This is a genomic window from Serratia sp. BFP-2025 (assembly GCF_050880365.1).
GTDB classification, from domain to species: domain Bacteria; phylum Pseudomonadota; class Gammaproteobacteria; order Enterobacterales; family Enterobacteriaceae; genus Serratia; species Serratia surfactantfaciens.
The window spans coordinates 1,556,070-1,671,412 of record NZ_JBPAFV010000001.1 but is presented as its reverse complement, the minus strand read 5'-3'; the positions used below and the strand labels follow the sequence as shown (position 1 = coordinate 1,671,412).

Genomic DNA, 115,343 nt, shown 5'->3' with positions numbered 1-115,343 from the left:
GCAACCTGCGCGCTGAAGTCTTGCTGTCTCCCGGGCACACTCTGGCGTCGGTCACTTATTACATTGCGGATGCGGCCTTTATCCACGATACGTTCTTCATGCCGGACAGCGGCACCGCAAGGGCCGATTTCCCCGGCGGCAATGCGGAAGTCTTATGGGATTCATTGCAGCGGATTCTGAGCCTGCCTGCGGATACCCGGCTGTTTACCGGCCATGATTACCGCCCGGCGGGGCGTGAGGTCCGCTGGGAAAGCACGGTGAGAGAGCAGCGCGAGAACAATCCCTGGGTGGTCAATATGGATAAGTCCCGATTTATTGCGCAAAGAAAGCAGCGGGACGCCACGCTGCCGCATCCGGAACTCATGCTGATGGCGCTGCAGGTCAACATCCGCGGCGGCGTGCTGCCCGACTGCGAAGACGATGGGCAGCACTACCTCAAAATTCCTGTTAATCGATTCAAGGGATGAGTCAAACAACAACATTTCAGGTGGAATAGACAGAAATCATCGGCGCCGGCAGTAGGTACGTGGTGTCAGTGGTTTGATGCTTGTTTTGCGGCAATCCGGTTGATGCCATACAGCAAAATAACGCTGACGCTGCTCACGAGCAGCGAACGCAACAAGCCACTAACCCCCTGGGTTAGGCCCCAGCTATCCAGCGCCATAAAGAGCGCAACGGTAAGCAGCACCGCCAGTGGCACGCTCCACCAGCGGAACTGTATTTTGGAGAACATGTGCAGTTGCCTCTTCATTTTGCGTTGGTGGCCCGATCGTGCCTCGTTGATGACATGTAGGCAATATCTTGACCCTTTCTTATCATCCGCCGCCGCTGGGGCGGCGTCAATTCGAATGAGATCGCGCCGTCTGTTAATTGTTTTTTATGAAATAATCATCCTGATTCATATTTAATTATTTGTTTTTACACAAAACACGCGGTGCTTGCCCTCACCGAATACAGTCACTACATTAACAACTGTACTTCCCACTCTGCTAAGGAAAACACCATGAAAGCTGCCGTAGTGACGAAAAACCATACCGTAGATATTCAGGATAAAGTGCTGCGCCCGCTCAAGCACGGCGAAGCGGCGTTGAAAATGGAGTGTTGCGGGGTGTGCCACACCGATTTGCACGTGAAAAACGGCGATTTCGGCGAGGTGCCGGGCATTACGTTGGGGCATGAAGGCATCGGCGTGGTCTCCGCCGTCGGTGAGGGCGTCACCTCGTTAAAAGTGGGTGACCGCGCCAGCGTCGCCTGGTTTTACCAGGGTTGCGGCCATTGCGAGTATTGCGTCAGCGGCAACGAGACCCTGTGCCGCTCGGTGAAAAACGCCGGCTACAGCGTTGACGGCGGCATGGCGGAAGAGTGCATCGTGGTGGCGGACTACGCGGTGAAAGTGCCGGACGGACTCGATTCTTTCGCCGCCAGCAGCATCACCTGCGCCGGCGTCACCACCTACAAAGCGGTGAAAATTTCCGATATCAAACCGGGGCAGTGGATCGCCATTTATGGCCTGGGCGGGCTGGGCAACCTGGCGCTGCAGTACGCCAAGAACGTGTTTAACGCCAAAGTGATCGCCATCGACGTCAACGACGGCCAGCTGGAGTTCGCCAAACAGATCGGCGCCGATCTGACCATCAACTCCAAAACGCAAAATGCGGAAGAGATCATTCAGCAGCAAACCGGCGGCGCTCATGCGGCGGTAGTGACGGCGGTGGCGAAAGCCGCCTTCAACTCGGCGGTCAATGCGGTGCGCGCCGGCGGTAAAGTGGTGGCGGTGGGGCTGCCGCCGGAGAGCATGGATCTGAGCATTCCGCGCCTGGTGCTGGACGGCATTCAGGTGGTCGGCTCGCTGGTGGGCACGCGCGAAGACCTGAAAGAGGCCTTCCAGTTCGCTGCCGAAGGCAAGGTGACGCCGAAAGTGACCAAGCGGCCGCTGGGCGATATCAACGCCATCTTCGACGAGATGAAAGCCGGCACCATTCGCGGGCGCATGGTGATCGATCTCGGCATGGCGAAATAACCCGCGTCATCCACTGCGTGAAAAAAAGGCCACCTGCGGGTGGCCTTGTTGTTGTTACCGCGAGTCAGAACAAACCCAGCGGTTTGGCGTCGTAGCTGACCAGCAGGTTTTTCACCTGTTGATAGTGCGACAGCGCCGCCTTGTGGGTTTCGCGTCCGATGCCGGAGTTCTTGTAGCCGCCGAAAGCGGCGTGCGCTGGATACAGGTGGTAGCAGTTGGTCCATACGCGGCCGGCCTTGATCGCGCGTCCCATGCGGTAGGCGCGGTTGATGTCGCGGGTCCACAACCCGGCGCCCAGTCCAAACTCGGTATCGTTGGCCAGCGCCAGGGCTTCGGCCTCATCCTTGAAGGTGGTGACGCCAATCACCGGCCCGAAGATTTCCTCGCGGAAGAAACGCATGCTGTTGTTGCCGGTAATCAGCGTTGGCTGCAGATAGAAACCGTTTTGCACTTCGTCGCCACGCTGGGCGGGTTCGCCGCCTACCACGATTTTGCCTCCCTCGTTTTTAGCGATGTCGATATAGGACAGGATCTTGTCGTACTGCTGCTTGGACGCCTGGGCGCCGATCATGGTCTCGGTGTCGAAGGGATCGCCCTGGCGGATGGCGGCGATGCGCGCCAGCACTTTCTCCATAAACTGCGGGTAGATGGATTCCTGAATCAACGCCCGTGAAGGGCAGGTGCAAACCTCACCCTGGTTGAAGAAGCCCAGCACCAGCCCCTCAACCGCCTTGTCGATAAACTCCGGTTCCGCCTGCATGATGTCTTCAAAATAGATATTCGGCGATTTGCCGCCCAGCTCGACGGTACTGGGGATAATGTTCTCCGCCGCACAGGCGAGGATGTGACGGCCGACCGGCGTGGAACCGGTGAAGGCGATTTTTTCGATGCGTTTGCTGCGCGCCAGCGCTTCGCCGGCCTCGGCGCCGAAGCCTTGCACCACGTTGAGTACGCCCGGCGGCAGCAGATCGCCGATCTCTTCCATCAACACGCTGATGCCGAGCGGCGTCTGTTCCGCCGGTTTCAGCACCACACAGTTACCTCCAGCCAGCGCCGGCGCCAGTTTCCAGGCAGCCATCAACAGCGGGAAGTTCCACGGAATGATCTGGCCGACCACGCCCAGCGGTTCATAGATATGGTAGGCCACGGTGTTTTGGTCGATTTCCGCTGCGGTGCCCTCCTGCGCGCGCAGGCAACCGGCGAAGTAGCGGAAATGATCGACCGCCAGCGGCAGATCGGCGTTCAGGGTTTCGCGGATCGGTTTGCCGTTGTCCCAGGTTTCGGTCAGCGCCAGCATCTCCAACCGCGATTCGATGCGATCGGCGATCGCCAGCAGCACGTTGGAACGTTCCTGCACGCTGGTTTTGCCCCAGGCGTCCGCCGCCGCATGCGCCGCGTCGAGCGCCAGCTCAATGTCTTTGGCGTCGGAACGCGGGAATTCGGCGATCGGCTGGCCGGTCACCGGCGAGGTGTTGGTGAAGTAGTTGCCGGATACCGGTTCGACAAATTTGCCGCCAATGTAGTTGCCATAGCGTTTGCGGAACGAAACCAGCGAGCCAGGCAAACCGGGGTGGACATATTTCATGTGAAGCACCTCTCTGCAGAAGATAACCGGCGCTATTGCGCTGCGCCTGTGAGTGCGGCATGTCGCCGCCGCACAGAGAAGCACGCTCCGTGCCAGATTGATGAAGGGCAAGGGTGCTTATTAAAAGTGATTGTTTATTATGGAATTAGAAATTCATGCCGCTTGGCGAATCGCGCGGCGTCGCCGTCGCCGATGATTTTTTGTGTCCCGTGTCGCAACGCCTGATACACATTTATGATACAAGTTTGCAACACTCGCGAACGGGGGAGAAACGCATGTTGCCTGACGACCGCTTGCCCGCAGAGGGCGCCAGCTTGCTGACCCAGCCGTTGGCGGAATCCTGGCAACGCAGCCAGGGTTATGGCTTGACGCGCACCGATCAACATATCCCGTTTATCAAAGCCGGATTTCTTGAAGAGCTGCGCAGCCGCAACGATTGGGTACCGCAGCGGGTGCAGCCGCTGATCGAGCAGCTGGGTGCGAAAATTACGCGCCAACCCGCCATCGTAGTGATCGCCGACGCCGACGGGCTGGTGCTGGAAACCTGCGGTAATACCGACTTTCTGCACAAAGCGTCGCGCTTTGCGCTGGCGCCGGGCAACCAGTGGGGAGAAGCGGAGCGGGGCACCAACGCCATCGGTACCGCGCTGGCGCTGGGCGCTTTCTGCGAAGTGCGCGGCGACCAGCATTTTCTCAACCAAAATGCCGGGTTGAACTGCACCGCCGCGCCGATCTATCGGCCGGATGGCCGCATTGCCGGCATACTGGATCTCTCCGCGCCCGCCCAGCGTCCGTATCCTGACGCGCAGCGCCTGATCATGCAGGCGGTGCGGCATATCGAACACCGTTGGGTCAGAAGCGCGATCGCCGATCGCCACTGGACGCTGCGCCTGCACGCCGATGCCGGTCGCCTGGGCAGCGCGCAGGAGCTGTTGCTGGTATTCCACGACGAAGTGCTGGTCGCCGCCAATCGGTTGGCGATGATGGAGTTTCAACTCTCGCCGGCGGCCTTTGGCTCGCTTGAGTTCGCCCAGCTGTTCCCCGAGCTGTTACGGCAGCCCGCCGGCGCGCCGCGTCAGACGCTGGCCGGCAATCAACGGCATTATTATTCGCTGCTCGAGGCGCCGCAGCGCCGCGTCAGCGCCCTGCGTTCGGTGCCGCCGGAGGAAAGAGCCGACGAACAACATCAGAAGGCGTTGCGCATTCTCAACGCCGGCCTCGCCTTGTGCGTGACCGGCGAAACCGGCTGCGGCAAAGAGCACTTCAGCCGCCGCCTGTTCCAGGAGAGCCGCTGGCGCAACGGCAACTTTGTGGCGATCAACTGCGCGGCGCTGCCTGAACCGCTGATCGAGTCCGAGCTGTTTGGCTATGCGCCGGGGGCGTTTACCGGCGCCAACCCTAAAGGTTATATCGGCAAGATCCGCGAGGCGGACGGCGGCGTGCTGTTCCTGGATGAGATCGGCGACATGCCGGCGGGCCTGCAAACGCGCCTGCTGCGGGTACTGCAGGAAAAAACCGTCACGCCGCTAGGCAGCCGCAGCGCTTATCCGGTCGATTTCGCGCTGGTCTGCGCCACCCACCACGATCTGCACCGGCTGGTGCAGGCAGGGGCGTTTCGCGAGGATTTGCTGTATCGCATCCAGGAATACAGCCTGCGCATCCCGCCGCTCAGAGAGCGAGCGCAATTGGAGACCTTCATTCTGCAGCTGTGGCGAGAGCTGGGCGGCGAGCGGCGCGGCATTCGGCTGTTGCCGGAGGCGCTGGCGATGCTGGCGCGCTATCCGTGGCCGGGCAACGTGCGGCAATTGCTGAGTACGCTCAAAGTGCTGCTGGCGCTGGCGGACGATCACGCAGTGCTGAGCCTGGACGATCTGCCGCAGTCCATCGCGGTGTTGGCGCCACAGCGGGTGGACGCCGACGCCGGCCTTGGGGATCTGCAGGCGGCGATCGACAAGGCGAATGGCAACCTCAGCCGGGCGGCGAAAGCGCTCGGCGTTTCGCGCAGCACGTTGTATCGCAAGCTGGGGAGGCAGAAAGCGCTGGGGAATGAAACGGCATGATTGGCCGTCGGTAAGGCCCCGCCGCGCGGGGCCTGTGCTTATCTCAATCCCCCAGTCCCGGCGGGTTAATCTGCGAATGGTCGATTTTCTCGTCGCTCTCCGCCCAGCGATCCAATACCTGCAGATAGCTGCCGTTGGCGATGGCGCCGTTGAGCGAAGCCTGCACCGCGTCCACCAGGCCGTTGCCTTTTTTCAGCGTGACGGCGATGTTGGCGGTCTTCGGCCAGCCGCCGGGCACGATGCCCACCAGCCGGGTTTTGCCGGTCAGCCGCGCCTGGTAAGCGCCGGAGACGTTGGGGCCGAAAGTGGCATCGGCACGTCCGGACTGAATGGCCAGCGTGGAGGCGGCCTTATCGGTGACGTACACCGGCTGCAGCGGCGCGAGCCCCTTGGCGCGGTTCTCCTTGTCCCAGGCTAGCAGCACCGCTTCCTGATTGGTGCCTGAATCGACGATGATCTTTTTGCCGGCGATATCCGGCGCCGTTTTTATCCGGGTGATTTTACTGTCGGATTTGACGTAGAAGCCCAGCGTATCCTGGCGATAGGTGGCGAAATCGAATTTGGTCTTGCGTTCGTTGGTTACGGTGATGTTGTAAACTGCGGCGTCATATTTGCCAGAGGCCACTCCCAGCGGCCAGTCTTCCCATGAGGTAGGCACCAGCTTGAGTTTCAACCCTAATCCGTCGGCCACCAACCGCGCGATATCCGCCTCGCTGCCGATCACCGTTTTATTGTCGCGGGCGTACAGACCGAACGGCGGGCCGCTGCCCAGCAGGGAGATGGCCACCGTCAGCGTGCCGGGCTCCACGAACCGGAAACCGACGGGGATTTTGGCGACGGCTTCGGCGTTTTTCACCGTGTGGATCGGCGTTTCGTTGGCGACGAGATCCACGCCCGGTGCGGCGGCGGCGGAAAAGCTCAGCAGCGCCGCAATCATTATCATTTTTTTGCTATCTATCATTATGTTAATTACCTTCATTATTATCAGTGCCACAAGGTCGTTGCACTATCTCTGAAGGCTGCGGGTCTGTGAACGAACAAAATCAACTAACCAATCTTGGAAAAATCATGATGCGCCGCCGCCGGCGCTGAAGACAGATCGCGCCGCATGACAAACGGCAGGGCGTTTAACGGCCGCCCACGGGCTGCGGCATCCCCTGCAGCAGCGCCGGTACCCGCTGGGAGTCCACCGCGCGGCTGAACAGAAAACCCTGGCCGATATGGAAACCGGCTTCGCACAGCGTCTGGCGCTGCTGTTCGGTTTCCACCCCCTCGGCGATGATATCGATCGACAGCTTTTGACCGAGGATGCCGATGCTTTCCACGATCGCCAGGATCGCCGGTTCGGTGTTCATGCGTTGAACGAAGTCGCAATCCAGCTTAATGCAGTCCAGCGGGTAGTCCATGATATGGCTGAAGGAGGAGTGGCCAGTGCCGAAGTCGTCCAACGCGATGCGGATGCCCATTTCCTTGAGCATTTGCAGCGCGCGCAGCACGTATTTCGACCCGTGTTTGTTGAACGCGTGTTCGGTCACTTCCAGTTCGATCAGGTGGTGGGGAATATGGAATTTCAGCAGGCGCTGCAGGAAGGTTTCGGCATAATTGTCGCGTAAAAATTCGATCGGCGACACGTTCAGCGAAACCGGCCGCACCGCCACGCCGGCTGCGCGCCAACGGGCGATATCGGCGAACACCTTCAGCTGCATGGCTTCGCTGATTTTGGTCGCCAGCTCGTAGTCGTTGAATGCCTCGCTCACCGTCGCCGGCAACTGCACGCCGTTGATCGGGCAATGCCAGCGCAGCAGCGCTTCGAAGCCGACAATGCTGCCGTCGGTCAGGCAGACCTTCGGCTGATAGTTGGGGCGGATGCAGTTGTCGCGCACGATCTGACGTGCGTAGTTGAGTTGGCTGGCGCGCGCGCTGGCTTTGTCCATCATCTTGCGATCGAACATATAAACGCCGCCGCGGCCGCCGTCCTTCAACTCATACAGCGCGGTATCGGCGCATTTCATCAGCTCTGAAGCGTCGCGGGCGTCTTTGGGATAGATAGCGCCGCCGATGCTCATGCCGCAATGCAGCGTTTTGCCGCCGTGGGTGATCGGCGTCTCCAGCTGCAACAGAAATTTGTTGGCGATGCGAAAAATGTCCTGCTCGTTTTCGACGTCGCTTATCACCACGGCGAATTCGTCGCCGCCGAGACGCGAGACGAACGAGTGGGTATTCATGCAGGCGCTGAGCCTTTTACCCAGCACCCGCAGCAGATGGTCACCTGCCGCGTGGCCCAGTGTGTCGTTCACCAGCTTGAAATGGTCAAGGTCCAACAGCATCAGCCCGAGCGACTTGCCGCCGTGCAGGGCGCGTTTCATCTCTTGCTTCAGTTTTTTCTTGAACAGACGCCGGTTGGGCAGGCCGGTCAATTCGTCATACTCGCTGGCGAGCAACAGACGCTGCTCCATCACGCGCTGCGAGGTTACGTCGCGCGAGACGCACAAGATCTCGGCCACCGCGCCGTGTTCGTCGCTGACCGGGGTGAGAATATTGTCCCAGTGCTGTTTTTTGCCCTGCGGCGTCACGCTCAATCCCGTGAAGCGCGCATTTTTACCCGCTCTGACGCTGCGCAGCGCCTTGCGGCCACGGCGGCGGATTTCGGGCGACAGCAACCCCAGCCAGGACATGCCGAACTCTTTTTGCGCCGGGTCAAGACCGAGCGCCAGGCTGCCGGACCGGTTCATGTGGCGCAGCGTCCCGTCGTTATTGATCACTTTGATACAGTCGAGGCTGGCGTCCAGCATGTCTTGCTGGATGGAGAGCGCCTGAACGTTTTGCTGGCGCTGCAGCATTTGCAGATGAATATCGGTGGCGGCGAGGTACCAGCTGGGCTCTAACGCCATGCCATCCTGGCGGGCATTGAACGCCAGCATAAACCAACGGTAGATGCCGTGGCGATCGCACAGGCGAGCTTCGCCGGCGAACGAGGAGAGGGCGACGATCGCCTGGCGCCATTGCGCGGCCATCCGATCGCGATCGTCGGGATGCAGGGCATCGAGCCAGTCGGCGGCGCCGTGCTCGCCGGCGTTTGCGCCGGTATAGTCGCGCCACTGTTTATTAAAGTAGCCGCCAAGGCGGTTGCCGAAGCAAATCAGACCGGGCAAGTCGTCTACGATTTCGCCATAGAGATCAATCGGATTTTTGTTATTGGTCTGCTTGGGCAACAGGGTCATGCGGTATTTCCTCGGAAAATTACCCATATTCTCGCTCTATAGCAGAGCCTCTTTCAATATAGTTTTGCCAATGAAAATGGGAATAGCCAGCGGGCACGGCTAAAAATCAGCCCGCTAGCATGGAATACATCCCGCGCGAACGCATTAGGAATATTCCTGTTATTTATAAGCAGCCCTTATATTGCGACGAAAAATAAGTGATCCGACCACGATCGGATATTGCCATAAAAATTAATCAATCTTGATGTTTCTATTTGATGAAATGTTCAGGCGTTTTTATGCTCTCCCACCGGCTGTTCTGCCGGCTCTATGCGCATTCACTGACAAAAATCTCACTTATGGCGGCAATAACCGCCATTTTATGCACTCTCCAGCGGTAGTCGCAGCGCCGTTGGCCGGGGTTTAGCAGAAAAGTCATGATACAAATCAAGAAATGTTTTGTTTCATCTGTTGACACTTTGCTTACGTATAAGATAGCCTCGCGAATGAAAAGCATTAGAAAAACTGGATGATAAAACGAAATGCATCTACAGCCTGATCCCCAGGCCCGGTCCCGATGGCCGGGCCATTCCGGCGCAACGGCGCCGGCAAGCGTACATTCGCCTCCTCTTTAGACGTCTGCGCCATAGGCGCCCGGCGCGGCGACATTCCTTTGTCTGCCAGCGCCATCTGCATCACTCAGCATGTCTGTTCATGCGGCCCGCGTCGGGCCTGCATGCGTTATCTGTCGTTTCACGATCGAGGGAGGTCGCAGGGCGGTTAAAACGTAAGTTTTCTTCTGGGTATAAATAAACATGGAGCGTAAAATGATACTTAATAAAAGATTGAAGTTAGCGTATTGCGTTTTTCTGGGTTGTTATGGCTTATCCATTCATTCTTCTCTTGCCGCTTATCAGGATCCCGGCCGGTTGGGCGTGCCTGACAGTTGGAAAACCGCCGAGTTTAATCGTCAATGGGGGCTTGCGGCGATTTCCGCCGAATATGCCTATGCCAGAGGCTATACCGGTAAAGGCGTCACTATCGGTATTATCGATAATGCCATTCTTTCCCATTCTGAATTCGCCGGTAAACTGACGCGTCTGGATAACGGCAGTTATAATTTCTCATACGATAAACTAGATAATATGTCTTTCGGCGATCACGGCACGCACGTAGCCGGTATTGCCGCGGCTAAAAGAGATGGCGCAGGCATGCACGGCGTCGCTTTCGACGCGGATATTATCGGCACCAAATTGAATGATTACGGTAATCGCAACGGCCGTGAAGAGCTGATTCAGAGCGCGGCGCGCATCATCAGCAACAGCTGGGGGATTGCGCCGGACATTCGGCGAGACGCCAAGGGTGACATCATCTGGTTACCTAACGGCAGACCGGACTATGTGGCGTTCGTCAAAGGCGATGTAATCGGCGAAATGATGCGCAGCAAGTCCAGCGTGGAATGGGGCAGCCAACAGCCGGTGCCGACCGGCGCGCATAGCTCCATGTCGGCGCTGCTGCGTGCGGCCAGGCACGGTAAGCTGATCGTCTTCTCGGCAGGCAATTACAACAATTACAACATTCCCGAAGCGCAAAAGTCACTGCCTTATGCCTTCCCGGACGTGTTGAACAATTACCTGATCGTGACCAACTTGAGCGACGAAAACAACTTAAGCGTCTCTTCGACCAGCTGCGGTCAAACGGCGAGCTACTGCGTTTCCGCGCCAGGCTCCGATATATACAGCACGGTCGGCCGGTTGGAGTCTAATACCGGCGGCGCCGTTAATCGTGATGCTTACAATAAAGGCGAGCTGTCGGTTAATCAAAATTACGGCTTCAAATCCGGCACCTCAATGGCCGCGCCGCATGTCAGCGGTGTCGCCGCCGTATTGATGCAACGCTTCCCTTATATGAGCGCCGATCAAATATCCGCCGTGATCAAAACTACCGCCACCGATTTAGGCGTGCCCGGTATTGATAATTTGTTCGGCTGGGGGCGCGTCAATTTACGCGATGCGATCAACGGGCCGAAAATGTTTATCACCAAGGAGGATATTCCACAGGAATATTATGTGCCGGGCTCCTATAGCGAAAAACAATTCGTGGTAAATATTCCCGGCCTCGGCAATACCGTTGAATCCGGCACCACGGTTGAGCGCCGCTGCACGTCGCGCGAGTGCGATTTCGATTCGTGGAGCAATGACATCACCGGCCACGGCGGGTTGACCAAAATCGGCGCCGGTACGCTGGAACTGGCGGGGAACAATACCTATCGCGGTGATACCTGGGTGAAACAGGGCGCGCTGGCAATCAACGGCTCGGTGGTATCCAACGTCTATATCGAAAACGGCGGCACGCTGGCCGGCAGCGGCAGCGTGAATGCCTTCCGAGCTGGTCACGGCGGCAGCGTCGCGCCGGGCAACGGCATTGGCACGCTGCACGTGGTGAATGACGCCGTCTTCGATCGCGGTTCGCAGTATAACGTGGAAGTGGCGGACAAAGGCCGCAGCGATAAGATCGCCGCGCGACGCGCTTTCCTCAACGGCGGCAGTGTGAACGTCAGCCTGGAGCGCAGCCAAAACCTGCTGTCGCAGAATGAGGCGCAGAGTCTGCTGGGCAACAAATACACCATCCTGACCACGACGGACGGTGTGACCGGTCGATTTGAAAACGCCAACCCGTCGTACCCGTTCGTGAATGTCGCGCTGGATTATCAGGGCAATGACGTCGGCCTTGGCATCACGCGCACCGCCGCCCGTTTTGACAGCCTGGCCAGCACCGAGAACGAGAAAGCGGTAGCTCGTGCGGTGGAGACGCTCAACGCGACGGAACCGGTCACGACAACGGCCCAGCGCGGCGTGACGATCTCTGCGGCTGAAGCGGCCAACCTGCTGCAAAGCGATGGGGGCGAGGCGCAAGCCGTGAGCGAAGAGGCGAGCATCGTGGCCGGCCATCCGGTCTATGAAAGCTTCCTCGGCTTCACCTCAGCCCGAGATCTGCAGCAGGCGACCCGTCAGCTGTCTGGCCAGATCCACGCGGATATGGCTTCCGCCCAGATCAACGAAAGCCGTTACCTGCGCGATACCGCCACCGAGCGCTTGCGCCAGGCGGAAGGCCGCCGCGTCGCTACCGATATTAAAGCGGATGACAACGGCGCCTGGGCGAAACTGCTGGGCAGCTGGGGGCATGCTTCCGGCAACGACAACGCCACCGGTTACCAGACGTCCACTTACGGCGTGCTGCTGGGGCTGGACAGCGAACTGTTCGACGACGGTCGGTTAGGGGTGATGACCGGGTATACCCGCACCTCGTTGGATGGCGGTTATCAGTCAGACGCACACAGCGACAACTATCATCTGGGGCTGTACGGCGATAAACGCTTCGGCGCAGTGGCGCTGCGGGCGGGGGGCACTTATACCTGGCATCGCATCGACACCTCGCGCTCGGTGAACTATGGCGCGCAGTCGGATCGCGAGAAGGCCAAGTATAACGCGCGCACCGGTCAGCTGTTCATCGAAAGTGGTTACGATTGGACGAGCGATGCGGTCAACCTTGAGCCGTTCGCCAACCTGGCGTACACCCATTACCGTAACGAGGGGATCACCGAGCAAGGCGGGGCGGCAGCGCTGCGCGGCGACAAACAAAGTCAGTCCGCCACCGCTTCGACGCTGGGTCTGCGCGCCGACACCCAGTGGCAAGCCGACAGCGTGGCGATCGCTCTGCGCGGCGAGCTGGGCTGGCAGCACCAGTACGGCAAGCTGGAGCGTAAAACGCAGCTGATGTTCAAACGCACTGATGCGGCGTTCGACGTGAACAGCGTGCCTGTGTCTCGCGATGGTGCGGTCCTGAAAGCGGGCGTGGATGTAGCGGTTAACAAAAACGCCGTCCTGTCCCTTGGCTACGGCGGGCAGCTGTCGTCCAACCACCAGGACAACAGCGTCAACGCAGGTCTGACCTGGCGCTTCTGACCGCTGTTAACATGCTTCGTTTTATTCAGCCCCCATCGTCACGATGAGGGCTTTTTTTCGCGTCCAGGCGGCGTTGAAACCTTCTTTGGCATGAGGCGATGCTTTCTGCGCGGCATATTCCCCCCCGGCCGGTGTTCGCCGCTGGGTAAATCAATCAGAGGAAAGCAAACGCTGCTGCCAATCGCGCAATTGCGCCGGCGTGAGGGACGTAGCGGCAGCGACCACCTCGCGATGTTCCAGGGCGATTTCCCGGGCGCGCTGCAACGGCTCGGCGCTGAGGCATTGCACACTTTGCCGCAGCGCCTGCTGCGCCTGTTCCAGTTCGTCAGCGCCAAGCTGCGCCAGCTCATGACGCATCTGCAGCAAGAATTCGTCAGTTAACTGCTGCAGCTGTTCAACGGTGAATGTCGGGGATTGCAGCGCAAACAACAGGCCTTCGACATCGGCGCTGCGGTGAAAGGCGCATTGCACCACGTAACCGATGTTGCGCTCCACGCGCAGCCGCTGAAAATAGCGTGGCGCGTAAAGCTGGGCCAACACGCGCAGCGCCCAGCGGCCTTCGGCTGCATCGCTCTGCAGCGGGTAAAAGCGCAGCAAGGCGTGTTCGGTGCCGCTTTCCGTCAGCGTGACGGGGTGATGAAGCGCAGGGGGCGGCCTCTGCGGCTCGGCGGTCACGGAATAGGGAAAGTCGTACAGCAAATGCGACAGCCGCCGCCGCAACTCGCCATCGCCGCCGATTAAGGCGGCATGCCATTGCGGCGTCGCTGCTGCCGGCGTGCACAACGCCTCCGGCAATTGGGCCAACAGGCGGCGAATGGCAATGGCGTTTTGTTGTTCCGACTGGGCGAGGCGCAGGTTTCTTTCTGCTTCATCGAGGATGGCCGGCGGCAAGGCCGCCAGCGCGCGGTTCACGACGTTCAGGCCGTGACCGATCAGCGCCTTGCTGCCCGCCAACTGCAGCAACCACAGGCCCTGATGGCGCGTGAAGCTTAAATGCCCCTCCCGATGCGCGAGTTCCGCCGCCCCGGTGCGCAGCGCCGCCTGTAAACCATAGGCTTGCTGCTCGCTGAATGCGCTGGGGGGCGAGGGGCGCAGCAGCAACACCGGCTGCGCCGTATCGGGGTGCAGATGCCGCAGCGGCGCCTGGCCGGCTGGCAAGTTCGGGATCGGCAGCGCCGCGGAGGAGGAGAAAAAGTGGAAAGGTTCCGTTGCGGGCGTCAGCGCGGCGCCGGCGAAAGGGGTGAGCGCCAGCGGCAGCCCCTGAATTTCGCGCGTTTCGCCGCCGTTTTCGGGCCACACGGCCAACCGACGACGCGGCGCGCTCATCAGCGCCGAAATATGCCGTGGCCAATCGTCGTTCGGCTCAGTCGGCGGCAGCCCAAACGCTCTGGCGCGCAGTTGTTCGAGCGGCGCCAAACGCTGAAAATCGCGATTTGCCAGCTGCCCGAAATGTTCGAGCTGCGCCGGCGTCAGCGAGCGCAGCGCCTGCAGCCACGCCAACAGGGCGCTTTCGATGCGGGCGGCTTCAACGGCTGTCCCCTGATTGACGGTGAAGATAAAACTCAGCAGGGCGCTGTTTTCGCCGCAGCGGGAATAATCCAGCCGCGCGGCGTCGCACCACGCGTGAGCGCGCAGCCGGGCCAACAACCCGCCAGGGGCTTCATCCTGCAGCAGACGCTCCAGTCGCCGCAGCCAGCCGCGTGAGCGGGGGGCCGGCAGGGAAAAGACCAGCCTCAGCTGCGGCGCGCCGGGGAGATGCAGGGTGTAATCCGCCACGGCGGTCAACGGCGGCGATGGTTGGCGCGGGGCGACGGCGTCCGGCGGCAAACGGCTGGCGCAGCGCTGCGCCAGCGCATGCAACTGTTCCAGCGATTGCGGGCCTTGCAACCACAGCGTCATGTTTGGCGCTCGGTAGTACTGACGGTGAAACTGGCGCAGCGCCTGCTGCAGTGCGGAAATATCGCTGCCGAAAGCGGCACGGCTGCCGATGTGAAAGCGGTGCAACGCGTCAAGACCGCTGAACATTTGCCGCTGCGCCGCTTCGCAGCGGGTTTCTACATCGGCGCGCAGTAAGCGGTATTCGGCATCGATAACCTCGATCTCCTGAGCGATCGCCTCCGCCGTCAACCGCGGGGCGGCCAGCATATCGCTCAGCCGTGCCCACCCTTCAGCCAGATGGTCGGCGCCCACCTCAAAGAAGAACGCGGTTTGCGTGGCCTGGGTCGTGGCGTTTAACCGGCCGCCGACCGACGGCGCCCAGCCCATCAGGCCATCCTGCGCGCTGAAATTCACGCTGTCGCGAAACAGCAGGTGCTCCAGCAGATGCGCCAGGCCCGGCCAGGCGGCCGGCGCCTGAAAGCTGCCCGCCTCAATGCGCACCAGCGCGGCGGCGGCCTCGGCTGCAGGGGTGCTTATCGCCTTGACGGCCAAACCGTTGGCGAGCTGCCACGAGGCAGCGGCGAGTGTCATGGTCAGCCCTTGAAGATCAAACGGGAGTTGGTCTGATTACGAAAACGCAACTGATCGATACCGACCTGCGAGCGATTCGCCGCTTCCCGCGCCGCCAGGATGGTGCCATGGTGCGGCGATTTGCCGCACACCGGATCGGCGTTGTCGGCGTTGCCCGTCAACATGAACGCCTGGCAGCGGCAACCGCCGTAGTCTTTCTCTTTCTCCGAACAGGAGCGGCAGGGCTCTGGCATCCAGTCATAGCCGCGATAGCGGTTAAAGCCGAACGAGTGATACCAGATATGCTGCAGATCGTGCTCCAGCACCGACGGGAATGCGATCGGCAGCTGACGGGCGCTGTGACAGGGTAACGCCATGCCCTCCGGCGTCACGCTCATGAAGATTGCCCCCCAGCCGCCCATGCAACCTTTGGGACGCTCCTCGTAATAATCCGGCGTGACGAACAGCAGGTTAGCCAGCTTGCCGTCGGCGGCCATGCGTTCGCGATAGCGTTTCACCACCGCTTCCGCGTCGGCGATCTGCTCGCGGGTCGGCAACAGGCCCTCGCGATTCAGATGCGCCCAGCCGTAGAACTGGCAGGTCGCCAGCTCGACGTCGTCGGCATCCAGCTGGATCGCCAGTTCGATAATGCGATCGATCTGGCCGATGTTATGGCGATGCAACACGAAGTTGAGCACCATCGGGTAGCCGAGCGCCTTGACCGCCCTGGCCATTGCCAGCTTTTGCTGGAACGCCTTGGCCGAGCCCGCCAGCGCGGCGTTCAGCGTTTCGTCGCTGGCCTGAAAACTGATCTGGATATGGTCCAGACCGGCGTCGGCGAAGGTTTGCAGTTTCTTCTCGGTCAGGCCGATGCCGGAGGTGATCAGGTTGGTGTAGAAGCCGAGATCGCGCGCGGCGGCGATCAGTTCAGGCAGGTCTTTACGCACCAGCGGCTCGCCGCCGGAGAAACCGAGTTGTACGCTGCCCATCGCCCGCGCCTGGCGAAATACCGCGATCCATTGTTCGGTCGTCAGCTCTTTTTCCTGTGCGGCAAAATCGAGCGGGTTGGAGCAGTAGGGACACTGCAGCGGGCAGCGATAGGTGAGCTCCGCCAGCAGCCAGAGCGGCGGATTGACCGTCGGCGCGCGTGGCTCAGTCACGGAAGGTCACCCATTTTTGTTCGTAGGCGCGCTGGAAAAACTCCAGCACGTCATCCGCCAACCCCTCGGCGCCGGGGAAGCGGGCGTTCAACTGCGCGATGATGCCGTTCAGCGTGGTGTGGCCGTCGACCAGCTGTAAAATGGCGGCGGCGCTGTCGTTCAGTTTGGCCATGCCCTCCGGATAGAGGATCACGTGGCTATTTTGCACCTGCTCCCATTGCAGGCGGTAGCCGCGGCGGAAGACCGGGGTGTGTTCAGGATTCGGCGTCATTACACCAGCCTCTGGTTGTGCCATACCCGCGCGGCGGTCACGCTGTGGTAAGGCGGGCGGTTCAGGGTATAGGCCATGCTCATGGCGTCCAGCATGCTCCATAAAATATCCAGCTTGAACTGCAGGATTTCCAACATGCGCTGCTGCTTTTCGACGGTATCGCAATAGTCCAGCGCCAGCGCCAGACCGTGTTCCACATCGCGATTGGCCTGGCCGAGGCGGCTGCGGAAATAGTCGTAGCCGGCGGCGTCGATCCACGGGTAGTGCTGCGGCCAGCTGTCGAGGCGCGACTGGTGGATCTGCGGCGCGAACAGTTCGGTCAGCGAGCTGCAGGCCGCTTCTTGCCAGCAGGCGCGGCGCGCAAAATTGACGTAGGCATCCACCGCAAAGCGCACGCCCGGCAGCACCAGCTGTTCAGAAAGCAGGGCGTCGCGCTGCAGCCCGACGGCCTCGCCCAGACGCAGCCAGGCTTCGATGCCGCCTTCGCTGCCGCCGTAGCCGTCGTGATCCAGGATGCGCTGCACCCATTTACGGCGGGTTTCCGGCTGCGGACAGTTGGCCATGATCGCCGCATCCTTGATCGGAATGCTGGTCTGGTAGTAGAAACGGTTGGCCACCCAGCCCTGGATCTGCTCGCGGGTCGCTTCGCCGTTGTGCATCGCGATGTGGTACGGGTGGTGAATGTGGTAATAAGCGCCTTTGGCGCGCAGCGCCGCTTCAAATTCCTGCGGAGTCAGGGGGAGTGGTTGCGTCATGGCGATACCCTACAGTTCGATGTTCATGCCGTCCCAGCTCACTTCGATGCCGGCGGCGGTCAGACTTTGCCGCTCTGCCGAGTCTTCATTGAGGATCGGGTTGGTATTGTTAATGTGGATCAGGATCTTGCGTTTGGCGGGCAAGGCGCTGAGCAGGGCCGCCAGCCCGTGCTCTTCCGCTAGCGCCAGGTGCCCCATATCCTTGCCGGTGTTGCGCCCCACGCCGGCGTTGGCCAGCTCATTGTCGCGCCACAGCGTGCCGTCGATCAGCAGGCAGTCGGCGCGGCGCAGCCAGGGCATCAGCGCTTCGTCCGGTTCACCGAGGCCCGGCGCATACAGCAGGCCGACCCCGCGCGCGATATCTTCGATGAACAGCGCCACATTGTGGCCCGGCAGCGGGCGATCGCGGTACGGCGAATAGGGCGGCGCGTTGCTGAGCAATGGAATGGCGGTAAAGCGTACGTTCGGGCAGACCGCCGTGTGGAACGGTTCACCGGGCGTTACCGGGTGGTGAATCAACCCGCCGTTCCAGTGGGAGAGCATGGGAAACACCGGGAAGCCGGTGCTGAGATCGTCATGCACTTCAGGTGTGCACCAGACGTGGTGCGGGCACCCCTCACGCAAATTGAGCAAGCCCGCGCTGTGATCGATCTGGCTATCGGTCAGCACGATCGCGCCGATACCGGTGCCGCGCAGCACGTCGGGATTGTTCAATTCGGGCGAAGCCAGCAGCTGATGGCAAATGTCCGGGGAAACGTTGCACAGCACCCAGTTTTTACCGTCATCGCTGACGGCGATGGAGGACTGCGTGCGGCGCGTGGCGGTGATGCTGTGGTCGCGAACGCCGCGGCAGTTGTCGCAGTTGCAATTCCACTGGGGAAAGCCGCCGCCCGCCGCCGAGCCGAGAACTTTTATCTGCATGTCTAAACCAGAAGAAAAGGGAAAGAAATGCCCGCGCGAAAGGCGGGCAGACGGGCGATTAACGGTTGGAAATGTACAGTGTCACTTCCAGCCCCAGACGCAGGTCAACAAACTCAGGTTTAGTCCAGGTAGTCATAGCGGTGCTCCTTTGCATGCATCGTGATAGTTCGAAGCCAATGAGAAAGATTCGCATTAGGCTGGTCCAATGTTGACGAAATGTGACGTAGATCGCAACCTTTAAAGCGTAACCGGGTTATTCACCCCAAGTGGCGGACAGTACGCTCAGCCAGTTGCGCCAGGTCAGCTTTTCCAGCAGCCGGTTATCGAACCCAGCCTGTGCCAGCGCTTGCGTCAGGCGCGGCAGGCCGCCGACGTCCTCCAACGGTTGCGGTACGTTGACCCCGTCAAAATCAGAGCCAAATCCCACGCGATCTTCACCAAGTTTAGCGATCAAATACTCAACGTGTTTAACAATTTCTGTGAAGTCAGTCGTTGCACTGTCACGCTTTCCGTCCACCCGTAGAAAGGCGGTGCCGAAATTGACGCCGACCATCCCGCCGCTGTGAGCGATGGCGTCCAGCTGCGCGTCGGTCAGGTTGCGCGGCTGCGGGCAGAGGGCATGGGCGTTGGAGTGGGTGGCGACCAGCGGTGCGCGGCTCAACGCGGCGGTTTGCCAGAAGGTTTTCTCATTCATGTGCGAGACGTCGATCATGATGCGGCGGCGGTTGCAGGCACGGATCAGCGCCTCGCCGGCCGGCGTCAGGCCGGGGCCGGTATCGGGTGATCCGGGGAACGGCCCGCTGACGCCGGTACCGAAGGCGTTCGGCAGATTCCAGAACGGCCCGATGCTGCGCACGCCCAGCCGGTAGAAGGCTTCCAGCTGCGTCAGCTCCGTATCGATCATACCCGCGCCTTCGATATGCAGCACCACAGCGATTTGCCGGTTGAAACGGCACTGTTCTATTTCGGTGGCGGTGCGGCAGATGCGCAGCCGCCCCTGAGAGGCCTGTTCCAGCTGATACATGATAGCTATCTGCCGTTCGGCAATTGCCAGCGGATCGAAGGCGGCCTGCGCCGCGTCCAGCGTTTGGTTGCGTATCTGGGCGATATAGCTGACCGGGGGAATAAACACCGCGAACAGCCCGCCGCAGAATCCGCCGCGCCGCATGCGGGAAAAATCGAGGTGGCCCGGCGTGACGCGGGAATAAAAGGCGGCGACCGGATCGTCGTCGTGCTGCAACCACAGGTTGAGCAGCAGATCGTTATGGCCGTCGAACACCGGCCAGAGAGGGGGAAGCGTCATGGGCGTTTCACTGAATCAGGCATCATGAACGCTATGTTGTATTATTGCGCAATACCTGGCAAGTTTTCACATTATTCAATTAAGTAAAACACTTATAAAATAACAGATAATGGAGGTGGGCGCTTGACGTCAATTTTACTTTTGGCAAAATAAATTTTAGCCTAAAGCGCTTATTATAAGCGGAAATCTTTGCACGCATTCCATTTTTATTGGAATAATTTCTTATTGTTATTTTATCTACCGCAGCTTATTTGGAGTGAATTGTGAGCGATTCTGGGATTGAGAAATATAAGGACATGGATGCTTTGATGGCGGATTGGTACACAAGATTATGCAATGCTCAAACGGGGCACTATGTGTGTTCGGAAAGGTTGTATCGGAGAGCTGATTATACAGGCTATTTATTGATTTTTAGCTCAACGATTGTGACGTCATGTTTTTTTCTGCAGGCCGAAGGTGGGTTAAAACTCACGCTATTTTTCATCAGCGTGCTGTCAGCGGCATTGTCGGGCATCGTGTCGTTCGGCCGCTTTGCTGAGAAAGCCGAGTTGCATCGTTCGGCCGCGAGCTGTTATGGGAAATTAAGACGGCAGCTCGAGAACCTCCGTTCAAAAAAATCAGGGCTGCAAGATGATGACATGATTTCAAAATTGAAAGTATTGCGTATTGAGTGGGAGTATATATCTGAGAACTCACCACTGACACCTAAGTCAGCATTAGTGCGAAACTGATTAAGGTCTTATTGTTCGGCATGCATTTTATTGATCTGTTCTCTGGCGGCAGACGGCCAACACCAGCTGCCGCAGCCAGCGGTGATCCGCCTCGGCCTCCAGGCGCGGGTGCCACATTTGCGAGACGGTGATAGGCGGCGTTTTTACCGGCAGTTCGAACATGCGCAGCGGGCCGTCGGCCGGTTGGGCCTGCAAAAAGGAAGCGGGCAGCAGCGCCAGCAGGTTCGAGGCCTGCGCCACCGCCAGCGCGGCCGGAAAGCTCGGCACCACGGCGGCGATATGGCGCGCCAGCCCCAGCTCCGCCAACGCGGCGTCTACCGGCCCGAGGATGCGCCCGCTGCGCGAGGCCACCACGTGGCCACAGGCGGCGTAGTCGGCGGCGCCGATCTCCAGCTGTTGCGCCAGCGGGTGTGATGTTCTCATCACGCCGACAAAGCGATCGCGAAACAGCGCCTGCAGGCGGATTTCCGGGCCCATCTCGCCCAGCACGCCAATCTCCAGATCGATCCGGCCTTCGCGCAGGGGGCGGTCGCTCTTCTCCGGCTTAGGCGCAAAGCGCAGTCGCACCCGCGGCGCCTGCCACGCTGCCCGTCGTCAGCAGCGCATCGAGGGCGATCAGCAGGTTAAAGTCAGGGTCGGTCATGCGTGCGTATCCTGTCGTGCAGAACATGGGAGAAGGCGTTTGATGCAGTATATCAGCGTAAGCGCTGCGTCACTTGCTATCTGATGGGCGATAAAAAAGCCGATAACCTGGGCAGTTATCGGCTTTTAATGCGCAGTGGCGGAGGGTTACGCCGGCAGCTGCTGTGCGGTTTTCTCGACCAGCGCCAGCAACAGCTTGATGTCTTCCAGCGTGACGATCGGGTTCAGCAACGTCATCTTCAGGCAAGTCACGCCATCGGACTCGGTCACGCCGACGTTGGCGCGGCCCGATTCCAGCAGGGCGTCACCGATGCGCTGGTTGAACAACGCGACGGCCGCGTCGCCCTTCGCCGCCAGCTGCGCAGGGCGGTAGCGGAACAGCACGCTGGCCAGCTGCGGCTGCATCACCAGTTCCAGCGACTCCTGATCGGCGATGTAACGCGCCACCTGTTGTGCCAGCGTGACGCCATGATCGATGATCTCGGCGTATTGCTTCTGCCCCAGCGCTTCCAGCCCCATCCACAGCTTCAACGCATCGAAGCGGCGGGTGGTTTGCAGCGATTTGGAAACCAGGTTCGGCACACCTTGCGCCTCGTCGAACTCGGAGTTCAGGTAAGCCGCCTGGTAACGCATCAGCTCATAATGGCGCGCGTCTTTCAGCAGGAAGGCGCCGCAGCTGATGGTCTGGAAGAACTGCTTGTGGAAGTCCAGGGTGATGGAATCCACCAGCTCCAGGCCGTCCAGGTAGTGGCGATACTGCTCGGAGAGCAGCAGCGCGCCGCCCCAGGCCGCATCCACGTGTACCCAGATCTGCTGCTCTGCCGCCAGCCGCGCGATTTCGCGCAGCGGGTCGATCGCGCCGGCGTCGGTGGTGCCGGCGGTGGCGACAATCGCCATCACCTGCTCACCGTTGGCTTTAGCTAGCGCCAGTTTTTCCGCCAGATCGTTCACGTCCATGCGGGCGAAGCGATCGGTTTTCACCAAGGTGACTGACTGATAGCCGAGGCCCATCAGCGCCATGTTCTTCTGCACCGAGAAGTGGGCGTTTTCAGAGCAGAACACCTTCAGCTTGCGCAGATCGCCCACCAGGCCGTCCTGCTGCACGGAGTGGCCCTGACGCGCAAAGAACGCGTCGCGCGCCAGCATCAGCCCCATCAGGTTGCTTTGCGTGCCGCCGCTGGTGAACACCCCGGCGTCGCCGGACGAGTAACCGACCTGGTCGCGCAGCCACTCGATCAGCTTCATTTCGATCAGCGTGGCCGACGGGCTCTGATCCCAGGAGTCCATGCTCTGGTTGGTGGCGTTGATCAGCACTTCGGCGGCCTGGCTTATCACCAGGCTCGGGCAGTGCAGGTGCGCCACGCACTGCGGGTGGTGCACCGACAGGCTGTCTTTCAAAAAGTACTCGATGGCGCGCTCGATCGCCGCCTGGTTGCCCAGGCCTTGCGGGGTGAAGTCGAGCTTGATGCGCTCGCGCAGTTCGGCAACGCTTTTGCCCTGATACATCTCGGGTTGCTGCAGCCACTGCACGACGGCTTCACTGCTTTGCGCGATCGCCTGGCGATAAGCCTCGGCGCTGTGCGCCGAGGAAGCCAGAATCGGGTTTAACTTGGACATCGCGGTCATTCGCTCCAATCAGACTGGCTTGACGCCGGCGGCCAACAGCGCCTGCTCAAATTTATCCAGGAAAATACCCAGCTCATCATTGGTGATCAGCAGTGAAGGCAGCAGACGCAGTACGCAGCCGTTACGCCCACCGCGCTCCAGGATCAAACCGGATTCGAAGCATTTTTTCTGCAGCAGCGCAGACAGCTCGCCGTCGGCCGGGTAGCAGCCCATGTGATCCTGCGCTTCGTTCGGCTTGACGATCTCGATGCCGATCATCAGGCCCAGACCGCGGACGTGACCGATCACCGGATAACGTTTCTGCAGATCCGCCAGTTTGCCTTTCAGCCATTCGCCCTGAGCGGCCACTTTGTCGGCGACCTTGTGCTCTTTCAGGTATTGCAGGGTGGTCAGGCCGGTGGCCATCGCCAGCTGGTTGCCGCGGAAGGTGCCGGTGTGGTGACCCGGTTCCCAGGCGTCGAACTCTTTCTTGATGCCCAGCACCGCGAGCGGCAAGCCGCCGCCGACCGCTTTCGACATCACGATGATGTCCGGCTCGATGCCTGCGTGTTCGAAGGCGAACAGCTTGCCCGTACGGGCGAAACCGGCCTGAACTTCGTCGATGATCAGCAGAATGCCGTGTTCACGCGTCACTTTGCGGATGCGCTGCAGCCACTCGGCCGGCGCCGGGTTAACGCCGCCTTCGCCCTGAACGGCTTCCAGGATCACCGCCGCCGGCTTACGCACGCCGCTTTCCACGTCGTTGATCAGGTTGTCGAAGTAGTAGGTCAGCGCCTTGACGCCGGCTTCGCCGCCGATGCCCAGCGGGCAACGGTATTCATGCGGATAAGGCATGAATTGCACTTCCGGCATCATGCCGTTGATCGCCGCTTTCGGCGACAGGTTGCCGGTGACCGACAGCGCGCCGTGGGTCATGCCATGATAGCCGCCGGAGAAGCTGATCACGCCGGAGCGGCCAGTGTGCTTTTTCGCCAGCTTCAGCGCGGCTTCAACCGCATCGGCGCCGGACGGGCCGCAGAACTGCAGGCAATACTCTTTGCCTTCGCCCGGCAACAGAGAAAGCAGGTAATCGGAGAAACGATCTTTTAACGGGGTCGTGAGATCGAGAGTATGTAACGGCAAGCCGCTGGTAATGACATTTTGGATGCTTTGCAGGACGTCGGGGTGATTATGTCCAAGAGCCAACGTTCCCGCCCCGGCCAGGCAATCAAGATATTGATTATTCTCAACATCAGTGATCCAAACGCCCTGGGCTTTCGCAATTGCCAACGGCAATTTGCGCGGATAACTCCTAACATTCGACTCAAATTCGGCTTGGCGCGCCAAATAGGTTTCATTGTTTCCGTTTAATGAGTTTGCAACTAAAGTATCAATACGGACTTTATCCGTCATCATATCTCTCCTACAACCGAAGGTCTCAACACGCTACGATTGAATTAATGAATTAGAAAAGTAACTGCCTTGTGAAAAGCGCGACCAATATATGGCTTTTTCGCCTGGGACTCAATAGCCGATTTTGTTTTGAATTGTTTAGTTTTTTCTTAGGCTCATCAATATGTTGTTGATTTATTGACCGTTGGTTTTGCCGGCAAAAAACAACATATTGTTAACATGGCGTGAAAAACCGTTCCGCCGCCAACCTGACGGTTTCTTTAATGCATTTATAATTAAGGTAAATTTCCGGCTAATAACATAAATAGAAAATAGCGGCTTATTTTTATCTATTCACCACCTTAAGTCCTATAGCGTTTATATACACAAAAATTGTGATGAATATAAATGGCCAACCGTTAAAAGCGCAGTATCCAGATTGGTGATTTCTCTCAGATTTCACGTAGCGCGATCAAAAAAGCGTGATTTTTACGCAGCGCCGGCCAATTGACCGGCGCCGTTGTTGTTAACGTTGCCGTAACCAGGCGTGGTAGCGTTGCAGGATGCGGCGGGTGCGCCACCGATCGACGATCAGCGTGAACAGCGGGGAGTAGCGCACGCTGCGTGGCCGATTGTCACTCAGCGCCCGCATGCGGCGTTTGACCAACGCCATGCGGGCGAGCGCCGCCATCGTTTTATTTCGCCAGGTAACCGGCGCGGGCAACGCATGAGGGGCGGCGCCGGTTTGCCAGCGCCGCGGCAGATCGGGCACTTCCGCCATGGCGGTGGCGATGCCGGCCACCGCGACGCCGCTGTCCAGCACCTGTTGCGCCACCGCCGGGCGAGCGATGCCGCCGGTAGTCATCACCGGCATGCGGGCCACGGCGGCGAGATCGCGGGCGAAGGTCAGAAAATAGGCTTCGCGCGCCAGAGTGCGGCCGTCCGCCGTTTCGCCTTGCATCGCCGGGCTTTCATAGCTGCCGCCGGACAGTTCGATCAAATCGACCGGCAGATCGTTCAACATCAACACGACCTGCCGGGCATCGTCTGCGGAAAACCCGCCGCGCTGAAAATCGGCGGAGTTCAGTTTGACCGCTACGCAAAAGCCCGGTGAAACCCGCGTGCGCACCGCGCGCACCACCTCCAGCAACAGGCGGGCGCGGTTTGCCAGTTCGCCGCCCCAGCGGTCGCTGCGCTGGTTGGTCAGCGGCGACAGAAATTGAGAAATCAGGTAGCCGTGCGCCGCGTGGATCTCAACGCCGGTAAAGCCGGCCTGTTCGGCGGCGTGTGCGCTGGCGGCGAAGCGCGCGATGACCTCGGCGATCTGCGCTTCATTCATGGCCTGCGGCTGGGCGAACAGTTTGCTGTGCTTGCCCATCGCCAGTGGGATAGCGGAGGGCGCCCACGCGTTGCCACCCATGTTCGCCATCACCTGACGCCCCGGGTGGTTGAGCTGCATCCACACCTGCGCGCCGCCCTGGCGCGCGGCCTTGGCCCAAGTTTCGAACGGCGCAAGCGGCGTATCCTGTTCCAGCACCACGCCACCGGGGCCGGTCATGGCGCGGCCGTCGATCATCACGTTGCCGGTGATGATCAAACCGGCGCCACCCTCGGCCCAATAGCGATATAAACGCCACAGCGCGGGGCCGGGCAGTTGGTTCCGGTCGGCCAGATTCTCTTCCATCGCCGCCTTGGCCAGACGGTTGGTCAAGCGGCTGCCGTTGGGCAAAGTCAGTGGGGTAAACATCGGGTTTGCGCTCCTGTCGCAAGGGGAATGGCGCTATACTAGGTTTAAAGTTAACTTTAAGGTCAATAGGGCATGAAGATCGGAGAATTGGCGGAGCGCGTCGGGATGGCCGCCTCGGCGATACGTTACTACGAGCAGCAGGGGCTGCTGCCGAAAGCGGTGCGCGGCGTCAACGGCTACCGGGTGTATAGCGAAAGCGCGCTGGAGCGGCTGCACCTGATCCAAATCGGCCAGAATCTGGGGTTTTCGCTGCAGGCGATTCGCGGGGTATTGGCGCTGCAGGGCAGCGCTTATGAGGAGGGGCTGATACAGGGCGTCGATGCCCGTTTGGCGGAAATCGAACGGATGATGGCGACGCTGAATGAGCAGCGAGAAGCGTTGCTGGCGACCCGGCTGACCTTGTTGCAGTCCGGCGTGGCCGGGCTGTGCCGCGCAAAAGATGAAAAGCGGGCCGGCGCGTTGCCGGCCTGCAAATCTTAACGCCGTTTGAAGGCCGATCGGCCGGCATACTCGGCGACGGCACCAAGCTGATCTTCGATGCGCATCAGCTGATTGTATTTTTCGATGCGTTCGCCGCGGCTCGGCGCGCCGGTTTTCAGATGGCCGGCTCGCATCGCGACCGTCATATCGGCGATAAAGCTGTCGACGGTTTCGCCGCTGCGGTGCGAGATAAAGGTGCCCCAGCCGTTCGCCTGGCAAAGCTGCACGGCGGCGAAGGTTTCGCTCAGCGTGCCAATCTGGTTCAGCTTGATCAGCGCCGCGTTGGCCAGGCGTTCATCAATCCCGCGCTGGATGTATTTGACGTTGGTGACGAACAGATCGTCGCCGACCAGCTCCACCTGATCGCCCAGGGCGTCGCTGAGCAGACGCCAGCCGGCCCAATCGTCCTCGGCCAAGCCGTCTTCAATCAGCACGATGGGGAAGTCCTGCACCAACCGTTGGTAATAGGCCGTCATTTGGGCGGCGTCCAGCTCAAGGTTCTCGCTGCGCAGACGGTATTTGCCGTTGGCGTAGAATTCACTCGAGGCCGGATCCATGCAAATGGCGATATCTTCTCCCGGCCGGTAACCGGCTTTTTCTATCGCCTGCACGATCAGCTCCAACGGTTGCCGGTTAGAGGCGACCGCCGGCGCGAAACCGCCTTCGTCACCGACGCCGACCGACAGGCCTTTGTCCAATAGAATTTGGCGCAGTGTCTGATAGACTTCGCTGCCCCAGCGCACGGCCTCGCGCAGCGACGGCGCGCCCAAGGGGGCTATCATAAACTCCTGAAAATCCGCCCCTTGCCAGCGGGCATGCACGCCGCCGTTGATGATATTCATGCAGGGTACCGGCAGCAGGTTGGCGCCGATGCCGCCTAGATAACGATACAGCGGCAGCTGCGACAACTGCGCCGCCAGGCGGGCGGCGGCCAGAGAAACGCCGAGCAGGGCGTTAGCGCCCAGGCGGCTTTTGTTCTCGCTGCCGTCCAGCGCGATCAGCCGGCGGTCTATCTCCTGTTGTTGGCGCACATCCACCCCGCGTAGCGCCTCATTGATCGCCGTTTTGACGCTTTGCACCGCTTCCAGCACGCCTTTGCCGCCGAAACGGCGCGGATCGCCGTCGCGATGTTCCACCGCTTCGCGCGAACCGGTGCTGGCCCCGGAAGGCACCGAGGCCCGTGCCACGGCGCCTGCCGCGCTCATTTCGACTTCGACGGTCGGGTTGCCGCGCGAATCCAGGATCTCTCTGGCGGTTACGCTTTCAATCTCATAGCTCATGGGGAGTCACCTCGCTTCTAGGGAGTGGGAACGTGTTTTATCAGCACGTCGATGGACAAGTGATTAATGAACTCGAAGCCGAAGGAGGCATAGACGCCAAACGGACGGTTCTGGTGGCCGAGCAGCAGCAGATCGACGCCTTCACGTGCAATCAGAGCCTCGACGTCTTTGAAGCGATGGATGCTGACGATCGATCGCACCTCCAGCGGGACTGCGCTGTCCTCCACCAGACGGCTGAGCATGGCTTTGGCGGCGATCACCTCGCTGGACTGACGATCTTTGGTCAGCGAATCGCTGAGGTAATCCAGTTCGGCGTAGTCGGCGCTGATGTGCGCCACGGTAATGCGCGTATTCATCCGTTGATTGAGGCGTTCGGCATGGCGCAACAACAGCCGGCCGTCGCGTTCGTTCTGCACCAGCAGTAAAGCGTGTTGGTAGAGTGGCATGACTTATCTCCCTGCGTTAGCAATCTGGCGGGTTAACCACGGTAAAACCTCTTTTTTCCGGCTCGTCATGCCGGGCAGCGATACCTGACGGGCGTCGAGCACCCGGTTCGACGAAAAGTAAAGGGTGGAGCGGCCAAGCGTGATGTCGGTAACCAGCAGCGCGGCCATCTCCAGCCCGGCCTCCTGCTTCGCGTGTTCAAGCGCCTGTTGCAGCGCGGGCAGCAGCGGCTCGATGTCGCTCATTGCCCTCACTTCGATCTGCGACAGCAGCAGCGAGACGCTCTGGATGCGGTAATGCTTGGCGTCACGGTGCAGCAACTGCGGCGCGGATTGCCCCGAAAGGTCGGTCTTGGCGGCGATCAGGCCGGCGGTGAAGGCGTCATAGTCGACATGAGCAACTGCGCGTAACCGTTCGGCGGCCAACCGATCCAGCTCGGTGGTGGTCGGGGCGCTGAGCGCGACGGTATCGCTCAGGATGGCGCCCAGCAGCAGCGTGGCCTGGGCGGCGGAAAGCGGCATCGGCCTTTCCACCGTCAGGATTTGCAGAATGACGGTGGCGCAGCAGCCGACGGCGCGGATCCAGACATCGGGCGGGTTGCGGGTGATCAACGTGCCCAGCCGGTGATGATCGATAACGCCGACCACGTCGCTGTGCGGTAATGAGGCCGGGCCTTGCTCGGCGTCGGTAAAATCGACCAGCCAGACTTGACGATCGCGGAGATCGTCTTGCAGCAGTGGGGGGGCTTGCACGCCGGCGGCGGCCAGGATGTAGCGAGTTTCCGGCGTCAGCTCGCCGAGGCGGAAAGCCACGGCCGGCTTGCCGAGATGATTGAGCCAGTCGGCGACCACCAGCGCGCTGCAGATGCTGTCGCTGTCGGGATTTTTATGGCCGAAAACGTACAGGGGCCTCTCGCGCTCGACGGCATCGGGCTGGGAGGGAAGACGGGTAAAACATGACATTTGATCCATAGCGACTCCTGACATACCTGCCTAAAAAATAAAGCGAAGTTGTATATCAGGCGTCATCATCCGGTTCGAGCGAACCGGCGGTTGGGAAAGGTGGAACACCATCACCTTGCGAATGACTGTAGCGCAGCGCGGCGGCAAACGCAACGCCCGGCAAAGCTGGCGAGAATGCGCAATCGGATTGATACTGAGTGAGTCCATGATGGACAAGGATATTTACCGCTTAACCGGCGGATACGCTGAACTGACTCACGCCGGCCGGATGCGCCGGATCTGTCTGAGACACAATGGGAGACAACATGCTCGAACCCTGCTTCCCCGAAAACGAAGCCGAACGCCTGTCGGTATTGAATTCGCTGAACGTGCTGGATTCGAACTCGGTGGAAAAACTGGATCGTATTACACGGCTGGCGGCGAAATATTTCGGCGTCACCATTGCGCTGGTGTCACTGATCGACCGGGATCGCCAATGGTTTCTATCGCGCTACGGTCTGGATGCCCGGGAAACGCCACGCAATATCTCGTTTTGCGGCCATGCCATCTTGCAACGTGAAGCGCTGGTGGTGCCCGACACCGCCAACGATCCGCGATTTTTCGATAACCCGCTGGTGATCGGCGGGCCGCGAATCGGCTTTTACGTTGGGCAGCCGCTGTTGTCGCTCGACGGTTTGCCGCTCGGTACCCTGTGCATTATCGACAGCCAGCCGCAGCCGTTTTCCCAGGAACAGGTGGCCGACCTGCACGATTTCGCTGCCGTGGTCGAGGAGTACCTGCAGAGCATTGAACGCCACGTCTATACCGAAAACCTGAAGTCCAACCTGCAGCGCTCGGAAGCCTTGTTCGAACAGACCTTCGCCCAGGCGGCGGTGGGGATGGCGCTGGTCTCGCTGCAGGGATACTGGCTGCGGGTCAATCCGCGCATCTGCGAAATGCTGCACTATTCTGAGCGCGAACTGATGGATCGCACCTTTCAGGACATTACCTATCCGCTCGATCTCAATACCGACCTGGAAAAACTGCAGCAGCTGCTGAGAAACGAGATCAGTACCTATTCACTGGAGAAACGCTATTTTCGCGCCGATGGTTCGATCGTCTGGGTGCAGCTGACGGTGGCGTTAAACCGGCTGCCGAACGGTAAACCGGATCATTTCATCTCGGTTATCGTCGATATCAGCGAGCGCAAGGCGGCAGAGGCCGATCTGTTTGCGCTACAGCACGAGCTGGAACAACGCGTTGAAATTCGCACGCGCGAGCTTAACGTCGTGGTCAAGAAGCTCAACGAGGAGATTGAGACTCGGGTGCTTGCCGAATACCAGCTCAGCACGGAGAAGGAGCGCCTGCGCGCTATCACTGACAACATGCCGGCCTTAATCAGCCAAATCGACGCTAATGAACGCTACCTGTTTGCCAACAGCGCCTATAAAACCTGGTTTGGCCTGGAAGAGAGCCGCCTCAGGGGGATGACGGTGCGCGATTTTATGGGGGAGAACGTTTATCAGATAGCGAAACCGATGATAGACAGAGCGTTGGCGGGGGAAATGGTGAGCTTCGAAAATGAGCTCCAGACCCAACGGGGCCTGTTGATGATCCACACCACGCTGGTGCCGTGTGACGCTCAGGGGTTTTACATTCTTTCCATGGACATTACCGAGTTGAAACGCCTGCAGCAACGGCTGGAGTACGATGCCACACACGACATGCTGACCGGGTTGACCAATCGCCGCGCCTTTCTGCGTCGGTTGTCCGGCACATTGCAGGCCTGTTGCGAACAGCGGCAGATGGCGCTGATATTCATCGATCTCGATGGTTTTAAAGCCCTCAATGACAGCCATGGCCATGACTTCGGCGATCTGATCCTGAAGACGTTCGCCAGGTTGCTCAGCGCCTGCGCCGGCGAACGCCATAGCGTTTCGCGCCTGGCCGGCGACGAGTTCACGGTGATCCTGTGGCCGTTGGCGGATCCGCGGCGCGAGGTCAGCGAGTTTTGCGAAAACGTGTTGGCGCGCCTGGCCGATATTTCGCAGATCGGGCCGCAGACCGTGAGCCTGTCCGCCAGCCTGGGTGCGGCGATTTCCTCGCACAATGACGTGACGGAGGAGATGCTGTTGGCCCGTGCCGACGGCGCGATGTATCAGGCGAAATTGGCCGGAAAGGGTACTTACGCCATCTGCGAGTTGTGAACGTGAAATGATGACCGTCTCGAGGTAAGCTGTTTGTTCTTTTCCTGTGGCCAGTACTCCGGATTTATTGCATGGCGTCAAATCATCAACATGAAGACTGGTTGGAACTGCGGCGTGATGACGAGACCGGCATTGAGAGCGTTAACGCCCACTTTCAGGGGCATGCCTACGATCCTCACGATCATGATGAAATGCTGGTGGGCGTTACGCAGCAGGGCTTGCAGCGTTTCAATTGCCACCGCTCGCTGCATACCAGCCGGCCGGGGCGCGCCATACTGATCGAGCCGGGTGCGGTGCACGATGGTCATGCGCCGCAGGCCGAAGGGTTTACCTATGCGATGCTCTATTTGCCCCAGCATTGGGTATCCGCGGCGATGAACCGCCGCGGATTGGGCGACGCCTCGGTATTGGAAGGCGCGTTCCACAGCACGCTGACGGAGGATCCGATTCTGGCGTCCGCGATTCAGCAGGCCTTTTTTGCCCTTCATCATGGTGAAGGGCGGCTGGCGCGCGATCAGAGCCTGGACCATCTACTGACGCTTTTGGCGCGGCATATTCGCGTCATATCGAGTCCCCAATGCGATGACGCTATGATTGAGATGAATCGTCTACGGGACTATCTGCATGCGCATATGGCGGATAATCCCAGTCTGGATGACCTGGCGCTTCAGTGTGGTCTGGACCGTTTCCGTCTGACTCGTCAATTTACTCGGGCTTTCGGCCAGTCGCCGCATGCTTATTTGGTTCGGTTGAGGCTGCGAGCCGCGCGGTTGTTGCTGGCGCAGGGGGAAGAACCGGCGCAGGTCGCCATGCAGGTGGGATTTGCCGATCAGAGCCATTTGGGCCGCTGGTTCCAGCGTGCCTATCGTTTATCGCCGGCGGCTTATCAGCGCCAGTGCACAAACGTTCTATACCGCTGACTCGCCGATCTTCGATGATGTGCTTTTAAGAGCACAACGGAGTAGAGCGAAATATGTTTGATACCAAGATAGCGTTTATCGTGCGTGACGATCTGCAGACCTGGCAGCGGTTGAATGTGGTGGCCTTTCTGGCGACGGGCATCGCCGCCGCCGCTCCGGAAATCATCGGCGAGTGCTACGTGGATGCGCAAGGCAGACGCTACGGTGGCATTTCTGGGCAGCCGATGCTGATTTTTGCCGCAGATCTGCCGGGTTTGCAAAATGTGCATCGCAAAGGGCTGGAGCGGGAATTGACGCTGATCCCCTATGTGCACGCCATGTTTTCGACCGGACACGATGAAGCCAACCGACAGGTTTTTCTCGCTGAGGACGCGGATAATCTGGATTTGGTTGGGTTGGCGCTACGCGGGCCAAAAAAAGCAGTGGACAAAGCGATCAAAGGGTTAGCGCTTCACGGGTGAAATGCCACTATGGCGGCATTCTCGGCACGCTAATATAAATAAAATTATTGAGCGCCGGGTTAAATAATCAAACAGGCGATTATTTAACCCGGCAAGTAATATGCTATTTATCCTATTAGGCGAGTAAAAACAACTATACTGAAACAGTTTCCCGCCTCGTAGTTATTCCTTTAAAGCTGAAACTTGATGATAAACCGATTTAATCACTGTTAAATCAATGAGGTTTATATGAAAACAGTTTTGCAGCATATCGAGAGAAATAAAGAGAGCTACGCCCAACTTCCGCTATTTGAGTTTCTGCGCGATGAACGGCGCACGCCGCAGGAGCGGTTGGCATTTCTGCCGCACATCGCGTTTTTTATTATGGCTTTTTCCGATCTGAATAAGTTCGTGCTGCGTGACGAAACGCCATCTATCGATAGTTATCAACGTAAAGTCAATGCGCACACCTATGAAGATGACCATCACTGGCCGTGGTACCTCGAGGATCTGCACAAACTCGGATACAACCGCTCCGCTACGCTGGCCGCACATTTGGAAGGGCTATGGAGCGACGGCACTCGGGAGAATCGGCTATTGACCTATCGGCTGTGCGCGCTGATAAGCAGCCTCAGCGGGCTGGAGCGGATCGTGGTGATTGAGGCCATCGAAGCAACCGGCAACGTGCTGTTTGGGTTGACGACACCGCTGGCCAACCGAATTCAGCAGGCAACCGGCGTTGAACTGCGTTATTGCGGCGAATTTCATTTAGCGCTGGAGACCGGCCATGCCCAGCATCAGGGGCAGGATGATCTGGCCGAGACGACGTTGACCGATGCCGTCAGGCAACGTTGCATTACCCATGTCGATCGCGTTTTTGCCTGGTTCGGCGATTTTACGCATGAGATGCTTGCGAACATCAAGGCGTCTGAAAGATTGGCAAACCCGTGCTAGGTCTGAAAACTCTGCAGCCAGACGGCGAATTTCCTCACCACCTCATCGTCCCGATCGCGCAGCAGCAGGGAATAGATGCCGGTTCTGATGGTCAGCGTCGGGAACGGCGAGACCAGCCGGCCGGCCGCCAGGTGCTTGGCGCAGAACAGGTAAGGCACGACGGCCAGCCCCAGGCCGTCCTCGGCTGCCTGAATGGCGGCGAAGGTATGATCGAGCGTGAGCGGCGGCGGTGAGGCGTCCAGCGCCGTCGGGTAAGCATTCAGCCAGCTGCGCCATAAATCCTCACGGGCGCGGATGCGAATGGCGGTATGGCCGGCGAGATTGCCCGGCGCAATGACCGGCATGGCCTGCAAATAGCTCTGACTGCAGACCAGCAGGCTGTCTTCCTGCAGGAAAGGGAGCGCTTTCAACCCAGAGAAGTGCGCTGGATCGCGCCGGATCGCCACGTCAAACGGCGTATTGCGATCGATGGCGCCGATGCCGGTGGTGATATCAATGGCGACTCCCGGATGAATGTCATTGAACGCCGCCAGCTTCGGCATCAGCCAGTGCATGGTGAACGTCGGCAGGCTGTGCACCACTAGCCGCGGCAGGCCGGCACTCTCTTTCAGCGCGCTTTCCGCGGCAAACAATTCGCTTATCACCCGGGAGGCGGAACAGGAAAAGTTCTCGCCGGCCTGCGTCAGCCGCACGGACTTATGCCCGCGATAAAACAGCTTGATTCCCAGCTGTTCTTCCAGGCTGCGAATATGACGGCTAATTGCGCCCGTGGTGAGAAACAGCTCATCCGCAGCGGCGCTGAAGCTGCCAAGACGGGCGGCGGCTTCGAATGCGGACAGGTGCGGCAGGGAGTGGACTTTTTTCATAGGTTGAGTTTAGCTCAACCAAATGAGGGACGAAAGATCGTTTGTCAGCCGTTGATTTTGCTCACTATTATGGCGCATCCTTCCCGCGTTGCCGAGCGTGCCATGTTAAGCGTTGTCCCGTCTGTTATCCGTGTTAGTCGAGTCATCCTCACCTATCGATGGGCTGAGGGGCGGCACTGAATGCGGGCTTTCTATCTGCTTTGCGTGAGCCGGGCGGGCCTCTGTCTGGGCACCATGATGTTCGCCGGCGCGTTGCCGACCGTCCGAAACGAGTGGCAGCTCGACGCCGCCTCCGCCGGCACGGTGCAGACGGTGTTCAGCCTCACTAACGCCCTGGCGTTGCTGGTGGCTTCCTGGTGGTGCGATTCGTTGGGCGCGCGCCGGGTTTATCTGCTGTTCTCCTGGCTGGGCGCCGTGGCGTTGGCGTTGTTTGCCGCCTTTGCTCATTCGTATGTCGGCGCGTTGATATTGATGGCTTTCGTCGGCCTGACGCAGGGCGGGGCCTATACGCCGGCGCTGCTGTTGGCGATGGGAATGAACGGCCCGGCGCGACGCGGGTATGCCATCGGCCTGGTCCTGGCGGCCAGTTCGTTGGGATATTTCCTGTCGGTTTTCATCGCCGGCTGGAGCGCCATGCGCTGGGGATCCGGCGTGGCCTTCTCCCTGTGTGCCGCCGGCGCATTGCTGGGGGCGCTAGCCGGTTCGTTGGCCTTGTCCAGCTATCAGGAGCCGCGCCCGCACACCATGGGAAGGAAGGCGAAGCGTGAGCGCTATGGCATCACCTATGTGACCCTGCTGTTGCTGATCGGGTATATCGCCCATAGTTGGGAGCTGCTCGGCAACTGGGCCTGGGCGCCAAGCCTGGTCAGTGAAGCATTGAGCGGTTTCCCTCTGGATCCGCTGAGCGCCGGCTTGATCGTTGCGGCGGCGATCCACCTGGCGGGCATGCTCGCCACGTTGATTGTCGGCACCGTTTCCGACTATTTCAATCGCGCGTCGGTGCTGATGTTTATGGGCGCCGCCGGTGCGCTGGGATCGCTGCTGATGGGGTGGTCGGCGAGCTGGGGACCGGGCTGGACGCTGCTGGTGGTCAGCCTGGGCAGTTTCTTTATCCTCGGCGACTCTGGCGTGCTGTCGGCCGCCATGGCGGACAATGTGCCGCCGCAGCAGCTCGGCAGCGTGATGGGTTGGCGATCGCTGTTGGGATTCGGCATCGGTTCCTTCGCCCCCTTATCCTTTGGCGTCGTGATGGATGCCACCCAGAGCTGGAGCACGTCTTATGCCGTGTTGGCCGGCGGCGGTGGGGTAGCCTGTCTGGCGGCCTGGCTGCTGTGGCGTGAGGCGCGAGCATCATCAGATGAATGAGACAAAATCACGCATTGTTATCGCACTCTCCCATTACGGATTAGCGTTGTAACGCGCTCAACGTCGCTGCAGTTTTTTGCGCGGTCGGCGAGGCTCTTATATATTTAGTAGCATGCCTGAGGCAGGTTAGGCATGACGCGACGGCCGCTGGCCGCTGCAAGTACGACAGTTAATCCGTTCGCCAAGAGGCTGCGAGCCGGTGCTTTCGGTAGGGACAGCCGCCAATCGTTTTTACGGCGACCGAAGGCGGAGCAGCTACTCACAGGTCACGAGGACACTTACCATGCATAAGAGAACACTGGCGTCACTGCATTACGAAAACATGCCTTACGATGGGGTGCACTTTCATATTTTGAAACGGGAGACGCCTGGCCATACGGCGTTGCTGAAGCTGGATGCGGGCAGCCGACAACCGGCGCGCTTTCATCCGGGGTGGGTGAAGCTGATGGTGTTGAGCGGTGAGATGAAGGTTGACGATCAAACGCTGCAACCTCATGAAATGTTAATTATTCCCGCCAATACCGCCTATACGGTGCAGGCTATTACGGAAGTGATTTGTCTGGCGATTTCCGAACTGGACGGCGCCGAACTGGCCCGTTGATGGGATAACGGCAATGGATAGAGGAGAGCCTAGGCGCTCTCCATATCCATTCAGCGTTGAGCCGCCCCCCAGGCTGAGCTGTCTGCTGATTGATGCGTACACCTCCTGACTTATGCCACCGCGCTTTCCCTTTCCATCACTTTCGGCCACGTCGCCCCCGCAACGTGCCGCCATTGCGCAGCGCCTGCGCAACGTCATCGCCTCCGTTTTACGCAGAACGATGAAATGTTGGTGTAAATAGTGTGTTTCTTCGCATAAGGCCCCTGGTGTGGCTTGCGAGAACGTCACTATATGGAGGATCATGCGACCTCTCTATCAAATAAAAGACATTCGCGTTATCAAAAGGGACAAACGACCATGGGATTCGACGTCGACAACGCCGAAATAAAACGCATCGACCTCAGCGGCCACGAAAACTCCGCGTTCGAGGTGACGGGGCTGGTGAAACACTATCCGGCGGGCTTTGTCATTCCTTACCACTCGCATAAACGCTGCCATTTGCTCTATTCGCAACAGGGCGTGATGGCGGTCGAGGCGAGCTGCGGGCGTTGGATCGTGCCGCCTACCACCGCAGTCTGGCTGCGACCGGGGGTAGAACATCAACTGGTCATGCAGAGTAACATTTGCGTTTACGGGATTTTTGTCGATGAATTCACCGCTGAGCGGTTGCCGTTGCGCGATGGCGTCTTGCAGGTGTCACCGCTGCTGCGCGAGCTGATCGCCCAGCTGGCGACGTTGGCGCCAGAGGGCGAGGAGACTAAACGCCACGCGCTGCTCAGAGCCTTGTTCCTGGAGGAACTGAGCCTGCAGCCGCAGCTGGCGCTGCATCTTCCCTGGCCGATGGAGGCGAGAATGGCCGAGATTTGCCGGCAGTTGGTCATCACGCCGGCCGACGATCGCGGCATTGAGATCTGGGCGGATTCATTGTCGATCAGTGCGAAAACCTTTCAGCGTCACTTCACTCAACAAACCGGCATCACCTTCGGCCAGTGGAAACAGCGCTTGCGGCTGCTGTCGTCGATTCCGCTGTTGCTGGCGGGCAACTCGATCATCCATGCCGCTTTCGAAAGCGGCTACGAGAGCCACAGCGCCTATTCAGTGGCGTTCAAAAAACTGTTTGGCGTTTCGCCTTCGCGCTTTACGCTATAGCCGTTCGCATCGCGCGCTTCTCCTATGGATTGAAGCAACCTAATGACGTATAAAGCAAAGCAGTCAACCGCCGAGGCCGCTTCCCGTGATAAAAGTTGTCCTGTATCTGATTCTTGCCGTGACGATCGCCATTATTGCGGCAAGAGCCATCTTTCGTTTGCCTGATATTTCCCAGCGTCCGCCACAGGCGGCATTGCCGGCAGATCCCGCTGCCCAACTGCCGGCTCGAGCCGCCGAACTGATGGCGGCACATCCGGGCCTGAGCGGCGTGGTGCCGCTGGTCAGCGGGCACGATGCGTTCGCCAGCCGCCTGGCGCTGGCGCGGATGGCGGAAAGGTCGATCGACGCTCAGTACTATATCTGGCATAACGACACCTCCGGGCAGATCCTGCTGAAAACCTTGTATGACGCGGCTCAACGCGGCGTGCGCGTGCGTCTGCTGTTGGACGATAACGGCGTCGCCATGGACGAGACTCTGGCGGCGTTGAACGCCCAGGAAAACGTCGAGATCCGCCTGTTCAACCCGTCAACGGTGCGCACGCCGAAGCTGGCCGGCTACGCCTTTGACTTTATGCGCATGAACCGGCGCATGCATAACAAGTCTTTCATCGTCGACGGCGCCGTGGCGATCATCGGTGGCCGCAACATCGGCGACGAATATTTTCAGGTCGGCGACGAAAACTATTTCCTCGATCTCGACGTGTTGAGCGCGGGCAGCGTGGTGGCGGAGACCTCCGAGGTCTTCGACCGCTACTGGAACAGCGCCTCGGTGTTTGGCGTTGAGCAGATTATCAAGGGCAAAGGCAACCTCTCGGCATTCCTGACGCAGGCCGCCGCGACCGAAAGCAGCGAACGCGCCCGCAAGCTGGCGGTGCAGTTGGAAACCAGCGCGGTGCGCTTCCGCGATGGCGCCGTACAGCCTGAATTCACGACGGTGCAGCTGGTGGCCGACGATCCGGCGAAAGGTCTGGGCAAGGCCGCGCACGATCGTTTGATGGTGACGCAGCTCGGTAAGATCATCGGTGGCGTCAACCAGCAGTTGGAGCTGGTTTCCGCCTATTTCGTACCGGGGCGGGAAGGGGCGGCCTTCTTTGAATCGCTTGCCAGGCAGGGGAAATCCATACGCGTGCTGACCAACGCGATGAACACCACCGACGTGCTGGTGGTCCATGCCGGCTACGCCAAATACCGCCGCGATCTGCTGCAGGCGGGCGTGGAACTGTTCGAGCTGAAGCTGCGCGCCGGCCAACCGACGGGGCGCAAGGAACTCAAACCGCTGGGGCTGTCCGGCGCGGCGCTGCACGCGAAAACCTTCGCCATCGACGATAAACGGGTGTTTATCGGCTCGTTCAATTTTGACCCGCGCTCGGCGCACCTGAACTGCGAAATGGGCTTTTTGATCGATAGCCCGACGTTGGCGGCCGACACCCGCCAACTGTTTGATGGCCCGCTCGAGTACGCCGCCTATCGGCCGGCATTGACACCCGAGGGCAAAATGGTGTGGAACGAAGCCTTCGAAGACGGCCACACCGAGGTACACCAGCAAGAGCCCGGCGCCGGCTGGGTAAAACGCATCGTTCTCACCGTGGCCGGCTGGCTGCCGATCGAGTGGATGCTGTAACGGCGGTGAATGCCGCCGCCGCCCGTTGAGTCAACCGTTGCAAGGGAACCAATCCTGCGCTTATCGGTTGGCTTCAGCATCACCAGAGAGTTTAAAAGTAAACAACACTGTTTCATTAACGCTGCCTGGTACCCAGCAGCTGCGTGCGATAGCGCTTTTGGTGTCGCGATAGAATTCCGGTGTGCCCGTTAGCACGATATTTCTGGCTTTACCCTTATCATCAACATCAAACGTTGCGCTCACTTCGCCTTCACGTTTTTCAGCCTTCGCAGAGGCGGAATAGTATGGCCGCTCATAAAAGACTTGTCCGTCGCATCCCAGGTTAGGCGGTTGCTTTGCCATTGGAACATTGCTGCCTGCACGCCAGGCATAGACGCAATCGTTCACCGCACTGGCTTTTTCACAGCCATCAGGTTGCAATGGCGCGCAACCGGCAAGTGCCAGGCTCAGCGAGATGAGGGTGAATCGTGACATGGCGTTTCCTGCATGTTCTATCAATCAGATAACGCATATTTTCGCTTAGCACAGGGTATTTAGAAAGAGAAATCATGCAGCTTTCGCTAGGATATTAATCATTCTTTTCTTAAGCTAATACTCTATTCGAAAATATGAGGGTAAATAGTTTTTCGGGGTGGGGTTAATTCTTTGGTTAATTATATCTATTATTTTACTTTACCATTGAAATCATTGGAGGCAACAATTGTTTCACAGGGCATTAAAATAGAAAAAATAACCAATTAGATTATTATTTCTTGTAATTGCCTCGACAAAAACCAAAGGATCTTCCACCATGCGCATGATGAAAGCCGCCGCCTTTATCGAAAGGGGGAGAATAGAACTCATTGAAAAACCGATTCCTTCTCCTGGCCCCAACGATGCTTTGCTCAAAATAACCACGACGACAATCTGCGGTACCGATATTCATATTCTTAAGGGTGAATATGCCGTGCCTCACGGACTGACCGTGGGGCATGAGCCGGTTGGGATTATAGAAAAGCTCGGGAGCAATGTTAAAGGCTTTAAAGAAGGGCAGCGGGCGTTGGCCGGTGCCATTTGCCCCTCTTTTACGTCCTATGCCTGCCAGGATGGATTTCCCGCCCAGGATGGCGCCTACTTGCCGGAATGTCCTTGCCATGGATATAAAGCCACGGCGGGTTGGCGCTTCGGCAATGTTATCGACGGTACCCAGGCTGAATATGTACTGGTGCCTGATGCTGAAGCCAATTTGGCGCTCATACCGGACGGTCTGACGGATGAACAGGTGCTGATGTGCCCGGATGTGATGTCTACCGGTTTTAAAGGCGCGGAAAATGCCAACATTAAAATTGGTGATACGGTGGCCATCTTCGCCCAGGGGCCGATCGGTTTATGCGCCACTGCGGGCGCTCGCCTGCAGGGCGCCAGCCTGATTATTGCCATCAGCAGCTCTCCCGAAAAGCTGATGATGGCGGGAAAGATGGGGGCAAACGTCATGCTGAATTACAAGGAAACCGATGTGATTGATGAAATATTCAAGATTACGGCGGGGCGTGGTGTGGACGCCAGCATCGAGTGTTTGGGGACGCAAGCCACCTTTAATCAAGCGCTGCGTGTCTTAAAACCTGGCGGGACACTGTCCAGCCTCGGCGTCTATAGCGACGATATTCAATTGCCTGTCGAGGCGTTCGCCTATGGGCTGGGCGATCATACGATTCGTACGGCTCTGTGCCCTGGCGGTAAGGAGCGGATGCGCAGAATGATGAACGTTATCCAGCATGGCGGTTTGGATCTCACACCGTTCGTGACGCATCGTTTTCAGCTGGAGAATATTGCCGAGGCTTACCACCTGTTCTCTGAAAAGCGCGATGGCGTGATTAAGTTGGCGATAACCCCGTAACGGTGCAACACAGGATGAATCTGGCGCAGCGGCCGCAACCGCTGCGCCTGGGGTTACCTGCTGATCGTCTGTTGCAGCGCCTGAACGGAGGAGGCGATCCCGGCATCGACCGACATGGTCAGGTCTTCCATCTCCAGCGACACCCAGTCGTTATAGCCCGTCATGCGCACCACCGAGAAGAACTCCTTCCACCACTGCAGATCCCGCCCGCAGCCGACGGCGACGTAATTCCAGGCCCGACCGGCCACGTCGTCGATTGGTTTGGTCTCCAACAGCCCGTTAACCTCGACGATGCCGCGCTCAAGGCGCACGTCTTTGCCGTGCACATGGTGAATGGCGGGGCCGAGGGCGCGGGCTACCGCGATGGGATCTGCCCCCATCCAGATCAGGTGGCTGGGATCGAGGTTCAGGCCTACCATCGGGCCGACCGCGTCGCGCAGCCGGAACAGCGTCTGCGGGTTCCACACCAGCATGGCGCTGAAGTTCTCCAGCGCGAACCGTTCGACGCCACACTCCCTGGCTTTGTCGACCAGTGTGCGCCAATAGGGGATCGCCACCTCATTCCATTGATAGTCCAGACAGTTTTTTACCGTGGGCGGCCAACTGACGGTATAGGTGATCCAGTTGGGGATGGTGTCATGCGGGCTGGCCGGCGGCAGCCCGCTCATCATGACGATCTTTTTTACCCCCAACAGGCCTGCCAGCTCCAGCGTATTGTCGGTTTGTCGCAGATGGCGCCGCCCCAGCTCGCCCGGATCCAGCGGGTTGCCGGAGACATTGAGTGCGGCGATTTCCATGCCGCGGCTGGCCAGCGCCTGCTGCAGCTGCCGGCGTTTGGCCGGGTTAGCCAGCAGATCGTCGGCATCCAGATGGGGGGCCGGAGACCAGCCGCCGGTGGTCATTTCCACGCCGAGCACCCCCAGTTCCAGCAACCGGTCCAGCATGGGCTCGAAGGGCAAATGGCCCAGGCTGTCGGTACAGAATGAAAGTTTCATGGTGTTTTCCTTATAGGTAATTGACCCAGGTGGCGCCGTTGTCGGCGGAGCGAACGCAGTTTTCAATCCAGCGCACGCCTTCCAATCCGGCGTCGATATCCGGGTAGATCAGCGTGGCCAGCGCTTGCCGATCGCCGCGCTGGCTGGCGCTGATGGCGATGGCGAACTTGAGGTAGATATTGGCCCAGGATTCGGCCAGGCCTTCGGTATGCAGCGCGCCGAGCCGCTCTTCGGCCAGCGCGCTGTCGTCCAGATAGGGCATACCGTGGTGCAGCGTTTGGTTGGGCCGCCCCTGGATCTCATAGCGCAATTCGCCGGGCGTGGAATCGCTCCACTGCAAGCTGGCGCGTGAGCCCACCACGCGGATGCTTTGGCTGTCCATTGCGCCCGCATTGACGGCGGAGGCCCACATGCGGCCGACGGCGCCGTTTTCGTAGTGCATGAGCACCATGGCGTTGTCTTCCAGCGGGGCGCGAGAAGGGATAAAACTCTGGCGATCGCACAGCAGGGAGGCGATCTTCATGTCGGGCATCACCAGCTGCGAAATGTAAAAGGTGTGGGTGGAGATATCGCCCAGCACAAAAGTGGGGCCGGCGATTTTCGGGTCAACGCGCCACTTTTGCGCCTCGAACTTGTCTGCGCTCTCGTTGGCGTTGAAGCCGTGGGTATACTGCAATTCGACCATGCGCACTTCGCCGATGTCGCCGTTCGCGATCATGGCGCGCATCTGCATCAGCAGCGGATGGCCGGAGAAGCCGTAGGTTACGCCGACGATCAGGCTTTTCTCCGCCGCCAGCGCCTTGATTTCTTTCGCCTGCGCCGTGGAGAAGAACAGCGGTTTTTCGCAGATGACATGCAGGCCGGCATTCAGCGCGGCGCGCGTGATTTCATAGTGGGTGCCGTTGGGGGTGGCGATGGTCACCACCTCAACGCCATCTTCGCGGTTAGCCTCCTGCTCCAGCAGCTGCTGGTAGTCGTCATAACAGCGTTCGGCGGGCACGCCGAGATTAACGCCGAACTCACGACCGCGCACCGCGTCGATATCAAAGGCACCGGCGACCAGCCGAAAGGCGGTATTATCGCGCAGGGCGCCGGAACGGTGTTTGTAGCCCACCTGGCTGAGGCGGCCACCGCCGATCATCGCCCAACGCAGCGGGCGAGGGATGCTTCTTTCACCATTTAACATGCTGACTCCTGAGATTGTGTTTTGCACTCGGGTGCAAAATGAGTTGAAAAAGAGAGTGGCAACGATTTATTTCTGGTTCATCTGTGCAAATTGCGGGTAGTTTTCTCCCGTCACGGTGGCATAAGGCACCCAGTTGTAAGGCTCGGTTTTAGCGCGATCCAACATCGCTCGGGTCACTTGCACCGCGCCGATCGCCTGGGCTTTGGCATCCTGGAAAATGGTCACTGCCATGTCGCCGTTCTTGATAAATTGCAGGCCGTCGGGTGTGCCATCAATGCCGGCAACCAGCACGCCGTTCTTTTTGGCCTGCTTCAGCGCCATGATTGCACCGATGGCCATCTCGTCGTTGTTGGCGGCGATCGCATCGATCGGCGCGCCGTTCAGCAACCAGCCAGAGACCACGTCGACCGCTTCATTGCGCTGCCATTTGGCGGTCTGTTTCTCTACTACTTTCAGATCTTTGTGCTTGGCGATCACCGCTTCCACCGCACGGGTGCGTTCACGAGTTTCTTCGTTGGAGAGGGCGCCCATCAGGATCGCCACGTTGCCGCGATAGTTCATTTTTTTCGCCAGAGCCTCCATCTGCAGGCGGCCGCTGAGCGCCGAATCAGAACCGACGTAGGCCGTCGCACCGACCAGCGGCACTTCCGGTTTGCGATTGACGAAAATGAGGGGGATCGCGGCACGTTGGGCGGCCGCCATCATCGGCTGGACGCCTTGCGTATCGACCGGGTTGAGGATAATGGCGTTTACGCCCTGGTTGATCAGATCCTCTACCTGCTGCACCTGCAAGGCGACATCGCCTTTGGCATCGACGAACTGGCCTTGCAACTGCTGCGCAGCCAATTCACGCGCCATTTGGCTGCGCAGGATAGAGACGAAGTTGAGATCGAAATTGGCCAGCGCGACGCCGACCTGCCAGGTCTTGGCCTGGGAGGTTCCGACGAACAGCGAGCAGGCTAACATCAACAGCAGTCTGGTTTTTTTCATTACGGTATCCTGTTGAGAAGAGAGGTGTTGTGTAAAAACAGTGTCTTTGCAACCGGGTGCAAAACAGAAGACAAAAGGGCGATGAGTCTCTGAATGCCACCGTGAATGTCAATGATGGATAAAATTTGGTCAATAGGGGAAAGGTGAAAACAGCGTAGACGATCACAAACCGTTTACATTTTGCACCCGGTTGCACAACGAATTGCAATCGGGTGCAAAAACAGCACATAATTGCAGCAGGCATGTCGACGGGCGCTTAGGGGATCTGAGCGAACAGGATATAGTTTGACTTCACCGAAGCAGGGATCGACACAATCATGATGAAACACCACAAAGCCACCGCCAGCGACGTCGCCGAAAAGGCCGGCGTTTCCAAATGGACGGTATCACGCGCCTTTACGCCCGGCGCGTCGATCTCGGACAGCGCGCGTGAAAGCGTGCTGGCGGCGGCGGCCGAGCTGGGTTATCGGCCGAACCTGCTGGCACGTAGCCTGTCGCAAAAACGCACGCACATCATCGGCGTGGCCATCGACGAGATGAAGAATCCACATTCGATGATGATGCTTGATATGGTGACCAGACAGTTGCAAACCCGCGGCTACATGGCGCTGCTGCTGAACATCACCGCCGGAGAAAATTACCGGGCGGTGATGGCGATGGCCGATCAGCTGCAGGTCGATGGCATTCTGTTCCTGGCGACCGTGTTAACCAAAGAGTGGGTGGCAATCGCGCAAGATCTGCATCAGATCCCGCTGGTGCAGGTGTGTCGCAATACGGAAAGTGAACACATTGATGTGGTCAATATCGACGGCTACCGCGCCGGCGAAGAGATCGCTGGGTTGCTGATAGAACAAGGGCATCGGCGCTTTGGCTACATGAAGGGGCCAGACACGCAAAGCAGCCATTTGCTGCGTATGGAAGGCTACCGTGACAAATTGATGTCCGCCGGCTTTCAGTTGGATCGGGTGCTCACCGCTGGCCACTACGATCGCCAGCGCGGTTTCCAACTGATGAGTGAATACCTGCAGGCAACGCCGGAAAGTGAGCGGGTTGAGGCATTGTTCTGCGAGAACGACGTGTTGGCGCTGGGGGCGCTCGAGGCGCTCAGACAAACGGCGCCGTCGTCTGCAATGGCCGTGGTAGGTTTCGACGATATCGACGAAGCCGGCTCAGCCAATTGGGCGCTGACCAGCTACAGCCAACGCATCGATCGGCTGGTCGAGGAGGCCTTGAATCGCCTGATCGACAATCGCGCCACGGCAGACGGGGCCTGGCGGCATGGGGAATTGCGAGTTCGGCGGTCGCATGTGAAAAATAGCTGAGGGGAAGACGGGCGTGAGAGCCTCTGCCTATATTGGAATGCAGTATTCAATCTCAATGTTTTTCATGTCATAGGCGCTGGTTGGTGACTCATCGATTGAATATTTGATGACATCATACCCATTTAAACGATTGAGTCCCTTCAACGGCAGCCATGTATCGTAAATATGGCAAATGAATTCATTAAGCTTCTCGGCCACACCCTTATAATAGAAGCAAGCGTACATGCCGCCAGGAATGTTAATGGCATGGAGATCGGGATATTCATCGCCTTGTTCGTCACCCTTTACGCAGGTGACGTAACTAAAGTCAACGGAGTCTATTTTTTTCTCGCCTGCGTGATAGTTTAGCAATCCGACGAGGTTTTTAGGCCGGCTGGTCAGCGCTGAAATAAAATTAACCCAGTATTTCATCCATAGCTGCAACTGCCCATCATCAATACGACACCTGGGGTAAGAGTAATAGTTAAATCGCCCCAGAAGCCGTATCTCTTGCTGTAGCACGATATTCATCGGCGGTACATTAATTAACTCGAGACGTATTGGTGGGCACATCCCATTATAGGGCCAGGAGGGGGTTTTCCTGTAAACGGCAGGGGTCACCTGGAATTGACGCTTAAACGAGCGGGTGAATGCTTGCACCGAATCAAACCCGTGATCCCACGCAATGTCAGTGATTGATTTTTTTGACAGCCTTAATTCAAATGCTGTATGAGTGAGACGTCGCTCACGAAGATATTGCCCGAGAATCTTCCCGGTCTCCTCTCTAAATATCCGCTGAAAATGCCATTTTGAGTACCCGGATCGGCAAGTAACTTCATCTAACGTGAGCCTGCCAGAGATATTTTCCTCAATCCAGGCCAACATTACCCTGACCACTTCGGCTCTATGCATATTATATCCTTATCCATTGGTCGCTGAATTCATCGCCCTGACTTTGGAGGGCGGCATACCAAACCAGCGTCTGGATGAAACCGTAAGGACCGATTGATCGGCAAAACCGAGCAAAGGTGCCAACTGTGACAGCGGCATACGGGTTTGCGTGAGAAAACGAAATGCGATTTCCTGGCGGACTTCATCACGGATCAGGTCAAAAGTCGCGTTTTCTTCGGCCAATTTTCGTTGCATTGTCCGTGGGTGTAAAAACAGCAACTCCGCAATTGAAGACTTGCTTCCACCGGATGTTCCTATCGTGCAATGCAGGGCTCGACGGACACGACTCACCATCGATAATTCCGGGTTGCCGTAGTGCATCTGTAGATATTCCAGGGCAATGCGTTTCAATGCCGGGTTAATATTATCGATTTTGCTGCTCAAGGTTTTCGGCGATACGTGTAGCCCAATGTATTCGTGCTCAGGATAAATGACCGCTCGGCCAAAAAAACGCTGATAGGCGCCGTAATCCGGTTTCCCTTCATAAGGGAAGGTTATCGCCAGTAACTGATAATTTTCTTTGGCAAAAGACTTGAGCATATGGTGCATTCTGCCCAGACATTGGTCGATAGTTTGCCGAAACATAGGTGCATTAGGCACGCCGATCTCAATACGCACTTCAACAGAATCGGGAATGAGTGGGCTTGGTTCAACCAGGCCAAGATGAATCGCGGTGCTATGCACATACATATATTGTGAAGACGTATACATTGCTTCATATACATTTGCTGAATGGCGTATAGCCAGAGCAAGAGGACCAACAATATCAATATCTTGCTGTGCGGCGAGCCTCAGGCCAAGATCAAAATGCTGTGAGGCAGATGCGCTATCTTCCATGAGTTGCATCACGGGAATCAACGGCACCAGCGCGTCATCGACTTCGCCTAAATCCTCGGGTAAACCATGTTTGTAAAGCAGTGGCAATGGGTCGACGCCAAGGTCTTTCATGAGGCTGGAATAACCTTTCATGCCGGTAGAACGTACCATCATCTTTGCACCTCAGCGTACGGTAAGAGTGACGTCATTATTTCTTGATTTCACAAAATCCGCCATTGCATATTCCTGTCTCCGCTTGTGAGGCCAGCAGAGCCACTTGGTCACGCAGCACATTGATAAACTCATTAACTTCACGGGCGCCAGACACCGTAGCGCTATCGTTGATAACAAAGTAGGGCACGCCACGGATGCCACGATTACGGGCATCCCACTCATCAAAGCGCACTTCATCAGCAAAAAGATTATTCTCCAGTACGTCATCGATCTTATCTGCGGGCAAACCGATCTCGAGCGCTAGCGCCCGAAGGACCTGTTGATCGCCGATGTCTTGTCCCTCTGTGAAATAAGCCTTCAAAAATCTTTCTTTGGCTTTGTCTCCTAATTCATAAAACTTTGCCAAATGGATCAAGCGATGGACATCAAATGTATTGCCTGGCTTGGCAATCTCCCACTGGAAGTCCAGCCCCATACGGCTGGCTTCCTGCTCCTCGTGTTTCAAGATCGCCAAAGCCCGTTCCCGGCTGATCCCATACATCTGGCTCATCGTTTCCGGCAGAGAGACCCCGTGATAGCGAGGAGAATCTGGGCTTAGTTCAAAACTGTGCCATTCGATCTCTGCCTGGATACCTGTTTGCTCTAAAGCGGCTTCCAATTTCCGCTTACCGATATAACAAAATGGACAGATGACATCAGACCAAATATCTATTTTCATTGTGTATCTCCAGATAGGGCGGTCGCATCACTCGATCGACCGCATCAGATTAGCGCTCAATATCGCTGCCGCGCAGTAACACTTTACCTGGCACATGCTTGGTGCCGATGGCTTTTGCAATATCGCCAAGGTCATAGACAGCGGCTACTGGCAGATTCAACCCATCTTTTTGGGCCAACGTTATAATCTCTGAGATCATTCGTGATCGGTATTCGTCGCTCAACGCAGCGAATTTCCGCAACCCCCAGAAACCGCGAATGATGGCTTGTTTGAAAATGACATCCTGATAGTCAATATATAGCGGTTGATTGCTCATGGCGCCAAACACGACCAGCGTGGCATTATCATTCATGATGCTCAACATTTCCCCGGTGAGCTTTCCCGCCACAGAGTCCAGCCCAAAGAGCAGTGGCTCCCCGTTTAACGCCGCCTTTATGCGCGATTGCCAACCCTCTATTTCCGTATTTTCAACCACGTCAACGCCGAGTTCTTTTAGCTCTTGCACCTGATGCTCTTGATTGACCAGACCAATAACCCGGATCTGGCGAGAGGCCGCCAATAGCGCAAGGTTCTTGCCTACGGCTCCCGCGGCGGCACTCAAGATCATCCATTGACCGCTTTTAACGCCCAGGTCATCTAACACAACGGTTGCGCTTGATGGCATAACGAGTAATTGGGCCGCCAGTTCATCACTGATATCATCCGGAACCGGCAAGAGTGTGGCGGCGGGTGCGACAAAAGCGTCGGCCCAAGTGCCGATGGCCCCCGATACGGCTACGCGCTGGCCAACTTTCAAGTGCTTCACATCTGCGCCAACCTCGATAACACGGCCGAGAGCTTCGGTTCCTGCTCGGGCAGGTAACTCCGGTTTGATGCCGTAGGTACCAGAAATTTGCATCAGGTCATGGTTGTGAATCGGTGAGAGAACCATCTGCAACAACACTTCGCCGGCTTTTGGCTTCGGGCGAGAGGTTTGTTCGATACGAATAACTTGCTCTGGCTGGCCAAGAGAGTCATGTATAGCAATGCGCATTATTTATGCTCCTTATTGTTTAATAGGTTAAAAGTATACTTATCAGCGGCCCCGTGTTCTTGATGTCACGAGTCGTATTTTTGTGTTTACGAGACACAAGGGGTGAAGTGCAGGCAATCAATAGGGTTGAAACAGGTATTTTTCTGTCGGGGCTGTCAGCTGAACGTTAAATAAAGGCGGACCCGCATGCATTTTTCTGCGTTACCATGGGTCGCAATTTTTCTCAGATTTCACGTAGCGCGATCAAAAAAGGAGGGTATTTTGACCCATTCTGCAGTGTTGCTGAGTCTATTCCAGACGCTTGAAGTTGAACTGCACCAGTCAACGGTGCGCCGCGATCCGCAGCGTGTTGCGGCATTGTTGCATGAAGACTTTGAAGAGATTGGTCGTTCAGGCCTACGTTATGACAAATGCCAAACCGTTGCGGCGCTGGAGATGGAAACGGATTATCCGCCGATTTTCGCCGCAGGCTTTAAGCTGGCGAAAATCAGTGAAGGCGCCGTGTTGCTGACGTATAAAAGTTTTCAGCGTGACGCGCAGGGCCGCGTCGTTCGTTGCACCGAACGCTCATCGATTTGGCTCCTGACGGAAAAGGCGGGTTGGCAGATGCGCTTTCATCAAGGTACGCCGACTAAGGGCTAAACTGAGATGATGAAACTGAGATGTGTCGATAGATGGGCTTAAACATAAAAAAGGATATCAGTCTGATAAGCCTTGAAGGTGAGGTGAGAAAGGACGGGCAGGATAACCCCGGTGCGTACCCAGTAATTCCATTTAACATAATATACATTATGCGCACCAAGGTAAGGATACAGGGATTCTGGCGTCCAGGCCTGATTCATGGGGTTTCTCCTGCGGCCAACCAAGTCCGCACCAGCTGCTCATGCCTTTGAACAAATTCGTTTTTCAGCCGGCCATAGGCCTCTGGTTTTTATCTACAGGCTTCCGCAGTCTCCGCGTATTGCTGAGCAACACCATGATGCTTGCGCAGATAATCTCTGAACGCCAAATGTCTGATCGCCTGTTCACTTCCCGCAGTAAATACATGCACGTGATGCGTGCGATTGTCGTTTCCCTTGATGTCGTAACGCCTGCCGGCAATCCCGTTCTCGCCACGCGACGTTGCCGTTCTCGCCAGCCAGTATCTCGCGTAGTTTCAGCGCTTCACCTTTATAACGCTCCACTCGCTGCGGATCATAAGCCTCGACCGTGCTGATGCACGCTGCCATTGTCCACTTCATTAATGATGACCGGGCATAATTTTCAATGGCGTATACCTGCCGGCATTGGCCAGGAACCCCCTGCTTTTTTGATCGCGCTACGTGAAATCTGAGAAAATTCGGCAGCTACGATACTGCAGATTTCTCCCAAACGCGTCTCCTAAACGGGCACTATTTGCATGTTAAATGCGCATTGGTGTTGTTTGCACCGCTTCCTCCACCAATCACGGCGCTGGCTATACTGAATGGGACATTTTCTGCATCCCCCAGGAGCATTTCCATGTTTGACCATGTGAAATTTGGCGTTAGCGACTTCGCCCTCAGCAAAGCGTTTTTCCTCAATGCGCTGGCGCCGCTGGGCGTAAAAGTCGTGGCCGAAGGTGAACCCGCTTACGGCGTTGAAATGTGTCCCGATCGAGGTAACGTTTCCTTATGTCTGTTTCAGACCGATGAAAAACCGGCGCATCTGCACCTGGCATTTGCCGCCAGCAGCCGTGAACAGGTCGATGCGTTCTACCATGCCGCGTTAAACGCCGGCGGCAAAGACAACGGCGCGCCCGGTTTGCGGCCCCAATACCATGCTCACTACTATGCGGCATTTGTGATCGCCCCGGATGGCCATAATATCGAGGCGGTTTGCCATATCTCGCTGGATTAGTGATTTTTTCAGTTAAAACAGCACATTAACTAAGTAGCTACCATCTCTATTTAACATAACACAAATGTGACGTCGTCACTTAGCGTTGCCCTGTCACGTCAATCCACTCTGCTCCGGTGATGCTGGCGAGCCGTTGTGGCGCAATTCTCACGCCTGAATTATCGCTACCGCCTGCCGGAAGCACTTCATCGTAATCACGCAGGCTGCGATCGCAGTAAATTCTGACCGATTCCAGCGCGGCAAAGGGGCAAACGCCGCCGGGCGGATAGCCGGTCAGCGCCTCCACCTCCTCTGCCGGCAGCATGCGCGCCTTTACGCCGAAGTATTGCTTGTACTTTTTGTTGTCGATCCGGGCGGTTCCCGCCATCACCAACAGCACCACGCCGTCGTTCACGCGAAACGACAGCGTCTTGGCGATCTGCCCACTCTCAACGCCAAAGGCTTCCGCCGCCAGCGCCACCGTCGCGGTGTTCTTTGCCAACACCGTTACCGTCGCTTCCGGTGCGTGCTCGGTCAGAAATCGCTGAACGCGTTCTATGCTCATGCCCTTCCTCCTGGTAATGCTAACCCATTGATAATGCCGAAGTGATGGTTTCGGTTTTAACATCGCATGCTAAAAATGAGAATCAAAATTGTTCAAATCGCTGAATCTGAACAAAGCTTTAAGAGGTCAATGCCCTTTTTACTCATCATTTTTCATGGAGATACCTGAATGACCACGCAAACGACAGCAAGGCCTTCAGCGGCTGCGGTGGCCGTCTATGAATGGCTCAACCCGATACCCTACGGATTTTTCACTGCGGCGCTGATTTTCGACATTATCTATGCCTACACGGCGAATATTCAGTGGGTCAATGGTGCCGGTTGGCTGATCGCCATCGGCCTGGTTTTTGCCATTATTCCCCGGCTGATTAACCTGGTGCAGGTGTGGTTCGGCAGCAGCCGCCGGCTGGGAGCATCGGTCAAACTCCACTTCTGGTTGAATCTGATCGCCATCGTTCTCGCCATCGTCAACGCTTTCGTGCATAGCCGTGATGCGTATGCCGTGGTGCCGCAAGGTGTGGTGCTGTCTGCCATCGTGGTCGCGCTGCTGAGCCTGGCTAATATTCTGCTGGCCCTTGCTGCCCGTGCAAAATAAGGAGGTTTTCATGAAGCTATCATCCCTGGCGCTCTCTCTGGCTGCCGTTTTGGCACTGGCAGGTTGTGATAACAGCGCCGTCATTTCGCCAGAGCAACAAATGGGCCCGGATCCGACGTTGCCGGCGGCGCAAAACTTCCTGATCCCGCCGATGCAGGTGCCTAAGGGCGTGGGCTGGCAACAGAACCAGATGCCGAAAGTGGCCGAAGGCTTGAAAATCGAAAAGGTGGCGGACGGTTTACTGCATCCGCGCCAGTTGCTTACCCTGCCCAACGGCGATGTGTTGGTAGTGGAAGCCAACGGGCCGGGCACCGAAGCGGTAAGCACGACCAAGCAACTGATCGCCGGCCTGGTGAAAGGCCAATCCGGTAAAGGCGGCAAAGGCGGCAACCGCATCACCCTGCTACGCCCCACTGCCGACGGCAGTTGGGAAAAGCATGTTTTCCTCGAGGGGCTCGATTCCCCATTTGGCGTCCAGCTGATTGGCAACACGCTGTACGTGGCCAACACCGGCAACATCATGCAGTACGCCTATCAGCCGGGTGAGACGCGCATCAGCGATGCGGGTAAAGAGCTGGCCGACCTGCCGGACACAATCAATCACCACTGGACCAAGGCGCTGTTGGCCAGCCCAGACGGGAAGAAGCTGTATGTCGGGGTGGGTTCCAACAGCAACATCACCGAGAACGGCCTGGCCGTAGAGTACCGGCGCGCCGCCGTGCTGGAAGTCGACACCGCCTCCGGCGCCAGCCGCATTTTTGCCAGCGGCCTGCGCAACCCGACCGGGCTGCAGTGGGAGCCGCACAGCGGCAAGCTGTGGGCTATCGTCAACGAGCGTGACGAGATCGGCGCCGATCTGGTGCCGGACTACCTGACCTCGGTGCAGGACGGCGGGTTCTACGGCTGGCCTTACAGCTACTTTGGTCAACATGTCGATCGGCGGGTGCAGCCGGCGCGGCCGGATCTTGTGGCGAAAGCCATCAAGCCGGACTACGCGCTCAGCTCGCACGTCGCGCCGCTGGGGCTGCTGTTCTACACCGCGAGCGCTTTGCCGGCCGACTATCACGGCGGCGCCTTTATCAGCGAACACGGCAGTTGGGATCGATCGCCGCTGAACGGCTACCGGGTCAGCTATGTGGCGTTTGAACAAGGCAAGCCGGTTGGCAAGCTCAAAGCGGTGGTCACCGGCTTTGTCTCCGACGACGAGAAGGAACTCTATGGCGCCCCGGTGGGGTTGGCTGTCGATAAGACCGGCGCTTTGCTGGTTGCGGATGACGTCGGCAATACCGTTTGGCGCGTCAGCGCCAAATAAGGTTAACGGTCGGGTTCAGGAGAACCCGACCGTGACATTGTCACTCATCAACCTGCGCCAGCCACACCGTTCTCCCCCCGCAGGCGGGATCTTCCACGATATGGTCGACCACGCGGAAGCCGTTCTCCTGCAATAAGCGCCTATACTCTTCCGGCGCCAGGCTGGCGTGAAACAACGGCTGGCCTTCGAAGCTGCCGATCGCCACGCCGTCTGCAGGGCCGCTGGTGAACATCAGTGCGGCATGCGGATTGGCATGCCGTCTGAACAGCGGAAACATGCGGCGCTGATCGTCGCGCGCCAGATGAAAGAAACTGTCCCAGGCCAGCAGGCCGTCGAACCTGACCGCCAAATCCAGCTGGCGCATATCCGTCTGCCGCCATTCTTGCTGCGGAAAACGTTGCCGGCAGCGCGCAATCATCGCCTGGGAGCTGTCGATGCCGGTCACCCGATACCCTTGATCGATAAAATAGGCGGCGATCGGCGTACCATTGCCGCAGCCGAGATCCAGCAGCCGGGCATTGGCCGGGGCCAGCTGCAAAAAGCGGTCGAGCCACGGCCGTTCAAACAGCGTGGTGGACCTGAGGCGTTCCCAGGCGGCAGCATGTTCGTCATAAAGCGGGATAATGGTGCTCGCCAGTTTTTCCGTCATTAATATTGTCCCCGTCACGTTATTGGCGCAAAAAAATAGCCGCTGGTCAGAATTAAAGCGCTCATTCGATAATATATTCATCAACAGACCATTGACCAGAAATAAAAGGTTTTAACATTTCGACATAAACCAGTACAATTCCCTACCCTGTGTTAACCCTTTTTTTAGGTTGATTGTGTCGTTAATTCAGCCCCCTGCATCGCGAAATCGGGCCGCTGCCTGGTTAGGGATGTTTGCCATTCTGATGCTGTTCATTGCGCCGGTTGTCTCGCGATCCCTGGAGCATGTGCGCGCCGGAAGTGCTGGAACGACCGTCATGGCGGACTGCGGCATGGAGATGCCGATGCATCACGGGATGCACTCGCCGCCGCCTGAACCTGAAAAAGCCGCGCCGCCGCAGATGCAGCACGGCGGCGGCCACCACAACATGGCGATGATGATGGACGACAGCGCCTGCGGCTACTGCGTGCTGTTGCTGCACGCGCCGCTGCTGGACGTGAGCCACGCCCCGCTGTTCTGGTCCCAATCGCTGGCCTCGCGGCCGCCGCCGATCCACTATCTCGTTCCCCTGTTTGCCCACGTTGTTCACACCGAATTACAGCCGCGCGCGCCCCCCGTCTCTTTCCTCAGATTTTAAAATAAGCCTATTGCCGTTCTCCGTATTAGCCGTTGATCGCTTCAACGCGGCGGAATTAATTCGCCCAATGGTTATGCATCGAGACGACATTATTAGCCCGGTTATTTCCATGTTGATGGAATTAACCCCCGTATTTCCCGATGGCGATTTTCGCCAGGCCGCCCCACGCCTGAATAATCCCTCGGCCAAGCACGGAAAAGAGTTAGCTTAAGGAAAGATGATGTTTAAACCGACGTATAAAAAGAATGCCGTTACCCGCGCTATCACTACCGCCATGCCGCTGTTTCTGCTGGCCGGCCACGCGGCGCAGGCGCACCAACACCCTGCCGAGGTCCAGACTAATGATGCCGATGTGATCACCGTCAGCGCGCCGCTCTACTCACCGCTGACCATCGTCACCTCGCCGAAAACACCGCGCCAGCCGGTGCCGGCCAGCGACGGCTCGGATTATCTGAAAACCATCCCCGGCTTTTCGCAGATCCGCAACGGTGGGACCAACGGCGATCCGGTGTTCCGCGGCATGTTCGGTTCGCGGCTGAAGATCCTCACCGACGGTTCGGAAATGTTGGGCGCCTGCCCGTCGCGGATGGATGCGCCCACCTCTTATATCTCGCCGGAAAGTTTCGATCTGTTGACCATCACCAAAGGGCCGCAGACGGTGCTGTGGGGGCCGGGATCGTCTGCGGGCACGGTGCGTTTCGAGCGTGAACGCCCGCGCTTCGACAAGCCGGGCATCAAGGGCAACGCCAGCGTGCTGACCGGTTCCAACGGCCGCTGGGATGAGAATATCGACGCCAGCCTCGGCGCCGAACAAGGTTATCTGCGGGTGATGGCCAACAAATCCCGTTCCAACGACTATCAGGACGGCACCAATACGCGCGTGCCGTCGCGCTGGGACAAGTGGAACGGCGATCTGGCGCTCGGCTGGACGCCGGACAACGATACGCTGCTGGAAGTGACCATGGGCCGCGGCAACGGCGAAGCGCGCTATGCCGGCCGCAGCATGGACGGTTCGCAGTTCAAGCGCGAAAGCCTGGGCATGCGGGTGGAAAAATCCAACATCGGCGAGGTGCTGGATAAGCTTGAAGCGCAGGTCTACTACAACTACGCCAACCACGTGATGGACAACGTGACTCTGCGCTCGCCGGGCAGCGGCGGCATGGGCGGCCACGGGGGGCATGGCGGCATGAGCATGGGCGGCCACGGCGGGCATATGATGTCTTCCGGCATGACGATGCAGCTCGATCGCCGCACCGTCGGCGGCCGCGTGATGGGTACCTGGCAGTGGCAGGACGTGAAGCTTGAAAGCGGTATGGACACCCAGACCAACACCCATCGCAGCATGAGCCGCGGCAGCTGGGAAAAAGACGCCCAGTTCAACAGCTACGGCGCCTTCAGCGAACTGACCTGGTCCACCAGCGAGCAGGATAAGCTGATCGGCGGCGCGCGCCTCGACCGCACCCTGGTGGAGAACTTCCGCAATGGCAACGATGTGGAGCGTTCAGATACGCTGCCGAGCGGCTTTATGCGCCTGGAGCATACGCTGGCCGATCTGCCACTGATGCTGTACGCCGGCGTCGGTTATACCGAACGTTTCCCGGATTACTGGGAGCTGTTCTCGCCGAAGCTGGGTCCGAACGGCAGCAAAGATCCGTTCGCCAGCGTCAAGAGCGAGAAAACCACGCAACTCGATATTGGCGCGCAGTACAACGGCAAGCGCTTCAACGGTTGGGTCTCCGCTTACCTGGGCCGGGTCGATGATTTCATCCTGTTCAAATACGATCCGCACAACGCGCGCCTCAGCCAGGCCGATAACGTCAACGCCAACATTATGGGCGGTGAAATGGGCATGGGCTACCAGCTGAGCGAACACTGGAAAACCGACGCCAGCCTGGCCTACTCCTGGGGTAAAAACACCAGCGACGGCCGCCCGCTGCCGCAGATCCCGCCGCTGGAAGCGCGCCTGGGCCTGACCTACGAGTACGGCGACTGGAGCGGCACCGGCCTGTGGCGTCTGGTCAGCAGCCAGCACCGCGTGGCGATCAACGAAGGCAACGTGGTGGGCAAAGACTTTGCCGATAGCGCCGGCTTCGGCGTGCTGTCCGCCAACGCCGCCTACAAGCTGAATAAGAACGTCAAGCTGAGCGCCGGTCTGGATAACATCCTGAACAAGACCTACAGCGAGCACCTCAACCTGGCGGGCAACAGCGCCTTCGGGTATTCGGCCAACAGCGCGGTGAATGAACCGGGTCGCACCCTGTGGGCCAAGGTTAACGTCACCTTCTAAGCCGTTCACCGGGCGATGGGCAACCGTCGCCCGGTCAAGCGATATGCGATCCGGTTCTTAGGATATGAGTTTTAAGTTTTTCCCATCCGGTTTAGCGGCGATTACTATCACGCTTAGCCTAATCACCGATCCGGAGGGAATATGCAAAAGCTCACTCGTTTTCTGGCCCTGCTCGGCGAGCTGATGATTGAAAAAGCCGAAGATGTCGCGCCACAGGCTGCCCAGCCTGACGATCGCGACGACGCGCTGCCACCACGCCTCGAGCGCGGCGTTCCGTTGGCCGACCGCTTCCTGTTCATGTAATTTCCCGCGCTGTTTTTTGTCCCGCACGTTCCGGTATTTCATTGCCGGACGCCTGCGTCTATCTTCTTTCGATGGTTCCAGCAGATTCATTACGCCTGAAACCCCTGTGGAGGAGAGAGCAACGCAATGAAGATCAGAACGATAACCCCGCAAGACGCTGAAGCGCTGACGCAGTTATTGAATGAGGTGATCAGCGCCGGTGGCACGACCGCGATAGAAACGCCCCTCACCCCAGCCGAATTCAGCGAATGGTTCATCAGCGGCGACAATGCGCTGAGTTGCCAGGTCGCGGAGGTGGATGGACTGTTGGTGGGCTTCCAGTCGCTGAGCGTTGACGATGCCCTGCCGTCCGATACCGCAGATATTGCCACCTTCTCTCGCCTGTCGCCGAAGGTGCGTGGCGTCGGCAGCGCGCTGTTTCCCGCAACGTTAGCGGCGGCGAAGTCGCACGGTTTCAAGCACATCAACGCCACCATTCGGGCGGATAACGTCGGCGGCCTCGCCTATTATCAAAAAATGGGCTTTCGCGATTACGATCGTTTGCTGCAGGTGCCGCTCAGCGATGGCACGCCGGTCGACAGAATTAAAAAGCGCTTTTCCGTTTAATCTGTCAAGCCGCTCACACGGAACGCAGGATATGATCCCGCAGCCACCGGTGAGCGGGATCTCTATGCGATCGTTCGTGCCACAGCATGGTCATTTCAAAGCCCGGCACCGCCAGCGGCGGCGTGATCTGCTGCAATAGAGGCTGGTTGCGCACCAGCCGCTCCGGCAACATCGCCACCAAATCGGATTGCGTCAGTACGGAGATGACGAACAGAAAATGCGGCACCGAAAGCACCACGCGCCGGCTCAGCCCCACGTCCGCCAGCGCCCGATCGGTCATGCCGTAGAAGCCGCCGCCGTCTGGCGAGACCATCACCTGCTCCAGTTCGCAAAATTGCGCCAGCGTCAGGTTTTCATGCAGCTTGGGGTGGCCGACTCTGCCCACCAGCACATAGCGTTCACTGAACAGCGTGCGCTGACGCAGACCGGGCGGCGCGCCTTCGCGGGTGTGAAACGCCAGATCGATCTCTCCCTGTTCCGCCAGTTTGGCGAGACGTGCCGGCGCGATTTCCAGCACCGCCAGTCGGGTGCCGGGCGCCGCGGTTCGCAAACCCTGTAGCGCCGGCAGCACGATGGTGGATTCGCCATAGTCGAAGGCGGCAACGCGCCAGGTATCGGTCGCCACGGCAGGATCGAAAGGCGTGGCCGGCGTTACCGCCAACTCGAGCGCCGCCAATGCCTGGCGTAAGGGTTCCCGCAGCTGCTCCGCTCTGGCGGTCGGACGCATGCCGCGCGGGCCAGGCAGCAGCAGCGGATCGTCAAAGATCGCCCGCAGTTTGGCGAGATGCACGCTGACCGCCGGTTGGGAGAAATTGAGCCGCTGCGCCGCGCGCGTCACGTTGTGCTCCGCCAGCAACGCGTCGAGCGTCACCAGCAGGTTGAGATCCAGTCGCCTTAAATTATTCATAGTTATACCTGGGATAACGGTAATTCATTTCTAATATACCTACTAACGCCCTAACCTGCAGCTCTCACACCAAGGAGAGCTGTTATGAATGTGTTGATTGTTTACGCCCACCCGGAGCCGCAGTCGCTGACTGGCTCACTGAAAAACTTCGCCGTTGAACGCCTGACGCAGGCCGGCCATCAGGTGCAGGTTTCCGATCTGTACGCCATGCGCTGGAAAGCGGCGATCGACGCCGAGGACAGCCAGGAAGGTGCTTCAGGGCCCCGTTTCGATCCTTCGCTGGATTCGAAGCGTGCGTACGCCAGCGGCGTGCAGAGCGCCGACATCGAACGGGAGCAACAAAAGCTGCGCTGGGCGGACGCGGTGCTGCTGCAGTTTCCGCTGTGGTGGTTCTCGATGCCGGCGATCCTGAAAGGTTGGGTCGATCGCGTCTATGCCTATGGTTTTGCCTACGGCGTTGGTGAGCATTCCGATACGCATTGGGGCGACCGTTACGGCGAAGGGATGTTGGCGGGCAAACGAGCCATGCTGATCGTCAGCGCCGGCGGGTGGGAATCCCATTACGCCCCGCGCGGCATCAACGGGCCGATCGACGATATCCTGTTTCCGATCCAGCACGGCATGCTGCATTACCCGGGCTTCGAGGTGTTGCCGCCGTTCGTCACCTACCGCGCCGGAAAGACCGACGAGACGCGCTTCGCCGATCTGTGCGAGCGGCTCGGGCAGCGGCTGGATAATCTGTGGAACGCCGATCCAATCCCATTTCGGCGACAGAATGCCGGGGACTATCTGATCCCGCAGCTGACGTTAAAGGACCCCCTTGCGCCGGGGCAACGCGGCTTTAGCATTCACCTGAAATAGCGCGAGCCGCGCCATTATCGCGGCGCTGACGCGGCACCGCCCCCAAGCAGGAGTTTGGCGCCCAATCCCATCATCACCACGCCCGTAAATCTCTGCTGCCACACCAACCAACGGGGATTACGGGCGAGCCATTGCCCCACGGTGCCGGCGGCCATGGCGACAGAGCCCAGCGAAAGGATCCCGGCCAGTTTCTGAATGGAGCCCAAAACGAGCAATTGCACCCAAACCGGCCCGATTTCAGGGTTAACAAACTGCGGCAGGAAAGCAAACATGAACAGCAGCGATTTAGGGTTGGTCAGGCTGTTAATCGCCCCTTCTTTCACCGCCTGCCGCCCGGTCATCGTCCGGGGTTTCAATACCGCATCGACAGGCTGACGGCTTACCTTCAGCATTTTTATCCCCAGCCAGACCAAATAGGCCGCTCCCACCCAACGCAACACGTCCAACGCCAGCGGATAAGTATGCAGCAGCGTGGCGAGACCGAGCACCAGCATGGAAACCTGCACCATGCCGGCGACAAAAACCATGCCGAAAACATTGAGCAGCGCGATGCGGCGGCCTTGGCCGATGCCTCTGGCCAGGGTGAGCATCATGTCCGGTCCGGGTGACAGTTCCAGGAGGGTAAGCGCAATCAGAAAAGCAATGAACGTTTCGGCCGAAGGCATGGGGTTATCACCGGCGAGTCAAAGGATCCGCTAATCATAATCCTCCCCGGACATTCGCAACAGCACTATCAGGCGCATCCGGGGAGTATCGTTAATTCAGGGCGGCGAGAAATGCCTGGTAGCCCTGTGCGCTGCTGTCCAGCTCATGCTGCTGAACCTGTTCTGTCGCCCCGTCCGAAGCCGTCTCTTTGCCGTAAAAGGCGAAGAACGAGGCATAGTCGGCCCGCACGTAACCAGCGGTCACTTCAAACGGCCGAAAGATTTCCTCCAGCGAGTAGCGATAGCGCCCTGCGCGCGCATAATCTTCTGCGCGCACGCCCGCCGTGACCGCCAGCGCCAGCTTCTTGTTTTGCATCTTGTAACCGCTGCGGGAACCGTAGGCCCAGCCGTAGGTGAGCACGTCGTCCAGCCATTTTTTCAGCAGCGGCGGGCTGCTGAACCAGTAAATCGGAAACTGCAGCACGATGTTGTCATGCGCTTCAATCAGCTGCTGTTCCCTGGCGACGTCGATCCGCCAGTCCGGATAGGCCTGATGCAGTTCGTGCACGGTATAGCGCGCCGGATAGCGCCGCAGTTCCTCCAGCCAACGCTTGTTCACCACCGAATTCGCCATATCGGGATGGGTCACTACCACTAACGTTTTCATACTGATCTCTCCAGACAGGTGTTTCGACGCATCTTAGGGTATGCTGGCAGAATGTAAAATACGCACACTCACGACACATACTTACCCCGGAGAAAGTATAAAATGACCGCCGAATCCCGCTGCAGCCCAACGGGCATCAGCCTTGAAGACACCGGCTATGGCTACACCCTGTCGGTGATCAACGGCAAATACAAAATGATTATTCTTTATTGGTTGGCGCTGTATAAGCCGGTATTGCGCTTCAACGAACTGCAGCGCTGCATCGGCACCATTTCGTACAAAACGCTGAGTTCGACGTTGAAAGAGCTGGAAAAAGACCGCCTGGTGGTGAGAAAGGAGTATCCGCAGATCCCGCCCAAGGTGGAGTACAGCCTGTCCGAGCGCGGGCGTTCGCTGATCCCGGTGATCGACATGATGTGCCAGTGGGGAGAACGGCACCGGCCGGAACAGCCGGCGCCGTGAGGGGTTAGTTGTCCGCCGCCGCTGAGGTTGCCGCAGCGGGCTCATCGTGCTCGACCAACGCGTCCGCCGGCCGGCACTGGCGCAGCGTACGCACGCTGAAGGCCACCAGCACGCCGAGCACTGCAGCGAACGCGCCAAACGACAGCACGCTCATCAATGGGGTGAACACTCTGCCCAGTACGCCGAGCCCCAACGCGCCGATCGAATCGCCGGTTACGTCCTGGGCGGTGCCGAGGCTGTTGACCCTGCCCAACAGATGATCCGGCGTGTTGCTCTGGATCAGCATGAACTGCAGGAGCGAAGCGATGGCATTGGCGTAGCCGTAACACACCAGCGCCAGCAGCGCCGGCGCCAGGTGGCTGAACAGCCCCAGCGAAGCGATAGCGGTAAACGCGACGATGGCGGCGACCAGAATCAGTACGCCGGGACGAGCGTATCGCCCCACCCAACCGCTGGTCAGCGCGCCCAGCATCGCCCCCAGCGGCACCGCAGAGTACATCAGGCCGATAGAGGACGCGCCGACGTGGTAAGCGTCCTGCGCCAGCGCCGGAAACAGCACCCTGACGGCGCCGACGATGCTCATCAGCATCCCCAGCAACACCACCGAACCGACCACCTTATTGCGCCAGACAAACTGGAAACCGCTGGCGAGCGCGCGCAGCGGGTGTTCCGGTTCCTGATGCTGCGGCAACAGCGTCGGCAAGCGCACCAGCGGAACCAGGGTGCCCAGCGTCCCGGCCGCCGCCACGGCGAACGCCAGCCCCACGCCGCCGAACACGATGATAATCCCGCCCAGCGCCGGCGCCAGAATAGCGCCGATGCGCACCGTCACCATGCTCAAGGCCCCCGCCGCCGCCAGGTTCTCGCGCCCGACCAGCAGCGGGATCACCGCCATCAGCGCCGTCATGCCGAGCGCGCCGAAGAATCCATCCCAGGCCGCCAGCAGATAGAGCGCCCACAGCGACGGCGCCGGGGCGAAGGCGTTCAGACTCAGGGCGACAAAGCCCAGCCCGCAGGTGCCGCGTGCAAACAGGATCAGCTTGCGGCGATCGTAGCGATCGGCAAGCACGCCGCCCAGCATCAGGCCGATAAACATGCCCACGCCGTCCAGCGCCACCGCAACCCCCACCTGCAACGTGGAGCCGGTCATGGCCTGGATCTGAATCGGCACCCCCACCGCCAACATGCCGAGGGAAAACACCGACAGCATGCGGGCGCAGAAAATCGCGCGAAAATGCGCATTGCTTCTCAGCAAACTGAAATCAAGAAAAAAAGAAGGTCTGGCCATAATGTCCTGCATTTGATGTTTTAGTACGGGCCGGTACGCACGCGCCCGGCCCGGTTGCGTTATACCAACCCGTAGCGCCGCGTCAGCAACTCATGCAATAGCGGCCCGAGCGACTCCAGCGAGGCCGGCGACAGGATGTCGGCGTGCTCGCAGCCTTGGTGATGGCAGATCAGACCATCCAGATACGGCGCCCACACGGCGTTGATATCCATCTCTGGCGGCAGCGTCCGGTCGGCGACAAACAGCGTCGCCGTACCGTGGAAACGCCGACTGCGCGCCTGAGACAGAATGCGCACCGCATCGCGGTAGTTGGCGACAATGCTGTCGAACATCGCCGCCTTCTCCGCCATCAGCGCCGGATCGCCATGATCTTCCGCCATAAACTCTGCCTGCTCCTGCGCCACCTCTTTCTGCGCCTCCTCTTCGCTGGGGCCGGTCCAATCCTGACCTTCCGGCGGATAGGTATCCAGCATGCCGAGGAACGCCACCTCTTCGCCCTGCTGCTGCAGACGCGCGGCCATCGAATGCGCCAGCGTGCCGCCAAGCGAATAGCCCAGCAGGTAATACGGCCCCTGCGGCTGCATGCGGCGCAGAGTGGCGAGATGACGATCGACCATCTGCTCGATATCCTCGCAGGTGGCGATGGCACCATCCGGCCTTGGCGACTGCAGGCCGATAATCGGATAGTTCCCCGGCAGATAACGGCTCAGCCCCGAATACTGCCAGGCGAAACCGGAAGCCGGATGCAGACAGAACAGCGCCGGGCCTTGGCCGGTCCGCAGCTGCAGACACTCGCCGACGCCGCGGCTTTCGGCCGAGTTGGCCGCCTGCGCATCATCGAGCAGGTGCGCCATCTTCTCCAGGCTGCGGGCGAACATGATCTGCCCGACGCTCAACGGCCGGGTAACGCGCCGCCGCAGCTCAGCCGCCAGGCGCATCGCCAGCAACGAATGGCCGCCCAGTGCGAAGAAGTCGTCGTCGGCATACACCGTCTCGCGCCCCAGCAGTTCCCCGAACAGCGCCGCCAGCAGGCGCTCGCTGTCGCTGTGCGGCGCGCGACCGCTCTGCGGGGTCAGCTGCGGCCGCGGCAACGCCTTGCGATCCAGCTTGCCGCTGGCGCTGAGCGGGAAACTGTCGGTCATGACATAGCTGACCGGCATCATATGCGCCGGCAAACGCGCCTCCAGCGCCTGATGCAGCACGCCGGTATCCAGCGTCACGCCCGGTTGGGCGATCAGCCAGGCGACCAACTGCCGCATATCGGCGCCGCCGAGCCCCGTCGCCCCCTCGCCCAGTTCGATGGCGTGTACCGCCGCCTGCGCGACACCCGGCTGTGCCAGCAGCGCCTGCTCGATTTCACCCAGCTCGATGCGCTGGCCGCGGATCTTCAGCTGATCGTCGCTGCGGCCCAAATACTCGACGCTGCCGTCTTCCAGCCAGCGGGCGATATCGCCGGTGCGATACATGCGGGCGCCATTGCCGGCGGGATCGGCGACAAACCGCTGCGCCGTCAGCCCCGGCCGATGCAGATAGCCATCGGCCAGCTGAATGCCGCGCAGGTAGAGATCGCCGGCGCAGCCGACGGGCACCGGCCGCAGCATGGCGTCGAGAATGCTCAGTTGAGTGTTCCAGACCGGTTTGCCGATCGGCACGCCGGCGCCGCTCACCGCCGCCAGGGCCGCACCGGATGCCGGTTGGTAGGTGACATCGACCGCCGCCTCAGTCGGGCCGTACAGGTTATGCAACGGCGCGGCGACTAACGCCTGATAGCGGGAAGCCAGTTCACACGACAGCGCCTCGCCGCTGCAGAACACGCGTTTCAGGCTGGCGGCGGCGCGTTGCGGTGCACGTTCGTTCAGCGCCTCCACCCAGATAGCCAACATGGACGGAACGAAATGCAGCGTAGTCACGCCATAGTCGTCGATCAACGTCGTCAGCGCCTGCGGATCGCGGTGCGCCTCCGGCGGCGCCATCACCAGGCGCGCGCCGACCATCAGCGGCCAGAAGAACTCCCAGACGGAAACGTCGAAGCTGCACGGCGTTTTCTGCAATACCACATCCTGCGCATCGAGCGAATACTCATGCTGCATCCAGAACAGGCGGTTAACGATCGCCCGGTGGTTCACCACCACGCCTTTCGGCCGCCCGGTAGAGCCGGAGGTATACAGCACGTAGGCGGGATAATCGCCGTTCCCCGCCGATGGGCGCGGCGCAGGTTCGCGGCCGCTGTCGTCCAGCGCATCGAACAGCAACGTCGGCGCCAGTGCGGCAAAGCGGGCGTCCAACGCGCTTTCGGTGATAATCAGCCGCGGTTTGGCGTCTTCCACCATGTAGGCCAGCCGCTCGTCCGGGTAACCGGTATCCAGCGGCAGCCAGGCGGCGCCGGTCTGCACAATCGCCGTCAGCGCCAGACTGAGGCGCACCGATCGCGGCAACGCCACCGCGACGATATCGCCCGGCTGAATGCCGGCCGCCGTCAACCGTTCGGCCAACAGTGCGGCCTGGCGCTGCATGTCACGGTAGCTGAGGCTGTGCCCGGCATCCTGCAGCGCGATGCGTTCCGGCGTGCGCCGCGCCTGATCGGCGATCGCCCGATGCAAGGTGGTGTCCGCCACCGCCTGACCGGTGCGGTTGACCGCGGCAATCAGCGCCTGTTCCTGCGGCGTTTGCAGTTGCCAACGCGGCAGCGGCAGATCCGGCTGCGCTATCCACTGTTGCAGCAGCGCCATCAGCCGCGCGGCGAAGCGTTCAGGCTGCGGTACCGAAGAGCGGCATTCCAGCAGCAGGCGCAAACGCTCGCCCGGCAGTACCAGCAGCGTCAGCGGATAGTGGGTGTAGCCTTTGTTGCGGATGGCGTCGCAGCGCAGCGCACCTGCGCCGCCCAGCAGTTCGTCGTTGTCCGGGTAGTTTTCCACCACCAACAGCGTATCGAACAGCGTACCCGCCCCGGCCAGGTGCTGGATCTCCCCCAGCCCCAAATCGTCGTGCTCCAGCAGTTCAATCTGCCGGTGTTGCAGCTCGATCAGTTGTTCCGTCAACGAACGATCGTGCTGCAGACACACCCGCACCGGCAGCGTATTGCTGAACAGACCGACGTGCTCTTCCACCCCATCGATCTGGCCAAAGCGGCCGGAAACCGGCGAGCCGAACACCACGTCCTGATGGCCGCAAGCGCTGGCCAGCTGCAACGCCCAGATGCCCTGCATCAGGGTATTGAGCGTCAACCCGCGTTCGCGGCACAGGGTCAGCAAACGCCTTTCCTCCGCCGGCGGCAGCGTCATTTCCAGCTCATGCACGCGATCGTCCTGCGCTTCACCGAACAACAATGTCGGCCGCACATCCTGCAGCGTTTCGCGCCAGATGCGGCGCGAGGCGTCGGCATCCCTTGCGGTAAGGCGGCGAACGATATCGGCATAGTTCGAGCGCAGCGGCGGCAGCGCCGATTCCCCCTCGCGCAATGCGAGCATCAGATCGTTGAGCACCACCGGCGTCGACCAGCCGTCGACGATCAGGTGATGCGCATTAAGGAACAGCGTGTAGCGTTCACTGTCGCCGTGTTTGACCAGCCGCGCGTGCAGCATTGCGCCCGGCTGATTAAACAGATCGCGCCGCAGTTCTTCCTGCTCCAGTTCATGCAGCGCCTGCGCCTCTTGTTCGGCGGACAGCGGCGGCAGTGCGTGACTGTACAGCGGCCAATGGGTTGCCCGTTGACTGAGCTGTGGAATCAGCTGCAACGGCTCGCCCTCGCGGTTGAATCGGGCGGCCAGCTGCGGATGGCGGCGAATCACCGCATCCAGCGCCTGCTGAAGGTGATGAGCGTCCAGTTCGCCGCAGAGGCTCAGGCGCGTCAGCGAGTTATAGCTGCCGCCCTGCTGCGCAGTCTGCGCATGGAACAGCAGGCCGTGTTGCAACGGCAACAGCGGCAGCGCGGCGGTCAACGGTCCATATTCGCGCTCCCAGGCGCGCAGCGCCTCATCGTCGACGTTCGGCTGTGCGATCTCGGCCGCCACCAACGTCGCTGCAGCCCGTTCGGGATGGCGCTCGGCAAATTCGCACAGTGCGCGCACCGCTTGCTCGATGCCGTTATGCAATTCCGCAATGTCGCTCTCGCTGAAAATCCCCTCCAGCCAGCTCCAGTTGATCGCCAGGCAAGCGCCGTCGCGCCGCTCTTCGACAAAGATATTCACTTCCAGGCCATACGACAGCGCCTGCTGCGCATCCTGCGCCACGGCGAAGGCATCGCGGAAGCAAGTCTGACTGCGTTGCGGCGTCCAGTGCCCCTCATCCTGGCTGAAGCGCCCGAGGTAGTTGAACAGGATCTCCGGCGCGTTGCGTTGCGCCAGCGCCGCCAGTTCGTCACGCTGCGGATGCAGATAGAGCAGCTGGCCGTAACCGACGCCGCGATCGGCCACCGCTCGTGTCACCCGCTTCACCGCGCGCACGGCCTCGTGGTGCTCGGCGTCATGCAGCTCGATGCACAGCGGATACTCCGCCGTCAGCCAGCCGACGGTGCGCGCCAGATCGAGGCCGTCGTCCAGTTCGGCGCGGCCGTGCGACTCCAGAGAGAAGCGCAGCGAAGCGGCCTGGAAACGACGACGGCAGGCCAGCGCCAGCGCGCACAGCATGATCTCTTCAACCTGAGCGCGGTACCCCTGCGGCAATGCGCCCAGCAGCGCAGCGGTCAACCGGCTGTCGAGCAGCGTGCGTTTTTCCGACACGTCGCCGGTGCGATCGGTCTGCGGATCCAGCGCGCGGCGCCCCAAACGCGGTGTGCCGTCCGCCAGCATCCGTCGCCAGAACGGCAGCTCGGTTTCCCGGCGTTCAGCGTCGGACCGTAAACGCGCGGACCATTCATAGAGCGAAGTCTCTTCCGGCGGCAGCGTAATCGGCTGCCCCTGCATGACGCCGTCGGCCACCTGCCGCAACTCGTCGAGCAGGATGCGCCAGGAAACGCCGTCGACCACCAGGTGGTGAATCGCCAGCACCAGCCCGAGGCTCTCACCATTCCGTTGCAACAACCTCGCCTGCATCATGGCGCCGGCCGCCGGATCGAGATGGTCAAGCGCGGCATCAAACGCCTGCTCCGCCGCTAGCTCCAGCTCACCGGATACGGTATCAACCTGCATCAGCTCACCGGCGGCGGCGGTTTCAACCACCAACTGGCCATCGCGGATCCGCGCGCCCAGCGCCGGGTGCGCCGCGCGCAGCTGTTCCAACGCATAGCGCAGCTGTTCCGGTTGCAGTTCGGCAGGCACGCGCAGGAAAACGCCGTGCGCGAAGCGACGATGGAGCTCGCCCGTCTCGGCAAACCAGTGCAGGATCGGCAGCCCGTCGATCGGGCCTTGCTGCACGCTGCGAGGGGCCTGAGAGTCGGCGGCCAGCGGCTGCAGCGCCTGCGCCATGCGGGCCGGGGTGTGCAGCGCGAAGATTTCGCGCGGGCGCAGCAGATAGCCTTTGCGCCGCAGGGCGGTGCCGAGCCCCATCGCCGAAATGCTGTCACCGCCGAGCGCGAAGAAATCGTCGTCGGCGCCGACGCGATCCATGCCCAACAGCTGCGCCATGGCGTGGCAAATCAGCCTTTCCTGCTCGGTGGCCGGCTCGCGGATGCTTTGCGTCAGCGTCTCCTGCGGTTTGGGCAGCGCCTGACGGTCAATCTTGCCGTTGACGTTGAGCGGCAGCTCCGGCATCACCACCAGGATCGCCGGCACCATATAATCCGGCAGCCGTTGCGCCAACTGCCCCAGCAGTTCGCTTTGCAGCGCCGGCGAGGCGCGGCGGGCGTCATCCTGCACCGAACAGTAGCCGATCAGGCGATAGGTGGCGCCGATCGGCTCGGCGATCACCACCGCCCGCCCCACGTCCGGCAAGGCGGCCAGCGCGCTTTCCACCTCACCCAGCTCGACGCGGAAACCGCGCACCTTGATTTGGTGATCGGTACGGCCAATGAACACCAGCTGCCCCTCCGCGCTCCAGCGCATCAGATCGCCGCTGCGGTACATCACCTCGCCGTCGACGAACGGGTTGGCGACAAAGCGCGCCGCCGTCAGATCCGGGCGCCGCAGGTAACCGCGCGCGATGCCCTTGCCGGAAATGTACAGCTCGCCCGCCGCGCCGATCGGCACCGGCTGCAGGCGGCTGTCGAGCAGCCAGACGGAGGTATTGGCGAGGGGGCGACCGATCACCGGCTGATCGGCGGCCGTGACCGGCGCGCCGAGGGTATCGACGGTGTATTCGGACGGGCCGTAATAGTTGTGGATCTCCACCTCCGGATGCTGTTGCATCAGGTTCCACAGCGTCGGCGTCGCCGCCTCACCGCCGATCATCACGAACGACGGCAGCGGGAACTGTCCCTTCAGCAGACCGCAGTCCACCAACTGCGAGAAGAACGACGGCGTGATGTCCAGCAGATCGATCGGCGTCTTTTGGGTTTGTTCGAGCAGCGCCCAGGGATCGCGGCGCAGCTCCTCATCGAAGATGACCAGTTCGCTGCCCATCATCATGCAGAACAGCGGTTCCCAGGAGGAGTCGAAAGAGAACGAGGCGGTATGGCCGGCGCGCAGACGCCGCGCGTGGCAGATCTCGAATTTTTCAATCGCCGGGCCAAACAGCGAGGCCTGATGCGACAAGAACAGGTTCAGCAGCCCGCGGTGGGTGGACATCACGCCCTTGGGTTTGCCGGTCGAACCGGAGGTGTAAATCATGTAGGCGAGATGCGCTTCATTCAGCGGCGCACGCCGCTCTTCGTCCGTTATCGGCGTGGCTTCGGCGGCCGCGCAGCGCGCCAGGCACGATGCGTCGTCCAGGCACAGCACCTGCGGCAGATCCGGCATGTTTACCTGCGTGGCGCGGTGGGTCAGCAACATCACCGGCCGCGCGTCGTCGCACATCAGCGTCAGGCGTTCACGCGGATAGTCCAGATCGAGCGGCATATAGGCCGCGCCGCTGGCCAGCACGCCGAACAGCGCAACCAGCGTGTCCACCGAACGCGGAATGCCGATGGCCACCACGTCTTCGGCGCCGATGCCGCTTTCGAGCAGCACACGCCCCAGTTGCATCACCCGTTCGCAGAGCTGACGGTAGCTGAGTCGCACATCGCCGCAGACCACCGCCAACGCCTCGGGCTGCCGCTCAACCTGACGCTGGAAAGCGTCCATGATTGAGATCATGCCCGCCGGCGGCGTCAGTTCAGCGCCGCGCCCCCAGGCCGCGAGTTGACGCCGTTCCCCTTCGCTGATTAACGCCAGCTGTCCGATCGGTTGCTGCGGTTGCCGCGCCAGCTGCTGCAGCCAATGGCCGATACGCTCTGCGTGACAGTGTAATGTACGCGGCGAGTATTTGGCCGGGTTGGCCACCAACGACAGCGTCAGCACGCCGTTGCGAAAGCCGATCTCAAACTCCAGATCATCGACCGGCCCCATCGCCAGCGTATGGGTAACGGCCGCCTGACCGTCGAAGGACAAGGCGCTGTGGTAAACCTTGACGTTAATCACCGGGCCGTACAGCTCTTGATGGCCGCCGACCAGGCCGAGGTCGCGTTTGATCTGCTCCGCTTCATAGCGTTGATGGCGGCGCGCCTGTTTGATTTCCGCTGCGGTCGCCTGGCAGACCTCCGCCAGCGACATCTCCGGCGTCACGTTCAGCAGCAGCGGCAGCACGTTAACCACTGGGCCGGCCGCCGCCAGCGCTTGTGAACCCATGCGGCGCATGAAAGGAAAACCGACTGAAAAGCGGGTTTCACCGCTCATGCGCGCCAGGTATATCGCCAATGCGGCCGTGACGATATCGGCCGGTTGCAGCGACTGCAGCGCGTCGATGCGCAATGCGGCGTCAAACAGCGACTCAGGCAGCACCAACGCCTGTTTAAGCGGCCGGGTGCCCGGTTCAACCTCGCGGCTTTCCGTCGATAATGACAGCGGCGACGGCAGATCGCGCAGATGCTGTCGCCAGAATTCGGCCGCCCGCTGGCGCGCCGGCGAGGTTTGCCATTGCTGAAACTCTTCCACCACCTTGCCGAACGGCGTAAATGGCGAGGCCGCCGGCGACAGCCCGTGGCGCAGCGCGCGATAGATGTCGGCGATCCGGCGCGTGATGGCCTCGAAGCTGAAGCCGTCCAGGGTCAGGTGATGAAAACGCTGGTACCAGAACCAGCGATCGGCGCTGATACGTATCAGCGCATGGCGATAGAGCGGTCGCTCGCCGTCCGCGGGCAATTCCTGAGCCAGATCGTCGTGCATCAGCGACAGCGCCGCCTGTTCGGCGTCCGGCCGCGCGCTGAAATCGAACCACTCCGGCGCCTGCACGCGCGCGGGATCCGCACTGAGCGGTAAGCGTTGTGCCGGCTGGCCGTCCTGCGCCTCAAAGAACCGCGCCTGAACCGTATCCGCTTCCGCCAGCCCCTGACGGATCGCGCGTTCCAGCGCCGGACGATCGATATCGCCATGCAGTTCGGTGTAATGCGCCACGGCGAAGCTGTTGCGACGCAGCGCGATTTGATCGGCGATCCAGATCCCCGGTTGTGCCGCAACCAGCGGATAATCCCGGTACTCGACCTGAGTATCCGGCAATGAAAGCGTTTCTGACATGGTGTCTGTCCTTTTCCTCAAACGGAATGTAGCGATGTGGTTGCTGCGCGATTAACGCTGCGCATCCGTCGCTTTCAACGACGCCGGCCGCATGTCCTGCCAGTGCGTTTCGATGTAGTCGATGCATTCACCGCGCGCCGCCGGCCCCATCAGCACTCGCCACCCCGGCGGCGTATCGGCAAACTGCGGCCACAGCGAATACTGCTGCTGCGCATTGATCAATACGGAGAAACGGAGACTTTCGTCATCGAACGGGTTTTGTTGTTCCTGAGTCATTTGCCTTACCTGTCTGTCAACATGTGTGGGTTATTTCATCGCGCAAAGCAGTTGGCGCACGCCGTCCACCAGGCCGCCGCGCCAGCACAGCGCATCGTGGCCGCCGGAAAACACGCGATAATCGGCGCGGTGCCCCGCCGCCGTCAGCGCCTCGTGCATCTGGCGATTGACGAATTCGATGTCCGCCTCGCGATCGCCGGCTTGCTGGAGCACGGTGAGCGTGGGTGCCGCCGCGCGGCGTTGCCGAACCTGGCGTATCAGCCAGCCTTCCTCCAGCTCGTGGCGCTTTTCGAACTGGGTAACGAACTGCACCGTGGGCCACCAGAAAGAGCCGGACTGGCTCAGCACGTGGCCGAAGCGTTCTGGCCAGTGCAGGCCGGCGTACAGCGCCGCCAGCCCGCCGTAGCTCTGGCCGGCGACCACGGTGCGCGCGCCCGCCTCGCTGAAGGGTTCGCGCCGCTGCGCCTGCGGCAACAGTTCGTCGATCACCGCCTGCCAGAAAGCGGCGTTGCAAGGCAGTTCGTTTTCCCGGTGTTCGCCATCGATCGCATCGATCAGCAGCCAACATGCCGGCGGTAGCTGCCCTTTTGCGGTCTCGTTCTCGATCACCGGCAACAGCGCGTGCCTCTCGATCCAGTTTTGGCCATCGAGCAGCAGCACCAGTGGACGCTCCGCTTTCACCTCGGCGTCGCCGCTGGCATACAGCCAGACGCGCCGTTGGGTGCCCAGCCGTTCGCTGCGCCACTGCAAAAGCTGCAGCCGCGTCTGTTCCAGCGGCCGATCGGCGGCCTGCCAGGCGCTTTGGTCGTCGGCATCCGGCCCCTGGGCCAGGGAAACCGGGCGCGGGCGATGCGAAGGCCCCAGCGAGAGGCGATTCAGCGGATCGGCGATCGCCAGCGGGAACAGAGAGATCCACCAGGCGCGCTGCTGGCGATCGCGCAGCGTTTCTTCGTCGCTGAATACCGGGGGAAGCTCCCGGTCGGTGATGGGGATCAGGCTGTAGCCGCCACGCCAGCGGCGATCGATAACGGCCGCGCCGTACCAAACGTCGGTGCCGGGGAGCCGGGTCAGGCTGCTGGGAGACGTGCTGTGGTGATCGGTAATGCCGTTGATATCGGCATAGACGCGCCGTATCGGCGAGCGCTGCTCATCGCCGGCAGGGTCGCGCCATAGCCAGGTCATTTTGACGTGGCTGTCGTCGTGTGGCTCAACGATGGGCGTGCCGTGAGCGGCAACCTTCTGCCACCACTCGGATTGCCCCGCCGTCTCTTCACGCAGCCATTGCGCCGCCAATCCCTCATGACCGTTGTCTGGCCTCTTTTCCGGCAAAAACTCCATAGCGCCCCTTACATAACATGAGTGATTTTTACAAAACCTGACAATCGTATTGATACTCATTATCATTTTCAATACTATTTGTCGGATTTTTACCGTCGTGCAAACACGACGCTTCCGCGTTGATGAGGCAAAGCACGCTCGTCGGCATTTCGGGGTTTATCAGGGTGGCATGACACACAAAAGCAGGTATTCAGGAGAGATAATGAAGATTAAAAACAAAGGGATGGACAACAAAAATGCCGAGGCGATGTCCGCCAGGCGTTTGTTGCTGGGATCGGCGCTGGCTTTACTGCCCTTCGCGCAAAGCGCGTCGGCCGCGGCGGACGAGACGATTTTGGTGACCGCCGACGCGCAAAACAGCGTGACCGCGCCGGTCAAAGGGATCGTCGCCAAAGAGAGCGCCGCCGGCACCAAAACCGCCGTCCCGCTGCGCAAGACGCCGCAGTCTATCTCCGTGGTCACGCGCGAACAAATGAACGACCAGGAACCGGCGTCGGTCGCCGACGCGCTGAACTACACCAGCGGGGTAATCACCACCTACCGCGGCAACTCCAACCGCAATGACGAAGTGATCAGCCGTGGCTTCCGCTATGCGCCCAAGCTGCTCGACGGCCTGCACTTTGGCCTCTCGAGCCAAAACGGCGGCGCCGGGCAGATCGATCCCTGGCTGCTGGAGCGCGTGGAGATGGTGCACGGCCCGGCCGGCGTGCTGTACGGTCAGGTCAGCCCCGGCGGCGTGGTAGTGATGACCAGCAAGCGCCCTACCGCCCAGAGCATTCACGAAGTTAAATTCAGCACCGGCAACCGCCATCTGGCGGAAACGGCGTTCGATTTCGGCGGCAAGCTCAACGACGACAACACCCTGTTCTACCGCCTGAACGGCATCGCCAGAACCGAACATGAGTTCGTCAAAGACAGCAAGCAGCAACGGGTGGCTATCGCCCCGGCCTTCACCTGGCTGCCGAACGAAGACACCAGCTTTACGCTGCTGACCAGCTACCAGAACGATCCGAAAGCCGGGTCGCGCAACTTCCTGCCGCGCGCCGGCACGCTGTTCCCGACCAGCGCGGGCTACGTGCCTTACGATTTCAACGTCAGCGAGCCCAGCTTCAACAAGTCGCGGCGCGAGCAGGCGTCGATCGGTTACAGCCTCGAGCATAACTTCAACGATGCGCTGTCGTTTACCCAGAACCTGCGCTTCACCCACCGCGATGAAGACTATAAATATCTGGTTTATAACGTAAACTCGAAGGTCAACGACCACACCGTCACCCGCATGGCGCAGCATGAAACGCAGATGACCAACGAGTTTGGCGTGGATAACCAGCTGAAGGGCCTGTTCGATACCGGCGAGGTGAAACACACCGTGCTGGGCGGGCTGGATTATCGTTACAGCCATATCGATTCGAAGATGTATCGCGATCGCGGCAACGACTACCCGATCGACTGGGCTAACCCGACGCATAGCAGCATTGATGGCAGCGCGCTGACGCTGGCTTCCAGCGACTTGAAAACGCTGAATCAGGTTGGGGTGTATCTGCAGGACCAGCTGGAGTGGAATAACTGGAACCTGCTGCTGTCCGGCCGCCAGGACTGGTCGCAGGTCAACACCCGCGATCGCACCGTCGGCGGTAAAGAGCAGACTTACAACGATGCGCAATTTACCGGCCGCGCGGGGCTGCTTTACGCCTTTGATAACGGTATTTCGCCGTATGTCAGCTACAGCACCTCGTTCGATCCTAACCTGTATCCGAGCGCGCCGGGCGCCGATCCGCTCAAGCCGACCACCGGCAAGCAAACCGAGGTGGGCGTGAAGTACCAGATCCCGGGCGGCAACACGCTGTTGACCCTCTCCTGGTTCGATATTACCCAACGCAACGTGGCGTCCTATAACCGTCTCACCTCCGCCTACGAGCAGATTGGCGAGGTGAAATCCAAGGGGATTGAGGCGGAAGTGCACGCTCAGCCGACGCCGGAGATCAAGCTGACCGCCGCCTATACCTACACCGACGTGGTGACCAAAGACTCCAATTCGGCGGATGAAATCGGCCACAGCCCGGCGGGCATCCCGCGCCATGCGGCATCCGCCTGGGGCAGCTACAGCTTCCTGAGCGGTGCGCTGAACGGCCTGACCGTCGGCAGCGGCGTGCGCTACATCGGCGATGCGCCGGCCGACGCCACCGGCCAGTACGACGTGCCGCACTACACGCTGTACGACGCCATGGTGAAGTATGACCTCGGTCAGGCTTCGTCGGCGCTGCGCGGCGCGGCGCTCCAGCTCAACGTGCAGAACCTGACGGACAAGAAATACGTTTCATCGTGCAGCGGCGAGTACGCCTGCTTCTACGGCAGCGGCCGCAGCATTATCGCTTCGGTCAACTACCGCTGGTAACGACAAGGGGCGGCCATCGCCGCCCCTTTCCCGCTTTCTCGCCGCCTTTACTCCTGCTTCAATCCCCGCAGATGTTTGTACACCGTGGCGCGCCCCATCGACAGCACGTTGGCGATGTAATCCGCCGCGCTTTTAGCCTTGAACGCCCCCTGATGATAGAGATCGCTGACCAGGCGACGCTTCTGCTCGCGGCTCAGCGCGCCGAGTGCAGCGTTCTCGCGCCGCAGCCAGTCATGCAGGAAGGTGTTGATCTTCTCCTGCCAGTCGTCTTTGAACAGCTGTTGCGGCTGCGGCTGCAATCGCGTGACCGATAAAAACATATCCAGCGCGTTGCGGGCATCCTCGAACATCGCGGTGCTCAGGTTGATGCACAGCAGATAGCTCGGGTTGCCCTGCTCGTCGCGCGCGGCGATGCTCACCGAACGCATCTTTTTGCCGTCCCAGTTCAGCTTTTCATAGGGGCCGGTCACGCTGGCGTCGTCGTCGAGCGTGAAGTCCTCCAGCCCGGCGTCATCGCCCGGCTTGCGTTTCGACAGGTTGTTCGCCAGATAGGCTATCTTGTTGGTGGTCAAATCGTGGATCACCACTTCCGCATTCGGGAAAAACAGCGCCGCGATGCCGTCGGCGACCGACCGCAAAAGTTCGAGTTGAGAAGAAGTGTTCGGCACGCTGGGGTGTCTCCGTATAGCCCGGTTTGGTTTGCTGTTCAGCCGCTTAGCATACCGCAGTTGCCGCCGCTTGCCGAGTGGGCCGGCGGCGGCCGCGCCTGCTTCGCCGGTTATTCCGCCTCGGCGCCGTGCTGATAAAACACGTAGCTCTCGCGCGCCAGACTGTCGCGCACCCGATAACGCCAGACCAGGCCAAGCGCGGTAAACCAGAGTGGCATGCTGCACAGCGCGATCAGCGTATCGCGATCGAACACCATCAGCACCAGCGTAAAGGCGAAGAACGCCAGCGTCAGCCAGGCCATCACGACCCCGCCCGGCATTTTGAAGTGGGAAGCGGCATGCAGTTCCGGTCGTTTCTGGCGATACACCAGATAAGCGACCAAAATCATGCCCCAGCTGTAAACCACCAGGATCGCCGCCACGGTGGAGACGATGGTGAACAGCGTCATCACGTTCGGCACCAGCACCAGCAGCAAGGTGCCGGCCACCATGCAGAAGCAGGAAAACAGCAGGCTGCGGATCGGAATGGCGGTGGTGCGTGACAGGATGCGGAACTGGCCGTGGGCGTGCTTTTCCATCGACAGGCTGTACAGCATGCGGGTGCTGGAATAGACCCCGCTGTTGGCCGAGGACATCGCCGAGGTCAGCACCACAAAGTTGATTATCGCGGCGGCGGCCGGCAGCCCCGCCTGATCGAACAGCATCACGAACGGGCTGCTGTCCGGTGAGATATGGCTCCACGAGGTAACGGCGATAATGGTCAGCATCGAGCACACGTAGAAGACGATGATGCGCGCCGGGATGGCGTTGATCGCCTTCGGCAGCACCTTCTCGGGGTTTTTGGTCTCCGCCGACATCGTGCCCAGCAGTTCGATGCCGGTGCAGGAGAAAATGGCGATCTGGAAACCGGCGAAGAAACCGAAGATGCCGTGCGGCATGAAAATGGCGGGATCGGTGACGTTATGCAGCGATGCGGTCACGCCGTCCGGCGAGGTCCAGCCGCTGAACACCATCCAGGCGCCGGTGGCGATCAGCGCGACGATCGCCACCACCTTGATCATGGCGAACCAGAATTCGGCCTCGCCGAACATCTTGACCGACAGCATGTTGAACAGACACAGGAACCCCAGCGTCAACAGCGCCGGCAGCCAGGGCGAAACGTTCGGCAGCCAATATTGCACATAGCCGCCGCACACCACCACGTCGGCGATGCAGGTCACCACCCAGCTCAGCCAGTAGGACCAACCGAGAAAAAAGCTGGCGCGCGGCCCCAGGTATTCCGAGACGAAATCGGCGAACGAGCGGTAATCGAGCCGGGTGAGCAGCAGCTCCCCCATCGCTCTCATCACCATAAACATGAAAAAGCCGACGATGGCGTAAGTCAGCACGATGGAGGTGCCCGACAGCGCGATGGTCTTACCGGAGCCCATAAACAGCCCGGTGCCGATGGCGCCGCCGATCGAAATCAGTTGAATGTGGCGCGCACTCAGTCCGCGCTGCAGGGTTTGGGCACAGTGAGGCCCCTCGGCTGAACCTGGGCTCAGCCGATCGCAGTGGTTTTTTGTCATGGTGTTACCTGTCCGTCGTTAAGGCGATTAAGCAACCGATGTGCGGTTGCAGCAGGAATGAAACGCCCGAGGGCGCTCTAACCGGCAAAAAAATTCAGACCAAACGCTGCCCGCCCCGTTGTGACAGGGAGGTAATAATAATGGATGCCTGGAAAATGCTCGCGTGAGCCGTCGTATCGCCCACGTTTGGCGTACAAAGCCCGAGCATGGTGGGTAAACTCTAAAATATCAAATGGTTATGCTTTCCCTTGTGCAACAAAAAAACGACGCCGGAGCCGTTTTAACATTAATTTAACTCTGGCGAGGGGAAATGCCATTGTCAACATGGCAGTTAAATAAAATGAAACTTTTTGATCACATTCAAGCTTCTGAAAAATAGATAAAAAGGCTTTTTATGCGTTTTATATGCATAAAGTATGCATGTTCACGCTCACTGCCGAATAAAAGTAATTAACTATTCATTTACGCTCGGCAGGCGGCGAAAAACCGTCCGCTGGCCCGATGAGCGAGGGGCTAACAACCGGCATAATTAGTGGTAAATTAAGCGTCGCAAAGTGTTATGCGCTTGCTAATCCACGGTTAAACGAAATAAATACCTCTAATATATAAAGGTTGGTTATGGAAAAGCTATCCTACGCTTCAGACAGCAGCACCACCGCTTGGGCTACATATCTGCAACAAATCGATCGCGTCGCCCCTTACCTCGGCGAGCTGTCACGCTGGGTTGATACGCTGCGTCACCCTAAGCGCGCTTTGATTGTCGATATCCCGCTGCAGATGGACGATGGCACCATCCGCCACTTCGAAGGCTTCCGCGTACAGCACAACCTGTCGCGTGGGCCGGGTAAAGGCGGTATCCGCTTCCACCCTGACGTCGATCTGAACGAAGTGATGGCCCTGTCCGCCTGGATGACCATCAAGTGTGCCGCAGTCAACCTGCCGTACGGCGGCGCCAAGGGCGGCATCCGCGTCGACCCGTTCAAACTGTCTGAAGGTGAACTGGAGCGACTGACCCGCCGCTACACCAGCGAAATCGGCTTCATCATTGGACCACAGAAAGACATTCCTGCGCCGGACGTCGGCACCAACGCCAAAGTGATGGCCTGGATGATGGACACCTACTCCATGAACCACGGCACCACCATCACCGGCGTGGTCACCGGCAAGCCAATCCACCTCGGCGGCTCTCTGGGCCGTGAGAAAGCGACCGGCCGCGGCGTGTTCGTCACCGGCAGCGAAGTGGCCAAGCGTCTGGGCGTGCAGATCGAAGGCGCCAAAGTGGCGGTGCAAGGCTTCGGTAACGTGGGCAGCGAAGCGGCGCGTCTGTTCGTCGGCGTCGGCGCTCGCGTCGTCACCATCCAGGACCACTCCGCCACCCTGTTCAACGCCAACGGCATCGACCTGGCCGCGCTGACTGAATACCAGGCCAAGCACAAGCAGATCGCCGGTTTCCCTGGCGCCAGCGAGATAGAAAGCGAAGCGTTCTGGTCGGTTGACATGGACATCCTGATCCCGGCCGCGTTGGAAGGCCAAATCACCCGCCAGCGCGCCGAAATCCTCAGCGCCAAGCTGGTGCTGGAAGGCGCTAACGGCCCGACCTTCCCGGATGCGGACGACATTCTGCGCTCCCGTAACATCACCGTGGTGCCTGACGTTATCTGTAACGCCGGCGGCGTAACGGTCAGTTACTTCGAGTGGGTGCAGGACATGGCGAGCTACTTCTGGAGCGAGTCCGAAATCAACGAGCGCATGGACAAGATCATGACCGACGCGATGGTTCATGTCTGGAACAAGGCTGAAGAGAAAGAGTGCAGCCTGCGCACCGCCGCTTACATCGTGGCTTGTGAGCGCATCCTGACCGCACGTAAAGAGCGCGGCATCTACCCTGGTTGATGCCCGTTTCCCGGCCTGCTTCGGCAGGCCGGATTTTCCTCAACGCAAACAGCGCTTCAATACCTTACCGGTGCTGGTCATCGGCAAACGTTCGACGAATTCAATGATGCGCGGATATTTGTACGCCGCCAGCCTCTCCTTGCTCCAGGCGATCAGCGTCTCCTCCTCGACCGGCTCCTCGCTCTCCTTCAGCACCACCACCGCTTTAATCTCTTCGCCCAGCGACGGATGCTCTACGCCGATCACCGCCACCAACGACACCGCCGGATGGCGAATCAACGCCTCTTCAATCTCGCGCGGATAGACGTTGAAACCGCCGCGAATGATCATGTCCTTGGCCCGATCGACGATAAAATAAAAGCCGTCGGCGTCGCGGCGCGCCAGATCGCCGGTGCGGAACCAGCCGTTCTCCAGCACTTCCGCCGTCGCCTCCGGCCGATTCAGATACCCCTTCATGATGTTATGGCCACGTACGGCAATCTCCCCCACCTGGTCGACACCGTCGATCGGCCGCCCGACGGCGTCCAGCAAACGCACCTCCACGCCCCAGATCGGCTGGCCGATGGAACCGGGTTTGGTCACCCGATGCGGATGGTTGAAGGTGGCGACCGGGCTGGTTTCCGATAGCCCGTAGCCTTCGTGAATATCGATGCCGAAACGGCGCGAAAAATCCTCCAGAATTTGCACCGGCAGACTGGCGCCGCCGGACACCGCCATGCGTAGCGTGCTGCGCAGGCGTTCGATATCCGTATGCTCGTCAAGCGCATTCAGCAGCGCCCAGTACATGGTCGGCACGCCGGCGAAGAACGTAATCCCGTGCCGCTGCATCAGCGCGATGGCCTGCGCGGCGTCGAAACGCTCGACCAGCACCAGCGTGGCGGCGGAGGCGAAACCGGCGTTCATCTGCACCGACGAACCGAAGGTATGAAACAGCGGCAGCGTGACCAAATGGCGATCGGGGCGCGTTTCCGAACCGTCAAACAGCCGCACCGATCCCAGCGCATTGAACACCAGGTTGGCGTGGGTCAGCTCCGCCCCTTTGGCGCGACCGGTGGTGCCGCTGGTGTACAACACCACCGCCGTGTCGTTTTCCGCCGTCGCCGCCGAAGCGAACTCGGTGGCCTGCGGGGCTATCGCCGCACTGAAACGTTCCCCCTCCAGCGGCAGTCGATCGCCGATGATAAACACCTCGCGGCAGGCCTTCGCCTGCGCCGCGGCATGCAGCGCCTCTTCCCCCAGCGGCAGTCCGCTGTGGCCCTCAAAGCAAAACAGCGCCACGGCGGCGGAATCCGCCAGGTAATAATCGAATTCGGCGCTTTTGAGCAAAATATTGAGCGGCACCACCACCGCGCCGCTTTTGAGAATGCCGTAATAGATCGCCGCAAACTCCGGGCGGTTACTGCAGGCTAACGCCACCCGTTCACCGGGCTGCACGCCGCGCGCGACCAGCAGATTCGCCACGCGGTTAGCCATCTCGTTCAGCGCCCGATAGCTGAGCGGGATATCGTCCTGAATCACCGCCGGCCGTTCCGGCCAGGTGCGCGCACTCTCTTCAAGCAAGGTTGCCAAATTCAGCATCGGGGTTCCTCCCTGGGGTAATGGCGGCGGTTAAAAATGCCGCAGTATCACGAGTATAGATAGGCGTTTCGCGGTTCGCATTCCCAGGGGCGCTGGGCTATACCTTAGGCAATCCCCATCCTGCAGGAGTTGTGATCATGAGCAAGAAAAAGATCCTGATGCTGGTCGGCGACTACGCCGAAGATTATGAAACCATGGTGCCGTTTCAGGCGCTGCAGATGATCGGCCATCAGGTGGATGCCGTGTGTCCCGGCAAAGCCGTCGGTGACTACATCCAGACGGCGATCCACGACTTCGACGGCGCGCAAACCTACAGCGAAAAACCCGGCCATCGCTTTACCCTCAATGCCGACTTTGCCGCCGCCAAAGAAGAACGCTACGACGCACTGCTGATCCCCGGCGGCCGGGCGCCGGAGTACCTGCGTTTGAATCCCGAGGTGATCGCGTTGGTGCAGGCGTTTGACGCCGCGAAAAAACCGATCGCCGCCGTTTGCCATGGCCCGCAGCTGCTGGCGGCGGCCGGCGTGTTGAAAGGCCGCACCTGCAGCGCCTATCCGGCCTGCGCGCCGGAGGTGCGGCTTGGCGGCGGCCATTATGCCGAGATCGGTATCGATCAGCCGCACGTCGACGGCAACCTGGTCACCGCCCCGGCCTGGCCGGCGCATCCGCAGTGGTTGGCGAAGTTTGCCGAGCTGCTGCAACAGTGACGCCGCGCTAGCGGAGCTGCTCGATAAGGAAATGGATATCGTACAGCCAGCGTTTGGCGCGCGCGGAGCGCACCAGCATAGACACGCACAGCGGCCGGGTGTGTTCTTTGCAGGCGGAGGGCGAGAACCAGCGCCCGGTATTGCTCGGCGGCTGGAAATAAAGCTCGTGGTTATAGTTGCTGCTGTCGACGCCGAAGGTGTCGAAGTAGCGGCGCATCAGCGTGTTGGAATCGCTGAACGACAGGTGGAGCGCGGTGTTGATCTCGGTTTCCGGGGTGATTGTCACGCCCTTCTTCAGCCGCCCTGGCGCGTTGAATGCGGCGATTAGCGTGATGACCTGTTGCTGAATGTCTTCTGTCATGACGACCTCGAGCCGGTGTTAATAGGGGTAAATGCGTTCTTCTGTCTGACTCTGCCCGCCGCGGCGAGTTCGGGACGCCGGGCGGGTTTTCTGTTTCTTTACGTTTTCCGGCAGTAAAACGCACGCCGAGGGCTAGCGGCTGAGCGTGGTCTTGTCGGCGATGATGCCGTCCCCCTGCCGTTCGGCGGCGATGCCGCCGCCCAGCACTTTATACAGGGTGGCCTGATTGTCGTACGCAGTCTGCTGTGCGGCGATCAGCGACTGCTGCGCGGTATACAGCGTGCGCTGCGCGTCCAGCAAGGTCAGATAGCTGTCCACGCCCTGACGGTAGCGCAGTTCGGCGAGACGATAATATTGCTGCGCCGCCGTGACATAGCCGTTTTGCGCCGCCAGCTGTTCCTGCAGCGTTGCCTTGCGCGCCAACGCATCGGCGGTTTCCTGAAACGCCGTCTGCACCGCCTTCTCATAGGTGGCGACATACAGATCTCTCTGCGCTTTGCTGTAGTTCAGCTGCGAAGTGTTGTAGCCGCCGCTGAAGATCGGCAGGCTGATGCTCGGCGCAAACGACCAGACGCCCGCCCCGTGGCTGAACAGCGACGAGAGCTCACCGCTGCCCACGCCGCCGCTGGCGGTCAGGCTGATCGAGGGGAAGAACGCCGCGCGGGCCGAACCGATATTGGCGTTGGCGGACTTCAGGTTGTGCTCGGCCTGCAGTACGTCCGGCCGCTGCAGCAATACCTGCGAAGAGATGCCGGACGGCAGATCGCGCATGATCCCGCCCAGCGCGTCGATGCCGCCCGGCAGCAGGTTTTCCGGCACGCTTTGCCCCACCGCCAGATCCAGGGCGTTTTTCGCCTGTGCAGCGCTGGTGGCGTAACTGGCGGCGTCGGCGCGCGCCTGTTGATAGACGGTCTCCGCCGACGCCACGTCGACCAGCGACGAGATGCCGTGCTGCTGGTTCTTGCGCGTCACCTCCAGCGATCGTTTGGCGCTTTCCATCGTCTGCTGCGCCACCGCCAGATTGCTGCGCTCGGCCGCCACCGCCACCCAGTCGGTGACGATATCGGCGATCAGCGTCAGGCGGGTGCTTTTCGCCGCTTCGGAGTTAGCCAGATAGGTTTCGAACGCCGCCCGCGACAGGCTGGCGTTTTTGCCGAACAGATCCAGTTCAAAGGCGCTGACGCCGGCCTGCGCTTCGTAACTCTGGCTGATGGCCGTGGCATTGCCGTTGCCGGTCAGCGAACGCCCGCGGCTGCCGTCGGCGGTGGCGTTGATCGTCGGCAACAGCGCCGCCCGCTGCTCGCCGTACAGCGCACGCGCCGACGCGATATTGGCGATCGCCTCGCGCAGATCGCGGCTGCTGTTCAGCCCCATCGCCACCACCTGCCGCAGCCTGGCGTCCTGCACATAGTCGCGCCAGGCGACGTCCGGATAGCTCAGCGCCTGCTTGCCGGCGGCCTCGCCCTGCGGCAGCGTGGCCGCTATCGGCGCCGTCGGCCGCTGATAGTCAGGATCCAGCGAAATACAGCCTGCCAACAGCAGCGGTAAAGTTAACATCATGACTCGTTGCAACACGTTATTCTCCTGCCTGTGGCGGCCTGCTGGCGGCGCGGCGGCTAAACACGCGGCGCACCAGCACATAAAACAGCGGGACGAAAAAGATGGCCAATAGGGTCGCGGTAATGGTGCCGCCGATAATGCCGGTACCGATGGCGATGCGGCTGTTGGCCCCGGCGCCGCTGGATACCGCCAGCGGCAGCACCCCGGCGGTAAACGCCAGCGAGGTCATCAGGATCGGCCGCAGACGCATGCGCGCCGCGTGGATCGCCGCGCCAATCAGCGTTTCACCGCGCTGGTGCATCTCTTCGGCGAACTCGACGATCAAAATGGCGTTTTTCGCCGACAAACCGACGATGGTGAGCAGCGCCACCTGGAAGTAGATATCGTTTTCCAGCCCGCGCAGCGTGATCGCCAGCAGCGAACCGACGATGCCCATCGGCACCACCAACATCACCGCAAACGGAATCGACCAGCTCTCATACAGCGCCGCCAGGCACAGGAACACCACGATGAGCGAAATGGCGTACAGCGACGACGCCTGGCCGCTGGTCAGCCGCTCCTGATAGGAGAGCCCGCTCCAGGAATAGCTGCTGCCGGCGGAGAATTTCGCCGCCAGTTTTTCCATCTCGCTCATCGCCGTGCCGGAGCTGACGCCGGCGGCGCCCTGTCCGGTGATCTCGAACGACGACAGCCCGTTATAGCGCGACAGGTTTTCCGGGCCGTAGATCCAGTGTGAGGAAGCAAAAGCGGAGAACGGCGTCATGCTGCTGTCGCCCGCCGCGTTGGTACCGCGCACAAACCATTTGTCGAGATCTTCCGGCTTGGCGCGATACGCTACGTCGCCCTGCATATAGACCTTTTTCACCCGGTTGCGATCGATAAAGTCGTTGACGTAGGTGCTGCCGAACGCGCTGCTAAGCGTGCTGTTGACGTCGCCGGCGCTCAGGCCGAGCGCCTGCAGTTTGCCGCTGTCGATCTCCACCTGCAGCTGCGGCGTGTCCGGCAAGGTGTTGGCGCGCACCGCCAACAGCGACGGATTGCCGGCGGCGGCGGCGACGATCTGATCGCGCATCGCCTGCAGTTCGGCGCGGGTGGTCGCCCCTTTGGCCTGCAGCTCGAAGGTAAAGCCGTCGGACTGGCCGAAGCCGTCGATCGCCGGTGGGCTCATGGAGAACACCTGGGCGTCGCGCAGCGAGGCGAAATGCGCCATGGCGCGTTTGGCGATGGCGTCGGCGGTGTTTTCGCTGCCGCCGCGTTGGCTCCAGTCTTTGAGGCTGACAAACGCCATGCCGGCGTTTTGCCCGCTGCCGCTGAAACCGAAGCCGTTGATGGTGAAAATGGTGCTGATGTTGGCCTTTTCCTGTTCGAGGAAATAGGCGGTGACCGCCTCGCTCACCGCCGAGGTGCGGGCGTTGGTCGCGCCGGCCGGCAAGGTGTACTGTACCATGACCGAACCCTGATCCTCATTGGGCAGAAAGCCGGTCGGCAGGCGCAGGTACATCACGGCGGCGGCGATCAGCAGCAGGCCGTACAGCAGCAGGTAGCGCGTCGGCCGGTGGATCACCCTGCCGACCTTGCCGGCGTACTTCTCCTGCAGCCGGTTATAGCCGCGGTTGAATTTACCCAGCAGCCCTTTGTCGGTCTGTTCTTCATGCGACGCTTTCAGCAACGTGGCGCACAGCGCCGGCGCCAGCGTCAACGCCAGCACGACCGACAGCACCATCGAGGAGACGACGGTGATCGAGAACTGACGGTAGATCACCCCGGTTGAACCGCCGAAGAACGCCATCGGCAGGAACACCGCCGACAGCACCAGCGCGATGCCGACCAGCGCGCCGGTGATCTCGCGCATCGATTTCTCCGTCGCCTCGCGCGGCGGCAGCTTATCTTCGCGCATCACGCGTTCGACGTTTTCCACCACCACGATGGCGTCGTCCACCAACAGCCCGATCGCCAACACCATGCCGAACAGCGTCAGGGTATTGATCGAGTAGCCGAACGCCGCCAGCACGCCGAAGGTGCCCAGCAACACCACCGGCACGGTGATGGTTGGGATCAGCGTGGTGCGCAGGTTTTGCAGGAACACGAACATCACCACCACCACCAGGACCACCGCCTCGAACAGCGTTTTCACCACCTCCTCGATCGAGATGTTGATGAAGTCGGTGCTGTCTTTCGGGTAGGCCACCTTATAACCGTGCGGCATCGCGCTTTGGTATTCCGCCACTTTGGCCTTCACCAGTTTGGCGGTATTGAGCGCGTTGGCGCCCGCTGCCAGCTTGACCGCGATCCCCGCCGCCGGGTGACCGTTGAGGTGCGCGCTGGCGGAATAGTCTTCATTGCCGAGCTCAACCCGCGCCACGTCGCCCAAGCGCACCAGCGCGCCGCTGCTGTCGCTTTTCAGGATGATATTGCGGAACTGTTCCGGCGTTTGCAGCCGCGACTGCGCCTTCACCGTGGCGGTCAGCTGCTGATCGGCGGCGGCCGGCAGATCGCCGATTTTACCGGCGGATACCTGGGTGTTTTGCGCCTCGATCGCCGTCTGCACGTCGGACGGCATCAGCGCATAGGCCGCCAGCCTGGTCGGATCCAGCCAGATGCGCATCGCATATTCCGAGCCGAACACCTGCACGTCCCCTACGCCCTCGATGCGCGACAGCGGATCCTGCAGGTTGCTGACCAGGTAGTCGGAAATGTCGGCCATCGTCGCCTTGTCGCTCTCGTCATACAGCCCGACGATCAGCAGGAAGCTGCTCTGGGATTTCTTGACCGTCACGCCCTGGGCAGTGACCGCGCTCGGCAGGCGGCTCTCCGCCTGTTGCACCTTGTTTTGCACCTGCACCTGCGCGATATCCGGATCGGTACCCTGATCAAAGGTGACGTTGATGCTGACCGAGCCGCTGGAACTGCTGGTCGATGAAAAATACAGCAGACCGTCCAGGCCGGTGAGCTGCTGCTCTATCACCTGGGTGACGCTGTTTTCCAGCGTTTCCGCGTCCGCCCCCGGATAGGTGGCGGAGATGGAGATCTGCGGCGGTGACACGTCCGGGTACTGCGAGATGGGCAACGAATTGATCGACATCAGGCCGCACAGCATGATGATGATGGCGATCACCCAGGCGAACACCGGGCGGCGGATAAAGAACTGCGCCATATTACTGCTCTCCGCTTTGGGCTTTGTCGACCGAGACGGCGACCGGTTTCACCGCCGCGCCGATCGTCACCTTGCTGGTGCCTTCGACGATCAGGCGATCGCCCTCGTTCAGCCCGCTGCCAATCAGCCAGTTGCTGCCCACCACCCGCTCGGCGACAACGGTGCGCTGCGCCACTTTGTTTTGCTCGTCCACCACCAACGCGGTGGCTTCGCCCTTGGCGTTACGGGTGATGCCCTGCTGCGGCGCCAGAATGGCTTTGGGGTCGACGCCGTTGTCCACCGTGGCGTGCACATACATGCCCGGCAGCAGCTCATGCTCGGGGTTGGGGAACACGGCGCGCAGCGTGACCGAGCCGGTGGCCTCATCCACCGCCACCTCGGTCAGCTCCAGTTTGCCGGCATGGGCATAAGGCGAGCCGTCTTCCAGTTTGATAGCGACCGGCGTCACCGCCCCGCGCTGCAGAGCGGCCTGCTGGCGACGCAGTTTGAGCAACTGGGCGCTGGACTGGGTAAGGTCGACATAGATCGGATCCAGCGCGCGGATGGTGGTCAACGCATCGCTTTGGCCGGCGGTCACCAACGCGCCCGGCGTCACCGACGAAATGCCGATGCGCCCGGTGATGGGCGCACGCACCTGGGTATAGCCGAGATTGATGCGCGCCGTTTCCAGCGCCGCCTGATACTGCGCCACCGACGCCACGGCCTGCAGATACGCGGCTTTGGCGTCGTCCGCGTCCTGTTTGGAAACGCCGTTTTCTTTCACCAGCGCCGCATAGCGCTGCGATTTGAGCCGGGTGGATTGCACCGTCGCCTGGGCGTTTTTCAGCTGGGCTGAGGCCTGATCGTAGCTGGCCTGATAGCTGGCGGGGTCAATTTGATACAGCACTTGCCCGGCCTTCACCTCCGCCCCCTCGGTGAACAACCGCTGTTTGATGATGCCGTCAACCTGCGGCCGCACGTCGGAGGTCATGGTGGCGTTGACTCGGCCGGTCAGCTCGCTGCTCAGGGTCACTGGCTGGCCGCGCAGCGTGACGACGCCGACCTCCTGCTCACCGCCCGCTCCCGCCGGTGCGCCGGCGTTTTGTCCGTCGCAGGCGGCCAGCAGCAGCGACAGCCCGAGCACCAAAAGCATTTTCCTCTGCATGGCAATACGATCCTATTGAGAATGATTATTCTCAATATATCGAATGCCGGAATTCGCTTCTGAAAGGGTTGCGTAAGGATAGCGTAAAATCTTTTCGGGCTGTAAAACGCGCAGCGTGGTTGATTTACCCTAATTTGCGCGCCAGCGTCAGCGCCAAAACCGTGGTGATGCTGATGCCTGCCGCCCCCAGGAAAACGGCGGATGAGCTGCCGGGAATGAACGCCATAAAGGATGACAAGAACTGGCCGGAGAATATCGCCATCGATAAATAGGCCAGATTTCGCCCCCGGGTGCGGGGGTGACTTCGTTCTACGGTCATATGATTAACCAACGGCACCGAGAATCCGAACCCGCATCCCATCAGAATACCGCCGGCAACAAATGCCGCAGTCCCGTGCGCAGAGGCGAAGATCAGATGCGCTGCGGCATAGCAGACAAACGCCGCGCCAAGCGCGCCGTTTTCTCTGATTAAAGCCACCAACCTGGGCATCAGCGCGGCGGCGAAAACGGCGATAAGCGAGATAAACGACAGGAAGTATCCCGTTTGCGCTGCCCCGATATTCATGTGGTGGAAATGCTGTGGGATGACAATGATCCCGGTGAAGAAGCAGATCATGGAAAGCACTGCGGAAAAATAGACCGTTGTTAAGCTGCCGGCGCCGGTGGAACTGGCATCACCGCGCTGAACGCTGTCTGATTCGCCCACATCAGGCTGGGGTTTGGGCACATACAGCCACTGCATCGCCAGCAACACCCAGGCGACAAGATACAACAGGAAGGGCCAGCGCCAGCCGAGCGTCGCCAAGAGCCCGCCGATAAACAGAAAGATGACGCCGCCCAGCTCGATCGACATGCCTTGCGAAGCGATCATTTTCAAACGCGCCTGCCCGCGGTAAAAAGCAGAAATCAGACCGGTGCCGGCTGACATCACGATCGCCGTTGCGCCGCCAAGCAGCAGGCGGTCGAGCATCACCGGCCAAAAGCCGCGAAGCAACAGCCCTCCCGCGCCAAGCAGGCCATACAACAACAGTCCCCAGCTGAGCGCCGCGTAAACGCCCGCCCGGTCAATAAAACGCCCGGCGAAGGGGCCAAATATCACCACGCCCAACGACGGCACGGTGACCAACCAACTGGCCGCTGAAGGCGTGCCCAACTGATTCGCGATTTCCGTCAAACCAGGAACGATCACGCAACCGACCATGATCGTCAGACAGGCCACGGCCAAGAGCGTAAACGCCGCCATTTTTCTTAATTCACGCATAAAGCGCCTCACTGTAATATCCATTAAATGGATGATTCATCCAATATACGGACGATATTCTTGAGGCTTCCGTTCAACATGTCAACGCGCAAACTGTAAACCGAATGTCAATCACGCCCTGGCAACGTTCGGCGAACCCCTGCGGTTGCGGTTAGATCGCTGCAATGATTGGCAGGCGCTTTTTGGCAATCCATGCGCTTTGCCATTCAATGAGCGTTGACATCGCCCACATCCGGCAACACAATAATGACCATTATTCGGATATAAAGTCCATTATTCGGATATTCAAAAATCGATATCAACCACACTCCATCCCGCCGTTTCTAAGTCGGCGACAATCTAAGTGAGACGCTCATGAGTAAAGAAATTTCACGTCGTAATATCATCAAGCGCATTCCGCTGTTGGCTGGCGGCGCCTTGCTTTCTCAATCCCTGTTGTCTTCCGCTATTGCGGCACCATCATCCGCCCTACCGGCGGCGGCGCGGAAAGGCGCGTTTACTGATGCGGGCGCTTCGCTCGATAAATCATTGATTTCCTATTATCAGGTGCCGATGCAGAAACGTCTGAAAATCAATGAGAAAGGCATTCAGGGCAAGCCCTACGCCGAGTTCTTCGACAGCAATCTGGATGCGCCCGTAGAGATGATCCGCGCGCTGGAACAGGGGCCGTTGGCAAAAGAACACATTCTTCAACCCACGAAAGCGGGCCTGAAAACCCTATTGGAGCGTTTTGACGAGTTTCCGGTATCGGGTTACGCCGTCGTTGAGGAGGGTGGCCCCTGCGCCTATGCGCAAAGCCGCCATATTTTTCCGGGCGTGACCACGGAGATGTTCAAGTGGTGGTTCTGCTGGCACCCGATCGAGAGCGAACGCTACTATCTGTGGTTCCCTCATGCTCATATCCACAACTCGGTTGTCGATCCCAAGCGTCTGGCGGATACCCGTCTGTCCTACGCTGAGCGGCTGTACGGCAACCCGAACCACATTACCGAGTACATTGGCGATAACTATCTGGACGGCGTTATCCATTTCAATGCGCCGGAAAGCTTCGGCGTCGAGAGCGAGTTGCTCAAAAAGCATCGCTTTACCTTTAACGCCAGCGGCATCATCACGCCTTATGATGCGCAATCAACGCCGCTGGTGCTGATGATTCATCTCGGACGCGACACGCCGCAAGGGATGGAAATGGTCAACCGTTACTGGATCGGCACGCATGAATCCTGGGATAGATTCGACAAGTTCCCTGACGGCGGAAAACGCTCGCGCGAATACATCGCAAAAGCGGGGATGACGAAAGCGTCGCTGGAAGGCTTTGCCTATGAAATGGCCGTCCACGATATGACGGAGTTCTCTTCGCTCGGCCGTTTTCTGCCTGAGATTTATGCCCGGTTCGGCAACAGCTGACCGCCGCCTTCCCTCGCCAACGCAGCGCCGGGAGCGAGGCGTGCTGGCCCCGGCGTTCAGCGCCTGCCAGGCCAAACGCCCCGGCTTGTTATGCCAGCATCGCTTCGATTTCCGCTTTGCACTGCATCAGCGAACCGAGCAGATGGTCAAACTTTTCCTCGAAACGCATGGCTGGAACCGCAATGGATATGGCGTAAAGCTCGTTGACGCCGATATTGAGGTAAACGCCAACGCCGCAGACGCCGCGAGCGTGCTCTTCGCGATCGATGGCGTAACGACGGATCCTGGTCTCCCGAATGTCCTCCAGTATGGATGAGACGGTTCTGAGGGTGTTATCCGTTCTGACATCCGGCTGGCCGCCGAGCAGATCCGCAATTTTTTCGTCAGGCAGCTCGGCCAGAATGGCTTTGCCATGCGCCGTGCAGTGGCACGGAAAGGCGGTGCCAACGGCTGATACGACGCGAAGTTCCTGATCGGAAACAAACTGGCCCACCGATACCGCGTGGCTGCCGCGGTAGACGCACAAATCGACGGTTTCACGGGTGCGACGGCCCAGCGTTTCCATCGCCGGTCTTGCCAGGGTGATCACATCCGTATGCGCGGAGGCCGCCAGACGGGCGAGCGCCGGCCCTAATTGAACGCCGCCGCTGCCGGTGATGAGCAGCTGTTGCGATTCAAGCGAGGTGACCAAACGGTGTACGGTGGTGCGCGGCAACCCCGTTTCCCGGGATAATTGAGAGATGGTCATGCCCTTCGGTTGAATTTCCAGCGCCCGTAACAGGGTGGCGGCCCGGGCAATTACCTGTGAGCCGCTGTTATCCGCGTCATTACTCATCGCAATGTTCCGAATTGAATGGAGTCAGGCCGAGAGAATACCACAGGATGTCCGCATGTTGGATAGGTTGAACGGGACGCCGGGGCACTCCCTCCCGGCGACCGTGTCAATCAACGCCCTATCACGCGTCGTGTTTCGGCAACTGGCTGGTCACACAGTGAATGCCGCCCCCGCCGGCGGCGATGGCGTCGATCTCCAGCTGCACCACTTTGCGCTGCGGATAGAGCGCCGTCAGCAGCTCAAACGCCGCTTTATCCGCCTGCGGATCGCCAAACTCAGGGGCGATCACCGCGCCGTTGATGACGAAGTAATTGATGTAGCCCGCCGCAAAATCGGGATTGTTGCGGCTGAAACGACTGTCGCGCGGCGCCAGCGGCGGCGAAAGCGTATGCACCTGCAGCTTGCGGCCGTCGGCGTCGGTCGCCTGCTTGAGGATCGCCAGATGCGCCTGGGTGACCGCATGATCATAAGAATCCGGATCGGTATCCAGGTTGGCCACCACCACGCCCGGCCGCACGAAACGAGCGTAAAAATCGACGTGGGCGTCAGTAATGTCCCGGCCTTTGATCCCCGGCAACCAGATAATTTTACGCAGGCCGAGCATCGCCTTCAGCTCCTGCTCCACCCGATCGCGGTTCCAGCCTGGATTACGGTTTGCATTCACCCAACTGCTCTCGGTCATGATGCCGGTGCCGCGCCCATCCACCTCAATACCGCCGCCTTCGCCCACCAGCGCGCTGCGGCGCGGTTGAGCGACGCCGTATTTTTTGGCGGCGAACGCCGCCAGACGCGCATCCTTGGCATGCCGCTGTTTATTGCCCCAACCGTTGAAGTTGAAATCCACCGCGCCCAGCGCACCGGCGTCGTTAACGACGAAATTGGCGCCAATGTCACGCATCCAGATGTCATCCAGCTCGGTGACGACATAGCTGACGTTCTGGCTGCCGCAGGTGGCCTCCGCCAGCTGCCGTTCGTGCGCGCGGCAAAATACCGTCAGCGGCTGAAACTCGGCGATGGCACGGGCGATGCGCCCTTGCGCCGCCTGTACATCCGCCGTGAATCCGCCCCAGATGGCCTTCTGGGCGCCGAAGGCGAGAAACGCCCGCAGCTGAGGTTCCCCTTCGTCGGGCATCCGCCAGGCCGGATTAAGCGCAGCTTGTGCGTGACCGCGTAATGGAAAGCCCAACGATGCCGTCAAGCCGACGCCGGCCACTGCCGAAAGCTGCTTGATGAAGGTGCGACGCGATGACATAAACAACCTCTTTTAATTAATTTAAATTCAAATAGTTAACCGAGAATCTCACTCTCCGGCAATTGAATCTCATGCTAGTCTTCCCAGGCTGCCGCAACAAACGATATATTTAGTGGATATCTGATTAGACAGGCTTATCGATAATGTTAAAACACTGGCCCCCTCTGAACGCCCTGCGCGGTTTTGAAGCGGCGGCGCGTCTGGGCAGTTTTCATCAGGCCGCCGAAGAGCTGCACCTTACCCAGTCGGCGATCAGCCAGCAAATCCGCAGCCTTGAGGCATTTTTGGAACAGCCGCTGTTCTTTCGCACCGGCCGCAGCGTAACGCTGACCGACGCCGGCCAGGATCTGTTCAGCACCGCGCAGGTGATGCTGCAACAGCTGGCCGTCGGCATTCGCCGTCTGGATCAGTACCGCAAACCCAATCAGCTGATCGTCAACACTACGCCGGCCTTTGCCCGTCACTGGCTGACGCCGCGGCTGGGCGAGTTCAATCAGCGGCATCCGCAGGTCGATCTGTGGCTGTTCACCAGCTTCGAACCGCCGGATATGGCGACGGACAGCGTCGATCTGGCGATCCGCGACGATCTCAGCGCGCAGGCGGACTGCTCCTTTAAGGTTCTCTGCACCGACCGGCTTTATCCCGCCTGCCATCCCAGCCTATTGACGCTGACGGCGGAGCAGCGCGTCACCCTGCACGGCGAACGCGAGATGGACTGGAGCCACTGGACGGTGGCGGGCGGCGCGCACGTCGGTCAGCGCGATAGCGGGCTGAACTTCTCCGATCCCGGCCTGCTGCTGGACGCCGCTTGCCAGGGATTGGGCATCGCATTGGTCAGCCAGCTGCTGGCGCAGCACGCGCGCGACGCCGGGCTGCTGCAACCGTTAACCCAACAGCGGGTGCGCGGCGCCAACTGGGCGTGGCTGCTGCACCGCGACAGCGAACACAACCCTCTCGCCCGACAGTTCTGCCAGTGGCTGTTGTCGGCCCTGCCTGCCGGCGCATAACGCGCCACGTCACGATTCGCTATTCCGGTCAGGCGCCGCCGCCTGACCGCTGCTACCTTCAATAAAGCGCCGCAACAGTCTAAAGAATACGCGCTAACCTGCTGTTTCAGAAATAATTAGCTGAATTCACCTGATAACTGAACATCGCTAAAAGGATTGCCTATGTCTGCCGGTTTATTGAAAACGATAGCTCTGAGCATGACCCTTGTTTGCTCCCTTCCCGCCGCCTTTGCCGCCGATCTGACCGCCGGCGCGGTCGCCGCTCCGGATCAGTATGGCGCAAAAGTCGCCGCGCAAATTCTGCAGGCCGGCGGCAACGCGGTCGATGCGGCGGTCGCCACCGCCTTTACCCTCGCGGTGACCTACCCTGAAGCCGGCAATATCGGCGGCGGCGGCTTTATGACGCTGTACGTCGACGGCAAGCCCTATTTTCTCGACTACCGCGAAGTGGCGCCCAAGGCCGCCAGCAAGACCATGTATCTGAACGAGAAAGGAGAAGTGATCGAAAATCTCAGCCTGGTGGGCAGCCGCGCCGCCGGCGTGCCGGGCACCGTGCTGGGGTTGTGGGAAGCCCATAAACGCTTCGGTAAACTGCCCTGGGCCGAGCTGCTGACGCCGGCGATCGGTTACGCCAGGCAAGGTTTTCAGGTGGCGGATCAGCAGTATCAGTACCGTGAAGACGCCAACAAGCTGTTCGCCGGTAAAACCAACTTCGGCGACTATTTCGGCGCCATGAAACCTGGCACGGTGTTCAAACAGCCGGAGCTGGCTGCCACTCTCGAGCGCATCGCCAAATCGGGCGCCGACGATTTTTATCGCGGCGAAACTGCCCGCCTGCTGGTGGCGCAAATGCAGCGCGACAACGGGCTGATCGGCGCGGCGGATCTGGCCGATTATCGAGTGAAATGGCGTGAACCGATGCGCATCAGCTGGCGCGGCAACACCGTGTATACCGCCCCGCTGCCCAGCTCCGGCGGCATTGCGCTGGCGCAACTGCTGGGGATAAAAGAAGATCGCGCCGCTGACTTCAAGGGCGTGCCGCTGAACTCGGCGCGCTATATCCACCTGCTGGCGGAGATCGAAAAACGCGTGTTCGCCGATCGCGCTGACTACCTCGGCGATCCGGATTTCACTAAAGTGCCGGAAGCGCAGCTGATCGCCCCCGACTACCTGCAAAAACGCGCCGCCGAGATCAACCCGACGGCGATCTCGCCGACCGAGCAGGTGCGGCCGGGGCTGGAAACCCACCAAACCACCCATTTCTCGATCGTCGATGCCGCCGGCAACGCCGTCAGCAACACCTATACGCTCAACTGGGACTTCGGCAGCGGCGTGGTGGTCAAAGGCGCCGGCTTCCTGCTCAACGACGAGATGGATGACTTCAGCGCCAAACCGGGCGTCGCCAATGCCTTTGGCGTGGTGGGCAGCGACGCCAACGCCATCGAGCCGGGCAAACGCATGCTCTCCTCAATGAGCCCGACCATCATCACGCGCGACGGCGACGTCAGCCTGGTGATCGGCACCCCGGGCGGTTCGCGCATCTTCACTTCGATCTTCCAGGTGATCAATAACCTCTACGATTACCACCTGCCGCTGGCACAGGCGGTAGCCGCCCAGCGCGTGCACCATCAGCTGCTGCCGAAGGACACCCTGTACTACGACAGTTTCGCGCCGCTGACCGGCAAACCGGCAGACGAACTGAAAGCCATGGGCTACACCCTGGAAGATCAGGGCTGGAACATGGGCGATATTCAGGTCATCCGCATCGATGGCCGCACGCCGGAAACCGCCTCAGATCCGCGCGGCCGCGGCGTGGGCCTGGTGGTGAAAAAGTAACGCGTCCGGCGGCCCGCCTCAGGCACAACGGGCCGCCACTCCCCCGCACAGACTGCCGCTGCGCCCTTTTTCACTCATCTATACTGAAGCGACAGGCCCGCGTTTAAACACGCCGGCGCCTGCGTTCCGTCTTGGACGATAAGAATAATACTTATAGTAAATCAATCACCTGCATTTATCGTAAGCGGTATCGGAGGCAATCGACAATGGCGAAAAGACGAGCAGTACCCGGTGTTCATCCCTACGATGGGCCCGCCGGCGGTTGGGGCGCGCTGAAAGCGACGGCCATCGCCGTGCGCACGCAGATGGATACCTTCGAGGCGCCGGTGACGCTGATGCGCACCAATCAACCCGACGGGTTTGATTGCCCGGGATGCGCATGGCCGGATAAAGAACATCGCTCCACCTTCCAGTTTTGCGAGAACGGCGCTAAAGCCGTGACCTGGGAAGCGACCAGCAAACGGGTGACGCCCGAGTTTCTGGCGCAAAATACCGTGACGTCACTGCTGCAGAAAACCGATTACCAGTTGGAAGACTATGGCCGGCTGACCACGCCCCTGTTTTATGACGCCGGCACGGACACCCTGCGCCCGCTGGCCTGGGACGAGGCGTTCCAACGCATCGCCGCCGTTTTGCAGACGCTGCCGCCGGAACAGGTGGAATTTTATACCTCCGGCCGGGCGTCCAATGAGGCGGCCTACCTGTTCCAGCTGTTTGCGCGCGAATTTGGCAGCAATAACTTTCCCGACTGCTCCAACATGTGCCATGAACCGACCAGCGTTGGCCTGCCGCAGTCGATCGGCATCGGCAAAGGCACCGTCTCGCTGGATGATTTTGACAGCGCGGAGCTGGTTATCTCCATCGGCCACAATCCGGGCACCAACCACCCGCGCATGATGGGCACGCTGCATGAGCTGGCGCGTAAAAAGGTGCCGATCATCGTGTTTAACCCGCTGCGCGAGCGGGCGCTCGAGCGCTTCACCGATCCACAAAACGTCATCGAAATGGCGACCTACAGTTCGACGCCTATCGCGTCAACCTACTATCAGGTTAAAGCCGGTGGCGACGCCGCGGCGCTCAAAGGCATCGCCAAAGCGCTGCTGCAGCTGGATGAAACACAAGGCAATGCCGTGGATCACGCCTTCATCGCCCAGCACACGGAAGGGTTTGCGGCTTTCGCCGCCGATCTGGCGGCCACCCGCTGGGAAGCCATCGAGGCGGAGAGCGGCCTGGCGCGCCAGGATCTGGAACAGGTGGCCGCCGCCTACGCAAAATCCAACGCCACCATCGTCACCTACGGCATGGGCATTACGCAGCACAATAAAGGGACGGCCAACGTGCGCCTGATCGCCGACCTGCTGCTGCTGCGCGGCAACATCGGCAAACCGGGCGCCGGCATTTGCCCGCTGCGCGGCCACTCTAACGTGCAGGGCAACCGCACCGTCGGCATCACCGAAAAACCCTCGGCCGAATTTTTGGCGAAGCTGGAAACGGTGTTTGGCTTCACGCCGCCCAAAGCCCACGGTCACGACGCCGTGAAGTGCATGCAGGCGATGATCGACGGCGCTTCGAAGGCGTTGATCTGTCTGGGCGGCAACTTCGCCGTGGCGCTGCCGGACCCCGAACAGAGCTTCCCGGCGATGAAGGCGCTGGAGTTAAGCGTGCATATCGGCACCAAACTCAATCGCAGCCATCTGTTGGTGGCGAAAGAAACCCTCATTCTGCCCTGCCTGGGCCGTACCGAGCTGGACCTGCAGGCCGGCGGACGGCAATCGGTGACGGTGGAGGATTCGATGTCGATGGTGCACGCGTCGTCCGGCAAATTAAAACCGGCGTCGGAATGGCTGCGTTCGGAACCCGCCATTGTGGCCGGCATGGCCAAAGCGGTGATGCCCGCCAGCAAAGTGCCCTGGGATGAGCTGATCGAAGATTACGACGTGATACGCGATCTGATCGAAAAAACCATACCGGGTTTCGACGATTACAACGCGCGCATTCGCCAACCGGGCGGTTTCCGCATGCCGTTGCCGCCGACCGAGCGCCAGTGGCCGACGGCGACGGGCAAAGCGATGTTTTCGGTGTTCAGCGGGCTGCACGAAGACCAGATTGCGGCGGAACAAGATACGCTGCGGCTGATCACCCTGCGCAGCCACGATCAGTACAACACCACCATCTATGCTCTGGACGATCGCTACCGCGGGGTTTTCGGCCGGCGCGACGTGCTGTTCATGAATGACAGCGATCTGCAACGTTTGGGGTTGGAACATGGCGACGTGGTCGACCTGGAAACGGCGTTGCCCGGCTGCACTCAACGCCTGGAAGGCATCACGGTGATCGCCTACAACATCTCGGCCGGTTCGGTCGGCGCCTATTATCCGGAGGCCAACGTGCTGGTGCCGTTGCATTACATCGATGAGGAAAGCGGCACGCCTTCGTACAAATCGGTGCCAATCCGGGTGAAATTGAGATCCAAAGAGGTGCGCGCGGTCGATATCGCCTAGAGGGAGCGCTACGGCCCCCAAACTCTTGTCTGTCTGGGGGCCTTTTTTTATCCAGCTACGGACATCGGCTTATTTGCCGTTGGCCAACTCGCCGTAAACCACCTGGCCACGGAAACCGCGCCGCACCTGCTGGAACAGCTCGCGGAACGCCGGGTAATCCTGCGCCTGGCACAGCGCTTCCTTGCCGCGAATGGCGTTTACCTGCAGGCGGTGATTGACGATCACCTGCTGCCCGTCGCGGCGCCACTCGACGCGATAGTCGCCCGCCGCATTGCGGAACTGCCTGTCTTGCGGAATGGCGATGATCGGCACGTTGGCCGGCAGCTGCAGGCGGTAGGTTTCGTCGTAGCGCTGCGCGCTGCAGTAGAACGGGGTTTCGTTGCCCGGCGCCGCCGTGGTGGTATACAGCGTGCGGAACGATTTGCCGCCGGGCGGATTGGGCAAGGTCATGCCGCCCACCACGCCGAAATCGACGTAGTCATCCGCCTTGAAGCGGAAGCGGTAACCGAACTGTTTCTTGAGATCCAGCGGATCGCTGTTCATCGCCACCTCGCCGCTGCCGTCGATGCCGGATGCGGACATGATTGACGCTTCGGCCTGTGCCCGGTTCTGCCGGTTGATCTGCGAGAAGTAGCCCCGCAGGTCAATCTCTTCCACTTCGCTTAGCCGACGCTCGGTCTCCCCCTGCAGGTTGCCGGCCTTGTCGAACACGAAATCGACGCTCAACGCGCTCTTGACCGGTTGCTCGTCGCTGCCCGGCGTGCGCGCCAGTTTGGCGTCGCGCGTCAGCAGCACCGGCGCGCCCAGGTCGCCTTCCGGCAGCTGGCCGAACCGCGCCCAAGGGTTGGTGGAGTCCAGGTACAGTTTGAACTCGGGCACGTAGGTGATGGCGTGATTAAAGCGGCTGAGCAGCGGCACTTTAGGCAGTATCGGGCCTTCGTCCATGCCGATCAGCACCGGTGAGCTTTCGATGCCCTTGGCGGCGAGCAACGCTTCCAGGATCACCACGTGATCCTTACAGTCGCCGTAGTGGTTATCGAGAATGCTCTGCGCCGAATTCGGCTCCAGCCCACCGTTGCCCAGATACACCGCCACATAGCGAATGTTTTGCGCCACCCAGCGATAGAGCGCCTCCGCCTGCTGGCGCCGATCGCTGATGCCGGCGGTGATGTTGTCCGCCAGCGCCTGAATGCCCGGCGTCACCTTCGCCGCCGCGCCGGCCTTCAGCTGGTAGGCCTTGGCCAACTGCGGCCAATCGCGGTAGGTGCTGGCCATGATGGTCGGGCTGAAGGTCCAGCTGTCCGCCGCCCAGTTTTGCGCCTTCATCGGCGCGCTGCGCGAATAATGCCAGCGCCAGTGCGCCTGTCCGCCGCGGATCTGCGGCTGGTCGCCACCCGCCACGCCGCGGGTGAAAATATGCATCGGCAGCTTGGCCGGCGCCTGCAGGGTCACTTCGGCGTCGTCGAACTGATCGAAGACGCTGAACGTTTCCCACAGGCCGAAATAGTCGGGAAAATATGGCGTGTTTTGCGTGCGGCGCAGCTCATACACCACGCGCGAGCCCGGCGCCAGGTTGGAAAACACGATGACGCGCACCTTGCGATCGGCGTACAGCGGCGCCGTGGCGCTGGAGTAGCTCTCCTGGGTATAGATGCGGTCGGGCGCCACATCGTGGCGTTGGCCGTCGGCGGTCAGCGTATAGGCGGCGACCACCTCGAGCGTTTCCATTTTTTCGCTGTAGCTCAGGCGAATCTGGCTGAATTTCTCGATCGCCGCCTTGGTCTTTAGCAGCACCTCGTAGCTTTCCGTTTTCACGTTGGTGGCGTTGGCGTTGACGCGGTAATCCGCGCGATAGCGCACGAAGCTGAAATCATTGTTGGCCGTGTCGTTCTGGCCTTGCTCTGCCGCCGCAGGCGCGGCAACCGCCAACACGGTGGCCGGGTGCGTCGCCGTCAAACCGGCGAGTAACAGTATGGAAGGAATAGCGATTTTCATCTTCGGTCCTTGAAGGGCAATAAACGGCGACGCCGGGCTACCCGCTCGTCCCGGCGTCAAAACAGGCGGGCACACTAATATAATTGAGAATCATTTTCAATAAACGGACCTTCAACGCCCGGGTTAGCCCTGTTCGATCAGCATCACGGCGGTGGTCTCCGGCTCCAGCGCTTCGAATACATGTTCGCGATCGGCCGAGTAGCTGATGTAATCGCCGGCGCTCAGCTCCAGCGGCTGATCCGCCGGCCCCAGGCGCGCGCGCCCGCTGCTGATGATCACATGCTCAACGGTGCCGGGGGGATGCGGCCGGGAGAGTTTCACTTCGCCGGGCTGCACCCGCAGCCGATAAATATCGCGTTGCGCCCCCGGTGGGCAAGTCGCCAACAGCGTGGCGGCGTAGTTGCCCTGCTCCGACAGCGCCGGCGTTCCCTCATGGGCGCGGATCACTTGCACCTGCCTGCTCGGCTGCGAAATCAACCGGCTGACCGGCACGTCCAGCGCCATCGCCAGCGCCCACAGCGTTTCCAGGCTGGGGTTGCCGCTGCCGGCTTCGAGCTGCGACAGCGTGGACTTGGCGATGCCCGCGCGTTTTGCCAGTTCGGTCACCGACAGATTTAACCGCTCCCGCTCGCGGCGGATCGCCGCCGACAGCAGGCCGATAGGCGTAATGTTCTGCATCTGATTGTCACTCACTGTTCGCTATATAAAACGTTTGTTCAACTTGACGAACAAGTGCATCTGTGTTCATCATAATGTTCGATTGTTCATTTTAATGATTAACCCGTTTCACCGCAAGCGCGGTCAGGCGACGAGGGAAACCCCATGAAAGCGAAAACGCGCGGCGCGGCACAAATGATCCTCGCCATGATGATTTCTGGCACCGTCGGTTGGCCGGTGCTGGTGTTAGGGCAGCCGCCCGCCACGGTGGTATTTTGGCGCTGCGCGTTTGGCGCGATGGCGATGCTGGCCACCTGCGCCGCGCTCGGCCAGTTAAAACAGGGTGCGATCAACCGGCGACAGCTGGCCTTCGCCATCCTGGGCGGCATCGCGCTGGTGCTCAATTGGACGCTGCTGTTTGCCGCCTATGCGCATGCTTCGATCGCCGTCGCCACCGTCACCTACCATGTGCAACCGTTCATGTTGGTGGCGCTGGGGGCGTTGCTGTTCGGCGAAAAGCTGACGATCAATCAGTTGGGCTGGCTTGTGCTGGCGTTTGCGGGGATGGTGCTGATGGTCACCGGCCGGCAAAGCGGCGGCGACAGCGGTGATTACCTGCTCGGCGTGGCGCTGGCGCTGGGCGCGGCCCTGATGTACGCCATTGCGGCGGCGATTGTCAAACAGCTGGCCGCGCTGCCGCCGCAGCTGATCGTGTTGATTCAGTTGACCGTCGGCGCCTTGGCGATGGCACCGTTCGCCGGTCTGGCCCACCTTCCCGCAGAACCGACCGATTGGCTGCTGCTGGCGACCATCGGACTGGTGCATACCGGGGTTATGTCCACGTTGCTCTACGGCGCTATCCAGAAAATCCCCACCTCTCTGGTCGGCGCCCTGTCGTTTATCTACCCGGCGGTGGCGATCGTGGTGGACTGGGCGGCGTTCGGCCATCGCCTCAGCCTGCTGCAGCTGCTGGGTACGCTGGCCATTCTCGGCGCGGCGGCAGGCATGATGTTCAATAAACGTCCATTCACCCACAGACCTGGCCCCCTCATTAACGGCAGCCGAACCCGTCATCGTGATGCAGAAAATAAGTGAACATAAACGAATGCCAACGGCGATTTTTGTCTAACCTTATTATCGACGCCGTCATTCAGTATATTTAATCCATGCTAATTATTAATCTTGCCAATAATTAGATTATTTATCTTGCGTGTGGAGAAATATCAATATGAGCAATACCGGTGAAACATTAATTAATGCCATTGTCAGCAATCGTTTTCTGATGGCAATAAACAATTGCCCGGGCGTCCCCGCCCAAATGAGCCGGGCCGTTTATGGTAAAACGCAAGACGACAGCGGAGCCGGAACCACGATCGAAAATAACCGTGATATGCAAAAGAATATCAATATCGCGCTGGGCTTTGCTGGGGCGAACTCGGAAACCGCCGTTTGGCATTTTATGATCGGCCCTCCCGTACACCATTTTGTGGTGATCCCCTGGTACCAGCATACGGCGCCGCACGGACGGGTCTACACCGTATTTATGGCCTATGAGAACCGGTATTCGGTTGGCGACTATGTTCAGCATACGCCGCCGGCACCTTCTGCGGTGAAAGGCTACCGTACCCTGTGGAACGTCACCGACCTGGGGCAGATGTTTACCGATTTGTTGACCAGCGGCACGGCGTGGCAAGCCTATTTCGGTGCGGTGGGCGCAGCGCAGGCCAATAAAATAACCTATTGGAAATATAAGGTAACGTCGTTAGATTCCGCCGTGGCCAACGTCAACAAATATCGCTAATCCCGCTCGCCGGGCAAGCTATGCACAATAAGGCATTCGCCTTGTGCCAGGCACGGTGTTATTTATTTATACCGTGTAGGGTAGAAGGAGTGTTCTATGTGGCATCACCGCCTGCAACGGCGCATTCGTTTCAGCTATTGGAACGAACTGTGCGTCGTAAAAAATAAGGGAAGGCTTGCGCCTTCCCTTTTGCTATTTAACGCTCAGATCAGAAGCGGTCGGTTTTCACCACCTCGTCGAACGGCAGCTTGCCGATGCGCGGATAAGGTTGCCCCGCCGCCTTGCCGATGGCGACCATCAGTGCGATCTGATAATGCGCCGGTTTATTGATAATCTCACCCACGGCGTCGAAATCAAAACCGTCCATCGGGCAAGAGTCGTAGCCTTGAGCCTTGGCCGCCAGCATCAGCGTCTGGGCGAAAATGCCGCTGCTGCGCATGACTTCGTCGCGCTGCACCTGCGGCTTGCCGCGATAGTACTGATCGACGGCCGGGATCATAAACTGCTGTACCGGCTCCGCCGCTTCGGCCCAGACGTTTTTTACCTGTGATTCCCAGCTCGACAGATCGCCGCACAGCACGACCAGCATCGACGCGTCGGTCACCTGCGCCTGCCCCCACGCCGCCTCGCGAATTTTCTCGCGCTGCGCGCGATCTTCGATCAGCAGCGGGCGCCAATGCTGCAGGTTGAAAGCGCTGGGCGCGCCCTGCAGCGCGATGGTCAGCAACGCTTTTTTCTCTTCGAACGTCATCGCGTGCTGCGTATCGAACTGCTTGGTGGCGCGGCGCTGGTGGATCGCATCTAACGTATTCATTTTACTGCCTCTATCCATGTGAAAACGCCTATTGTCGCCAACCCTGCGCGGCTGTCCAGCCCCCGGCGGCTATTTCTGCGCGGTTTCGGCGCGCAAACGGCCGACCTCCGCCTTCAAGTCAGGCCACGGCGACTGACCGGCGTAGTGCTGCCGCAGGTAGTTGAGCAGTATGGCGATCTGCGCGTCATCCAGGTTATAACGGAAGCCCGGCATATAGCCCAGTTCGGCGTTGGCCGGCCGCTGTATGCCATCCAGCACCACGCGAATGGCGTTGTCCGGCGTGGCGGCGTACAGGTTGGTATTCAGCGCCAGAGACGGCCGCACCCCCGCCATCTGCGCGCCTTTCTCCTGCGCATGGCAAGCCATGCAGGCGCCGGAAAACAGCCGCGCCCCTTGCGAGTTCAAGGGCTCAACCTGGCGCTCCGCCTGGGCGTTCAAGGCTGCCGCCGTGGAGCCCGACGCCGTTTCAGGATGATAGCTGCGCAGATAGACGGCGATCGCCTGCAGATCGGGCTGCGGCAAGCGCGACAGCCCTTCTTCGATCACCGGCGCCATCGGGCCGGCGGCGACGCCGTGGTTGGCCGAGTAGCCGGTGCGCATGAAATCGACCAGATCCTGCTGCGTCCAGACGAGCGGCGCAGGTGAGCGAGCGGTCAACGCCGGCGCTGTCCAGCCTTCCGCCACCCCGCCCGCCAGGTGATCGGCGCCGGTTTTCTCACCGAACAGCACGTTGCGCGGCGAATGGCAGGCGCTGCAGTGCCCCAGCCCTTCGACCAGGTAAGCGCCGCGGTTCCAGTCGGCGCTCTGAGCAGGATCTTCCTTCATCGCGCCCGGCGTCAGGAACAGCCAGTTCCAGGCGAAGATGCCCTGACGAATATTGAACGGGAAGTGCAAATCGGTGGCCGGCGGCCGAGATTTCACCGCTGGCTGCGACATCAGGTAGGCGTAAAGCGCCTGCAGATCGGCGTCGCTGGTGCGGGTAAAGGCGGTATAGGGAAACGCCGGATAGAGATAGCGCCCCTGTCGATCGATGCCGTGCCGCATGGCGCGCTCAAACGCCGCGTAGCTCCAGCTGCCGATGCCGGTTTCCACGTCCGGCGTGATGTTGGTGGTGTAAATGGTGCCGAACGGGATCTCCATCGCCAGTCCGCCGGTATTGCGCTCGCCGCCCGAGCGGGTGTGGCACACCGCGCAGTCGCCGAGATCGGCCAGCGTTTTGCCGCGCGCGATCTGCGCCTGGCTGAAGCTGTGCGTCGCATCGGCGGCAAGCGGCGCGATTTCCGGCTGCCAGCTGGCGACAACGCCGGCCACCACAACGGCGAGCACCGTTACGCCGCCCCATCCGGCGATCTTTTTCATCTTGTTCATGGTTGCTGTCCTTGTTCGTGACGGGGTTTAGTGACCGGCCTGAGCACGCAGCGCGGCCAGTACGCGTGCCGGCGTGAACGGCACCTCGCGCAGGCGCACGCCGAGCGCGTCAAACAGTGCGTTGCCAATCGCCGCCGCACTCGGCACCGAGGCAGACTCTCCGGCGCCCATCGGCGCTTCGTCCGGACGGTCGATCAGTTGGATATCGATCTGCGGCAGTTCGTCAAAGCGCAGGATGGGATACCCTCCCCAGTCCAATGACGTCACGCCCGTCTCGCTGAAGGTCACGAACTCTTTCAACACCCGGCTGGCAGACTGGATGATGTTGCCATGCACTTGATGGCGCACCCCGGCCGGGTTGATCATGCGACCGCAGTCGTGCGCCACGAAGATTTTATCGAGCGTGATCTGCCCGGAAAGGCGATTGACGCGAAGATCGCACACCCAGGCCGCCCAGGCGGCGCCAAAGCCAGGGAATTTGCTGTGGAAATAGCGCGCATAGGCGAAGCCGCGGCCGCTCACCACTTCGGCGCCGGCGGCGCGCGACCGGTGCGCCGGGCCGTCTTGCCAGTTCGCCTGCCGCTTCAGGGCCTCGATCAGGGCCACCGCGCGCGGATCGTTCAGATAACGCAGGCGGAAGGCGATCGGATCCTCGCCGGCGCGCCAGGCCAGCTCGTCGATCCAGGATTCGTGAGCGAACACGTTGGGCAAGGCCGATACGCCTCGCATCCACGACGCCCGTACGATCGGCGCAGCGTCCTGACAAATCACCCGCATGTGCGGGTAGTCGTATTGCGGAATGGCGGTGCGATCGCCCATTTGCTGCACATCGGCCCGGTTGGCCACTTTGCCGGTTAACACCAGCGGCAGGGTCACGGCGTTGTTGGAGGGATAGCTGGTTTTCAGCTCGTAGGCCGCCACCCGGTTTTGCGCGTCCAGACCGCCGCGCACCCGGATCAGCTGGCCGGTGCCCTTCGGCTCCCAGCCGGACTCCTGTTCGCGCATCAGCTGTACCCGCACCGGGCGACCGGTCGCCCGCGCCAGCAGGGCCGCGTCCGCCGAAACGTCATCGGCGCAGTTGCGGCCATAGCAACCGGAGGCCTCCATGCGGGTGATGTGCACCTGCTCGGACGGCAGCTCGAGCAGCCTGGCGATGTCTTTGCGCAGATCGTGCGGATTTTGCGTGCCAGACCACACCTGCGCCCGCCCGTCTTTAACGTCGGCGACCGCGCAGGAAGGGCCGATCGAGGCGTGCTGATGGTAGGGCCAGACATAGTCTGCCCGCACTTCGGTATGCAGTGCCGCCAGCGCGGCGTCCGTGCCCGCATCGTCGCGCAGCACGCGGTCGTTTTTCGGATTGGCCTCCAGCGCGGCGGGCAGCGCTTCAGGCGACAGATCCGGCAACCCGGCCCAGGATTTCCATTCGGTTTTCAGCTGGCGCATGGCGGCGATCGCCTGCTCTTCGCGCTCGGCCACGATGCCGATGAAATCGTTGATCACCACCAGTCTCACGATGCCCGGCAGGTGCGAGATCGACCCTTCATCCACTGACAACAGGCCGCCGCCCAGCGGCGCGCTGCTGTCTGCGCCCACATAAGGTGGACGCACCACCCGGCCATGCAACATGCCGGGCAGGCGCAGATCGTGCACATAGGTCAGCGCGCCGCTCACTTTGGCCGGAATATCGACCCGGGCGACGGCGCGGCCGACATAACGGTTCTGTTGTTCGCTGTTCAGCTGAACATTTTTATCCAACGCGACGTGCAGATTCTGCCCGCTCGCCAGTTGCGCATAGCTCAACGATCGCCCCGGCTGTTGCGTCACAAACACGTGGCCGGCCGCCGCCGTCAACTGTTCGGCCGGCAGTTCGAAAGCCTTGGCCGCCAGCGCCGTCAGCATGTGGCGCACCTGCGCCGCCGCCTGCCGCAGCGGCACCGACGTCACCTGAATGGTGGCGCTGGCGATGGTCGGCCCCTGATCCGGCGTGCGTTGCGTATCGCCAAGGATCATCGTCACTTGCTCGAACGGCACGCAGATTTCATCGGCGACGATCTGCGCCAGCGCGGTGCGAATGCCGGTGCCCAGATCGACGTGGCCGTTGAATGCCGTCACCCGCCCGTCGGCGGTGAGGCTGATAAAGCTGTCCACCCTGTCCAGCGGCAGATCGGCGGGCGTTGAGGCGGGTTCGGCGGCGAAGGCGTTAAACGATGCGGGCAGCAGGCTGCTGACCATCACCACACCGCCGGCCTGCAGCAGCTGTCGGCGGGTCAGTTCGAGACGGCTCATGCTTGCCTCCGCGCTGCCAGCAGTTCGCGAGCGCGTTCGGCGGCGCGCAAAATCTCAAGATGGGTGCCGCAGCGGCACAGGTTATAGGCCAGCTCTTTCTTGACTGCCTGTTCGTCCGCCTCGGGTTCACGTTCGAACAGCGCGACCAGCGTCATGATCATGCCGTTGGCGCAGTAGCCGCATTGCGCCGCCTGCTCATCGATAAATCCCTGCTGCACCGGATGCAGCGCTTCCGATGTTCCCAGGCCCTCCAGCGTGGTGACCGATTGGTTGCCTACCGCGGACAGCGGCATGGAGCAAGAACGTGCGGCGACGCCGTTGAGCAGCACCGTGCAGGCGCCGCACTCCCCCAGGCCGCAGCCGTATTTGGGGCCGTTCAATTGCAGATCGTTGCGTAACACGTACAGCAGCGGCGTATCGGGCGAGACGTCGCCGAGTGGAACCACTCGGCCGTTAACATTGATTTCCATGGTGAAACTATCCCTCAAATTAACGGATTTAATCCGTAGCATCGTTGCCATGAGCAGCCAGGCAAGATATTTATCATTATCGTCAAAAGACCTGATAATGTTAAGGGAATGTAGCCGTGACGGCTTTAACGAAAAGTGGGTATTTTCTATAAATTTCCTATAGATAAGCCCGGTTTTATGGTTGCCCGCCGTGATTATTGTCGTTCGTCAATCCGGCTTCGGCACCGTCGACCAGCAGCCTGACGCCCGCCTCGAACAGCCTGTCTGCGCCCTTCTCCTGCAATCCTTCCCAGCCTTCGCACAGCAGCGGGTAACGCCGACGGTCGGCCTCGTTCAGCGCGTCGTCAGGCTGCATTTGCTGTTCTTCCAGCACCCAGCCCACCACGAAGCGGCCAACGGCGAACAGCAGGTTAACCGCGCGTTCCGGCGTAAATCCCGCCCGGCACAACAGTGCCACCTTGGCCTCGATGATCGCGAACTGCGGTTCCTGCGGACGGGTGCCGGCATGCAGGCGCGCACCGTCGCGGTAAGCCAGCAACGCGCGGCGAAAGTTGACCGCATTGGCGGTGACCCAGGCTCGCCAGGGCATGTCAGCGGGCATCTCTTCACGGTGATCCAGCATGATGGTTTCCGCCATCGCCTTCAGCAGCTCGGCCTTGTTCTTGAAATGCCAATAAAGCGTGGGCGATTGTACGCCCAGATGTTGCGCCAGACGGCGGGTGCTCAGGGCGTCGATGCCGATGTCATTCAGCAGCTCCAGCGCCCCGCGCAGCACGGTTTCGCGCGTTAAACGCGCCGCGGTATTTTTTTCGCTCATCTCTCTATCACTGATAGGGTAACTGTGGAATACTCATTACTCTATCACTGTTAGAGTCACGATTTTGAAAAAACCTATGCTGGTTATTTTGTTGACGGTGCTGCTGGATGCGGTGGGCATCGGTCTGATCATGCCTATCCTGCCGGCGCTGTTGCGCTCGCTGGGCGGTCTCGATGCCGGCAGCGTGCATTACGGCGCTCTGTTGGCGGCCTATGCGTTGATGCAATTCCTGTTTTCACCAATCCTCGGCGCGCTGAGCGATCGTTTCGGCCGGCGCCCGGTGCTGTTGATTTCGCTCGCTGGCGCGGCGGCCGACTACCTGCTGATGGCGTTCGCGCCGACGCTGGCCTGGCTCTATCTGGGCCGGTTGCTGGCGGGCATCACCGGCGCCAACATGGCGGTCGCCACCGCCTATGTCACCGATATTACCCCTGCCGGCCAACGCGCGCGGCGTTTCGGCCTGGTGGGTGCCGTATTCGGCGTCGGCTTTATCGTCGGCCCGCTGCTCGGCGGCTCACTGGGCGAATGGCATCTGCATGCCCCCTTCCTGGCGGCGGCGGTGATGAACGCCATCAACCTGACGTTGGCGTTTTTCCTGTTGCCCGAATCGCGTAAACCCAGCTCCCGCACCGCCGAGAAAATCCGGCTTAATCCCTTTTCTTCATTGCGGCGATTGCACGGCAAGCCGGGCCTGCTGCCGCTGGCCGGCATTTACCTGATCATGGCGCTGGCCTCTCAGGCGCCGGCTACGCTGTGGATTTTATACGGTCAGGATCGCTTCGGCTGGAGCATGATGTTGGCGGGCCTGTCGCTGGCCGGTTACGGCGCCTGCCACGCGCTGTCGCAGGCCTTTGCCGTCGGCCCGCTGGTCGCACGGCTCGGCGAGCGCAAGGCGCTGCTGATCGGCCTGGCCGCCGACGCGCTGGGCATGCTGCTGCTGTCGATCGCCACGCGCGGCTGGGCACCGTTCGTCCTCCTGCCGTTGTTTGCAGCGGGCGGCATGGCGTTGCCCGCGCTGCAGGCGCTGATGGCGCACAAGGTGGACGACGATCATCAGGGCGAGCTGCAGGGGACGCTGTCCAGCATGGGCAGCCTGATCGGCGTCGCCGGGCCGCTGGTAGCGACGGCGCTGTACGCCGCCACGCGCGATGTCTGGCCCGGCCTGGTCTGGGCGCTGGCCGCCGCCCTGTATCTGCTGGCCCCGCCGCTGCTGGCACGTTCGCGCGCCAGGGATATGGCGCCGTAACTTTGCCAATCTTTAGCTTTGGAAAGCAAAAACCGGCATTTTGCCGCCGGAATAAGCTGGCCTATGCTGACACTGTGTGATGAAACGCGTTTTCATGGCATGTCTTCCGGAACGTTTTGCTTTAATTTGTTCGTCGTGAACTCTGGGCCGCCCCTGACTGGTGCGGCTTTTCTTTTGCTTCGGCAGTGCCAGCGGCGGTGAATTTTGCTATGTTAACCTGCAGATAAGCTTCCCGTTTCCAGCCGCCGGACCGACTCATGTTCACCCATAAAGCAATCGCCGAGCTCAACGCCCTGGAGCTGATGGTTTATAACTACGTCAGCAAACACAAAAATCAGGTGATGTACATGACCATCCGCGAGCTGGCGGAGGCCGCCGGCGTGTCCACCACCACCGTGCTGCGGTTTTGCAAAAAAATGGGCTGTGACGGCTATTCGGAATTTCGCATCCGTTTCAAACTGTACCTCGAGCAAAGCGACGCGCCGCCGATCGATTCCGGCATCGGCGAAATCCTCAGCTTTTTTAAAAGCGTCAGCAACGAAGAGTTTAATCAGCTGATCGATCAGGCGGTGCAGCATATCGCCGCCGCCGAGCGAATTATTTTCGTCGGCATCAGTACGTCAGGCGCATTGGGGAAATATGGCGCGCGTTTCTTCTCCAACGTCGGGAAATTCAGCACCCATATCGACGATCCTTATTATCCGGTCAACAGCGATATGTATAAAAACGCGGTGGCGATCATGCTGTCGGTCTCCGGCGAGACCGAAGAGATCCTGCGGTTGGCGAGCCAGTTCAGCCTGCACCACTGCAAAATCATCAGCATCACCAACAACGAAACCTCTTCACTGGCGCGGCTGGCGGACTTTAACCTCTCTTACCACGTTCCGCAGCATTTGATCGGCGGCCATCATAATATTACCACGCAGATCCCCGTGCTTTACATTATTGAAACCATCGGTAAACGGCTCGGGCATATTAATTCGGCAAAATAAAACAGGCTGTTTTTTTATTGTGACAAATCACTTTTCACGGTGATTTGTTATATCGTGACATTTCTTTCGGTATTGGTACTCTATTCTCAACGCAGCGTGATTACCCTTCATTAAATAAACCGATGAGACATTGACGATGAAACAGTTGCCGAAGGATTTTCTGTGGGGGGGCGCGGTCGCCGCGCACCAGGTTGAAGGCGGTTGGGATCGGGGCGGCAAAGGCCCAAGCATCGCCGACGTGCTGTCCGGCGGTTCGCACGGCGTCGATCGCGTGATGACCGACGGGGTGCTCGATGGCTACCGTTACCCCAACCATGAAGCGGTGGACTTCTACGGCCGCTACAAACAAGACGTGGCGCTGTTCGCCGAGATGGGGTTCAAATGCTTCCGCACCTCGATCGCCTGGACGCGCATCTTCCCGAACGGCGACGAAACGGCGCCGAACGAAGCCGGCCTGCAGTTTTACGACGATCTGTTCGATGAGCTGCTGAAATACGGCATCCAGCCGGTGATCACCCTGTCCCACTTCGAAATGCCTTACCATTTGGTTAAAACCTACGGCGGCTGGAAAAACCGCCGGGTGGTGGAGTTTTTCGTGCGCTTTAGCGAAGTGGTGATGCGCCGCTACCGCGAGAAGGTGAAGTACTGGATGACCTTCAACGAGATCAACAACCAGAGCAACTACCGCTACCCGCTGTTCGGCTACTGCTGTTCCGGCGTGGATTACACCCAGGAAGACAATCCGGAGCAGGCGCTGTATCAGGTGTTGCACCACCAGTTCGTCGCCAGCGCGCAGGTGGTCAAACTCGGCCATCAGATCAACCCGGAGTTCAAGATCGGCTGCATGCTGGCCTGCGTGCCGTTCTATCCTTATTCCTGCAAGCCGGACGACGTGATGTACGCCGTGGAGGCGATGCACCAGCGCTATCTGTACACCGACGTGCAGATGCGCGGCTACTACCCAAGCTATCTGCTGCGCGACTGGGAACGCAAAGGGCTGAAGATCGAGATGCAGCCGCAGGACGCCCAGATCCTGCGCGAGGGCTGCACCGACTACATCGGCTTCAGCTATTACATGAGCAACGCGCTGCAGGCCAACGCGGTGGAAGGCAGCGACGGCATGTTCGGTTTCCCGGGCAATGTGCCGAACCCGCACGTCAAGGCCTCCGACTGGGGTTGGCAGATCGATCCGGTCGGGCTGCGCTACTCGCTGAACGTATTGTATGAACGCTACCAGAAGCCGCTGTTTATCGTGGAAAACGGCTTCGGCGCCTTCGACAAGGTGGAAGCGGACGGCCAGATCAATGATGACTATCGCATCGACTATCTGCGCGCCCACATCGAAGAGATGAAAAAAGCGGTGATTGAAGACGGCGTGGATCTGATCGGCTACACCCCTTGGGGCTGCATCGACTGCGTGTCGTTCACCACCGGTGAGTACAGCAAACGCTACGGCTTTATCTACGTCGATAAACACGACGACGGCACCGGTACGCTTGAGCGCTCGCGCAAGAAGAGCTTCGACTGGTACCGCCGGGTCATCGCCAGCAACGGCGAACAGCTGTAACGGCGCGGCAGACGATCAGGGGCGATGTTCGCCCCTTTTTTATTGCGCCTTATTCCGCCGTCTGCCCGGCGGTGAGGTACTTCGCCATTTCCACCGGCGGCACCATGCCGCCGCCGGTCGCCCACACCAGATGCGTCGCCTGCGCCAGACTCTCCGCGCTCACGCCTTGCCCGCTCAGTGGTTGCGCATTGGCCGCCATGCGCCACGGCCCGGCCATGCCGGCCAGCGCGGACGGCTCCAACTGGATATGTTCGTGCCGATCCAACAACCCGAGCAACGCGAACATCTCCTCGTCGCTCAGGGTGTAAAACGCGCTCAGCAGGCGTTCCATCGCCCGGCCGACAAAGCCGGAGGCGCGCCCCACCGCCAATCCGTCCGCCGCTGTGCGGTTGTCGATGCCGAGATCTTGCACCGCAATCCCGTCATGCAGCCCGCTGTAAACCCCGAGCAGCATGCAGGGCGAATGGGTCGGCTCGGCGAAAACGCAGTGAACGTGATCGCCGAACGCCAGCTTGAGGCCAAACGCCACGCCGCCCGGCCCGCCGCCGACGCCGCACGGCAGATAAACGAACAGCGGATGCTGCGCGTCCACCACGATGCCCTGTTCGGCGAACTGCCGCTTCAGGCGGCCGCCGGCCACCGCATAACCGAGGAACAGGGTTTGCGAGTTTTCATCGTCGATAAAGAAACAACGCGGATCGTTCGCCGCCTGTTTGCGGCCCTGCTCCACCGCCACGCCGTAATCTTCGGCGTATTCCACCACCGTCACGCCGTTGTCGCGCAGCTTCTGCTTCTTCCACGCCCGCGCATCCGCCGACATGTGCACGCTGACGTCAAATCCCAGGCGGGCGCTGATGATGCCGATGGATAATCCCAGATTGCCCGTCGATCCGACGGCGATACGGTATTGGCTGAAGAACTGACGGAACTCGTCGGAAAACAACCGGGCGTAGTCATCACCGGTCTGCAGCAGCCCCGCCTCCAGCGCCAGCTTCTCCGCGTGCGTCAGCACTTCATAGATGCCGCCGCGCGCCTTGATTGAACCGGAGATCGGCAGATGACTGTCCTTTTTCAACAGCAGTTTCCCACCCAGAGTTTGCCCGTAGCGGCGATCCAGTGCCTGCTGCATGGCGGGGATCGCCACCAGTTCGGATTCGATGATCCCGCCAGTGGGCTGGGTTTCCGGGAAGGCCGCGGCGAGATATGGCGCAAAGCGCGCCAGGCGCTGCTCGGCTTCGACCACGTCGGCGGCGCTCAGCCCGACATGAGGCAGCCCTGCGGCCAGCGTGGTCGCACGCGGATTGAACCAGGTGATCGGCTCAAGAGCAACCATGCGTTGCAGCAGCGGATGCTGCGCGATCCACGGTTGAATCTGTGATTGGTGCATAAGTGTCCCTGACTGAGTTGGCATTGCCGTCACCATGCCGCGAACGCCGGCGGCTGACAAATGATAAATTCTGCTCTTGAGATGCAACAGATTGATGCAAACCCGGCGCTACCCGGCGGCGACGCCAAACAACATGCCGACGCCGGAGGAGACCGCCATCGCCAGGGCGCTCCAGATGAGGATGCGCGCGACGCCCGGCAAGATCGGCGCCCCGCCGGTTTTTGCGGCGATGCCGCCGAGCACGCCGAGGGAAATCAGCGCCGAGACCACCAGCGCCGGCCGCGTCCAGTCGAGCGGCGCCCACAGCGCCACCAGTAGCGGCAACAGCGCGCCGAGGGAGAAACTCAGCGCTGACGCTAACGCCGCCTGCAGCGGCCGAGCGCGCGTGGCGGAGGAAATGCCCAGCTCGTCGCGCGCATGCGCCTCCAGCGCATCGTGCGCCATCAGCTTTTCCGCTACCTGCCGGGCCAGCGCCGGATCCAGGCCGCGATGCACGTAGATTGACGTCAGTTCACGAAACTCCCCCGGGTAGTCTTCAAGCAGCTCCGCCTGCTCCTCAGCCAGAGCAGCCTTTTCGGTATCCGCCTGCGACGATACCGACACATACTCGCCGGTGGCCATCGACATCGCGCCCGCCACCCACCCGGCGACGCCGGCGATCATCAACGCGGAATGCGAGGCGCTGGCCGCCGCCACGCCCAGCAGCAGGCTGGCCGTTGAGACAATGCCGTCGTTGGCGCCGAGCACCGCCGCCCGCAGCCAGCCGATGCGCTCAATACTGTGCCGCTCTCGGTGCATCCGTTCTCTCCTTCTCGATCTTGCCGCTAGTCTCGCGCTGCCGCTTCCAGGCCGGCGATGTCGATTTTGCCCATCAATAGCATCGCTTCCGTCACCCGCCGCACGCGGGCGGCGTCAGGGTCGTTCATCAACTCCGTCAGACGCCGCGGCACAATCTGCCAGCACAGCCCCCAACGATCGCGCAGCCAACCGCACTGCTCCGCCTCGCCGCCTTCGCTCAGCGTATCCCACAGCCGGTCGACCTCCGCCTGATCGTCGCACTCCACCATCACGGAGAAACTGTGGTTGAACGGATCCAGCGGCCCGGCTTCGATCGCCGCGTAGCGCTGGTCGCCCAGGGTGAAGGAGGCCAGCTTCACGCTGCCGGCCGGGCCGCTCGGCGTATCCGCCGGCAGATCGGAAAACCAGTTCACGGACGAACCGGGAATCAGCGCGACATAGCAGTTCAGCGCCGCCTCCATGTCTTTTTCAAACCACAGATGTTGCGTAATTCTGGCCATCTGCGCCTCCTTCACTCATCAAGGATTGGCGCGAACCCGCCAAAGATCATGCGCTTGCCGTCAAACGGCATCTCGCCCAGCGCCTTCATGCGCGGATCGCTCATCATTTTCTCGTTGGCGGCGTCGCGCACCGCCTTGGAGGGATACTCGATCCAGCTGAACACCACCACTTCGCCTTCCTGCGCCTTCACCGCGCCGCGAAAGTCGGTCAGTTTGCCGTCGGGCACATCATCACCCCAACACTCCACGATGCGCGTGGCGCCAAACTCTTTGAACAATGGCACCGTTGCAGCCGCCAACCGGTGATACGCCTCCTTGTTGGCGGCCGGCACCGCCACCACAAACCCGTCGATGTATTTCATCCTGGCATCCTCTTGTCTGTTTAAGGACAGTCGGTTTAACGCAGGCGGAGTTGCCTGCACCCCCTACCAGTTTAGACGGCGGGGGCGCTGCGCGGATCGCAAGTTAGCGGCCGGGGGCCGGCGGCGGGTAAGACTCAGGCGTGGCGACCCGGTTGCGGCCGGCATTTTTTGCTTTGTATACCGCCAGATCCGCCAGTTTCAGCAGATCCGCCAG

General features: G+C 60.2%; 96 protein-coding genes, 2 pseudogenes and 1 riboswitch (2 of these 99 cut by a window edge). Of the genes and pseudogenes, 38 read left to right on the top strand and 60 right to left on the bottom strand.

Annotated features, from left to right (window positions below; all coding sequences use genetic code 11):
• Positions 1-467 carry the end of a bifunctional sulfur transferase/dioxygenase Blh gene (gene blh / locus ACRAWE_RS07730; protein ID WP_432525199.1) on the top strand. The gene continues 823 nt to the left of window position 1, outside the view, so 467 of the gene's 1,290 nt are visible here — the last part of the coding sequence; its start codon lies off the left edge, out of view; its stop codon occupies positions 465-467.
• A gap of 65 nt (positions 468-532) precedes the next feature.
• Here the strand turns inward: blh and ACRAWE_RS07725 are convergent, their stop codons facing one another.
• A complete protein-coding gene (locus ACRAWE_RS07725) occupies positions 533-733 on the bottom strand; it encodes a hypothetical protein (RefSeq protein WP_432525198.1) in 201 nt (66 codons plus the stop codon).
• 270 nt (positions 734-1,003) lie between these two features.
• On the opposite strand from ACRAWE_RS07725, the gene adhP reads away from it, so the two are divergent.
• Positions 1,004-2,020 carry an alcohol dehydrogenase AdhP gene (gene adhP, locus ACRAWE_RS07720; protein ID WP_004928541.1) on the top strand — a complete coding sequence of 339 codons (1,017 nt, stop codon included), beginning with the start codon at positions 1,004-1,006 and terminating at the stop codon, positions 2,018-2,020.
• A 64-nt stretch (positions 2,021-2,084) separates the two neighbouring features.
• Here adhP and exaC read toward each other — a convergent pair whose 3' ends face one another.
• Entirely contained in the window at positions 2,085-3,605 is a 1,521-nt protein-coding gene (gene exaC / locus ACRAWE_RS07715) for an acetaldehyde dehydrogenase ExaC (RefSeq protein WP_025159746.1), read from the bottom strand.
• A gap of 275 nt (positions 3,606-3,880) precedes the next feature.
• Between exaC and ACRAWE_RS07710 the strand changes: the two genes are divergently transcribed.
• Entirely contained in the window at positions 3,881-5,665 is a 1,785-nt protein-coding gene (locus tag ACRAWE_RS07710) for a sigma-54-dependent Fis family transcriptional regulator (RefSeq protein WP_432525197.1), read from the top strand.
• Positions 5,666-5,708: 43 nt separating this feature from the next.
• Here ACRAWE_RS07710 and ACRAWE_RS07705 read toward each other — a convergent pair whose 3' ends face one another.
• Complete coding sequence (locus ACRAWE_RS07705; RefSeq protein ID WP_019455328.1) at positions 5,709-6,626, bottom strand: ABC transporter substrate-binding protein; 918 nt, start codon at positions 6,624-6,626, stop codon at positions 5,709-5,711.
• Between the two features lie 166 nt (positions 6,627-6,792).
• Entirely contained in the window at positions 6,793-8,886 is a 2,094-nt protein-coding gene (locus ACRAWE_RS07700) for a putative bifunctional diguanylate cyclase/phosphodiesterase (RefSeq protein WP_063919450.1), read from the bottom strand.
• 908 nt (positions 8,887-9,794) lie between these two features.
• Here ACRAWE_RS07700 and ACRAWE_RS07695 point away from each other — a divergent pair.
• The gene (locus ACRAWE_RS07695) at positions 9,795-12,830 is read left to right on the top strand and encodes an autotransporter domain-containing protein (protein WP_432525196.1); all 3,036 of its coding nucleotides are present in this window, start codon (positions 9,795-9,797) and stop codon (positions 12,828-12,830) included.
• 150 nt (positions 12,831-12,980) lie between these two features.
• Here the strand turns inward: ACRAWE_RS07695 and pqqF are convergent, their stop codons facing one another.
• From pqqF to ACRAWE_RS07660, 7 genes are all read right to left on the bottom strand, one after another.
• Complete coding sequence (gene pqqF / locus ACRAWE_RS07690; protein ID WP_432525195.1) at positions 12,981-15,299, bottom strand: pyrroloquinoline quinone biosynthesis protein PqqF; 2,319 nt, start codon at positions 15,297-15,299, stop codon at positions 12,981-12,983.
• 2 nt (positions 15,300-15,301) lie between these two features.
• A complete protein-coding gene (gene pqqE / locus ACRAWE_RS07685; RefSeq protein WP_019455333.1) occupies positions 15,302-16,438 on the bottom strand; it encodes a pyrroloquinoline quinone biosynthesis protein PqqE in 1,137 nt (378 codons plus the stop codon).
• Entirely contained in the window at positions 16,431-16,709 is a 279-nt protein-coding gene (gene pqqD / locus ACRAWE_RS07680) for a pyrroloquinoline quinone biosynthesis peptide chaperone PqqD (RefSeq protein ID WP_019455334.1), read from the bottom strand. The genes pqqE and pqqD overlap by 8 nt, the downstream gene beginning before the upstream one ends.
• The gene (gene pqqC / locus ACRAWE_RS07675) at positions 16,709-17,464 is read right to left on the bottom strand and encodes a pyrroloquinoline-quinone synthase PqqC (protein WP_063919453.1); all 756 of its coding nucleotides are present in this window, start codon (positions 17,462-17,464) and stop codon (positions 16,709-16,711) included. Before pqqC ends, pqqD begins: the two co-directional genes overlap by 1 nt.
• A 9-nt stretch (positions 17,465-17,473) precedes the next feature.
• Positions 17,474-18,385 carry a pyrroloquinoline quinone biosynthesis protein PqqB gene (gene pqqB / locus ACRAWE_RS07670; RefSeq protein ID WP_019455336.1) on the bottom strand — a complete coding sequence of 304 codons (912 nt, stop codon included), beginning with the start codon at positions 18,383-18,385 and terminating at the stop codon, positions 17,474-17,476.
• A gap of 58 nt (positions 18,386-18,443) precedes the next feature.
• A complete protein-coding gene (pqqA, locus tag ACRAWE_RS07665; protein ID WP_004937827.1) occupies positions 18,444-18,521 on the bottom strand; it encodes a pyrroloquinoline quinone precursor peptide PqqA in 78 nt (25 codons plus the stop codon).
• A 117-nt stretch (positions 18,522-18,638) separates the two neighbouring features.
• Entirely contained in the window at positions 18,639-19,688 is a 1,050-nt protein-coding gene (locus ACRAWE_RS07660) for a dipeptidase (protein WP_432525194.1), read from the bottom strand.
• Between the two features lie 263 nt (positions 19,689-19,951).
• Between ACRAWE_RS07660 and ACRAWE_RS07655 the strand changes: the two genes are divergently transcribed.
• Entirely contained in the window at positions 19,952-20,419 is a 468-nt protein-coding gene (locus ACRAWE_RS07655) for an SLATT domain-containing protein (RefSeq protein ID WP_139285523.1), read from the top strand.
• Positions 20,420-20,446: 27 nt separating this feature from the next.
• On the opposite strand, the pseudogene ACRAWE_RS07650 reads toward ACRAWE_RS07655, so the two are convergent.
• The 4 genes and pseudogenes from ACRAWE_RS07650 to ACRAWE_RS07635 form a co-directional block, all read right to left on the bottom strand.
• A pseudogene (locus ACRAWE_RS07650) lies at positions 20,447-21,007 on the bottom strand (LysR substrate-binding domain-containing protein); the annotation flags it as partial.
• A 201-nt stretch (positions 21,008-21,208) separates the two neighbouring features.
• Entirely contained in the window at positions 21,209-22,678 is a 1,470-nt protein-coding gene (locus ACRAWE_RS07645; RefSeq protein WP_063919621.1) for a pyridoxal phosphate-dependent decarboxylase family protein, read from the bottom strand.
• A gap of 18 nt (positions 22,679-22,696) precedes the next feature.
• Complete coding sequence (locus tag ACRAWE_RS07640) at positions 22,697-24,079, bottom strand: diaminobutyrate--2-oxoglutarate transaminase (protein WP_071532855.1); 1,383 nt, start codon at positions 24,077-24,079, stop codon at positions 22,697-22,699.
• A gap of 505 nt (positions 24,080-24,584) precedes the next feature.
• On the bottom strand, positions 24,585-25,805 hold the full coding sequence (locus ACRAWE_RS07635; protein ID WP_432525193.1) for an NADH:flavin oxidoreductase/NADH oxidase family protein: 1,221 nt from the start codon (positions 25,803-25,805) through the stop codon (positions 24,585-24,587).
• 72 nt (positions 25,806-25,877) lie between these two features.
• On the opposite strand from ACRAWE_RS07635, the gene ACRAWE_RS07630 reads away from it, so the two are divergent.
• Positions 25,878-26,285: a MerR family transcriptional regulator gene (locus ACRAWE_RS07630; protein ID WP_211130239.1), complete on the top strand. Its 408-nt coding sequence runs from the start codon at positions 25,878-25,880 to the stop codon at positions 26,283-26,285.
• On the opposite strand, the gene eno is transcribed toward ACRAWE_RS07630, so the two are convergent.
• Genes eno through ACRAWE_RS07615 form a run of 3 tightly spaced genes read right to left on the bottom strand, consistent with a single transcriptional unit; the run spans position 26,282 to position 28,980 of the window.
• On the bottom strand, positions 26,282-27,565 hold the full coding sequence (gene eno, locus ACRAWE_RS07625; RefSeq protein ID WP_154746205.1) for a phosphopyruvate hydratase: 1,284 nt from the start codon (positions 27,563-27,565) through the stop codon (positions 26,282-26,284). The genes ACRAWE_RS07630 and eno overlap by 4 nt on opposite strands.
• 17 nt (positions 27,566-27,582) lie before the next feature.
• Entirely contained in the window at positions 27,583-28,011 is a 429-nt protein-coding gene (locus tag ACRAWE_RS07620; protein ID WP_432525192.1) for a universal stress protein, read from the bottom strand.
• A 3-nt stretch (positions 28,012-28,014) separates the two neighbouring features.
• The gene (locus tag ACRAWE_RS07615; RefSeq protein WP_432525191.1) at positions 28,015-28,980 is read right to left on the bottom strand and encodes a DHHA2 domain-containing protein; all 966 of its coding nucleotides are present in this window, start codon (positions 28,978-28,980) and stop codon (positions 28,015-28,017) included.
• A gap of 40 nt (positions 28,981-29,020) precedes the next feature.
• Positions 29,021-29,095: riboswitch (Fluoride riboswitch) on the bottom strand.
• 181 nt (positions 29,096-29,276) lie between these two features.
• Between ACRAWE_RS07615 and ACRAWE_RS07610 the strand changes: the two genes are divergently transcribed.
• The 4 genes from ACRAWE_RS07610 (at position 29,277) to ACRAWE_RS07595 (ending at position 33,471) form a co-directional block, all read left to right on the top strand.
• Positions 29,277-31,157, top strand: coding sequence for a PAS domain S-box protein (locus ACRAWE_RS07610; RefSeq protein ID WP_019455347.1), 1,881 nt, complete (start codon positions 29,277-29,279; stop codon positions 31,155-31,157).
• Between the two features lie 71 nt (positions 31,158-31,228).
• Positions 31,229-32,077, top strand: coding sequence for an AraC family ligand binding domain-containing protein (locus ACRAWE_RS07605; RefSeq protein WP_432525190.1), 849 nt, complete (start codon positions 31,229-31,231; stop codon positions 32,075-32,077).
• Positions 32,078-32,130: 53 nt separating this feature from the next.
• Positions 32,131-32,538 (top strand): DUF2000 domain-containing protein, encoded by a 408-nt coding sequence (locus ACRAWE_RS07600; protein ID WP_019455349.1) that lies wholly within the window; start codon positions 32,131-32,133, stop codon positions 32,536-32,538.
• A 228-nt stretch (positions 32,539-32,766) separates the two neighbouring features.
• The gene (locus tag ACRAWE_RS07595) at positions 32,767-33,471 is read left to right on the top strand and encodes a hypothetical protein (RefSeq protein ID WP_432525189.1); all 705 of its coding nucleotides are present in this window, start codon (positions 32,767-32,769) and stop codon (positions 33,469-33,471) included.
• Here the strand turns inward: ACRAWE_RS07595 and ACRAWE_RS07590 are convergent.
• Entirely contained in the window at positions 33,468-34,337 is an 870-nt protein-coding gene (locus ACRAWE_RS07590) for a LysR substrate-binding domain-containing protein (protein ID WP_432525188.1), read from the bottom strand. The two genes, ACRAWE_RS07595 and ACRAWE_RS07590, sit on opposite strands and share 4 nt — an antisense overlap.
• Positions 34,338-34,517: 180 nt before the next feature.
• Between ACRAWE_RS07590 and ACRAWE_RS07585 the strand changes: the two genes are divergently transcribed.
• The 4 genes from ACRAWE_RS07585 (at position 34,518) to ACRAWE_RS07570 (ending at position 39,073) form a co-directional block, all read left to right on the top strand.
• Positions 34,518-35,702: an MFS transporter gene (locus ACRAWE_RS07585; protein WP_244889076.1), complete on the top strand. Its 1,185-nt coding sequence runs from the start codon at positions 34,518-34,520 to the stop codon at positions 35,700-35,702.
• A 283-nt stretch (positions 35,703-35,985) separates the two neighbouring features.
• Entirely contained in the window at positions 35,986-36,303 is a 318-nt protein-coding gene (locus ACRAWE_RS07580; RefSeq protein ID WP_019455354.1) for a cupin domain-containing protein, read from the top strand.
• A 357-nt stretch (positions 36,304-36,660) separates the two neighbouring features.
• Positions 36,661-37,452, top strand: a complete 792-nt coding sequence (locus tag ACRAWE_RS07575) for an AraC family transcriptional regulator (protein WP_019455355.1) — start codon at positions 36,661-36,663, stop codon at positions 37,450-37,452.
• A 157-nt stretch (positions 37,453-37,609) separates the two neighbouring features.
• Positions 37,610-39,073, top strand: coding sequence for a phospholipase D family protein (locus ACRAWE_RS07570; RefSeq protein WP_248004940.1), 1,464 nt, complete (start codon positions 37,610-37,612; stop codon positions 39,071-39,073).
• A gap of 60 nt (positions 39,074-39,133) precedes the next feature.
• Here the strand turns inward: ACRAWE_RS07570 and ACRAWE_RS07565 are convergent, their stop codons facing one another.
• Positions 39,134-39,547, bottom strand: coding sequence for an energy transducer TonB (locus ACRAWE_RS07565; protein ID WP_071532856.1), 414 nt, complete (start codon positions 39,545-39,547; stop codon positions 39,134-39,136).
• Between the two features lie 316 nt (positions 39,548-39,863).
• Between ACRAWE_RS07565 and ACRAWE_RS07560 the strand changes: the two genes are divergently transcribed.
• Complete coding sequence (locus ACRAWE_RS07560; protein ID WP_063919465.1) at positions 39,864-40,949, top strand: NAD(P)-dependent alcohol dehydrogenase; 1,086 nt, start codon at positions 39,864-39,866, stop codon at positions 40,947-40,949.
• 53 nt (positions 40,950-41,002) lie between these two features.
• Here ACRAWE_RS07560 and ACRAWE_RS07555 read toward each other — a convergent pair whose 3' ends face one another.
• The 3 genes from ACRAWE_RS07555 to ACRAWE_RS07545 all read right to left on the bottom strand — a co-directional run bounded on the left by ACRAWE_RS07555 (position 41,003) and on the right by ACRAWE_RS07545 (position 44,120).
• Positions 41,003-41,944, bottom strand: a complete 942-nt coding sequence (locus tag ACRAWE_RS07555; protein WP_019455358.1) for a sugar phosphate isomerase/epimerase family protein — start codon at positions 41,942-41,944, stop codon at positions 41,003-41,005.
• Positions 41,945-41,954: 10 nt separating this feature from the next.
• Positions 41,955-43,130, bottom strand: a complete 1,176-nt coding sequence (locus ACRAWE_RS07550; protein WP_432525187.1) for a Gfo/Idh/MocA family protein — start codon at positions 43,128-43,130, stop codon at positions 41,955-41,957.
• 66 nt (positions 43,131-43,196) lie between these two features.
• Entirely contained in the window at positions 43,197-44,120 is a 924-nt protein-coding gene (locus ACRAWE_RS07545) for a substrate-binding domain-containing protein (RefSeq protein ID WP_432525186.1), read from the bottom strand.
• A 317-nt stretch (positions 44,121-44,437) separates the two neighbouring features.
• Between ACRAWE_RS07545 and ACRAWE_RS07540 the strand changes: the two genes are divergently transcribed.
• Positions 44,438-45,442, top strand: a complete 1,005-nt coding sequence (locus ACRAWE_RS07540; RefSeq protein WP_432525185.1) for a LacI family DNA-binding transcriptional regulator — start codon at positions 44,438-44,440, stop codon at positions 45,440-45,442.
• Positions 45,443-45,469: 27 nt separating this feature from the next.
• Here ACRAWE_RS07540 and ACRAWE_RS07535 read toward each other — a convergent pair whose 3' ends face one another.
• Genes ACRAWE_RS07535 through ACRAWE_RS07520 form a run of 4 tightly spaced genes read right to left on the bottom strand, consistent with a single transcriptional unit; the run spans position 45,470 to position 49,113 of the window.
• Entirely contained in the window at positions 45,470-46,333 is an 864-nt protein-coding gene (locus ACRAWE_RS07535; protein ID WP_063919470.1) for a helix-turn-helix domain-containing protein, read from the bottom strand.
• A 9-nt stretch (positions 46,334-46,342) separates the two neighbouring features.
• Complete coding sequence (locus ACRAWE_RS07530; RefSeq protein WP_211129810.1) at positions 46,343-47,362, bottom strand: AraC family transcriptional regulator ligand-binding domain-containing protein; 1,020 nt, start codon at positions 47,360-47,362, stop codon at positions 46,343-46,345.
• Positions 47,363-47,396: 34 nt separating this feature from the next.
• Positions 47,397-48,080: a DsbA family oxidoreductase gene (locus ACRAWE_RS07525; protein WP_063919471.1), complete on the bottom strand. Its 684-nt coding sequence runs from the start codon at positions 48,078-48,080 to the stop codon at positions 47,397-47,399.
• A gap of 49 nt (positions 48,081-48,129) precedes the next feature.
• Positions 48,130-49,113, bottom strand: coding sequence for a zinc-binding dehydrogenase (locus ACRAWE_RS07520; RefSeq protein ID WP_432525184.1), 984 nt, complete (start codon positions 49,111-49,113; stop codon positions 48,130-48,132).
• A gap of 261 nt (positions 49,114-49,374) precedes the next feature.
• Between ACRAWE_RS07520 and ACRAWE_RS07515 the strand changes: the two genes are divergently transcribed.
• Positions 49,375-49,755, top strand: a complete 381-nt coding sequence (locus tag ACRAWE_RS07515) for a DUF4440 domain-containing protein (RefSeq protein ID WP_063919473.1) — start codon at positions 49,375-49,377, stop codon at positions 49,753-49,755.
• Positions 49,756-49,793: 38 nt separating this feature from the next.
• Here ACRAWE_RS07515 and ACRAWE_RS07510 read toward each other — a convergent pair whose 3' ends face one another.
• Both ACRAWE_RS07510 and ACRAWE_RS07505 read right to left on the bottom strand, forming a co-directional pair.
• Entirely contained in the window at positions 49,794-49,955 is a 162-nt protein-coding gene (locus tag ACRAWE_RS07510; RefSeq protein WP_154746213.1) for a hypothetical protein, read from the bottom strand.
• Between the two features lie 113 nt (positions 49,956-50,068).
• Positions 50,069-50,236 (bottom strand): annotated as a pseudogene (locus tag ACRAWE_RS07505) (GrpB family protein); the annotation flags it as partial.
• 377 nt (positions 50,237-50,613) lie between these two features.
• Between ACRAWE_RS07505 and ACRAWE_RS07500 the strand changes: the two are divergent.
• Positions 50,614-50,991: a VOC family protein gene (locus ACRAWE_RS07500; RefSeq protein ID WP_211129807.1), complete on the top strand. Its 378-nt coding sequence runs from the start codon at positions 50,614-50,616 to the stop codon at positions 50,989-50,991.
• Between the two features lie 79 nt (positions 50,992-51,070).
• On the opposite strand, the gene ACRAWE_RS07495 is transcribed toward ACRAWE_RS07500, so the two are convergent.
• Complete coding sequence (locus ACRAWE_RS07495; protein ID WP_432525183.1) at positions 51,071-51,535, bottom strand: YbaK/EbsC family protein; 465 nt, start codon at positions 51,533-51,535, stop codon at positions 51,071-51,073.
• A 168-nt stretch (positions 51,536-51,703) separates the two neighbouring features.
• Here ACRAWE_RS07495 and ACRAWE_RS07490 point away from each other — a divergent pair, with 168 nt between their 5' ends.
• Both ACRAWE_RS07490 and ACRAWE_RS07485 read left to right on the top strand, forming a co-directional pair.
• On the top strand, positions 51,704-52,129 hold the full coding sequence (locus ACRAWE_RS07490; RefSeq protein WP_025159754.1) for a DUF2231 domain-containing protein: 426 nt from the start codon (positions 51,704-51,706) through the stop codon (positions 52,127-52,129).
• Between the two features lie 10 nt (positions 52,130-52,139).
• Positions 52,140-53,441: a PQQ-dependent sugar dehydrogenase gene (locus ACRAWE_RS07485; RefSeq protein WP_063919477.1), complete on the top strand. Its 1,302-nt coding sequence runs from the start codon at positions 52,140-52,142 to the stop codon at positions 53,439-53,441.
• A 40-nt stretch (positions 53,442-53,481) separates the two neighbouring features.
• Here ACRAWE_RS07485 and ACRAWE_RS07480 read toward each other — a convergent pair whose 3' ends face one another.
• On the bottom strand, positions 53,482-54,090 hold the full coding sequence (locus tag ACRAWE_RS07480) for a class I SAM-dependent DNA methyltransferase (RefSeq protein ID WP_019455368.1): 609 nt from the start codon (positions 54,088-54,090) through the stop codon (positions 53,482-53,484).
• A gap of 229 nt (positions 54,091-54,319) precedes the next feature.
• On the opposite strand from ACRAWE_RS07480, the gene ACRAWE_RS07475 reads away from it, so the two are divergent.
• The 4 genes from ACRAWE_RS07475 to ACRAWE_RS07460 all read left to right on the top strand — a co-directional run bounded on the left by ACRAWE_RS07475 (position 54,320) and on the right by ACRAWE_RS07460 (position 57,923).
• On the top strand, positions 54,320-54,727 hold the full coding sequence (locus tag ACRAWE_RS07475) for a DUF2946 domain-containing protein (protein WP_071532857.1): 408 nt from the start codon (positions 54,320-54,322) through the stop codon (positions 54,725-54,727).
• Positions 54,728-54,947: 220 nt separating this feature from the next.
• Entirely contained in the window at positions 54,948-57,014 is a 2,067-nt protein-coding gene (locus ACRAWE_RS07470) for a TonB-dependent copper receptor (RefSeq protein WP_063919478.1), read from the top strand.
• A gap of 141 nt (positions 57,015-57,155) precedes the next feature.
• Complete coding sequence (locus ACRAWE_RS07465) at positions 57,156-57,317, top strand: hypothetical protein (protein ID WP_019455371.1); 162 nt, start codon at positions 57,156-57,158, stop codon at positions 57,315-57,317.
• 126 nt (positions 57,318-57,443) lie between these two features.
• Positions 57,444-57,923 (top strand): GNAT family N-acetyltransferase, encoded by a 480-nt coding sequence (locus tag ACRAWE_RS07460; protein ID WP_019455372.1) that lies wholly within the window; start codon positions 57,444-57,446, stop codon positions 57,921-57,923.
• A 13-nt stretch (positions 57,924-57,936) separates the two neighbouring features.
• On the opposite strand, the gene ACRAWE_RS07455 is transcribed toward ACRAWE_RS07460, so the two are convergent.
• Complete coding sequence (locus tag ACRAWE_RS07455) at positions 57,937-58,830, bottom strand: LysR family transcriptional regulator (RefSeq protein ID WP_063919480.1); 894 nt, start codon at positions 58,828-58,830, stop codon at positions 57,937-57,939.
• Positions 58,831-58,914: 84 nt separating this feature from the next.
• Between ACRAWE_RS07455 and ACRAWE_RS07450 the strand changes: the two genes are divergently transcribed.
• Entirely contained in the window at positions 58,915-59,691 is a 777-nt protein-coding gene (locus ACRAWE_RS07450; protein WP_019455374.1) for an NAD(P)H-dependent oxidoreductase, read from the top strand.
• A gap of 14 nt (positions 59,692-59,705) precedes the next feature.
• Here the strand turns inward: ACRAWE_RS07450 and ACRAWE_RS07445 are convergent, their stop codons facing one another.
• A complete protein-coding gene (locus tag ACRAWE_RS07445) occupies positions 59,706-60,356 on the bottom strand; it encodes a LysE family translocator (protein ID WP_019455375.1) in 651 nt (216 codons plus the stop codon).
• A gap of 91 nt (positions 60,357-60,447) precedes the next feature.
• Positions 60,448-61,002 (bottom strand): NAD(P)H-dependent oxidoreductase, encoded by a 555-nt coding sequence (locus ACRAWE_RS07440; protein ID WP_019455376.1) that lies wholly within the window; start codon positions 61,000-61,002, stop codon positions 60,448-60,450.
• Between the two features lie 102 nt (positions 61,003-61,104).
• Between ACRAWE_RS07440 and ACRAWE_RS07435 the strand changes: the two genes are divergently transcribed.
• Entirely contained in the window at positions 61,105-61,464 is a 360-nt protein-coding gene (locus tag ACRAWE_RS07435) for a winged helix-turn-helix transcriptional regulator (RefSeq protein ID WP_019455377.1), read from the top strand.
• Between the two features lie 4 nt (positions 61,465-61,468).
• Here the strand turns inward: ACRAWE_RS07435 and entS are convergent, their stop codons facing one another.
• The 4 genes from entS to fes are packed head-to-tail and all read right to left on the bottom strand — an operon-like array spanning position 61,469 to position 72,948.
• The gene (entS, locus tag ACRAWE_RS07430; RefSeq protein ID WP_154746219.1) at positions 61,469-62,752 is read right to left on the bottom strand and encodes an enterobactin transporter EntS; all 1,284 of its coding nucleotides are present in this window, start codon (positions 62,750-62,752) and stop codon (positions 61,469-61,471) included.
• 59 nt (positions 62,753-62,811) lie between these two features.
• Positions 62,812-71,334 (bottom strand): amino acid adenylation domain-containing protein, encoded by an 8,523-nt coding sequence (locus ACRAWE_RS07425; protein ID WP_432525182.1) that lies wholly within the window; start codon positions 71,332-71,334, stop codon positions 62,812-62,814.
• A 51-nt stretch (positions 71,335-71,385) separates the two neighbouring features.
• The gene (locus ACRAWE_RS07420; protein ID WP_019455380.1) at positions 71,386-71,610 is read right to left on the bottom strand and encodes an MbtH family protein; all 225 of its coding nucleotides are present in this window, start codon (positions 71,608-71,610) and stop codon (positions 71,386-71,388) included.
• A 30-nt stretch (positions 71,611-71,640) separates the two neighbouring features.
• On the bottom strand, positions 71,641-72,948 hold the full coding sequence (fes, locus tag ACRAWE_RS07415; protein ID WP_432525181.1) for an enterochelin esterase: 1,308 nt from the start codon (positions 72,946-72,948) through the stop codon (positions 71,641-71,643).
• A gap of 202 nt (positions 72,949-73,150) precedes the next feature.
• Between fes and ACRAWE_RS07410 the strand changes: the two genes are divergently transcribed.
• Positions 73,151-75,340 carry a TonB-dependent siderophore receptor gene (locus ACRAWE_RS07410; RefSeq protein ID WP_074054201.1) on the top strand — a complete coding sequence of 730 codons (2,190 nt, stop codon included), beginning with the start codon at positions 73,151-73,153 and terminating at the stop codon, positions 75,338-75,340.
• Positions 75,341-75,387: 47 nt separating this feature from the next.
• Here ACRAWE_RS07410 and ACRAWE_RS07405 read toward each other — a convergent pair whose 3' ends face one another.
• Entirely contained in the window at positions 75,388-76,008 is a 621-nt protein-coding gene (locus ACRAWE_RS07405; RefSeq protein WP_432525180.1) for a helix-turn-helix transcriptional regulator, read from the bottom strand.
• A gap of 110 nt (positions 76,009-76,118) precedes the next feature.
• Positions 76,119-77,576: an amino acid permease gene (locus ACRAWE_RS07400; protein ID WP_019455384.1), complete on the bottom strand. Its 1,458-nt coding sequence runs from the start codon at positions 77,574-77,576 to the stop codon at positions 76,119-76,121.
• 618 nt (positions 77,577-78,194) lie between these two features.
• On the opposite strand from ACRAWE_RS07400, the gene ACRAWE_RS07395 reads away from it, so the two are divergent.
• Positions 78,195-79,469, top strand: coding sequence for a Glu/Leu/Phe/Val family dehydrogenase (locus tag ACRAWE_RS07395; RefSeq protein ID WP_432525179.1), 1,275 nt, complete (start codon positions 78,195-78,197; stop codon positions 79,467-79,469).
• A 39-nt stretch (positions 79,470-79,508) separates the two neighbouring features.
• On the opposite strand, the gene ACRAWE_RS07390 is transcribed toward ACRAWE_RS07395, so the two are convergent.
• Positions 79,509-81,047: a long-chain-fatty-acid--CoA ligase gene (locus tag ACRAWE_RS07390; protein WP_197668359.1), complete on the bottom strand. Its 1,539-nt coding sequence runs from the start codon at positions 81,045-81,047 to the stop codon at positions 79,509-79,511.
• A 137-nt stretch (positions 81,048-81,184) separates the two neighbouring features.
• Between ACRAWE_RS07390 and ACRAWE_RS07385 the strand changes: the two genes are divergently transcribed.
• The gene (locus ACRAWE_RS07385) at positions 81,185-81,754 is read left to right on the top strand and encodes a DJ-1/PfpI family protein (RefSeq protein ID WP_432525178.1); all 570 of its coding nucleotides are present in this window, start codon (positions 81,185-81,187) and stop codon (positions 81,752-81,754) included.
• 7 nt (positions 81,755-81,761) lie between these two features.
• On the opposite strand, the gene ACRAWE_RS07380 is transcribed toward ACRAWE_RS07385, so the two are convergent.
• The 5 genes from ACRAWE_RS07380 to ACRAWE_RS07360 all read right to left on the bottom strand — a co-directional run bounded on the left by ACRAWE_RS07380 (position 81,762) and on the right by ACRAWE_RS07360 (position 89,234).
• Positions 81,762-82,115: a DUF1493 family protein gene (locus tag ACRAWE_RS07380; protein WP_019455388.1), complete on the bottom strand. Its 354-nt coding sequence runs from the start codon at positions 82,113-82,115 to the stop codon at positions 81,762-81,764.
• A gap of 132 nt (positions 82,116-82,247) precedes the next feature.
• On the bottom strand, positions 82,248-83,690 hold the full coding sequence (locus ACRAWE_RS07375; protein WP_345790190.1) for an efflux transporter outer membrane subunit: 1,443 nt from the start codon (positions 83,688-83,690) through the stop codon (positions 82,248-82,250).
• 1 nt (position 83,691) lies between these two features.
• On the bottom strand, positions 83,692-86,829 hold the full coding sequence (locus ACRAWE_RS07370; RefSeq protein ID WP_432525177.1) for an efflux RND transporter permease subunit: 3,138 nt from the start codon (positions 86,827-86,829) through the stop codon (positions 83,692-83,694).
• Position 86,830: 1 nt separating this feature from the next.
• On the bottom strand, positions 86,831-87,973 hold the full coding sequence (locus ACRAWE_RS07365; protein ID WP_074054194.1) for an efflux RND transporter periplasmic adaptor subunit: 1,143 nt from the start codon (positions 87,971-87,973) through the stop codon (positions 86,831-86,833).
• 124 nt (positions 87,974-88,097) lie between these two features.
• Positions 88,098-89,234 (bottom strand): MFS transporter, encoded by a 1,137-nt coding sequence (locus tag ACRAWE_RS07360; protein ID WP_432525176.1) that lies wholly within the window; start codon positions 89,232-89,234, stop codon positions 88,098-88,100.
• 354 nt (positions 89,235-89,588) lie between these two features.
• On the opposite strand from ACRAWE_RS07360, the gene ACRAWE_RS07355 reads away from it, so the two are divergent.
• A complete protein-coding gene (locus ACRAWE_RS07355; RefSeq protein WP_019455393.1) occupies positions 89,589-90,638 on the top strand; it encodes a DAPG hydrolase family protein in 1,050 nt (349 codons plus the stop codon).
• Between the two features lie 88 nt (positions 90,639-90,726).
• Here the strand turns inward: ACRAWE_RS07355 and ACRAWE_RS07350 are convergent, their stop codons facing one another.
• Positions 90,727-91,473 carry an IclR family transcriptional regulator gene (locus ACRAWE_RS07350; RefSeq protein ID WP_063919490.1) on the bottom strand — a complete coding sequence of 249 codons (747 nt, stop codon included), beginning with the start codon at positions 91,471-91,473 and terminating at the stop codon, positions 90,727-90,729.
• Positions 91,474-91,594: 121 nt separating this feature from the next.
• On the bottom strand, positions 91,595-92,725 hold the full coding sequence (locus ACRAWE_RS07345; RefSeq protein WP_154746225.1) for an agmatine deiminase family protein: 1,131 nt from the start codon (positions 92,723-92,725) through the stop codon (positions 91,595-91,597).
• A 143-nt stretch (positions 92,726-92,868) separates the two neighbouring features.
• On the opposite strand from ACRAWE_RS07345, the gene ACRAWE_RS07340 reads away from it, so the two are divergent.
• The 3 genes from ACRAWE_RS07340 to ACRAWE_RS07330 all read left to right on the top strand — a co-directional run bounded on the left by ACRAWE_RS07340 (position 92,869) and on the right by ACRAWE_RS07330 (position 98,069).
• Positions 92,869-93,732, top strand: coding sequence for a LysR substrate-binding domain-containing protein (locus tag ACRAWE_RS07340; protein WP_019455396.1), 864 nt, complete (start codon positions 92,869-92,871; stop codon positions 93,730-93,732).
• A gap of 162 nt (positions 93,733-93,894) precedes the next feature.
• On the top strand, positions 93,895-95,568 hold the full coding sequence (gene ggt, locus ACRAWE_RS07335; protein ID WP_432525175.1) for a gamma-glutamyltransferase: 1,674 nt from the start codon (positions 93,895-93,897) through the stop codon (positions 95,566-95,568).
• Between the two features lie 206 nt (positions 95,569-95,774).
• A complete protein-coding gene (locus ACRAWE_RS07330) occupies positions 95,775-98,069 on the top strand; it encodes an FdhF/YdeP family oxidoreductase (RefSeq protein WP_211129799.1) in 2,295 nt (764 codons plus the stop codon).
• A 69-nt stretch (positions 98,070-98,138) separates the two neighbouring features.
• On the opposite strand, the gene ACRAWE_RS07325 is transcribed toward ACRAWE_RS07330, so the two are convergent.
• Entirely contained in the window at positions 98,139-100,064 is a 1,926-nt protein-coding gene (locus ACRAWE_RS07325) for a DUF3857 domain-containing protein (protein ID WP_019455399.1), read from the bottom strand.
• 123 nt (positions 100,065-100,187) lie between these two features.
• Positions 100,188-100,742 (bottom strand): helix-turn-helix domain-containing protein, encoded by a 555-nt coding sequence (locus ACRAWE_RS07320; protein WP_141972936.1) that lies wholly within the window; start codon positions 100,740-100,742, stop codon positions 100,188-100,190.
• Between the two features lie 144 nt (positions 100,743-100,886).
• Here ACRAWE_RS07320 and ACRAWE_RS07315 point away from each other — a divergent pair, with 144 nt between their 5' ends.
• Both ACRAWE_RS07315 and ACRAWE_RS07310 read left to right on the top strand, forming a co-directional pair.
• On the top strand, positions 100,887-101,816 hold the full coding sequence (locus tag ACRAWE_RS07315; protein ID WP_154746228.1) for a DMT family transporter: 930 nt from the start codon (positions 100,887-100,889) through the stop codon (positions 101,814-101,816).
• A gap of 133 nt (positions 101,817-101,949) precedes the next feature.
• Positions 101,950-102,522 carry a hypothetical protein gene (locus ACRAWE_RS07310; protein WP_195933980.1) on the top strand — a complete coding sequence of 191 codons (573 nt, stop codon included), beginning with the start codon at positions 101,950-101,952 and terminating at the stop codon, positions 102,520-102,522.
• 208 nt (positions 102,523-102,730) lie between these two features.
• Here the strand turns inward: ACRAWE_RS07310 and ACRAWE_RS07305 are convergent, their stop codons facing one another.
• The 5 genes from ACRAWE_RS07305 to tetR all read right to left on the bottom strand — a co-directional run bounded on the left by ACRAWE_RS07305 (position 102,731) and on the right by tetR (position 108,277).
• A complete protein-coding gene (locus ACRAWE_RS07305) occupies positions 102,731-103,336 on the bottom strand; it encodes a nitroreductase family protein (RefSeq protein WP_211129798.1) in 606 nt (201 codons plus the stop codon).
• 69 nt (positions 103,337-103,405) lie between these two features.
• Positions 103,406-104,704, bottom strand: a complete 1,299-nt coding sequence (locus ACRAWE_RS07300) for a c-type cytochrome (RefSeq protein ID WP_432525174.1) — start codon at positions 104,702-104,704, stop codon at positions 103,406-103,408.
• Positions 104,705-104,731: 27 nt separating this feature from the next.
• Positions 104,732-106,990, bottom strand: coding sequence for a xanthine dehydrogenase family protein molybdopterin-binding subunit (locus tag ACRAWE_RS07295; RefSeq protein ID WP_211129796.1), 2,259 nt, complete (start codon positions 106,988-106,990; stop codon positions 104,732-104,734).
• Entirely contained in the window at positions 106,987-107,460 is a 474-nt protein-coding gene (locus ACRAWE_RS07290) for a (2Fe-2S)-binding protein (RefSeq protein ID WP_019455406.1), read from the bottom strand. Before ACRAWE_RS07290 ends, ACRAWE_RS07295 begins: the two co-directional genes overlap by 4 nt.
• A 175-nt stretch (positions 107,461-107,635) precedes the next feature.
• Positions 107,636-108,277, bottom strand: coding sequence for a tetracycline resistance transcriptional repressor TetR (tetR, locus tag ACRAWE_RS07285; protein WP_019455407.1), 642 nt, complete (start codon positions 108,275-108,277; stop codon positions 107,636-107,638).
• A gap of 64 nt (positions 108,278-108,341) precedes the next feature.
• Between tetR and tet(41) the strand changes: the two genes are divergently transcribed.
• The 3 genes from tet(41) (at position 108,342) to ACRAWE_RS07270 (ending at position 112,082) form a co-directional block, all read left to right on the top strand.
• The gene (gene tet(41) / locus ACRAWE_RS07280; RefSeq protein WP_432525173.1) at positions 108,342-109,523 is read left to right on the top strand and encodes a tetracycline efflux MFS transporter Tet(41); all 1,182 of its coding nucleotides are present in this window, start codon (positions 108,342-108,344) and stop codon (positions 109,521-109,523) included.
• A gap of 257 nt (positions 109,524-109,780) precedes the next feature.
• Complete coding sequence (locus ACRAWE_RS07275; RefSeq protein ID WP_063919502.1) at positions 109,781-110,515, top strand: MurR/RpiR family transcriptional regulator; 735 nt, start codon at positions 109,781-109,783, stop codon at positions 110,513-110,515.
• Positions 110,516-110,645: 130 nt separating this feature from the next.
• Positions 110,646-112,082: a 6-phospho-beta-glucosidase gene (locus ACRAWE_RS07270; protein ID WP_025159763.1), complete on the top strand. Its 1,437-nt coding sequence runs from the start codon at positions 110,646-110,648 to the stop codon at positions 112,080-112,082.
• Positions 112,083-112,131: 49 nt separating this feature from the next.
• Here the strand turns inward: ACRAWE_RS07270 and ACRAWE_RS07265 are convergent, their stop codons facing one another.
• The 5 genes from ACRAWE_RS07265 to ACRAWE_RS07245 form a co-directional block, all read right to left on the bottom strand.
• On the bottom strand, positions 112,132-113,469 hold the full coding sequence (locus tag ACRAWE_RS07265; protein ID WP_019455411.1) for a D-serine ammonia-lyase: 1,338 nt from the start codon (positions 113,467-113,469) through the stop codon (positions 112,132-112,134).
• Between the two features lie 108 nt (positions 113,470-113,577).
• The gene (locus tag ACRAWE_RS07260; protein ID WP_063919503.1) at positions 113,578-114,267 is read right to left on the bottom strand and encodes a VIT1/CCC1 transporter family protein; all 690 of its coding nucleotides are present in this window, start codon (positions 114,265-114,267) and stop codon (positions 113,578-113,580) included.
• 26 nt (positions 114,268-114,293) lie between these two features.
• A complete protein-coding gene (locus ACRAWE_RS07255; RefSeq protein WP_019455413.1) occupies positions 114,294-114,767 on the bottom strand; it encodes a VOC family protein in 474 nt (157 codons plus the stop codon).
• Between the two features lie 11 nt (positions 114,768-114,778).
• Positions 114,779-115,129 (bottom strand): DUF1428 domain-containing protein, encoded by a 351-nt coding sequence (locus ACRAWE_RS07250; RefSeq protein ID WP_063919504.1) that lies wholly within the window; start codon positions 115,127-115,129, stop codon positions 114,779-114,781.
• A gap of 103 nt (positions 115,130-115,232) precedes the next feature.
• Positions 115,233-115,343: the 3' portion of a diguanylate cyclase gene (locus ACRAWE_RS07245; protein WP_432525172.1), read on the bottom strand. 1,332 nt of this gene lie beyond the right edge of the window; 111 of the gene's 1,443 nt are visible here — the last part of the coding sequence; its start codon lies beyond the right edge, outside the window; the stop codon is at positions 115,233-115,235.

Bases quoted from the DNA above. Each gene is read 5' to 3' on its own strand.
- ACRAWE_RS07310 (WP_195933980.1), top strand. From the start codon at position 101,950: ATGAGCAATACCGGTGAAACATTAATTAATGCCATTGTCAGCAATCGT.
- ACRAWE_RS07640 (WP_071532855.1), bottom strand. From the start codon at position 24,079: ATGACGGATAAAGTCCGTATTGATACTTTAGTTGCAAACTCATTAAAC.
- ACRAWE_RS07480 (WP_019455368.1), bottom strand. From the start codon at position 54,090: ATGACGGAAAAACTGGCGAGCACCATTATCCCGCTTTATGACGAACAT.
- entS (WP_154746219.1), bottom strand. From the start codon at position 62,752: ATGGCCAGACCTTCTTTTTTTCTTGATTTCAGTTTGCTGAGAAGCAAT.
- ACRAWE_RS07455 (WP_063919480.1), bottom strand. From the start codon at position 58,830: ATGAATAATTTAAGGCGACTGGATCTCAACCTGCTGGTGACGCTCGAC.
- ACRAWE_RS07700 (WP_063919450.1), bottom strand. From the start codon at position 8,886: ATGACCCTGTTGCCCAAGCAGACCAATAACAAAAATCCGATTGATCTC.
- pqqB (WP_019455336.1), bottom strand. From the start codon at position 18,385: ATGCAGATAAAAGTTCTCGGCTCGGCGGCGGGCGGCGGCTTTCCCCAG.
- ACRAWE_RS07330 (WP_211129799.1), top strand. From the start codon at position 95,775: ATGGCGAAAAGACGAGCAGTACCCGGTGTTCATCCCTACGATGGGCCC.
- ACRAWE_RS07440 (WP_019455376.1), bottom strand. From the start codon at position 61,002: ATGAAAACGTTAGTGGTAGTGACCCATCCCGATATGGCGAATTCGGTG.
- ACRAWE_RS07400 (WP_019455384.1), bottom strand. From the start codon at position 77,576: ATGACAAAAAACCACTGCGATCGGCTGAGCCCAGGTTCAGCCGAGGGG.
- ACRAWE_RS07530 (WP_211129810.1), bottom strand. From the start codon at position 47,362: ATGATGGTACGTTCTACCGGCATGAAAGGTTATTCCAGCCTCATGAAA.
- ACRAWE_RS07420 (WP_019455380.1), bottom strand. From the start codon at position 71,610: ATGACTCAGGAACAACAAAACCCGTTCGATGACGAAAGTCTCCGTTTC.
- ACRAWE_RS07465 (WP_019455371.1), top strand. From the start codon at position 57,156: ATGCAAAAGCTCACTCGTTTTCTGGCCCTGCTCGGCGAGCTGATGATT.
- ACRAWE_RS07610 (WP_019455347.1), top strand. From the start codon at position 29,277: ATGCTCGAACCCTGCTTCCCCGAAAACGAAGCCGAACGCCTGTCGGTA.
- ACRAWE_RS07615 (WP_432525191.1), bottom strand. From the start codon at position 28,980: ATGGATCAAATGTCATGTTTTACCCGTCTTCCCTCCCAGCCCGATGCC.
- ACRAWE_RS07560 (WP_063919465.1), top strand. From the start codon at position 39,864: ATGCGCATGATGAAAGCCGCCGCCTTTATCGAAAGGGGGAGAATAGAA.
- ACRAWE_RS07365 (WP_074054194.1), bottom strand. From the start codon at position 87,973: ATGCAGAGGAAAATGCTTTTGGTGCTCGGGCTGTCGCTGCTGCTGGCC.
- ACRAWE_RS07460 (WP_019455372.1), top strand. From the start codon at position 57,444: ATGAAGATCAGAACGATAACCCCGCAAGACGCTGAAGCGCTGACGCAG.
- ACRAWE_RS07355 (WP_019455393.1), top strand. From the start codon at position 89,589: ATGAGTAAAGAAATTTCACGTCGTAATATCATCAAGCGCATTCCGCTG.
- ACRAWE_RS07495 (WP_432525183.1), bottom strand. From the start codon at position 51,535: ATGAGCATAGAACGCGTTCAGCGATTTCTGACCGAGCACGCACCGGAA.
- ACRAWE_RS07260 (WP_063919503.1), bottom strand. From the start codon at position 114,267: ATGCACCGAGAGCGGCACAGTATTGAGCGCATCGGCTGGCTGCGGGCG.
- ACRAWE_RS07350 (WP_063919490.1), bottom strand. From the start codon at position 91,473: ATGAGTAATGACGCGGATAACAGCGGCTCACAGGTAATTGCCCGGGCC.
- ACRAWE_RS07325 (WP_019455399.1), bottom strand. From the start codon at position 100,064: ATGAAAATCGCTATTCCTTCCATACTGTTACTCGCCGGTTTGACGGCG.
- ACRAWE_RS07600 (WP_019455349.1), top strand. From the start codon at position 32,131: ATGTTTGATACCAAGATAGCGTTTATCGTGCGTGACGATCTGCAGACC.
- adhP (WP_004928541.1), top strand. From the start codon at position 1,004: ATGAAAGCTGCCGTAGTGACGAAAAACCATACCGTAGATATTCAGGAT.
- ACRAWE_RS07370 (WP_432525177.1), bottom strand. From the start codon at position 86,829: ATGGCGCAGTTCTTTATCCGCCGCCCGGTGTTCGCCTGGGTGATCGCC.
- pqqC (WP_063919453.1), bottom strand. From the start codon at position 17,464: ATGACGCAACCACTCCCCCTGACTCCGCAGGAATTTGAAGCGGCGCTG.
- tetR (WP_019455407.1), bottom strand. From the start codon at position 108,277: ATGAGCGAAAAAAATACCGCGGCGCGTTTAACGCGCGAAACCGTGCTG.
- ACRAWE_RS07320 (WP_141972936.1), bottom strand. From the start codon at position 100,742: ATGCAGAACATTACGCCTATCGGCCTGCTGTCGGCGGCGATCCGCCGC.
- ACRAWE_RS07360 (WP_432525176.1), bottom strand. From the start codon at position 89,234: ATGCGTGAATTAAGAAAAATGGCGGCGTTTACGCTCTTGGCCGTGGCC.
- ACRAWE_RS07550 (WP_432525187.1), bottom strand. From the start codon at position 43,130: ATGTTAAATGGTGAAAGAAGCATCCCTCGCCCGCTGCGTTGGGCGATG.
- ACRAWE_RS07265 (WP_019455411.1), bottom strand. From the start codon at position 113,469: ATGCACCAATCACAGATTCAACCGTGGATCGCGCAGCATCCGCTGCTG.
- ACRAWE_RS07470 (WP_063919478.1), top strand. From the start codon at position 54,948: ATGTTTAAACCGACGTATAAAAAGAATGCCGTTACCCGCGCTATCACT.
- pqqA (WP_004937827.1), bottom strand. From the start codon at position 18,521: ATGACTACCTGGACTAAACCTGAGTTTGTTGACCTGCGTCTGGGGCTG.
- ACRAWE_RS07555 (WP_019455358.1), bottom strand. From the start codon at position 41,944: ATGAAACTTTCATTCTGTACCGACAGCCTGGGCCATTTGCCCTTCGAG.
- ACRAWE_RS07510 (WP_154746213.1), bottom strand. From the start codon at position 49,955: ATGAATCAGGCCTGGACGCCAGAATCCCTGTATCCTTACCTTGGTGCG.
- ACRAWE_RS07710 (WP_432525197.1), top strand. From the start codon at position 3,881: ATGTTGCCTGACGACCGCTTGCCCGCAGAGGGCGCCAGCTTGCTGACC.
- ACRAWE_RS07300 (WP_432525174.1), bottom strand. From the start codon at position 104,704: ATGAACAAGATGAAAAAGATCGCCGGATGGGGCGGCGTAACGGTGCTC.
- ACRAWE_RS07340 (WP_019455396.1), top strand. From the start codon at position 92,869: ATGTTAAAACACTGGCCCCCTCTGAACGCCCTGCGCGGTTTTGAAGCG.
- ACRAWE_RS07275 (WP_063919502.1), top strand. From the start codon at position 109,781: ATGTTCACCCATAAAGCAATCGCCGAGCTCAACGCCCTGGAGCTGATG.
- ACRAWE_RS07255 (WP_019455413.1), bottom strand. From the start codon at position 114,767: ATGGCCAGAATTACGCAACATCTGTGGTTTGAAAAAGACATGGAGGCG.
- pqqF (WP_432525195.1), bottom strand. From the start codon at position 15,299: ATGACACTCGCCGCTGCCTCGTGGCAGCTCGCCAACGGTTTGGCCGTC.
- ACRAWE_RS07410 (WP_074054201.1), top strand. From the start codon at position 73,151: ATGAAGATTAAAAACAAAGGGATGGACAACAAAAATGCCGAGGCGATG.
- ACRAWE_RS07345 (WP_154746225.1), bottom strand. From the start codon at position 92,725: ATGTCATCGCGTCGCACCTTCATCAAGCAGCTTTCGGCAGTGGCCGGC.
- ACRAWE_RS07290 (WP_019455406.1), bottom strand. From the start codon at position 107,460: ATGGAAATCAATGTTAACGGCCGAGTGGTTCCACTCGGCGACGTCTCG.
- ACRAWE_RS07635 (WP_432525193.1), bottom strand. From the start codon at position 25,805: ATGTTTACCCCACTGACTTTGCCCAACGGCAGCCGCTTGACCAACCGT.
- ACRAWE_RS07485 (WP_063919477.1), top strand. From the start codon at position 52,140: ATGAAGCTATCATCCCTGGCGCTCTCTCTGGCTGCCGTTTTGGCACTG.
- ggt (WP_432525175.1), top strand. From the start codon at position 93,895: ATGTCTGCCGGTTTATTGAAAACGATAGCTCTGAGCATGACCCTTGTT.
- ACRAWE_RS07725 (WP_432525198.1), bottom strand. From the start codon at position 733: ATGTTCTCCAAAATACAGTTCCGCTGGTGGAGCGTGCCACTGGCGGTG.
- ACRAWE_RS07660 (WP_432525194.1), bottom strand. From the start codon at position 19,688: ATGACGCTTCCCCCTCTCTGGCCGGTGTTCGACGGCCATAACGATCTG.
- ACRAWE_RS07595 (WP_432525189.1), top strand. From the start codon at position 32,767: ATGAAAACAGTTTTGCAGCATATCGAGAGAAATAAAGAGAGCTACGCC.
- pqqD (WP_019455334.1), bottom strand. From the start codon at position 16,709: ATGACGCCGAATCCTGAACACACCCCGGTCTTCCGCCGCGGCTACCGC.
- ACRAWE_RS07445 (WP_019455375.1), bottom strand. From the start codon at position 60,356: ATGCCTTCGGCCGAAACGTTCATTGCTTTTCTGATTGCGCTTACCCTC.
- ACRAWE_RS07705 (WP_019455328.1), bottom strand. From the start codon at position 6,626: ATGATAGATAGCAAAAAAATGATAATGATTGCGGCGCTGCTGAGCTTT.
- ACRAWE_RS07525 (WP_063919471.1), bottom strand. From the start codon at position 48,080: ATGAAAATAGATATTTGGTCTGATGTCATCTGTCCATTTTGTTATATC.
- ACRAWE_RS07395 (WP_432525179.1), top strand. From the start codon at position 78,195: ATGGAAAAGCTATCCTACGCTTCAGACAGCAGCACCACCGCTTGGGCT.
- ACRAWE_RS07620 (WP_432525192.1), bottom strand. From the start codon at position 28,011: ATGCCACTCTACCAACACGCTTTACTGCTGGTGCAGAACGAACGCGAC.
- eno (WP_154746205.1), bottom strand. From the start codon at position 27,565: ATGAGCTATGAGATTGAAAGCGTAACCGCCAGAGAGATCCTGGATTCG.
- ACRAWE_RS07305 (WP_211129798.1), bottom strand. From the start codon at position 103,336: ATGAATACGTTAGATGCGATCCACCAGCGCCGCGCCACCAAGCAGTTC.
- ACRAWE_RS07520 (WP_432525184.1), bottom strand. From the start codon at position 49,113: ATGCGCATTGCTATACATGACTCTCTTGGCCAGCCAGAGCAAGTTATT.
- ACRAWE_RS07590 (WP_432525188.1), bottom strand. From the start codon at position 34,337: ATGAAAAAAGTCCACTCCCTGCCGCACCTGTCCGCATTCGAAGCCGCC.
- ACRAWE_RS07580 (WP_019455354.1), top strand. From the start codon at position 35,986: ATGCATAAGAGAACACTGGCGTCACTGCATTACGAAAACATGCCTTAC.
- ACRAWE_RS07315 (WP_154746228.1), top strand. From the start codon at position 100,887: ATGAAAGCGAAAACGCGCGGCGCGGCACAAATGATCCTCGCCATGATG.
- ACRAWE_RS07500 (WP_211129807.1), top strand. From the start codon at position 50,614: ATGTTTGACCATGTGAAATTTGGCGTTAGCGACTTCGCCCTCAGCAAA.
- ACRAWE_RS07585 (WP_244889076.1), top strand. From the start codon at position 34,518: ATGCGGGCTTTCTATCTGCTTTGCGTGAGCCGGGCGGGCCTCTGTCTG.
- ACRAWE_RS07450 (WP_019455374.1), top strand. From the start codon at position 58,915: ATGAATGTGTTGATTGTTTACGCCCACCCGGAGCCGCAGTCGCTGACT.
- ACRAWE_RS07545 (WP_432525186.1), bottom strand. From the start codon at position 44,120: ATGAAAAAAACCAGACTGCTGTTGATGTTAGCCTGCTCGCTGTTCGTC.
- ACRAWE_RS07565 (WP_071532856.1), bottom strand. From the start codon at position 39,547: ATGTCACGATTCACCCTCATCTCGCTGAGCCTGGCACTTGCCGGTTGC.
- ACRAWE_RS07605 (WP_432525190.1), top strand. From the start codon at position 31,229: ATGGCGTCAAATCATCAACATGAAGACTGGTTGGAACTGCGGCGTGAT.
- ACRAWE_RS07385 (WP_432525178.1), top strand. From the start codon at position 81,185: ATGAGCAAGAAAAAGATCCTGATGCTGGTCGGCGACTACGCCGAAGAT.
- ACRAWE_RS07575 (WP_019455355.1), top strand. From the start codon at position 36,661: ATGGGATTCGACGTCGACAACGCCGAAATAAAACGCATCGACCTCAGC.
- fes (WP_432525181.1), bottom strand. From the start codon at position 72,948: ATGGAGTTTTTGCCGGAAAAGAGGCCAGACAACGGTCATGAGGGATTG.
- ACRAWE_RS07250 (WP_063919504.1), bottom strand. From the start codon at position 115,129: ATGAAATACATCGACGGGTTTGTGGTGGCGGTGCCGGCCGCCAACAAG.
- ACRAWE_RS07475 (WP_071532857.1), top strand. From the start codon at position 54,320: ATGTTTGCCATTCTGATGCTGTTCATTGCGCCGGTTGTCTCGCGATCC.
- ACRAWE_RS07295 (WP_211129796.1), bottom strand. From the start codon at position 106,990: ATGAGCCGTCTCGAACTGACCCGCCGACAGCTGCTGCAGGCCGGCGGT.
- ACRAWE_RS07380 (WP_019455388.1), bottom strand. From the start codon at position 82,115: ATGACAGAAGACATTCAGCAACAGGTCATCACGCTAATCGCCGCATTC.
- ACRAWE_RS07435 (WP_019455377.1), top strand. From the start codon at position 61,105: ATGACCGCCGAATCCCGCTGCAGCCCAACGGGCATCAGCCTTGAAGAC.
- ACRAWE_RS07535 (WP_063919470.1), bottom strand. From the start codon at position 46,333: ATGCATAGAGCCGAAGTGGTCAGGGTAATGTTGGCCTGGATTGAGGAA.
- ACRAWE_RS07390 (WP_197668359.1), bottom strand. From the start codon at position 81,047: ATGCTGAATTTGGCAACCTTGCTTGAAGAGAGTGCGCGCACCTGGCCG.
- ACRAWE_RS07645 (WP_063919621.1), bottom strand. From the start codon at position 22,678: ATGTCCAAGTTAAACCCGATTCTGGCTTCCTCGGCGCACAGCGCCGAG.
- ACRAWE_RS07540 (WP_432525185.1), top strand. From the start codon at position 44,438: ATGATGAAACACCACAAAGCCACCGCCAGCGACGTCGCCGAAAAGGCC.
- exaC (WP_025159746.1), bottom strand. From the start codon at position 3,605: ATGAAATATGTCCACCCCGGTTTGCCTGGCTCGCTGGTTTCGTTCCGC.
- ACRAWE_RS07425 (WP_432525182.1), bottom strand. From the start codon at position 71,334: ATGTCAGAAACGCTTTCATTGCCGGATACTCAGGTCGAGTACCGGGAT.
- ACRAWE_RS07630 (WP_211130239.1), top strand. From the start codon at position 25,878: ATGAAGATCGGAGAATTGGCGGAGCGCGTCGGGATGGCCGCCTCGGCG.
- ACRAWE_RS07490 (WP_025159754.1), top strand. From the start codon at position 51,704: ATGACCACGCAAACGACAGCAAGGCCTTCAGCGGCTGCGGTGGCCGTC.